The organism is Mesorhizobium sp. M8A.F.Ca.ET.202.01.1.1 (genome assembly GCF_004791595.1).
GTDB lineage: Bacteria > Pseudomonadota > Alphaproteobacteria > Rhizobiales > Rhizobiaceae > Mesorhizobium.
Genome location: NZ_SRUN01000014.1, coordinates 1 through 113,965 on the forward strand (window position 1 = coordinate 1; position 113,965 = coordinate 113,965).

The window sequence follows — 113,965 nt, forward strand, 5'->3', positions numbered from 1 at the left end:
AACGGTAAGCAACCAAAGGTCGCCATCGTCGCCGTGGCCCGAAAGATTATGACCATCCTCAGCGCCATGCTTCGACACAACCAACCCTGGTATCCAGACAAAGCCTGAAAACACAGTTGCTCATCCGTCGCCTTCGGCGACACCTTCTCCCACAAGGGGAGAAGGGAAAGGGCAGCCTACGCCGCCTTATCTCTCACCTGATAATCCTTGATCGTGGCGAAGCGGATCGCCTTCCAGCGCTCGGCTTCGTAGTTCAGCGAGAAGGCGTGCTGGGCGAGGAACACCGGGTCGTTGTCGAGGTCGCGGGCGATGTCGCCGCGATGCGCTTCGATGAAGCGAAGCACTTCGGCCTTGTCGTCGGCCGAGATCCAGCGGCAGACCGAAAAGCGCGACATTTCGAACTCGACGGGCAGCGTGTATTCGAAGTTCAGCCGCTCTTTCAGCACATCCAGCTGCAGGGCGCCGACGACACCGACGATGGCCGGCGAACCATCTTCCGGCGAAAACAGCTGCACGACGCCTTCCTCGGCCATCTGGTGCAGCGCTTCCTTCAACTTCTTGGCCTTCATCGCGTCGCCGAGGCGCACGCGGCGCAGGATTTCCGGGGCGAAATTCGGCACGCCGCGAAACAGGATTTCCTCGCCCTCGGTCAACGTGTCGCCGATGCGCAGCGTGCCGTGGTTGGGGATGCCGACGACATCACCGGCGAAAGCCTCGTCGGCGGTGACGCGGGTGCGGGCGAAGAAGAATTGCGGCGCCGAGAGTGACATCGGCTTCCCCGTGCGCACCAGCTTGGCCTTCATGCCGCGCTCGAGCTTGCCCGAGCAGACGCGCACGAAGGCGATGCGGTCGCGATGGTTGGGATCCATGTTGGCCTGGATCTTGAAGACGAAGGAGGTCATCTTCTCCTCCGTCGCCTCGATAGTGCGGGTGTCGGCCTCCTGCGCGCGCGGTGGCGGCCCGAAGGCGCCAAGCGCCTCGATCAGGTCGCGCACGCCGTAATTGCGCAGCGCCGAGCCGAAATAGACTGGTGTCAGATGGCCTTCGCGAAAAGCGTCGATGTCGAGCGGACGGCAGGCTTCGCGCGCCAGTTCGAGTTCCTCGATGAAGGCCTCGCGCTCATTTTCCGGCAGAAGGCCGGCAACGCGGTTGGAATCGGGACCGTTGACCGGCGTGCGTTCCTTCTCGTCGTCACCCTTGCGCACGGCGTTCAGCGCCAGGTGATAGGTGCCGGAGAAGGTCTTGCCACGGCCGATCGGCCAGGTGACGGGCGCGGTGTCCAGCGCCAGCTTCTGCTCGATCTCGTCCAAAATCTCGAACGGATCGCGGCTTTCGCGGTCCATCTTGTTGACGAAGGTGATGATCGGGATGTCGCGCAGCCGGCAGACCTCGAACAGTTTCAGCGTGCGCGGCTCGATGCCCTTGGCGGCGTCTATGACCATGACGGCCGAGTCGACCGCCGATAGCGTGCGATAGGTATCGTCGGCGAAGTCCTCGTGGCCGGGCGTGTCGAGCAGATTGAAGACGTTGTCCTCATATTCGAAGGTCATCACCGAGGTGACGACCGAAATGCCGCGCTCGCGCTCGATCTTCATCCAGTCGGACCGCGTCTGGATGCGGTCCTTCTTGGCCTTGACCTCGCCGGCAAGCTGGATGGCGCCGCCGAACAGCAGCAGCTTTTCGGTCAGCGTCGTCTTGCCGGCGTCGGGGTGGGCGATGATCGCGAAAGTGCGGCGGCGCGCCACTTCCTCTGGGATAGCTTCGGGCATTCTGTTGGGATTTCCGTGTGACAGGCCGGGCTTCTAGCAGCGCTACGCCGGGCTGTCGACCGTTCCGGCGGCACGGATGCCGCCGGATGCCGTCTCTCTGCTGAAGCCAGCAATGGCCGGGAGCCGTGTATTTCAACATTGGCAAGCGGCCATAGGAATGCCACTTGGATGAACATCCCTTGGAATCAGGAGACAGAGGAGTGACCATGGCTGCGTCGAAACAAGTGATCGTCATCGGCGCCGGCATTATTGGTGCCTCGGTTGCCTGGCATCTGACCAGAGCTGGCGCGCAGGTGACGGTCATTGCCGACAGCGCGCCGGGCGGCGTGGCGACGCCGAACTCGTTTGCCTGGATCAACGCCAGTTGGGGCAATCCGGAAACCTATTTCCGGCTGCGCATCCGTGCCATGGCCGAGTGGAAGCGACTTGCAAATGATTTGCCCGGCCTGCCGCTGGCCTGGTGCGGCGGCCTGAACTGGGACCTGCAGGCGGAGAGGCTCGAAGCCTATGCGGACGAGCATTCGGCCTGGGGCTACGGCATCGAACGGGTTGGCCGAGAGCAGGTGGCACGCATTGAGCCCAATCTCGCCGAGCCTCCAGATTTTGCCTTGCATATCGCTGAGGAAGGTGTCGCCGAGCCCGCGGCCACAGCGAAGGCGCTGCTGGCGGATGCAGCGCGGCAAGGCGCGCGCATCCTCTCCGGCACGGTGACCGCGCTGGCCCAGAGCAACGGCAGGATTACCGGCGTGGACACATCACATGGGCTCGTTGCCGCCGACGAGGTGGTGATCGCCGCTGGCGTCGGCTCTCCGGATATTGCGGCGACGGCCGGCATCACCTTGCCGATCGAGACGCCGCCCGGCCTTATCGTCCATTCGCGGCCTTACAGGAAATTGCTCAACGGACTGGTGCACGCCGAGAGGCTACACATGCGCCAGACCGCCGAGGGCCGCATCATCGCCGGCTCGGATTTCGCCGGCGGCGATCCCGGTATGGACGCCGAAGCGACCGCCCGCGCGCTGTTCGCGGTCACGAAAGCAGCATTGCGTGGCGCGGAGGGGCTGGAACTCGATTTCCAAACCATTGGCTACCGCCCCAATCCGATCGACGGCTTTCCGATCATCGGCCGCGCCGAGGGCCTGGATGGGCTCTACGTCGCGGTCATGCATTCCGGCATCACGCTGGCACCAGCCGTCGGCCTGTTTGCCGCGCGGGAGATTCTTGAAGGCGAGCGCGATGCATTGTTGGCGCCTTACGGGCTGGCGCGGTTTGCGCAGTAGCAATGGCTGCTTCCGAGGCGCGGCACTCTACGGCGCCCCCCTCTGTCCTGCCGGACATCTCCCCTACAAGTGGGAGACGTCAGCTTCGCCGGCGGCTTCGCTCTTCAACGTTCGAGATTGGGAAGGCCATCGCGACATCTGGCCTCCCGCTCTGGGGGAGATGTCCGGCAGGACAGAGAGGGGCGCGGAGGAACTCGACCGAAACGATTTGCTATCCAACCAGCGCCAGCTTCGCCGCGACCGGAACGAATGGACTTATGTCGATGCCATCCCTGGTCATGGTGACGAAGCTCGATGGCGGGATCGCCTGCCAGTCGCCGCCCTCGCGATCGAAGGGCTCGGAGACGATGCAGCGGCCAGCGCCCTTGCGGAAGATGGACGTGTAGAGCGTCGGCGCGTGAGCGTCAGTGGCGTAGCGGACCGCATATAGAATCTGCCCGTCGGAGAAAGCGGCGGTGAGTTTAAGCGCCGGCTCGAGACCGGCGCGGCGAGAGGCTTCCAGCACGCGGCTGGTGGCACGCGAGACGGCGCCTAGTGGGTCGGCCGAAAGGCCCTCGTCGATCATCAGGAGAAAAAACAGTTCGGAATCGGTGGTGCCTTCGCGCTGGTCGAAGACAGCGTCGGACAGCGAGTTCTCCAGCGCGCGGCGAATTTTCTCGAAACCGCCGATCTGGCCATTGTGCATGAACGACCAGCGGCCGGAGATGAACGGATGGCAGTTCATGCGGCTGGTGGCGCCGCCGGTCGAGGCCCTGACATGGGCGAGGAACAGGCCGGACTTGATCTGCCGGCACAGGCTTTTCAGATTGGGGTCGGACCAGGCCGGCAGGATGTCGCGATAGAGGCCGGGCTCGGGCCTCTCGCCATACCAGGCAAGGCCGAAACCGTCGCCATTGGTCGGCGACTTGGCTTCCTGGGCGCAGTGGCTCTGGGCGATCAGCGAGTGACAGGGCGCCGTGAGGATATCTTCGAGAACGACCGCTTCACCGAGATAGGCCGCCCATCGGCACATCGCTTTGTCGTCCTCTAGGCACGATCCGCAAGCGCCGCCGGCGCTTCGACCGTGTGATTGCCTCTGTTGTGCGTCCGCTCGTAGAGCTCGCGAATGATTCGGCTGGCGGTAGTCTCGAAGAGAAATGGCAAGAAAGCGTGAACGAGCGCTGCTCCCGCCGCCATCAGCAGGCGCGACGAGAACCAGGCGGCGAAGGCCATATGGCCGAAATAGGTTTCGCCGACCTTGGCCGGATGAGAGGTGAAAATGCTTGCGAGCGACATGCTGGTTCCCCTTCAGCGCTGGAGCTTCCTGATATGAGTATCCTGACACGCCTCACCGGTTCATTGGTCCCAAAATATCCTTGTATTTTGCCACTTCATGGGACAAACATCCCAAATGACACTGGAAATCGATGAAATCGACCGAAAATTGCTTGCCGAACTGCAACGAGACGGCACGTTGTCGGTCGACCAGCTGTCGGAGCGGGTGGCATTGTCGCGCAATGCCTGCTGGCGTCGCGTCAAGCGGCTGGAGGAAGATCGCGTCATCACCGGCCGCGTGGCGCTGGTCGATGCCGAAAAGCTCGGGCTTGGCCTTTCGGTGTTCATCCTGATCCGCACATCCAACCACGACCCGGACTGGCTGCAGAAATTCCGCGCCGCGGTAAGCGGCTTGCCAGAGATCATCGGCGTCTATCGCATGTCTGGCGATCTCGATTATGTACTGCGCGCCCGTGTCGCCGACGTGAAGGCCTATGACCGGCTCTACCAGCGGCTCATCGCCAAGGTGGCGCTGTCGGATGTTTCCGCCTCCTTCGTCATGGAGGAGATCAAGGAGACGACGGTGGTTCCGATGGAAGTGCGTTGAGCCGTCCTCAGGCCATAGTGATGCCCGAAAGAAAGCCGTTGATAGCGCCGCGGGCGAATTGACCGAATCGGCAATCGCGCCGATAGGATCGATTTTATGCGCGCAGCCCTTCAAACACCCTCCGTCATCGGTCCCACCGTCGGCTTCGTCAGGCTGCCGCATGGCGAGGGACTTCCGCTTCCCGCTTATGAAAGCACCGGCGCCGCTGGCATGGATTTGCGCGCGGCGGTGCCCGAAGACCGGCCGCTTCTGATCCTGCCCGGCAAGCGCGCTCTGGTGCCGACGGGGCTGATCCTGGAAATTCCCGAAGGCATGGAAGGCCAGGTGCGGCCACGCTCGGGCCTTGCCTTCAAACACGGCCTTACCGTCCTCAATTCACCCGGCACGGTCGACAGCGACTATCGCGGCGAGGTGAAGGTGCTGCTGGTCAATCTCGGCGACGAGGATTTTGCCGTTACGCGCGGCATGCGCATTGCCCAGATCGTTTTCGCCGCCGTGACGCAGGTGGCTGTGGAAGAGCGTTCGCTCGCCGGCGGCACGGCGCGCGGCTCGGGCGGATTCGGATCGACCGGCACCGCCTGATAGCGAATCCAATGCCCTTGCCTAAACTTGTCATCTTCGACTGCGACGGGATCCTGGTCGATACCGAGAACCTCGCCAACCGGCGCCTGGCCGAATGGCTCAGCGCGAGCGGCTATCCAACGACCTTCGAATATTGCCGCAAGAACTTCTCCGGCCGCAGCATGGTCTCGGTGCAGAAGGAGATCGAGGAGACGACCAGCGTCAGGCTCGGCGCCGATTTCGTCGAGCGCTGGAATGCCGGCCTGCCGGATCTGTTCGCTCATGGCGTCGAGGCGATCCCTTATGTCCGGGAGTTCATCGAGGCGGTCCGCGCCGCCGGCCTCGCCTATTGCGTCGCCACCTCGGCCAGGATCTCGAAGATGCACATAACGCTTGGCCAGACCGGGCTGTTGCCGCTGTTCGAGCATGCCATGTTCAGCGCCACCATGGTCTCGCGCGGCAAGCCGTTCCCCGACCTGTTCCTGCATGCGACCAAAGCCATGGGCTTCGAGCCGGCCGACTGCATCGTCATCGAGGATAGCGTCGCAGGCACGCAGGCAGGCATCGCTGCCGGCATGCGGGTGTTCTCCTATCATGGCGACCCCTATTCCGACCGCGACGGCCTGATCCAGGCCGGCGGCATCCTGTTCGACGACATGCGCGAACTCGCCGGGCTGGTGCCGATCCACTGATTTTGCCGGCCGGATGGGCTAGTGCATGTCGCCCGGAAGTGTCAGCTTCGCGGTGCTTGCGGTGAGGGGACGATATCAAGCATGTCGGGATTTTTGCATCGGCTCGTCTTTGCCTGCCTGTTGCTGCTGCCATTGCTGGGCGGCGCGGCCGGCGCCCAGGACGCGGCCAGCCCGGACCTCGGCAAACCCATCGATGGCCACGCCGGCACGACCTATGCCGATCTCATCAGGATGGTCATTCCGGATCTGACGGCGAAGGGCGACTACTATGTCGGCTCCTCGCCGATCGAGATGCGGCACATTGCCGGTCCCGACAATGACAGCTCGCCACCAGAAGCACCGAGCGTTTTCAGCGCCGGCGTGCTTGGCATCAAGGCCGGAGGCAAGGAGCGGCTGGCCATGCTTTTCGATCTCGGCGAATCGCCCGACAGCGCGGAGGGCTATGCGGTGCTGGCGCTTTACGATCTCACCGGCAAACCGAGGTTGCTCGATGCCGTCAATGTGGCGACCGACCGTTTCACCTTCTTTCGCCACCCCGGCAAACTTTCGCTCGGCGCCAGCGACGATGCGCTGATGATCTCCAGCACGCATTTCAACTCGAACCAGGGCTACATGTCGACGCCGCTTATCCTGGTGCGAGACGACCGTTTTGAGCTGATCGACCTCATCAACACGTTCGACGAAAATGTCTGTTCCTATCGGCGCTCCCAGGACCTGACCTTCCAGGCCGTGAGCGATGGCCAGCCCTACGCCGCGATCAAGGCGACGATAACCGACAAGACGGCACCTGGCGAAGAGACGTGCGACGAACCCGCCCCCAAAGCCGTCTCGAACGACATTTCCGTAACCTACCGCTGGGACAAGAAAACAGCGGGCTACGTCGCCGATTCCGATGCTTTCGAAAAATTGGCAGCAGACAACGAGAAACGCTTCTGAACCAACCGCATTTGTTTGCCCGGCCGGAAACGGCGCGCTAGCATCCGCCCCGACACTCGTCATGGGGAACATTCATGGACAAGGGCAAGATCTTTCGCGACCTGCATGCCTCGACCTTCGTCATGCCCAATCCCTGGGACCCGGGCACGACGAAGCTGCTTGGCTCCTTCGGCTTCAAGGCGCTGGCCACGACCAGCGCCGGCTTTGCCTTTTCGCGCGGCCTGCCGGACGGGGCCGTGAGCTTCGACCAGATGATCCATCATTGCCGCGAGGTGACGGCCGCGACCGAACTGCCGGTCTCGGCGGATCTCGAAAAAGGCAAGGGCGACAGCCCCGAGCAGGCCGCCGAGACCATTTTCGCAGCGGAGGCCGCCGGGCTTGCCGGCTGCTCGATCGAAGACCATACCGGCGATCCGGAAAAGCCCATCTACGAGTTTTCGCATGCGGTCGAGCGCGTCGCCGCCGCGGTGGAGGCGGCGCGGGCGCTGAAGCGCGATTTTGTCTTCACCGCGCGGGCCGAGAATTTCCTGTGGGGCAAGTCCGACCTCGACGATACGATCAAGCGGCTGCAGGCCTTCGAAAAGGCCGGCGCCGACGTGCTCTATGCGCCGGGCATCGGCGACGTCGAGATGGTGCGCACGCTCTGCTCGGCGGTGACCAAGCCGGTCAATGTCATGGCGAGGCCCGGCTTCACCATCGCCGACCTTGCCATGGCCGGCGTCAAGCGGATTTCGCTCGGGCCGTGGCTGACCAATTTCGCCTACGGCATGCTGGAGACGGCGGCGCGCGAGATCCAGCAGGACGGAACGTTCGGCTTCACCCGCGCTGCCATGCCGTTCGGCAAGTTGCAGGCGCTGTACGGCAAATCCCAGGGTTAGACGCCGCATGAACCTTACCGTCGTCGACATGCATACGGGCGGCGAGCCGCTGCGGATCGTCACCGGGGGTTATCCCGCTATCCCCAAGGGCACCATCCTTGAAAAGCGCGCCTATGTGCGGGACAACCTCGACCATTTGCGCAAACTGCTGATCTTCGAGCCGCGCGGCCATTACGACATGTATGGCGCCTTGCTGGTCGAGCCCGATTTGCCCGGCGCCGACCTTGCCGTGCTGTTCATGCACAATGAGGGCTATTCCACCATGTGCGGCCACGCCATCGTCGCGCTCGGCCGTTATGCCATCGATGAAGGCCTGGTGGCGAAACAGGAGCCGTTCACCACCGTCAACATCGAGGCGCCTTGTGGCCTGGTCGTCGCCTCGGTCGAGGTCAGCGACGGCAAGGCCGGTGCGGTGTCGTTCGAGAGCGTGCCTGCCTTCCTGTTCGCCCGCGACCAACAGATCGAGCTGACAGAGTATGGCAAGATCGGTTTCGATATCGCCTATGGCGGGGCTTTCTACGCGCTGGCCGACTGCCATCAGTTCGGGCTGGAATTCGGCCACGACCGCGTGCGCGATTTCGTCGATGCGGCAACGGCGCTGACGAACCGGCTCAAGGCCGAGTTTGCGCTGTCGCATCCCGATCATGACGACCTCGCCTTCCTCTACGGCACCATCCTGACCGACGGAAAGGACGCCTTTTCCGGGGAAGTCACCAGAAATGTCTGCGTCTTCGCCGAGGCGGAAGTCGACCGATCGCCGACCGGTTCCGGCGTGACCGCCCGGCTGGCGGCCATGCATGCCAAGGGTGAGATCGCCATCGGGCAGACGCGCAGTTTCGAGAGCATCGCCGGCTCGCGCTTTTCCGGGGCGGTCGTGCGAACGGCACAGGCCGGCCCGCACGAAGCGATCGTCGCCCGCGTCGGCGGCCGCGCCTATTATTCCGGAGGAGCCGAATTCATTGTCGAACCGGACGACGAGCTGGGGCGTGGTTTCCTCTTGCGCTGAAGGCTCAACCGTTTGCGGAACGGACCGCTTCCCGCGCCGAGACCGCCTTGTGCAGATGCACCATCATGGCGGCGGCGAAGAGCGGCGTCAGCAGGTTGAGCAGCGGCACGGCAAGGAATGCCGCGATCACCAGCCCGGACAGAAACACCGTACCGGCATAGCGCCGGCGCAGGGCCCTCGCATCTTCCTCGGGGCGAAAGCGCATGGCGGCGAATTCGAAGAATTCGCGCCCCAGCAGGTAGCCGTTGACAATGAAGAAGGCTGCGATGTTGATGCCCGGCACCAGCAGAAGCATGAGCGCCACGATGTTGCCCAGGATGACGACGCCGAAAAACTTTATCGCCAGCACCATCGAGCGCAATGCCGGCATGGCCCGTCCGGCCGGGTGGCTTGGGTAATCGGTGCGCTCGACCACTTCGGCGACATCGTCGAGGAACAGGCCGGCGATGACGGCCGTGACCGGCGCAACAAGCAGCGCCATGCCGAAGGCCAGCGCGATGGCCGCGACAATGCCGCCCAGCCAGCCGGCCCAGGACGGTATGCCGGGCAACACGGTCTGGAGCCACGGCAGGGCCAGCCATTCGACAAGGCTGGTCAGGCCGAACCACAGGGCGACCAGCGCCAGCAGGGTTAGGCCGAGCGTCTTGATGAACACGGCGCGGAACGGAGGCGAGAGCAGCTCCAGGGCCGCGGTGCGGGCAGCGTCGAAAATCACCGTGCTTCAACCCCAGGTCAGCGGACACAACCACAGAGCAATTCCAGGAAAAGTGCGTAGCGGTTTTCCGCCCGGGATTGCGTAAAAACGAGAAGTTACAGCGGGTCAGAGATTCCATCAAACACTGAACCGCTCAAGGCAGGACGTCTCCGAGATAGGCAGTGCGGCCCGCGAGCACAAGCGCGGGCCTTTGCTTGTCTTTGGACGCTGCCGAAATCTGACTACCGGGCGAAGGCCGGTTTGCGGACCGGTATGGTCATGGCCGCCACGCCGGCAACGACAAAGCCCATGCCGAGCCATGCCGTCGGACCCAGGCTTTCGCCGAGGAAGATGGCGCCGATGCCGACACCGATCGGCACCCGCAGATAGGCCTGCGACGTCGTGCCGACCGAACCCAGCGTGTGGATGAGGCGAAAATAGATGACGAACGCCAGTGCCGTCGAAAACACGGACAGGCCGAGCAAAGCGAGGATGGAAGCTGCCGAAGGCGTCAGCGTCCATGGCTGGTCGACCACCAGGCTGAGCGGCACCAGCATGACGGCGCCGCACAGCATGGAGCCAGCGGCGGGAAGCATCGGATCGAGGCCCTTGAAGCCACGGCCGAAGATGGCGGCGCCGGCATAGCACACGGTTGCCGCGACGATGGCGATCTGTGCCCAGAGCTGGTGGCCGATGCCGCCAAGCGCCTGTGTGCCGACGATGAGGCAGATGCCGGCAATGCCGGCGCCGACGCCGACCAGCTTGCGTGGGGTGACCGGCTCATGGCGGGTGATCAGCGCGGTGAGCAGGAAGGTGAAGATCGGCGAGGTGGCGTTGAGGATGGTGGCAAGGCCGGCGTCGACCGAGCGCTCGGCCGCGGCGATCAGCGTGAACGGGACGACGCTGTTGAGGCAGGCCTGGAAGGCGAAGCGGCGCCAGCTAGCCGCGTCTCCCGGCATGGCAAGCCCACGCCAGCGGATGATGGCGAACAGGATGGCGCCGGCGATCAGGGTGCGGGCGGCGATGAAGGTGATGGGCGGGATGGTCTCGACGCCGATCTTGATGAAGGTGTAGGAGGCGCCCCACAGGACAGCCAGTACGCCAAGCAGCGCCAGGTCGGTAGCCGTGTCGTTTTTGGCAGGCATGGGCTCGCGCCTTCGGACCGTGATCTCAGGAGCGCAGATGTAGGCGACATCGCGACGAAATGTTTCGGCCACGGTCGAATTGTCGTAGCGCCTGGGCTGGCGCGGCAAGGACAGAAAATCGGTTGCCTGTTTTCAGCGTCATGCTGTAGACCCGCGCGGGCATGGCAAGAAGCCGGCTCGGGTTTTTGGCGGAGACATTGATGCCGGATTATGACGTGCTTTGCATCGGCAATGCGATTGTCGACATCATCGCCCAGTGCGAAGAGGACTTCCTCCAGACCAACGGCATCATCAAGGGCGCGATGAATCTCATCGACACCCATCGCGCCGAATTGCTCTACAGCCGCATGGGTCCGGCAATCGAGGCCTCCGGCGGCAGCGCCGGCAACACGGCGGCCGGGGTCGCCTCCTTCGGCGGACGCGCCGCCTTCTTCGGCAAGGTTTCCAACGATGCGCTGGGCGAAATCTACGCGCACGATATCCACGCGCAAGGTGTCGCCTTTGACACCAAGCCGCTCGAGGGCGAGCCGCCGACGGCGCGCTCGATGATCTTCGTCACCCCCGATGGCGAGCGCTCGATGAACACCTATCTCGGCGCCTGCGTCGAACTCGGGCCGGAAGATGTCGAGGCCGACAAGGCGTCGGGCGCCAAGGTGACCTATTTCGAAGGCTATCTGTGGGACCCGCCGCGCGCCAAGGAAGCCATCCGGCAGACGGCCAGGCTGGCGCACGCGGCCGGCCGCGAAGTGTCCATGACCTTGTCGGATTCGTTCTGCGTCGACCGTTACCGTGACGAGTTCCTCGACCTGATGCGCTCGGGCACGGTCGATATCGTCTTTGCCAACAGCCACGAGATCAAGTCGCTTTACCAGACTTCGTCGTTCGACGAGGCGCTGGCGCAGATTCGCAAGGATTGCAAGATCGCCGCGGTGACCCGCTCCGAAAAGGGCTCGGTCATCGTGCGCGGCGACGAGACCGTGGTCATAAAGGCGACCGCCATCAAGGAACTGGTCGACACGACGGGCGCCGGCGACCTCTACGCCGCCGGTTTCCTGCATGGTTATACACAGGGACGCGACCTCCAGACCTGCGGCGACCTTGGCTCACTGGCAGCCGGATTGGTGATCCAGCAGATCGGCCCGAGGCCACGGCAGAATCTGCGCAAGGAAGCCGAGCAAGCGGGGTTGTTGTAGGGGGGCTTTTCCCTTCTCCCCCTGTGGGAGAAGGTGGATCGGCGCGCAGCGCCGAGACGGTTGAGGGGTGGGTGACGGATCGCCGTTTTTGCCAAGCTGGAACACCCTCATCCGACCTCGCTTCGCGAGGCCACCTTCTCCCACAAGGGGAGAAGGAAAAGACCGTCGCGCGGTTGTCACACACCGCTCCTACAGGAAATTGCGAGCGTCCCGTGACTGGCATTTCGGGATGCTCGCAGTCAGTTGGGGTGTCGTAAATGCAAGACAGCAACCTGTCGGGTTCGCTGCATCTGTTGCCGTTCGGAGTCCCGCTTTTCCCTTAGCCGTTGACAAACGGCCGCAGTCGGGGAGGAGCGCGGCCAGAAGACAGATGCATGACCAGATTTCCAATCCAGGCGACCGGCATAAACCAGGACGACTTCGCGGAGTTGGTCGCCGACAAGGTCGAGCGCGCGCTCGCCCATTATGACGAGGCGATCAACCAGTCCACCATGGTCTCGGTCGCCAAAATCGCCGGCAGCATCGCCTCCGCGGTCACCTTGCTGTCGCCCAAGCACCAGCGCGCCATCGACACCATCCACGCCGACCTTCCGGGGCTGGCCTCGAAATTCGTGCGCGCGCTGGCGGCAGAAGCGGCGCGCCGAGGCGAAGCCGGTACCACCGGCACGACGACGCTGCCCGCAGAGGCCGAAGCGCTTCCCGCGCTGACCCAGTCCGACGACCTCGAATCGATGCTGATCGAGGACTGGGCCGGCCGCGTCGCCGGCTCGACCTATCTGGAAGAGAACCTGCGCATCGCACGCTCCACTTTGCACCGCTGGCAACGGCGCGGCGACGTCATCGCGCTGCGCAAGGGCGGCCGCAAGCACGTCTTCCCGCTGGCGCAATTCGTCGACGGCAGGCCGGTGGCGGGCATAAGCGACGTGCTGGAGCTGATCGGCAACCCGAGGCTCGCATGGCTATGGTTGACCCGCCCAGCGGCACAGCTCGACGGCCGCATCCCGATCGACCTGCTACGGCAGGACCAGGCGGAAGAGGTGGTCGAGGCGGCGCGTGGGTTCGCGCCGGGCTGAAGTCGGCGCGAGAAGGTGCCCGCGCCGCGCTTCGGGCTTGTCTGATGCAGAAGCTTTCGTCTGCCAGGCGGGATGCTCCTCAAGTCCCCGCCGTATAAGCCGCGATCGCCGCCATGTTCACGATATCGCTGTCCTTGGCGTTCAGCGAGACGATCTGCACCGGCTTGTTCAGGCCGACCAGCAGCGGGCCGATGACGGTCGAGCCGCCGAGTTCCTGCAGCATCTTGGTCGAGATCGAGGCCGAGTGGAACGCCGGCATGATCAGCACGTTGGCCGGGCCGGTCAGGCGGATGAACGGGTATTGCGCCATGGCGCGGGCGTTGAGCGCCACGTCGGCGGCCATTTCGCCGTCATATTCGAAATCGACGCGGCGCTTGTCGAGGATGCGCACGGCTTCCTGGATGCGCTCGGAACGCTCGCCCTGCGGATGGCCAAAGGTGGAATAGGCGAGCATGGCGAGCCTCGGCTCATAGCCCATGCGGCGGGCAAAGCCTGCCGCCTCCTCGGCGATGTCGGCGATCTGCTCGGCGTTGGGCATGTCGTGGACGGCGGTGTCGGCGACGATCACCGTGCGGCCGCGCGCCAGCACGATCGAGGCGCCGATGACGCGGTGGCCGGGCTTGGCGTCGATGACGCGCCTGATATCGTCGAGCGCGGTGGAATAGTTGCGGGTGACGCCGGTGACGATGCCGTCGGCGTCACCCAGCGCCACCATGCAGGCGGCGAAATGGTTGCGGTCGTTGTTGATCAGCCGCTGGCAGTCGCGGAACAGGAAGCCTTTGCGCTGCATGCGTTCGTAGAGATAGTCGGTGTAGATCGAATTGCGGCGCGACAGGCGCGCGTTGATGATCTCGATGCCTTGCTTGTTCAAGTCGATGCCGGCGTGCCTGGCGTTCTCCTTGATGACGTCGTCGCGGCCAAGCAGGATGGCCGTGCCGAGCCGCTGGTTCACATAGGAGACGGCGGCGCGCATCACCTGCTCCTCCTCGCCCTCGGCGAAGACGATGCGCTTGGGCTGGCGGCGCACGCGGTCGTAGATGCGCTGCAGGGTCGAGGCGATCGGGTCGCGGCGGGCGGAAAGCTCCTGCGCGTAGCGGTCGAGATCGAGGATCGGCTTGCGGGCGACGCCCGAATCCATTGCCGCCTTGGCCACGGCAATCGGGATGGCCGAGATCAGGCGCGGGTCGAAAGGCACCGGAATGATGTAGTTGGGGCCGAATTTCGGCCGGTTGCCCTGATAGGCGGCGGCGACGTCGTCGGGCACGTCCTGGCGCGCCAGTTCGGCGAGAGCGCGGGCGGCGGCGATCTTCATGTCGTCGTTGATGGTGGTGGCCCTGACATCAAGCGCGCCGCGGAAGATGTAGGGGAAGCCGAGCACGTTGTTGACCTGATTGGCATAATCCGAACGCCCGGTGGCCATGATGGCGTCGGTGCGGATCTCGGCCACTTCCTCCGGGGTGATCTCCGGATCGGGATTGGCCATGGCGAAGATGATCGGGTTCTTGGCCATCGACTGCACCATGGCGGTGGTCAGCGCCCCCTTGGCGGAAAGGCCGAGGAAGACGTCGGCGCCGTCGAGCGCTTCGGCCAGAGAACGCGCCTCGGTCTTGACCGCGTGCGCCGATTTCCACTGGTTCATGCCCTCGGTTCGGCCCTGGAAGACCACGCCCTTGGTGTCGCACAAGGTGATGTTTTCGGGCGAAAAACCCATCGCCTTCATCAGCTCGATGCAGGCGATGCCGGCGGCACCCGCGCCATTGCAGACCAGCTTCGTGGTCTTCATGTCGCGGCCGGTTACCTCCAGCGCATTGATCAGGCCGGCGGCCGAGATGATGGCCGTGCCATGCTGGTCGTCATGGAAGACCGGGATGTCCATCAGTTCGCGCAGGCGCTGCTCGATGATGAAGCATTCCGGCGCCTTGATGTCTTCCAGGTTGATGCCGCCGAAGGAGGGACCGAGGAAGCGCACGCAGTTGATGAACTCGTCGGCATCCTCGGTGTCGACCTCGAGGTCGATGGAATCGACATCGGCGAAGCGCTTGAACAGCACCGCCTTGCCTTCCATGACCGGCTTCGAGGCCAGCGCGCCGAGATTGCCGAGGCCGAGGATGGCGGTGCCGTTGGAGATGACGGCGACCATGTTGCCGCGCGTCGTATAGTCGAAGGCTCTCGAAGGATCCTCGGCGATGGCGCGCACGGGCACGGCGACACCAGGCGAATAAGCGAGGCTGAGATCACGCTGCGTCGTCATCGGTTTGGTGGCGACGATCTCCAGCTTGCCCGGCCGGCCCATGGCATGGAATTCGAGCGCTTCCTGTGCGCTGACGGACGGACCGTTGTTCTCGGTTTTCCTGGCCATGATGCTTTTGATTTCCTCGCCGGTGCGGCACCTCCTTGAAGCGGGTGCCTGTGTCCTTGCGAATTAAGACCACGGGCCGCCGCGTGTAAACCACGAAGCTCTGCAAAGCTGCTTCAAAGCGGACGCGCTCGCTCAGGGACTGCGCGGCGCTGGTTTGAATGCGGTGATTTCATGCGCATGCTGGCGGGCCGTTGCCCATCGCCGCAGCGTCCTGGTTCCGGGGAACGGCCATTGCGACAGGGGCGGCCGCCTGCTTCCCATCCGTTCGAACAGCTCCGACAGGAATTCCATGAGTTGCCGCCGTTGCGGCTCTACCCTGGCCATCGTGCGGTTGCGGATCTCCTCGCGCGGTATGGCGCGGTCGCGCAGCGTCTCGACAGCCCGCCGGATCGCAGCCGGATCGGGCTCGGCGATGATGCAATAGTCCGGATCGAAGAAGACATCCCGGCCGCCAAGACTGGGCGTGCTGACCACCGGCAACCCGGCCATCAGATATTCCATGCTGGAACACATTGCCCCTTCCGCCGCCGACAGACAGAGCCCAACCGCGGCCTGGTTGTAGACGCGATTGACCTCCTGCGGCGCCAGCCAGCCGGCCAGGCCGTCGATGATCGGGTTGGCGATACGATGCAGCGGCGATTGCGCCTGCAAGCGACGGATGAAGGCACGGTCGCCGGCCCGGGGCAGCTCGCCGATCGAAAAGGTGATGTGGGCGAGCCTTTCGACGTCGAAGGCGAGGTAATGACGCTTGGTGTACGAGATGCGGCCGTTATAGACGGCGTCGAATTCGACGGGGACATCCGGCAATGGCCGAAAGATGTCCTCCGAGACCATCAGATTGTGGTTGGAGACGATCGCGGTTCCTCCGACAGCGGTGACCAGACGACGCTCCTCCGGCGTGTTGCAAAGAAAAATCAGTTCGTGAAGCGGAAAGTTCTCACGGTACCAGGCGAGATCCCGGCCCAGCTTTGCGACGACGTGCGGCCGCTCGAGCGTCCAACTCGGCATCAGCAGGAACACGGCGCGCCGCGAGGCCAGGCGACGGCCGATTGCGACGATCGAGTTGAGGGGACGGGCGCCGCCGATCGGCGTGTAGATCAACAGCGGATCGTGGCTGAGAACGTAAACCGCGAGCCGAATGCCGCCGTCCAGATGGGACAACGGACCGCTGAGCGGCAGCGCGAAAGGGAGGCGCTTGGCCGCCGAAAACTTAAGCCAGCCCAACCTTTGACTGGCATGCCGAACCGTCATGAGCCAGAGCCGTTCGAGGGCCGAGTCGATCGGCCCTACCATCTCCTCGAACGTTTCGTGCCCATCCCTGTCCATGACCATTATACCCCCAAGACGACAGATATTCGCGATCACGGCATCGGGCAATGCCGCTGAATAGCCGGCCATGGACGATGGCTTGCGATCTTCCCCTGCTTTTCGATGGCCCGGCATTAAACCCCGCCACCACATCTGCTAGCGTGCCGCGCCATGAACATGCACAGCCCGAACGAGCCCGACGCCGCTCCCGAGTTGACGGCGGCGCCACAGCCAGGCGCCGCCGTCACGCCGATGATGGAGCAATTCATCGAGATCAAGGCGGCCAACCCGGATTCGCTGCTGTTCTACCGCATGGGCGATTTCTACGAGCTGTTCTTCGACGATGCCGAGAAGGCGAGCCGGGCGCTGGGCATCGTGCTCACCAAACGCGGCAAGCACCAAGGCCACGACATTCCGATGTGCGGCGTGCCGGTGCATGCGGCCGACGACTATCTGCAGAAGCTGATTGGCCAGGGGTTCCGCGTCGCCGTCTGCGAGCAGATCGAGGATCCGGCCGAGGCCAAGAAACGCGGTTCCAAATCGGTGGTGCGCCGCGATGTGGTGCGGCTGGTGACCCCGGGCACCATCACCGAGGACAAATTGCTGGCGCCGTCGGAATCGAGTTTCCTGATGGCGCTGGGCAGGGTGAAGGGCGGAGCGGACCACAGCTTTGCAATTGCCTGGATCGACATCTCGACCGGGGCCTTCCGCGTCGCCGAGACCTCCGCCGACCGGCTGATGGCCGACATCTTCCGTGTCGACCCGCGCGAGCTTATCATGGCCGAGCCGGTCTTCCATGATCCCGAGCTGAAGCCGGTGTTCGACGTGCTCGGCCGCATTGCCAGCCCGCAGCCGCCTCCGCTGTTCGATTCGGCCTCGGCCACGGGGCGGATCGCGCGGTTCTTCGAGGTGGCGACACCAGACAGTTTCGGCACGTTTTCGCGCGCCGAACTGTCGGCGATCTCGGGCGCCATCGCCTATGTCGAGAAGACGCAGAAGGCCGAGCGGCCACCGCTGTCGCGCCCCGAGCGCGAGGAGCAGGGCTCGACCCTGTTCATCGATCCGGCGACGCGCGGCAATCTCGAACTGTTGCGCACGCTGTCCGGCAGCCGCGAGGGCTCGCTGTTCAAGGCGATCGACCGCACGGTGACCGGCGGCGGCGCAAGGCTGCTCGCCGACCGGCTGATGGCGCCGCTGACCGACCCGGCGGCCATTGTCGCACGGCTGGATTCGGTGTCGTTCTTCCGTTCCGAGGTGCGGCTTTGCCAGGCGGTGCGGATGAGCCTGAAGAGCGTGGCCGACATGCCGCGTGCGCTGTCCAGACTGGCGCTCAATCGCGGCGGCCCGCGCGACCTCGGCGCACTGCGCGCCGGCTTCGAGGCGGCTGGCGCCATCGCCGAGACCTTTGCCGCGACCGCCCTGCCCCAGGAATTGGCCGGCGCGATGGCCGCGATTCAAGCGCTGCCCAAGGCACTCGCCCAGCATCTCACCCAGGCGCTCGGCGAGGAACTGCCGCTGCTCAAACGCGACGGCGGTTTCGTTCGCGGCGGCTATCATGCCGAACTCGACGAGATGCGGGCGCTGCGCGACGAGTCGCGCAAAGTGATCGCCGGGCTGGAGCGCTCGCTGATCGAGGAAACCGGCATCCGTTCGCTGAAGATCCGGCACAACAACGTGCTTGGCTACTACATCGAGGTGACGGCCAACCATCATGCAATCATGACCGGCAGCGATGGCGCCAAGGCGCGCTTCATCCACCGCCAGACCATGGCCAACGCCATGCGCTTCACCACGACCGAGCTCGCCGAACTCGAGACCAAGATCGCCAATGCCGCCGACCGGGCACTGAGCATCGAACTGGCAGCCTTCGATGCGCTGACGGCGGAGGCGGTCGGCGAGGCAGAGGCGATCCGCGCCGGCGCCGATGCGCTCGCCGTGCTCGATGTATCGGCGGCCCTCGCACTGTTGTCGGAAAGCGAGGCCTGGTGCCGGCCGGTGGTGGATTCCAGCCTTGCCTTCGAGATTTCAGGCGGCCGGCATCCGGTGGTCGAACAGGCGCTGCGCCGTTCGGGCGAAGGCCCGTTCGTCGCCAATGATTGCCACCTCTCGCCCGAGGGGACTGCCAGGAACGGCGCGATCTGGCTGCTGACCGGCCCGAACATGGGTGGTAAGTCGACGTTCCTGCGGCAAAACGCGCTGATCGCGATCCTGGCCCAGACCGGCTCGTTCGTACCGGCGGCGTCTGCCCATATCGGCGTCGTCGACCGGCTGTTCTCGCGCGTCGGCGCTTCGGACGATCTGGCGCGAGGCCGTTCGACCTTCATGGTCGAAATGGTCGAGACGGCGGCGATCCTCAACCAGGCCGGGGAACGCGCGCTGGTGATCCTCGACGAGATCGGCCGCGGCACCGCGACGTTCGACGGCCTGTCGATCGCCTGGGCGGCGGTCGAATATCTGCACGAGAAGAACCGCTGCCGGGCGATTTTCGCCACCCATTTCCACGAAATGACGTCGCTCGCCGGCAAGCTGGCGCGGCTTTCCAACGTCACCATGCGCGTCAAGGAATGGGAAGGCGAAGTCGTTTTCCTGCACGAGGTCGGCAAGGGTGCCGCTGACCGGTCCTACGGCGTACAGGTGGCGCGGCTCGCCGGCCTGCCGGAGGCGGTGGTCGAGCGGGCCAAGGCGGTGCTGCACCAGCTGGAGGAAGGCGAGGTCTCCGGCAAGACCAACCGGCTGGTCGACGACCTGCCGCTGTTTTCGGTGGCGGTGAAACGGGAAGCGCCAAAGCCGGTGAAGAGCGACGCGCTGGGGACCGCGCTCGGCGAGATCAACCCCGACGAGATGACGCCGAAGGAAGCGCTGGAGGCGCTCTACCGGCTGAAAGGGCTGGCGGGGAAGTAATTTTGCAATCTGGGCGGCGGAGGGGGAAATTGGCAGCACCGCCGCCTCAGATCATCTCCAGCCCGCGCTTGCGCTTCGGTGGCGGGAATGCACGGTCGAGATCGGCGATGTCCTGCGGCGTAAGCTTTATGTCCAACGCAGCGACATTCTGGCGGACGTGCTCCTGGCTGCCGGCCTTGGGAATGGCGATGACGCCGTCCTGCCGCATCACCCAGGCCAGGGCGATTTGCGCCGGTGTCGCACCGTGGCGTGTGGCGACCGCATCAAGCCTGGCATTGCGCGCCAGCGCGCCTTGCTCGACCGGCGAATAGGCCATCTGCGGGATGCCGCGTTTCCTCATCCAGGGCGCCAGATCGAATTCCGGGCCGCGCCGGACCAGATTGTAGAGCACCTGGTTGGTCTGGACATTGCCGCCGTCGTGCAGGCCAGCCAGTTCCTCCATCTCCTCGGTGTCGAAATTGCTGACGCCCCAATGCCGTATCTTGCCGGCTTTTTTCAGCGCCTCGAAGGCTTCCACCGTTTCCGATAGGGGCACGCTGCCCGGCCAATGCAGCAGATAGAGATCGATGCGGTCGGTGGCGAGGCGCTTCAGGCTGTTCTCGCAGGCGCGCTGCACGCCGGCCCTTGAAGCGTTGGAAGGCAAGACCTTCGAGACCAGGAAGACCTCGGCGCGGCGCCCGGCGATGGCTTTGGCCACCACTTCTTCCGCGCCGCCGCCGGCATACATTTCGGCGGTGTCGATCAGCGTGACGCCGAGGTCGAGACCGAGCTTGAGGGCATTTACCTCGTCGGAGCGGCGCCGCGAATCCTCGCCCATTTTCCACGTGCCCTGGCCGAGAACGGGTATGGCCTCGCCGCAGGGCAGTGTAGTGGTTCTGACGCTCGATTCCATGGCATGGCTCCGTCGGTACTCGATCGCATCGAGGCCTCGACGAGACTCCGCAAGGAGTTCTCGCCGGACCCTGCTTAGCGATGCCGGGAAGCTTACTTCACCGGATGGGCGGCGAGCCAGTCCTGCATCTGCTTGATTTCGGCTTCCTGCGCGGCGATGACGCCTTCGGCGAGTTTGCGGATTTCCGGATCCTTGCCGTTGGCCAGCTCGACCTTGGCCATGTCGATCGCGCCTTGATGATGCGGAATCATGCCGCGGACAAAATCGACGTCGGCGTTGCCGGTATATTGCGAGGCCATCATGTCGGTATGCATCTTGTCCATCGCCGCCTTGTAGCCCGCCGTCGAAGGGCTTTCCGCCCCCATGGCCATGGCGCCCATGTCGTGCTTCATCTCCTCGCTCTGCGCCGGCACGCTTTCGAGGAAGACGGCAAGCAGCATTCCGGCCGCCATCAGCAGCAGCACGAGTTTTTTAGCCAAGGTCATTCATGGTCTCCTGTTGGTTGGATTTCGTATCTGGGGGTTAATCTCAGAGTTTCAACGTTCTGAGCCGCAATGCGTTCGCGATCACCGAGACGGAGGACAGGCTCATCGCCGCCGCCGCCAGCATCGGCGACAGAAGCGTGCCGGTGAGCGGATAGAGCACGCCGGCCGCGACCGGCACGCCAAGCACATTGTAGAGGAAGGCGAAGAACAGGTTCTGCCGGATGTTGCCGATGGTCGCCTGGGCCAGGGTGCGGGCGCGGACGATGCCGTTGAGGTCGCCCTTGACCAAGGTGATGCCAGCGCTTTCGACGGCGACATCGGCGCCTGTTCCCATGGCGATGCCGACATCGGCGGCGGCAAGCGCCGGCGCATCGTTGACGCCGTCGCCGGCCATGGCGACGCCGGCACCCCTGCCGCGCAGTTCGTCGACGAGCGCTGCCTTCTGTTCCGGCAATAGACCTGCCCGAACCTCGTCGATGCCGAGACGTCCGGCGATCGCCTTGGCCGTGCGCTCATTGTCGCCGGTCGCCATGATGATCCTCAGCCCACTGTCATGCAGCGCCCTGATCGCCTCCGCCGTGGTCGCCTTGACCGGATCGGCGACGGCGACGATGCCGGCCAGCTTGCCGTCGACAGCGACGAACATCGCCGTCTTGCCATCGCCCTGCAATGCTTCCACGCGGCCCAGGATTGCGGAAACGTCGATGGCGAGATCGGCCATCATCGCGGCATTGCCGAGCGCGACCTTCTTGCCCGACACCGTGCCGGAAACGCCCTTGCCGGTAACCGCCTCGAAGCTGCTGGCCTCGGCGATCTTCACGCCGCGCTGGCCCGCCCCATCGACGATGGCCTCGGCCAGCGGATGCTCCGACCCCTTTTCCAGGGTCGCGGCGTACACCAGCAATTCGTCCTCGGAAAAGCCCGCGGCCGCGACGACGTCGGTCAGTTTCGGCCGGCCCTCGGTCAGCGTGCCGGTCTTGTCGACGATCAACGTGTCGACGGCGGCGAAGCGTTCGAGCGCGGCGGCTTCCTTTATCAGCACACCGGCATGCGCGCCGCGCCCGGTGGCGGTCATGATCGACATCGGCGTGGCGAGGCCCAGCGCACAGGGACAAGCGATGATCAGCACCGAAACCGCCGAGACGATGGCAAAGATCAGACTGGGCTCGGGGCCGAAGATCGCCCAGGCGATGAACGCGGCGACGGCGACCAGGACGACGGCCGGGACAAAGTAGAAGGAAACGCGGTCGGCCAGGCCCTGGATCGGGGCGCGCGAGCGCTGTGCCTTGGCGACGAGTTCGACGATGCGCGACAGCGTCGTCTCGGCGCCGATCCGCTCGGCGCGCATGATCAGCGAGCCGTTCTTGTTGAGCGTGCCGCCGGTCAAGGCGTCGCCTTCGGCCTTCTCGACCGGCAAGGGTTCGCCCGTGATCATCGATTCATCGATGGAGGAGCGGCCTTCCAGCACCGTGCCGTCGACCGGGACAGCATCGCCGGGACGGATGCGAAGGCGATCGCCGGCCTTGACCTCGTCCAGCGCTACATCGGTCTCGCCGCCGTCGTCTGCGATCCGCCGCGCGGTCTTCGGCGCGAGATCAAGAAGGGCGCGGATCGCCGATCCGGTCTTTTCGCGGGCGCGCAGTTCCAGTACCTGGCCGAGGAAGACCAGCGCGACGATGACGGCGGCTGCCTCGAAATAGACCGGCACCGTACCGCCATGGCCGCGGAACTGGTGCGGAAAGATGTCCGGGAAGAGCGTGGCGACGACGCTGTAGAGATAGGCGGCGCCGACACCGAGCGAGATCAGCGTCCACATGTTGGGGCTGCGGTTGAGGATCGAGTCCCAGCCGCGATGGAAAAACGGGAAGGCAGCCCAGAGCACCACCGGGCTCGCCAGGACCAGTTCGATCCAGACTTTTGCGCGATCCTCGACCAAGCCCTCCAGCGACAGGCCGACCATCGGCGCCATGGCGACGACCAGCAGCGGGACCGACAGCACCGCGCTCACCCAGAGCCGCCTCGTGAAATCGACCAGTTCGGGATTTGGCCCTTCATCGCCTGTCGGCACGCCCATGGGCTCGAGGGCCATGCCGCAGATCGGGCAGGAGCCGGGCTTGTCACGGATGATCTCGGGATGCATGGGACAGGTGTATTGCGTGCCCTTGGGCATCGGCGCCGGTGCCGGCCTGTCGCCGAGATAGGTCTGTGGCGCCGCCTCGAATTTCGCCTTGCAGCCGGCGGAACAGAAGTAGAAACCTTGGCCTTCATGGCGGACGAAATGTTTCGCCGTCGAGCGGTCGACGCTCATGCCGCAGACAGGGTCGGTGGCCGTCAGGTAGCTTTCCGGCTCGGACTGGAACTTCGAACGGCAGCGCTCGCTGCAGAAATGATAGAGGCGGCCGCCATGCTCTGATGTCGGCTTGCCGGCGGCCGGATCCACGATCATGCCGCAGACCGGGTCGAGCGGAACCGCATTCGCGGCGGCGCCTTTGGGCGCGCAGCAGCCGCCATGCGTATGATGATGGTGATCTGAATGCGTCATTTCGAAAATGCCTTGATGTCACTGCTTCGAGGTCGAGGTAGTGCTTCCAGTAACTGGAAGGTCAAGGGCTGTTTTGATTTTCCGATTCGGGCGCCGTGAAATCGATCGAACACCCCCTGCATAAAGGTCCATCTCGTGCTAAAACTTTGCTTGCTAATATTACTCGCCGCATCACGTTCATCTCGCTAGATTTCGGTCGACAATGAAGTGCCTGGTCATAAACCTCGATCGGTCCTCGGACCGACTTGCCCATATGAGAGCAGAATTCGGCCGTATCGGCGTCGCGTTCGAGCGCGTCGTGGCGGTTGACGGATACAGCCATCCCGAACTCGAACAGCAACCTCAGCATCCAATGTATGGACCCCGGCAACTATCGAGCAGCGAAATCGCCTGCCTGCACAGCCATCGTGCCTGCTGGTCGATCCTGGCGCGGGACGAGGCGCGCTACGGCGCCATCTTCGAGGACGACGTGGTCTTTTCCGCGAATGCCAGCTGCCTGCTTGCCGACTGCGGCTGGATCCCGGCCGACGCCGACATCGTCAAGCTGGAGACGTACTTCAGCAAGACCATAATCCAGCGGATGAGGATTTCCGCCGGTCATGGTTTTTCCGTGTCAAGGCTCTGCAAGTTCCATCCGGGAACCGGGGGCTACATCATCTCCAGGCAGGCCGCGCGCGATCTTCTCGAAGCGACCGAAAGGATCAACCTGACCGCCGATGACCTGATCTTCAACCCGGCGTTCGCGACATGGTCGAGCAACGCGATCTACCAACTTGTCCCGGCACTGTGCGCACAGGATCAAGTCCTCGGCGACAGGGCGCTGGGGATGCCAAGCCTGCTCGACCACGGACGCGAATCCAAATGGCTTGCCAGCGGCTTGATGACAAAACGCCGGCGGCCGATGACCGAGAAGATCAGGATCGAGATCGGGCGGGTCGTGGAATGGATCGTCGATTTCTGCAAGTTGCGGCGACGGACCGTCATCCCTCTCGCTTCGCCGGGGCCAAGGGATTAAGCAGGCTTCTCCGGGACCCACTCACAGCGCCGCCGAAACCGGGCGTAAATGCCGCCACAGGGCAGCTCCACCCAGCTCGCCAAGATGCTGTCGAGCAACCGAATCGAATTCCGTTTCGCGTCCGATGTCGCGAAATAGAAACCCTGTCCTGCGTCCAGAAACGGGTCATCGATCTAGTAACCGGAAGCTCAAGAGCCGCTTCGTCGCTGCTCGTTGCATTGCACCTTCGGGATTCCTGACGAAATAATCATGCGACCGGGCACCATCTGTGCTAGAGGGCGGCGACAGTCTCCTGGAAGTATAGATTTTATCCGAAAATGAAGTACCTGGTCATCAATCTTGATCGATCCCCGGATCGACTTGCCCATATCACCGCCGAGTTTGCCCGCATCGGCATCGCGTTCGAGCGCGTCGCGGCGGTCGATGCAAGACAACATCCCGACCTGGTGCTGCAACCCCAGCATGCCCGGTACGCCGAGCGACGCCTATTCGGCAGCGAGATCGCTTGCCTGCACAGTCACCGCGCCTGCTGGACCATCATTGCGCGGGACGACGCGCCCTACGGCGCCGTGTTCGAGGACGACATTGTGTTTTCCGCGAAAGCCGGTGTGCTGCTTGCCGATACGGGCTGGGTTCCGGCCGACGCCGATATCGTCAAGCTGGAGACATTCTTCCACAGAACGGTCATCCATCGGGCCGGCATCTCCGTCGGCCCGGGATTTTCCGTGTCCAGGCTGCGCAAGAACCACATAGGATCCGGAGGCTACCTGCTTTCCAGGCAAGCGGCCCGCGCCCTTCTGCGGGCAAGCGCGGAGGTCAACGTGGCGGTGGACAGCCTCATCTTCGACCCCGCATTCGCAACGGCAGCAGGCAAGACGATCTACCAGCTTGTTCCCGCGCTCTGCGCGCAGGACCAGTTCCTGCGCAACAGATTGCCAAGCCTGCTCCATCAGGAACGGCAAGCCGAGTGGACCGCGAGCGGGCAGGCCGAAAAACGCCGAAGGCCATTGTCGAAAAAGGTAGCGGTGGAGACCAGGCGGGTCGCCGAGTGGATCCTCGACTACTGCCAGTTGCGGCGACACGCGGTTATCCCGCTCGATCCGCCCGAAGCCGGACGTTAGATCTCTTGCCGCTACCGCCGGCGTGCCCGTGCCCACGCCGCGAAAGCAGGCTTGAGGCAGGCCTTTCGGTGCCCGTGTCGAAATTCCTGCTGAAGCTCGCCAGGATTGATCTCTGACGCTGCTTCGAATGAAGGCTCACGCCCTGTTTTAGCCGCGCTCATTTCGTCGCACCGCAAATTAGCCCCAGAAATGATCAGCAATCCCTAGACCTTCACGTGCTAGACGGCTCTGGCGATCCGCTGAAGGTAAAGCCTGCGTCCGATATGAAGTGCCTTGTCATCAATCTCGATCGTTCTCCCGAGCGGCTTGCCCATATGACCGCCGAATTTGCCCGCATCGGCATCGGGTTTGAGCGAGTCGCCGGGATCGATGCCAGGCAACATCCCGACCTGGTGCTGCAGCCGCAGCACGCGATACACGCCATCCGGCCTCTTTCCGGCAGCGAGATCGCCTGCCTGCACAGCCATCGCGCCTGCTGGACGATCATTGCCAAGGGCGACGCCCCGTACGGTGTTGTGTTCGAGGACGACATGGTCTTCTCTGGCAAAGCCGGTGCATTGCTTGGCGATACGAGTTGGGTGCCAGCAGACGCGGACGTGGTGAAGCTCGAGACGTTCTTTTCCAGAACTGTCATTCAAAGGAGAAGGACTTCCGCCAGGAACGGTTTTTCCGTGGTCCGGCTCCGCAAGGGCCATCCCGGGGCCGGGGGTTATCTCCTCTCGCGGCAAACCGCATGCGACTTCCTGGAAGCAACGGCGCAGGTCAACATAGCTGTCGATGATCTCATCTTCGACCCCACCATTTCAGCCGGCAAAACCGTCTACCAACTCGTTCCAGCGCTCTGCGCGCAGGACCAGTTCATTGGCGACGGGCTGCCAAGCCTGCTTGCCCCGGAACGGGATGCCGCGCGGACCGCGAGTGGACTTATGACAAAGCACAGGAAGCCGACAACCGCGAGAATCAGCAGGGAAGCCGGGCGGGCAGCGCGGCGGATCACCGATTTCTTTAAGCTGCGGCGGCGGATTGTCGTCCCGCTCGCTCCAGTCGAGGCAAACGACTAGAGCGTTTGCCGGATTGACAGCAGGCCATACCCAGCGCCGAGAAAACACGCTATAGACGCCGCCCAAAAGGCAAGGCCAACCGGTATCCATGGCGAAAATCTCCCTGAAGCTCGATGAACTGATCGACGGCGACGCTTTGCGCCGCGAGATGACGGCGCTGACCGCGGCCAGCGCCGGCGACGGTTCCAGCCAGGCCATCCGTGCCGCCGTTCTTCAGCTTCTCAAGGGGCGCCTCGCCGAGGGCCGCAAGACAGCCGAGGCCATGCTGATGCAAGATGGCGGCGGCAACGCCTGCGCCGAACGGCTGTCGCACCTGATGGACGAGCTGATCCGGGCGCTCTACGATTTTGCCGCGACGCATGTCTACCGGGTGAAGAACCGGTCCTCGGCCGAACGCATGGCGGTCGTTGCCGTCGGCGGCTATGGCCGCGGCACGCTGGCGCCGGGATCCGACATCGACCTGTTGTTCCTGCTGCCCTACAAGCAGACGCCGTGGGGCGAACAAACGGTCGAGTACATGCTCTACATGCTGTGGGACATGGGGCTGAAGGTCGGCCATGCCACCCGCAACATCGATGAGTGCCTCAGGCTGTCGCGCACCGACATCACCATCCGCACCTCGATCCTGGAGGCGCGATTCCTGTGGGGCGAACGCAAGCTCTATGATGAGCTGATGCTGCGCTTCGACCACGAGGTGGTGCGCACGACCGGCCCGGAATATGTGCAGGCCAAGCTCGCCGAACGCGACGAGCGCCATGCCAAGGCCGGCGAAAGCCGCTATCTGGTCGAGCCCAACGTCAAGGACGGCAAGGGTGGGTTGCGCGATCTGCAGACGCTGTTCTGGATCGGCAAGTATTTTTACCGCGTGCGCACCGGCGAGGAACTGGTCGAGAAAGGCGTCTTCACCGAGGCCGAGTATCGCGAGTTCCAGAAGGCCGAGGATTTCCTGTGGGCGGTGCGCTGCCACATGCATTTCCTCACCGGGAAGGCCGAGGAGCGGCTGCATTTCGACATCCAGCGCGAGATCGCCGAACGGCTCGGCTATACGACCCATCCCGGCCTGTCGGCGGTCGAACGCTTCATGAAGCACTATTTCCTCGTTGCCAAGGATGTCGGCGACCTGACCCGCATCTTCTGCGCCGCGCTGGAAGAGGAGCAGGCCAAGCACGTTCCCGGCTTCAACCGCATCTTCCTGACCTTCCAGCGCCGCAAGCGCAAGCTGGCCGGGACGTCAGACTTCATCGTCGACAACCATCGCATCAACATCGCCGACGACCAGGTGTTCGAGCGCGATCCGGTCAATCTTCTCAGGCTGTTCTGGTTCGCCGACAAGCACGGGCTGGAATTCCATCCCGATGCGCTGAAACTGCTCACCCGTTCGCTCGGCCTGGTCAACAAGTCGCTCAGGCGCGACGAGGAAGCCAACCGGCTGTTTCTCGACATATTGACCTCGGACCGCAACGCCGAACTCAACCTGCGGCGCATGAACGAGGCGGGGCTGCTGGGCCGGCTGATCCCGGATTTCGGCAAGATCGTCGCCATGATGCAGTTCTCGATGTACCACCACTACACGGTCGACGAGCACCTGATCCGCTGCATCGGCGTGCTGGCCGAGATCGAGCGCGGCGATGGCGAGAAGGTGCATCCGCTGTCGCATTCGCTGATGCCGGGCCTGAAGAAGAGCCGCGAGGCGCTTTATGTCGCCGTGCTGCTGCACGACATCGCCAAGGGCAGGCCTGAAGACCATTCCGAGGCCGGCGCCAGGATCGCAAGGCGGATCTGCCCGCATATGGGGCTTTCGCCGGCCGATACGGAAACCGTCGCCTGGCTGGTCGAGAACCACCTCGTCATGTCGATGACGGCGCAGACCCGCGACCTCAACGATCGCAAGACGATCGAGGACTTCGCCTCGATCGTGCAGTCGGTCGAGCGGCTGAAGATGCTGTTGATCCTAACCGTCTGCGACATCCGGGGCGTCGGACCGGGCGTGTGGAACGGCTGGAAGGGCCAGTTGCTGCGTACGCTCTACTACGAGACCGAACTGCTGCTGACCGGCGGCTTTTCGGAAGTCTCGCGCGCCCAGCGCACGGCGGCCGCGCGCGAACGCCTGGCGGAGGCGCTCGCCGACTGGCCCGACAAGGCGCGCAAGCGCTATGTCGGACTGCATTATGAAAACTACCTGCTGACCGTGGACCTGCCGGACCAGCTTCGCCACGCCGAATTCATCCGCGAGGCGGACGCGGCGGGCAACAAGCTCGCCACCATGGTCAAGACCCACCAGTTCGAGGCGGTGACCGAAATCACCGTGCTGGCGCAGGACCATCCCCGTCTTCTCTCGGTCATTGCCGGGGCATGCGCCGGCGCCGGCGGCAACATCGTCGACGCGCAGATCTTCACCACGTCGGACGGCCGCGCGCTGGACACGATCCTGATATCGAGGGAGTTCGACCGCGACGAGGACGAGCGCCGGCGCGCCGAGCGCGTCGGCAAGCTGATCGAGGACGTGCTGTCGGGCAAGAGCTGGCTGCCGGAAATGATCGAGAAACGGACCAAGCCAAGGCGCGGATCCAAGGTGTTCAAGATCCCGCCGCGCGCCGAAATCCGCAACGCGTTGTCGAACCGGTTTTCGGTCATCGAGGTCGAGGGGCTCGACCGGCCCGGCCTGCTGTCGGAAATCACCGGGACGCTGTCCGACCTGTCGCTCGACATCGCCTCGGCGCACATCACCACTTTCGGCGAGAAGGTCATCGACACCTTCTATGTCACCGACCTCACCGGCCAGAAGATCGACAGCCCGGCCCGCATCGCCACCATTCGCAACAGATTGATAGCGACGCTCGAAGGCGCGGCACTCGAACGCGGCGGCAAGGCCAGGGCAGCCGCCGAGTGACGGCCATCATCTCCTTCTTCCATTCCCACAGGCAGTCTGCGAACGCATGAGTCTCGTCAAGAAATTCGCTACCGTCGCTTCCGGCACGTTGATGAGCCGTGCGCTCGGTTTCGGCCGCGAGATGCTGATGGCAGCCGCTCTGGGCACCGGACCGGTCGCGGACGCCTTCAACGCCGCCTTCCAGTTCCCCAACACGTTTCGCCGGCTGTTCGCCGAGGGCGCCTTCAACGCCGCCTTCGTGCCGCTGTTCGCCAAGGAAATCGAGACGCACGGCACCGACGGCGCCAAGCGTTTCTCGGAAGAAGTGTTCGGGGTCCTGTTCTCGGCGCTCTTGGTGCTGACCATCGCCATGGAACTGGCGATGCCGCTGATCGTGCGCTACCTGGTGGCGCCGGGCTTCGCCGACACGCCGGGCAAGTTCGAGACGACCGTCACGCTTGCGACGATCATGTTCCCCTATCTCATCTGCATGTCGCTCGCCGCCATGATGGCGGGGATGCTGAACTCGCTGCGCCGCTATTTCGCGGCGGCGATCGCGCCGGCTTTCCTCAACATCATCCTGATCAGCGTGCTTGGCTACGCGTGGTACCATGGGCTTGATGCACATGCTGTCGGCTTCGCCCTGTCCTGGGGCGTACTGGCGGCGGGCATGGTGCAACTCGCCATCGTCTGGGTGGCGGTGCGCAATGCCGGCATCTCGATCGGCTTCCGCCGGCCGAAGATGACGCCGAACGTGAAACGGCTCCTGATCCTGGCGCTGCCGGCGGCGATCACCGGCGGCATCACCCAGATCAACCAGCTGATCGGCACGGCCATCGCCTCGGCGCAGGACAGTGCCGTCTCCTCGCTGGCCTATGCCGACCGCGTCTACCAGCTGCCGCTCGGTGTCGTCGGCGTCGCGGTGGCGATCGTGCTGCTGCCCGAGCTGTCGCGGGCGCTGAAGTCGGGCAACCTGATCGAGGCTGCCAATCTGCAGAACCGCTCCGTCGAATTCACCCTTTTCATGACCTTGCCTGCGGCGGCGGCGCTGTGGGTGATGTCGGAGCCGATCGTGCGGCTGGTCTACGAGCGCGGCGCCTTCGCCGCCAACCATTCGACCCCTGTCGTGGCGGCGATCCTTGCGATCTTCGGTCTCGGCCTGCCGGCCTTCGTCCTGATCAAGGCCTTCACCCCAGGCTATTTCGCCCGCGAGGACACGCGCACGCCGATGATCTTCGCCGCAATCTCCGTGGCGGTGAACGTCGCCACCGCGCTGACGCTGTTCCCGAGGATGGGCGCGCCTGGCATCGCCGTGGCGTCGGCCGTCGCCGGCTGGGTCAACGCGCTGATGCTGCTTGCCGTGCTGATCCGGCGCGGCCATTGGGGTCGCGACGTTCCGCTCTTGAAACGCATTCCGCGCCTCGTGCTGTCAGCGGTGGTAATGGGGGTCGCCCTCTATTTCGCCGAGCATTATTTCGCCGTCAGGCTCGGACCGGGCTCGCCGCTGGTGATCAAGGCAACGACCGTGCTGGCGCTGGTGGCCGGCGGGGCGACGCTCTATTTCGTCACGGCGTTCGCCACGGGCGGCGCCGATTTCGGCATGATCCGCAGGAATGTGAAACGTGGCTCAGGCAAGGCGGCGGTCAAGGACCCGTCCCAGGATTTATAGTGTCTGCGCCGCCCCTCATTGCCCTGCCGGGCATTTCTCCCCGTAGAACGGGGAGAAAGAGGCTGAGCGGGCTACGGCGCTTTTTCTCCCCGTCACTATACGGGGAGAAATGTCCGGCAGGACAATGAGGGGCGGCGCGAACCTGTCAGGACGAAGTCATCCGCCCAGCGGCCCAACTTCCGCCTCTTGATCCCGTCCGCCCCTTCGTTCATAAGCGCGCCGTCGAAAGACTTTCGCCGCGTGCGAAACGGCCCTCCACAAGCCACGAGGAAATCCATGTCCGCCTTCAAGCCACTCGTCTTCTCCGGCGTCCAGCCGACCGGCAATCTGCATCTCGGCAACTATCTCGGGGCCATCAAGAAATTCGTCGCCCTGCAGGATACGTCGGACTGCATCTACTGCGTCGTCGACCTGCATTCGCTGACCGCACAACTCGTCCATGACGACCTTGCCGACCAGACGCGGTCAATCACCGCGGCGTTCCTGGCCTCCGGCATCGACCCGAAGAAGCACATCGTCTTCAACCAGTCGCGGGTGATGCAGCATGCAGAGCTTGCCTGGATCTTCAATTGCGTCGCGCGCATCGGCTGGATGAACAAGATGACGCAGTTCAAGGACAAGGCCGGCAAGGACCGCGAGAACGCCTCGCTGGGCCTGCTCGCCTATCCCTCGCTGATGGCGGCCGACATCCTGCTTTATCGCGCCACCCATGTGCCGGTGGGCGAGGACCAGAAGCAGCACCTGGAATTGACCCGCGACATCGCCCAGAAATTCAACAACGATTTCTCCAACCGCATCGCCGGTCTTGGTGTCGGCGTCGAGATGCAGGTCGGCGAGGAGACGGTGAACGGCTTCTTCCCGATCACCGAACCGGTCATCGGCGGCCCGGCGGCGCGCATCATGAGCCTGCGCGACGGGTCGAAGAAAATGTCGAAGTCGGACCCATCGGATCTGTCGCGCATCAACCTGACCGACGATGCCGACACCATCTCGAAGAAGATCCGCAAGGCCAAGACCGACCCGGAGGCCTTGCCGAGCGAGGTCGACGGACTGGAAAGCCGGCCCGAGGCGGAGAACCTGGTCGGCATCTATGCGGGCCTCGCGGAAATGTCGAAGGCCGATGTGCTGAAGCAATTCGGCGGCCAGCAATTCTCCGTGTTCAAGCCGGCGCTGGCCGATCTCGCGGTGGAGAAACTGGCGCCGATCGCCAGCGAGATGCGCCGCATCCAGGGCGACCGCGCCTATGTCGACGCGGTGCTCCGGGATGGCGGCGAACGCGCCGGCGTGCTCGCCGAGACGACTATGAAGACGGTGCGCGACATTATCGGGCTGCTGCAGGGCTGAGCCCGATCGTCAATGCGCCGCCTCGTACCGGCCCAAGACATACTGGCCTATGGCCGGCGGCTTGCCGCCGGCCTGCCGCGGTGGCAGATTGCGGCCGAAAAGATACCGAGTAGATAGACATGGTCTCCAAACGCCTCAGCCGCGAAGCCGGTCATCGCAGGAAATTCCTGACGATCATCGATGACACGCCGGAATGCGAACGCGCCGTCGCCTACGCTTCGAAGCGGGCGCAGAGCACCAGCGGCACGCTGGTGCTGCTCTATGTCATCGTGCCGGACGACTTCCAGCACTGGCTGGGCGTCGAGAAGATCATGCGCGAGGAGGCGAACGCCACGGCGCGCGCGGCGCTGGACGGCTACGCCAACAAGGTGCGCCAGAAGCTCGGCATCGAACCGGAGATGGTCGTGCGCGAAGGCAAGCCGACCGAAGAGATCCACAAGCTGATCGAGGAAGACCAGGACATCGCCATTCTCGTGCTGGCGGCCGGCGCCGGCAAGGAAGGGCCGGGCCCGCTGGTCGGTGCCGTGGCCGGCAAGGGTGCCGCTTTCCCCATTCCGGTCACCGTTGTACCGCAGAATCTGTCGGATGAGGAAATCGACAGCCTCGCCTGAGGCCCGCCCGGGATTCATCTCCCCAGCCAGCAAAAACATTCCGCCGGCCGGCCGTTCCGGCGATGCGTTTCGCTTGAATGTCCCGCCGATAGAGCCTATTTAGAACTATTCCAAACTAGTTGCCCAAAACGGGCATGGAGACGGCCATGTTCATTCAGACCGAGTCGACGCCCAATCCCGCAACGTTGAAGTTCCTGCCTGGCAAGGAAGTGCTGCTCGAAGGCACCGCCGATTTCCGCGATGCTGACAGTGCGGCGACGGCCTCGCCGCTGGCTGGGCGGCTGTTCGAAATCCCTGGCGTCACCGGCGTGTTCTTCGGCTATGATTTCATCACCGTGTCGAAGGACGGTCCGGACTGGCAGCACCTGAAGCCGGCGATCCTCGGCGCCATCATGGAGCATTTCATGTCCGGCGCGCCTGTCATGGCCAAGGCCGGCCCCGCCGCCGAGACCAGCCAGACGGGCGAATTCTACGACAAGGCCGACGAGGAGCTCGTCATCACCATCAAGGAGTTGCTCGACACGCGCGTGCGCCCGGCGGTCGCCCAGGACGGCGGCGACATCACCTTCCGTGGCTTCGAGAACGGCACCGTGTTCCTGCACATGAAAGGTGCCTGCGCCGGTTGCCCGTCGTCGACGGCGACCTTGAAGCACGGCATCCAGAACCTGCTTCGCCATTTCGTACCGGAAGTGCAGCAGGTCGAGCAGGTTTCCTGATTCTTCTTCCGCGCCGCCGTCGATCTGCGAGCGCGGCCTGAAACATCCTATCCGCGAACAACAGAAAACCGGGCCGAATTGCCCGGTTTTCTGTTTGGGACGTCCGTTGTTGCCTAGACGGTCCGCGTATGAAAGGTGACTTCCAATTTAACCACGATATGCCGAAAAAGCGGACAGGCTTCCCGGCATCATGGCCTAAAGAACGATGACCTTGGCGCCGACCTCGGCGCGATCATAGAGGTCGATGACATCCTGGTTCATCAGCCGGATGCAGCCCGACGACATCGCCTTGCCGATCGAGTTCCATTCCGGGCTGCCGTGCAGGCGGTAGCCCATGTCGCCGCCCTTGTTGAACAGGTACATGGCGCGCGCGCCGAGCGGGTTCTTCAGGCCAGGATCCATGCCGCCGGCGAACTTGGCGAGCTCGGGCTGGCGCTTGATCATCTGCGAGGGCGGCGTCCAGGTCGGCCATTCGCGCTTGATGGCGATATGGGCGGTGCCGTGCCATTCGAAGCCCTCGCGGCCGACGCCGATGCCGTAGCGGATGGCCCGGCCGTCACCCTCGACGAAGTACAGAAACTTGTTCTGCGTATCGACGATGATGGTGCCCGGCTTTTCCTTGGTGTCGTAGCTGACTTCCTGGCGATGGTACTTCGAGGGAACCTTCTCGATCGGGATGCGCGGCAGCTGGTAGCCGGCATCGGTCACCGCGCCATAGTCGTTGGAAAAGATCTGCCCGCCGATGGTGCTGCAACCGGCAATAGCGGTGGACAGCGCCAATGCGGCAATTATTGCAAGCGACTTCATGCGCATGTGGTGATCGGTGCCCCGCCTGAACCAGAGCGGCACGAGTCGGCCGCTTTCTTGCCATCATTCATGCTGGCATTTGCTTTGCTTGCCAAGCACACGATGCCTATATGCGGGGACTTACGTGCTGGTATGCGTATCACTATGGCATTTCGGCAACATACTTCACCGGATTGTGAAGGAAATTCAATGAGGCCTGAATCACAGGCCCCGCAAAATCGAGGACCCGCCATGAATGTCGGCGACGCCGCCCACCGCTCAGGCCTGCCGGCCAAGACCATCCGTTACTACGAGGAGATCGGCCTGATCGCGCCCGCGCGCGCCGCCAATGGCTACCGCGATTATTCGGGCGACGACATCCACCGGCTGGCCTTCCTGCGCCGCGCGCGCAATCTCGGCTTTTCCATAGACGATTGCCGCCAGTTGATGGCGCTCTACAAGGATCGCGGCCGCGCCAGCCACGACGTGCGCGCGATCGCCGCCGCCCATGTCACGGCCATCGAGGAGAAAGTGCGCGAATTGCAATCGATGCGCTCGACACTGCAGAAGCTCGTCCACGCCTGCCATGGCGACGAGCGGCCGGACTGCCCGATCCTGGATGATATGGCGGGGGCGTTAGTCAGCGACAAACCCCAGCGCAGGATCGATGGACAGCGTATTGAAGACGGTGGTCAACGCCAGGGTGCGACGGGCGACAAGCCGGATAGGCCGAGATCCTCAAAGCCTGGTCCCGCCTCATGACCGATTGGCTGGATTCCGCCGTGGTTGTTGGCGGTGCGAGCGACCTTGCTGTCAGCATTGGTTCGTGTGGTATATTGCACGTTCTAATATGAGCGTAGGATATAAGCACTGCAGCTGTCCCACTGACCGGTGACCCCGGTGATCGGAGAGACCGCATGACCCGCGACCAGATGCTCGCCCACCTTCGCGCCGCCGATGCGGTCGCTCGCGAGGCTGCCGCGCACGGCCACCATCCGTTCGGTGCTGTTCTGGTCGGCCCCGATGACGCGATCCTCATGCGCCAAGGCAATATCGACACCGTGCATCATGCCGAGACCGAACTTGCCCGGCGCGCGGCGGCAGCCTATTCGCCGGAGTTTCTCTGGACATGCACGCTGGTCTCGACCGGCGAGCCCTGTGCGATGTGCACCGGAACGCTCTACTGGGCAAATATCGGCCGGCTGGTCTACGGCTTCGAGGAAACCGAACTCCTCGCGCTGACTGGCGACCATCCCGAAAACCCGACGATGAGCCTGTCCTCGCGCATTGTGCTCGGCTCTGGACAGAAGAAGATCGAGGTCCACGGCCCCTTCCCCGAAATTGCGGACGAACTGGTCTCGGTGCACCGTGGCTTCTGGCAGCGGTAGGGGTTCATTGCGCCCGCAAAGGGCGGATAGAGCGAACGGAATACACGCGCAAGTTGACCACTCCCTATACTGGAGCGGAAACGCCCGCCCGCCCTGCGTTCGAATGACGCCACTCCGCCGACGCTGCGCTATTCTGGTCAAAGCTGACGGCGAACTCCCAAATCCCCAAATTTGCCGCCGCCAGTCAGGCTCGGCGGTCGTGCCCTTATTATTGTCCCTCAAACCGCCGAGCCGCGCCCGGTCAGCCGGTCAATTTCCTCCGCCTGAAGCGGGTTTGCCAGGTTGCCGGCCTGTCCTGAATGTATTCCAATCTCGCTTTGGGTTTGGCAACCGGATATCCTCCGTTTGTGAACCAGCTAATCGCCGGCGATTAGGCGATTATCTGAAGATGACCCAGGAACAGATAAAGGAATTGGTGCGCCGTAAGCGCGAAGCCGGAAAAGGCTAGTTTGCGCCAACTCCTGTAGCCATTCCCCTACGGCCAGGTAGCGCCGCCTTCATCCGCTGGTTTGGGGCTTGGTCGCGCTAGAAGCCCCTATCTTTCAGCCATTTCCTAGTTGCCTAGCGCGAGCTTTCGGATCGGTAGCTTTGCGGGTTAGCGGGGTGCACACGACCGCTATATTGCCCGTACGACGGTCAAGATACTGGAGACAGGATTTCTGGGATGTGTCTGGGATACACTCTTTAATGTTCATTGGCACAAGCTGCCCGCCGGGAAGTTCACCGTATCCGGTATGGTTTGTGCACGTTACCTTGCTCGAATAAGGAACATTCGCTTGGCTAGTGCACGCCGATGAGCTGCCAGCAATGGCTATTACGATTGCTATACGGATCATGTTCCCCCCGGCCCCACTCGCACAAGCCGAAAGATAAAGCCGCAAAGCGGCAGCGCTAATCCTGAGTGATCCAAAATCGACGCGTAGGACCACTGCCATTCCAGTGCGGCTTGCCGCCGTACATTTTCGCGATTCCTGTCGTGTCGTTGATGTAGCTCCAAGCCTTCCAACCTAGTGCACGGTTGAGTTCCTCAAGCGACGCGCCTTGCGGTCTAGTACGGTGAAGTAGGTCGTACATCTTCCTGCGCTTGGTGCCAGCGCGCGGCGTACCTGCCTTAACCAAAGCTCATTTCTCCCGACTTGAAGGGCGAACTCACTATGCACACCTTTGTGAACGTTCCCAATGAAACCGTTACGATCGTTCCCTTACGATCGCCTTCACCCTCTTGGTGGTCTCGGCAAACGTGTCGGCGAGCGCTTTCCTGGCTTCGTTCATTACGCGCTCCTCATATGCAGTCGCCGGATGGCCAGTGTCCGCCAACATGGCCCCTTTGATCTTCTGAAGTTCGCCGACCGGATCGGCATCCTTCAGGACTATGCTGGCTAGTTGCGACCGCACGAAAAGCTCCAGAGCGATAATTCGCCCTTGCAGGTTTTCTTCCAATGTCATTGCCCGTGCCCTCCCGGTTTCAATGGAGAAGAGGAAATGCTGAGAATAAAGATGCTGGCTTCGTGGTCAAATTGCTAGGCGTTGACTATCCCGCCTGTAATTTCAAAGTGGCTACACGAAATGAGATTTCACCACGAGACGCCACCTAACCGTACCCTGCTGAGCAGTGTGCTGGTGGTGGTTCTGCGGCGGCATGTTGTGACCTTTGACGAAAGTGGCACTCTTCCCGCAGCCTTCGCACCGGTATATGCCAGACAAAGGAGTCTGTGTATTTGGCAGGTGGATTGTATCGAACTCCGCTCCCGTTTCCTGAGCGAGGTACTGCGAGTACTTGTAATATGCCATTAGAAACCCCTCCCGTTTGGCTATTTACAGGGGCCAATCTATATCGGCATGGTCATGTTCGTAAAGTACACAATCGCCTAATCGCGGCGGGTTCAAACCGTGAACAAAATCTGGCATGGTGCCTGCCATGCCAATCATCTCCCCGATTCCCCTGAATCCTCTGATCGACGGCCGCCAGTCCGAGCGCGCCATGCTGGTGCGGCGCGGCGTGCAGCGGTTGCTGATGCAAATGGGCGCGCATGTACTGCCTGAGCTGTCGCTGGCCACCGGCCGCCGAGCCGACCTCGTGGCGCTGACCCGGCAGGGCGACATCTGGATCATCGAGATCAAATCCTCGATCGAGGATTTTCGCGTCGACCGCAAATGGCCTGATTACCGGCTACATTCCGACCGTTTTTTCTTCGCCACCCATCCCGGTGTGCCGGCGGAGATTTTTCCGGAAGAGTGCGGGTTCATCCTCTCCGACGGCTATGGCGCTGAAATCCTGCGCGACGCACCCGAACACCGCATGGCGGCGGCAACGCGCAAGGCGCTGATGCTGCGCATCGCGCGCGCCGGTGCTTCGCGGCTGCTGGCGGCGGAGCTTGCGGGTGTCGCGGTGCCGGTGCTCGAGGGGGAAAGCGAGTAGCGGCTGGCAATTGCGCCAAGAGTCACATGCGGCAGCCTCGCAGAACATGGGTTCCTCGCCCCACGAAAGTGGGGCGAGGAACCGAGGTCTGCAAAACCCGTTCTACTCTTCCACTTCCACTCCACGCGCAGCCGGAGCCATCAGCAGCACCGCGGCACCGAGCAGCGCGGCGATGAAGGAGCCCGCGAGGATGCCAACCTTGACCGCGTCCTGCAGCGCCACGTCGCTGGCGAAGGCGAGCAGGCCGATGAACAGGCTCATGGTGAAGCCGATGCCGCACAGCAGCGAGATGCCGAGCATGTGCACCCAGCCGGCATGGGCCGGCAGGTCGGCAAGGCCGAAGCGGATGGCGAGCGCGGAGGAGCCGAACACGCCGACCAGCTTGCCGAGGACGAGACCGGCCGCGACACCCAGCGTCAGCGGTTCGATCAGGGCGCCGAAACTCAGGCCGGCGAGCGGAACGCCGGCATTGGCAAAGCCGAAGATCGGGATGACGATGAACGCCACCAGCTTGTGCAGGCCATGCTCGAGCCGGTGCAGCGGCGAATGGTCGAGATCGTGACCGATCCCGGCGGAGCGTTCGAGCGGAATGGTGAGCGCAAGTGCCACGCCGGCCAGCGTGGCATGGACGCCCGACTTCAGCACCAGCACCCACAGGATGGCGCCAAGCACGAGATAGGGCACCAGGCTCATCACCCGCATGCGGTTGAGCACGACGAGCACGGCGATGACGGCGAAGGCCGCGCCGAGATAGGCCAGCGACAGGCCGCTGGTGTAGAATATGGCGATGATGATGACCGCGCCGAGGTCGTCGATGATGGCAAGCGCGGTCAGGAAGACCTTCAGCGAAGCCGGCACGCGGCTGCCGAGCAGCGACAGCACGCCGAGCGCGAAGGCGATATCGGTGGCGGTCGGGATCGCCCAGCCGGACAATGCGGCCGGATTGTTGCTGTTGACGGCGACATAGACCAGCGCCGGCACCACCATGCCGCCGGCCGCAGCGATGCCAGGCAGCACCCTGCGCGGCCAGGTCGAGAGCTGGCCATCCAGCATCTCGCGCTTGATCTCCAGCCCGACGAGCAGGAAGAACACCGCCATCAGCCCGTCATTGACCCAGTGCGAGACACTGAGCGGGCCGAGATAGGCGTGGAGAACGGCGAAATAGGTTTCGGCAAGCGGCGAATTGGCGACGATCAGGGCAAGGGCCGCGGCCGCCATCAGGATGATGCCGCCGGCGGCCTCGCTGTCCAGGAATTCGCGGAAGACGGAAACCGGCCTTTGCTTCTGATCCTGCATGTCGCCTCCGTCATGCCGCCTGCTCGGCGGATTTCATTGTCCAAGCGTCGCGCTGCCCCCTCACCTGCCTGCCGGCATCCTCTCCCCGTATAGTGACGGGGAGAGGGGCGCTGTTATCGCCGATTTCGCCAACCGCCGATGTCGCAACATGGCGCCGCGTTGCGGCAGGCCGCTTTCTCCCCGTCACTATACGGGGAGAAATGCCCGGCAGGGCAATGAGGGGCGGCACTGACCCATCTAATAGGCGGTCTCCGCTGCGCGTTGTAAACTGGTATTGGTCTGATGCCCCGCGCGGTTGACGCGCCTCAGCGCGGCGCGCGCTTGGCCAGGATCCGCTGCAGCGTGCGGCGATGCATGTTGAGCCGGCGCGCGGTCTCGGAGACGTTGCGCTCGCACATCTCGTAGACACGCTGGATATGTTCCCAGCGCACGCGGTCGGCCGACATCGGGTTTTCCGGCGGGGCGGCGCGCTCGCCGGTGGTGCGGGTCAGTGCCGCAAAGACATCGTCGGCATCGGCGGGCTTCGACAGATAGTCGACGGCGCCGAGCTTCACCGCGGTCACCGCGGTGGCGATGTTGCCGTAACCGGTCAGGATGATGGTGCGGGAATCCTCGCGCTTCTCGCGGATGGCGGCGACCACGTCGAGGCCGTTGCCGTCGCCGAGCCGCATATCGACCACGGCATAGGCGGGCGGATTGGCGCGGGCCTTGCCCACGGCCTCCTCGACGCTCTCCGCCGTCTCGACCACGAAACCCCTGGTTTCCATGGCACGGGCCAGACGGGTCAGGAACGGCTTGTCGTCATCGACGATCAGAAGCGAGGTGTCCTCGCCTTCAACCATGGGCCCACTGTTTTCATCGCCTGTCATCGTCTTAAAAAATTCCTGCTGCCTTATTTTTACGCAGATATAGTTTTGCGTGGCTATTGTCCAATTTACGCAGTGTCAAACATGGTCGCCGGGGCCGATTGCGGGTTCAGGAAGACAGTTCTCGGCCACGAAATCCGCACCACCGCCCCTTCACCGAGGCCGCTCGAATTGCGAAAATCGAGCGTGGCGCCAGACCGTTCGAGCAAAGTCTTGGCGATGAACAGGCCGAGCCCGAGGCCGCCGCCAGCTTCCGTACCCTGGCGTGTCGACATGTAAGGCTCGCCAATGCGGTCGATGATCTCGGGCGGAAAACCGGGACCGTCATCGGTGATCGAGAAGGAGACCATCGCCTCGTCCCAGCTCCAGCGCACGGTGACGCTGTTGCGGGCGAAATCGACGGCGTTCTCGACCAGGTTGCCGAGGCCGTAGATGACACCCGGATTGCGCCGCCCGACCGGCTCCGGCCCGGTCCGGTCGCCGGGGCGGAGCTTGATCGAAATGCCGAAGTCGCGATGCGGCGCGGTGACCTCCTCGACCAGCGAGGTCAGCGGCAGGCGCGACAGATGCGCCTCGCCCTCCGACGACAGGCTGGTCAGGCGTTTCAGGATTTCGCGGCAGCGCTCGCTCTGCGAGCGCAGCAGCTTCACGTCTTCCCCGTATTTCGGATCGGTGCCGAGCGCCTTCTCCATTTCCTTGGCGACCAGCGTGATGGTGGCGAGCGGCGTGCCGAGTTCGTGCGCGGCGGCGGCAGCCAACCCGTCGAGCGCCGAAAGATGCTGCTCGCGCTGCAGCACCAGTTCGGTGGCGGCCAGGGCGTTGGCCAGAAGCCGGGCCTCGGCGGCCACCCGAAAGGCGTACATGGCGGTGAAGGCGATGGACGACAGCACCGCCATCCACATGCCTGCAACATACACGAAGGGCATGGCCAGCGGCGCGTCCTCATGCCAGGGCAGCGGCAGATGGCGGAAGACCAGCAAGGTCGCCGCTATCATCACCAGCCCACCAAGGATGGCGGTGAGCCGAAGGGGAAGCGACGTCGCCGAAATGACGACCGGCACGGTCATCAGCAGCGAGAACGGGTTGGTCAGGCCACCGGTCATGTAGAGCAGGCCGGCAAGCTGCAGGCTGTCGAAGATCAGGATGCCGAAGGCGGCGAACGGGGTGAGCCTATGCGCGGCCGGAAACCGGAAGGCCAGAAACAGGTTCATCCAGGCCGAACAGGCGATCAGCGCAAAACACAGGCTGACCGGCAGCGGGAATTTCAGGCCGTAGGCGACGACAAGAACCGTCAGGCTCTGGCCGACAATGGCAAGCCAGCGCAGCCGGATCAGCGTGTTGAGGCGCAGCCGCTGGCTTTGCTGGAAATCGGGCGTGTTCAGGATGTTGATCATGGCCATGGATTACAGCCGCGGGATGGACAGCGCTAGTAGCGGCGCAAAGGGACATTCGGGATTGGCCGAGGCCTCAAAACTTCGTCATCCCAGGGCGGAGCAGGAGCGTAGCTCCGTCGCGGAGACCCTGGGATCCATTCCGTGACCTTCGACCTGGTGCGGCTGGGCAGGATTCCGCGCCGACGTAGCCACCTTGAAGTCGCGGCATGGATCCTCGGGTCTGCGCCGCGTCGCTAGGCTCCTTGCTTCGCCCGTGGATAACGAAGTGATTGATGCTTTCGCGAAATTTTCGAGGGAAGTCCCGCTGACCCAAGCGGCCCGCCAAAGCGCCCATGGCTAGGTCCCGCGCGGTTTGGCGCGGGCGGTCGCGGCGGCGAACAGCGGGTTTTCCGGCCAGACATGCTTGGGATAGCGGCCGCGCATGTCGGCGCGTACATCGGCCCAGGAGCCGCGCCAGAAGCCTGGGAGGTCGCGCGTCGTCTGGATCGGCCGATGCGCCGGTGACAACAGTTCGAGTGTCAACGGCACGGTGCCGTTGGCGATCGAAGGATGGCGGTCGAGGCCGAACAGTTCCTGGACGCGGACCGCCAGAACCGGCCATTCGCCGTCATAGCGGATCGGCACGTGACTGCCCGACGGGACGTCGAAATGGGTCGGCGCCAGCGCATCGACCTTGCGCTGCAGGTCATGCGGCACGAGCGACGACAGCCCGGCCGAGATCACACCAGCATCGATGGCAGCCAGGGACGCCGCACCGGACAGAAACGGCAGCAGCCAGTCATCGAGGCGCTCGATGAGCGTTTCATCCGACATGTCTGGCCAGGGCGCGCCTAAGCCCTTGTGAAGCCAGGACAGCCGCTGGCGCAGCGTCTGGGCCTCCTTGCTCCAGGTCAAAAGGGAAAGCCCATGCTCGCGCAACGCCTCAAGAACAGCGCGGTCGGCATCGGCGCCGACCGGCGCCGGCAGCATACGTTCGGCGAGTGTGATGGCGCCGAGGCGCACGGTTTCGCGCACCCGCACGGCGCGGCGCTCGCGATCGAAACTCGTCTGCCTGCGCGTTTCGATCTTGCCGCCAAGGGCTGACCGGATATCCTCCTCGCTGATTGCCGCCGCCGCCGTGATGCGGGCATTCTGCGCCTTGCCCTGGAGGTCGGCGACGACCAGAAAGGGTTCGCCCGCCAACGGATCGGCAGCGTCGAGCATGGCGCCGGAGCCATTGGCCAGCACGAAACGGCCGCGCTCGCCGCGCGCCTTGGCGACGCGGTCCGGCCAGGCATGGATGAGCAGGGTCCCGGCGTGAACAGCTCCGCTGGTCTTCGCATCGCCGACCTGCCTGGCCAGGCGCTCGGCAAGCTGGCGCGCCGACGTGGAACGTGGCGATTTCTCGCCGCGAAAGCGCATCAGCCTCCGTTCGAGATCGGCACCGTCGCCGCCAAGGCCGCGTTCGGTGAGCAACACCGCAAGCATGGCCGCCTCGCCGGCATGACCGCTGCCGGCCGCCTCGGCGACCATATGCGCCAGCCGCACCGGCAAGGCGAGCTTGCGGATCGAAGCGCCCGCTTCCGTCAAGCGCCCGGCCTCGTCGATGGCATCGAGCGCGCGCAGCAGCGCCCTTGCTTCATTGAGCGCCGGCGCCGGCGGCGGATCGAGGAAGGCAAGTCTGGTTGGATCGGCGACGCCGAAGGCGGCGCAGTCGAGCAGCAGGCCGGAAAGGTCCGCCTCGAGGATTTCCGGCGGCGTGAAGGCGGGCAGTGCCGCCGTCTGCTCGGCCCGCCACAGCCGGATGGCGACGCCGGCCTGTGTGCGCCCGGCGCGGCCGGCGCGCTGGTCGGCGGAAGCCTTGCTGACGCGAACTGTCTCCAGACGTGTCAGGCCGCTGGCCGGTTCATAGCGCGGCAGCCGCGACAGGCCGGAATCGATGACGACGCGCACGCCGTCGATGGTGATCGAGGTCTCGGCGATCGAGGTCGCCAGCACCACCTTGCGGCGGCCCACCGGTGCCGGCTTAATCGCCGCGTCCTGCGCCTTGCCGTCGAGTTGACCATAGAGCGGGACGATATCGGTGTCGGCGCCGACCTTGCCGGACAGCCGCTCGGCGGTGCGCTCGATCTCGCGCTGGCCGGGCAGGAAGGCAAGCACGCTGCCGCTCTCCTCGGCAAGCGCCGCTCGGATCGCCCTGGCCATGGCGTCCTCGATTGCCGCGCCAGCCGGCCGTTCGTCATAGCTGACATCGACGGGGAAGGCGCGGCCCTGGCTTTCGATCACCGGCGCGCCCGACAGGAGTTTCGCGACCCGTGCGCCGTCCAGCGTCGCCGACATCACCAGCAGACGCAAATCCGGCCGTAGTGCGCCCTGCACGTCGAGGGCGAGAGAGAGACCGAAATCGCCGTCGAGCGAGCGCTCGTGGAATTCGTCGAAAATGACCGCCGAAACGCCGGGCAGTTCAGGGTCGTCAAGAATCATCCGCGACAGAACGCCCTCGGTGACAACAAGGATTTTGGTCCGTGCCGAGGTGCGGTTTTCCATCCGCATGGCGTAGCCCACCGTGGCGCCCGGTTCCTCGCCCAGCAATTCGGCCATGCGCCGCGCGGCGGCGCGGGCGGCCAGCCGGCGCGGTTCGAGCAACACGATCTTGCCCGTGCCCAGCCAGGGCGCGTCGAGCAGCGCCAACGGCACCAGCGTGGTCTTGCCGGCACCGGGTGGCGCCACCAGCACGGCGCTGTTGCCGGAGCAGAGCGCCTCGCTCAGCGCGGGCAGCACGGCGGATACTGGAAGCTCCGGCAAGGATTTGGTCGTCATTGGGCCCGCATATCAGCCGTCACGGGGGCGGTGCAACTTATCGGACCGCGGCAACTCAAAGCCGGGCGCGCGAAAACGGGTTCCAGCGCACCGTACCCAGCCGCACTTCTTCGCGCACCATGGTCAGCAGGCCGGAGCCGCCGACGACCGCGAGGCCGACAAGCGACAGCCAGCCCGGGTATTCCTGGAAGAACAGCGCGCCGAGGATCACCGCCCAGACGATCTGCGAATAATGCGTCGGCGCGATCCGGTTGGCGGGGGCGTATTTGGCGGCCAGCAATTGCAGCAATTGTCCGCCTGCGGTGAAGGCGCCCGCCATCACCAGCCAGACCAGCTGCTTTCCATCCGGAACGGTGAAGGAGGTCGCGGCGGCACCGATGCCGTTGAACAGCAGTCCGTACCCGATCAGTACGCCGAGAATGGTTGTGCGTTTTTCCCGCTGCGCCAGCGAACGCATCAGGATGACGTTGGTGGCGGCGAGGAAAGCGATGATGAAAGCGGCAAGGTGGCCTAGGTGCAACTCGCGAAAGCCTGGCCTGACCACCAGCATGACGCCGGCGAAGCCGGCGACCACCGCCAGCCAGCGCCAGGGGCCAACCTTCTCCTTGAGGATCACGGTGGAAAGAATGGTGACGCAGAGCGGCGCCAGAAAGATAAGCGCATAGGCCTCGGCCAGCGGAATGGTGGTGAAGGCATAGACGCTGAGCACGCCTGATGCGATGCCGGCCCAGGCCCGCGCCTGCACCGCCCAGGGACGTTTGGTGCGCCAGAAATCACGCCAGCGCTCGCTGGCCGGCCGGCTGAAGAAAAGGAAGCAGCCGGCGAACAATGTCGAGAAGAAGCCGATCTCGAACACCGTGAATTGGCCGCCCAGGCTCTTGATAACGGCATCGCTGCACGAATAGCTTGCATAGGCGATGAGGGCGAGCAGGATTCCGTTCGGCACGTTTTTTCATTTCCGGGAGAGAATAGTTGAAAATACTGGCGCTCGGTGCGCATCCGGACGACATCGAGATCTTCATGTTCGGTACGATGGCCGCCTATGCCGCGCAAGGCGCAGCACTCACTTTTGCCGTGGCCACCGATGGTGCCAGGGGCGGCAAGAGCGATCCCGCCGTTCTGGCTCGTGTCCGCCGCGAGGAAGCGATGGCCGCGGCCGCGCTGCTCGGGGCCGCGCCGCGCTTTCTCGGCTTTCCCGACGGCGGCCTGGTGGCGGATGCCGCACTGATCGATGAGCTGAAAACGCTGATCCGCGAAATCGGGCCGGATCTCGTGATCACGCACGCGCCCAACGACTACCACACCGACCACCGTGCACTGTCGGACGGCGTGCGCATCGCGTCGTCGTTCGGCGTCCCCGTGCTGCATGCCGACACGATGGGCGGCACCGGATTCTCGCCGACGCACTATGTCGATGTTTCCGCCCATGCCGAGATCAAGGCCAGGGCAATCCGCATGCACCAGTCCCAAGACCCGGATCGCTTCGTCGATGTCGCGCTGACGCAGAACCTTTTTCGCTCGGGCCAATGCAATGGTGCACCGGGGTCGCAGGCTGAAGCCTTTCGCTTCGAACCGATGTTTCCCTTCGGGGATATCCGCGCGCTGCTGCCGCCGGCGCCCCCGATCCGGACGGTGATGATGAGCACCAGGCGGGTCGACTGACCCCTCGGAGCACGTCCACACTCCGCGATCATCCGACCGGCGCTCGGCGCTTTTCCCAACGTTTTCAGATACCGGCGCAAACATGCTGCGGCGCAGCAACGAATTCGCTTGCGTTGTTTAGTAAAAAGAGCATCACTAAACAAATTACTAAACATCTGCGGCGCGACGATGCCGCCATGTTTGGGCCTCTGAGGAGAGAGGTTGAGAGTTCTTGAAACCGTCATCCGGACGTGTTTCACAAATGGGAGGAAGGCATGAAATCGAGCTTTAAACTGGCTTTGGGACTGACCTCTGCGATTGCAGCGTCGACAGCCGTCTCGAACGCCGCGCACGCTGAAGACCTGACGCTGTGCTGGGCCGCCTGGGACCCGGCCAACGCGCTTGTCGAACTTTCGAAGGATTTCACCAAGGAAACCGGCATCGGCATGAAATTCGAGTTCGTGCCGTGGACAAACTATGCCGACCGTTTCCTCAATGAGCTGAACTCGCACGGCAAGCTCTGCGACCTGATCATCGGCGACAGCCAGTGGATCGGCGGCGCGGCCGAGAACGGCCACTACGTCAAGCTGAACGACTTCTTCGACAAGGAGAAGATCAGCATGGACGACTTCGTGCCGGCGACCGTGGTCGGCTATTCGGAATGGCCGAAGAACACACCGAACTACTGGGCGCTGCCGGCCATGGGCGACGTCGTCGGCTGGACCTACCGCAAGGACTGGTTCTCCAAGCCCGAACTGCAGAAGGAGTTCAAGGAGAAGTATGGCTGGGATCTCGGCCCGCCGGCCACCTTCGACCAGTTGAAGCAGATCGCCGAATTCTTCCAGAAGCGGCAGATCGACGGCAAGACGGTCTACGGCGCCTCGATCTACACCGAGCGCGGTTCCGAAGGCATCACCATGGGCGCGATGGACGTGCTCTACAGCTATGGCTTCCAGTACGAAAACCCGAAGAAGCCCTACGAGATGGAAGGCTTCGTCAACTCCGAGAAATCGGTCAAGGGACTGGAATTCTACAAGGCTCTCTATGACTGCTGCACCCCACCCGGCGCCTCGAACAGCTACATGGGTGAAGGCGTCGATGCCTTCAAATCCGGCCAGGTGGCGATGCACATGAACTTCGCCTTCACATGGCCGGGCCTGCAGAAGGACGAGAATGTCGGAGGCGACAAGATCGGCTATTTCGTCAACCCGAAGGGTCCTGACGGCGACCAGTTCGCCCAGCTCGGCGGCCAGGGCATTTCGGTGGTGTCCTATTCCGACAAGCAGGAAGCGGCGCTGAAATACATCAAGTGGTTCGCCAACAAGGACGTGCAGGCCAAGTGGTGGTCGCTCGGCGGCTATTCCTGCCTGAACGCGGTGGTGAAGGATCCGAAATTCCCCGCCAGCCAGCCCTATGCTCAGACCTTCCTCGACTCGATGGCCATCGTGAAGGACTTCTGGGCCGAGCCGAGCTACGCGCCGCTGCTGCAGGCCTCTCAGAAGCGCTTCCACGACTATGTCGTCGCCGGCCAGGGTTCGGCCAAGGATGCGCTCGACGGGCTGGTCAAGGACTGGACCCAAGTGTTCCAGGACGATGGCAAGATGTAACTGGGGCAAGATGTAACCGGCTCCTCCCGAGCCAGGCCCAAGCGTCCCGTGCCGCCCTTGGCACGGGACGCAGTTCAGATAAATTCCATGATAGAGACGACCCAAGTGACCGAAGCAGGACTTACCATGCTCAATCGGACCGTGGAGAACGTTGCCCGGGCGACCCCGGAACCGTTGGCGCGCAAGGTCCGGGGCATCAGCGACAAGGGCCTCGCCTGGCTGTTCATCTCGCCGACGATCCTGTTGCTGCTCGCCATCAATATCTTCCCGCTGTTCTGGGCGATCTATCTGTCGTTCACCAATTTTCGCGCCAACCGCCCGAACGAGGTGGTGAAGAACCTCGGTTTCGCCAACTACCAGCGCATCCTCGGCGACCAGGACATCTGGATCGCCATGCAAACGACAGCGCATTTCGTGTTCTGGACCATCCTGTTGCAGACGCTGATCGGCTTCACGCTGGCCTGGCTGATCGACAGGAAGTTCCGCGGCCACGCATTCTGGACGACGCTGATCCTGGTGCCGATGATGCTGTCGCCCGCAGTGGTCGGCAATTTCTGGCGCTTCCTCTACGAACCCCAGATCGGCCTGTTTTCCTATGTCATCTCGTTCGTGTCGGGCATCCCGCCGACAAGCATCCAGATGCTCTCCAATGTCTCGCTGGCACCGTGGTCGATCATCATCGTCGACACCTGGATGTGGACGCCCTACGTGATGCTGATCTGCCTGGCGGGCCTGCGCTCGATCCCCGAATACATCTATGAGGCGGCCGAGGTCGACCGCGCCTCCAACTGGCGGCAGTTCTGGTCGATCACACTGCCGATGGCGCTGCCCTTCATCATGCTGGCGGTGCTGTTTCGCGGCATCGAGAACTTCAAGATGTTCGACATGGTCAATCTGCTGACCGGCGGCGGGCCGGGCTCGACCACCGAGGTGGCCTCGATCACGCTGAAACGGCAAGCCTTCGAAAGCTGGCGCACCGGCTATTCCTCGGCCTTCGCCATCATCCTGTTCGTCGCGGTGTTCGGTCTCGCCAACATCTACGTCAAGGCGCTCAACAAGGTGAAGCAGAGATGAGCCTGACCACAGCCCATTCGGTCGTCGCCCCCTCGGCAAGTTCGAAGCGCATCGCCGGCGCGATCATCATCGCCTATGCGCTGATCTCGATCGTGCCGCTCTTGTGGATCTTCGCCACCAGCTTCAAGACACCGCCGGATTCGATCGCCTATCCGCCCAAGATCGTCTTCCAGCCGAGCATCGAGGGCTACTGCAACCTGTTCACCACGCGCACGAGGCAGACGCCGGAATACATCAATTCGCTGGGGCCGGCGACTGGCTTCTGCGACGAGACGGTGCGTAAGCGCAACATGGTGATCGCCGGACCATCCAACTTCCTGCCGCGCTTCATCAATTCGCTGGTCATCGCCTTCGGCTCGACCTTCTGCGCCGTCTTTCTCGGCACGCTGTCGGCCTATGGCTTCTCGCGCTTCAAGGTGCCGCTCGCCGACGACCTTCTGTTCTTCATCCTGTCGACACGCTTCATGCCGCCTATCGCGGTCGCTATTCCCATCTACCTGATGTACCGCGAACTCGGCCTGTCCGACACCGCGCTCGGCATGATCCTGCTCTACACGGCGGTCAATGTGTCGCTGGCGGTATGGTTGCTCAAAGGCTTCATCGACGAGATCCCGCGAGAATACGAGGAAGCGGCGATGATCGACGGCTATACGCGGCTGCAGGCATTCTGGCGCACCGTGCTGCCGCAGGCCACGACCGGCATCGCCGCGACCGCCATCTTCTGCCTGATCTTCGCCTGGAACGAGTATGCGTTCGCCGCGCTGCTGACCTCGGGCACGGCACAGACCGCGCCGCCCTTCATCCCGACCATCATCGGCGAAGGCGGCCAGGACTGGCCGGCGGTGGCAGCCGGCACGACGATCTTCCTGGTGCCGATCCTTGTCTTCACCATCCTGCTCCGCAAGCAATTGCTGCGCGGCATCACCTTCGGCGCGGTGCGCAAATGATGGACTTGGCACAAAGTCGACCCCCACTCCGTCGAGCTTCGCTCGACACCTTGCCGGGGCGAGCCACGGGTCTCGCCCGTCCTTCGGACCCCCCGATCGACGGGGGAGAGGAAGGGCGCGAACTTCATTCAGCCAGGCTCCCTTCCTCTCCCTCCGGAGGGGGCAGAGGTGGCGCTGCAAAGCAGCGACGGAGTGGGGGAACCACCTGGCAACCATCTCTCCCCCTGAACGGGGAGAAGGAGGGGAGGAACGCATGAGCCGCTCGGTTATCTCCAAGCGCCCATCTTGGCCACGCTGGGCAAGGCGCGGGCTGATGGAAAACATAGCGACGGCACTGATCGCCATCGGCTTCCTGATGCTGTTCCAGCCTTTCGCGCTGTCGCTCTACACCTATTCCTTCATCACCATGCTTGCCGGCACGGTGATGTTCATCATCGTCTCCAAGTTCCCGGAATAATCATGGCCGAAATCCGCGTCCAGCATCTGAGAAAGGCCTTCGGCGATTTCGTCGCCGTGCAAGACTCCAACTTCGTCGTCGAGGATGGCGAGTTCTTCGTCATGCTCGGACCGTCCGGTTGCGGCAAGACCACCACCTTGCGCATGATCGCCGGGCTGGAGCTGCCGACCGGCGGCCAGATCCTGCTCGGCGGCGACGACGTTACCATGCTCAGGGCGCGCGAGCGCGACATCGCCTTCGTCTTCCAGCTGTTCGCGCTCTACCCGCACATGAATGTACGCAAGAACATCGGCTTCCCGCTGCTGGCGCAAGGCATGTCCTCCGCCGAAATCCGCAGCCGCGTCGAGGAAACCGCGAAGCTTCTGCGTATCGACCACCTGCTCGACAAATCCGTCTCCGGCCTCGCCGGTGGCGACCGCCAGCGCGTCGCGCTCGGCCGCGCCATCGTGCGGCGGCCAAAATGCTTCCTGATGGACGAACCGCTGGGGACGCTCGACACCGAATTCCGCGATTTGATGGTCCATGAATTGCGCGAACTGCACAACCGCATCCACGCCACCACGGTCTATGTCACGCATGACCAGATGGAAGCGATGTCGATGGCCGACAAGATCGCCGTCATGAACCATGGCGTCATCGAGCAGTTCGGCACGCCACGCGAGATCTACGACCGCCCGGCGTCCATGTTCGTCGCCGACTTCATCGGCTCGCCGCCGATGAACTTTCTGGGCTTCGGCGGCGGGCTCGCCAAGGGCGCCAGGGAGATCGTCGTGCAGGGCGCCAAAGTCACGGTGCCGGAGGTACGCGAGGATGTCGCGCCGGCCGACATGGCGCTCGGCATCCGCCCCGAACACATCCGCTTCGACGACGCATCGAAACTGCGCGGCGCAATCTACGGCACCGAATATCTCGGCACCACGCAGATCGTCGCGGTGGAGACATCGGACGGCATCATCAAGGCGCGTGTGCCGGCCGAAATCCGGCTCAACGCCGGCGACCATGTCGGCCTGACGCTGAACAGCGCGCGGCTGTCGCTGTTCGAAAAAGGCTCAGGGCGCGCGGTGAAGACGGCGATCCACGATACCGCCTCGCAGGGGAGAGTGCAGCATGGCTGATGTGCGCATCAAAGGCGTGACCAAGAGTTTCGGCGAGCATGTCGCCGTCAACGGTCTCGACCTGCATATATCAGACGGCGAATTCGTCGTGCTGCTCGGGCCGACCGGCGCCGGCAAGACGACGACATTGCGCCTGATCGCCGGACTGGAGCGGCCGGATACCGGTACGATCGAGATCGGCGGCCACAATGCCACCAGCCTGTCACCGGCCGAGCGCGACACCGCTTTCGTTTTCCAGCAATATTCGCTCTATCCGCATCTGTCGGTGTTCGACAATCTCGCCTTTCCCCTGCGCTCGCCGGCACGAAAAATACCGGAAGACCAGATTCGCCGCCGGGTCGAGGAGGTGGCGAAGATGGTGCGCATCCATCACAAGCTCGCCAACCGTTCGACCAAATTGTCGGGCGGCGAAATGCAGCGCGTCGCCATCGGCCGCGCGCTGGTCCGCAAGCCGTCCATCTACCTGATGGACGAGCCGCTGTCGTCGCTGGACGCCAAGCTGCGCGCGGATCTGAGGCTCGAGCTGAAGCGCATCCAGTCCGAACTCGGCGCCACCATGCTCTACGTCACCCACGACCAGATCGAAGCCATGACCATGGCCGATCGCATCGGCATCCTGGCCGACGGCGTGCTGGTGCAGATCGGCACGCCGCGAACCATCTACTCCGAGCCGGCAAATCTGCACGTCGCGGCACGGCTCGGCCAGCCCGCCATCAATCTTCTACCGACGGGGCTGCTGCCGGATGGCAGCGCGCCGGCCGGCACCAAGACGATCGGCGCGCGGACCGAGCACCTGGCGATCGAGAAAGCCGTGAATGGCCATGCCGACGGCGTCGTCGACTGGGTCGAGCATCTCGGCGACCAGAACCATCTGCATGTGACGGTGGGGCCGAAGAAACTGGTGACGCTGACCGATCCCGACACGGATCTGGGGCAAGGCGACAAAGTGGTGATCCGCTATCGCTCGCCGCTCTATTTCGGCGCTGACGGACAACGACTGATGTGAATGGTTTTTCGGCGCCCCCGCCAAGGTGATGCCGGCTTCTGATTGACGAAATACGGGACCAATTCGATGAAGCACTTTTTCAACCGCAGGGCAACGATCGTCACCGAGGCGCTGGACGGATTGTTGCGCACCATTGGCTCAGGCAACCTCGCGCGCCTCGACGGCTATCCCGAGATCAAGGTCGTGCTGCGCGCCGATTGGGACAAGTCCAAGGTCAGCGTCGTCTCCGGCGGCGGCGCCGGGCACGAGCCGTCGCATGCCGGCTTCGTCGGCAAGGGCATGCTGACAGCTGCCGTCTCGGGCGAGATCTTTGCCTCGCCGAGCGTCGAAGCGGTGCTGGCGGCCATTCGCGCGGTCACTGGACCGGCCGGCTGCCTGCTGATCGTCAAGAACTACACCGGTGACCGGCTCAATTTCGGCCTCGCTGCGGAAAAGGCGCGCGCCGAAGGCTTTCGAGTCGAGATGGTGATCGTCGCCGACGACATCGCGCTGCCTGACATCGCCCAGCCGCGCGGTGTCGCGGGCACGCTGTTCGTGCACAAGATTGCAGGCCATCTGTCGGAAGCCGGCCGGGATCTGGCCGAGATCGCGGCCGCGGCGCGGGCGGCGGCGAAGGATATCATTTCGCTCGGCATGTCGCTGTCGTCCTGTTCGATCCCGGGCCAGCCGCATGAAGACAGGTTTGGAGCCGATGATGGCGAACTCGGCCTTGGCATCCATGGCGAGCCTGGCGTCGAGCGCATCGCGGTGCAGAGCGTCGACCGGCTGGTGGCGATCATGGCGGAGCGCTTGGCAGTGCGGCTCGACCCGAAGGCCACCTATGCCTTGCTGATCAACAATCTCGGTTCGGTGCCACCGCTCGAAATGTCCTTGGTCGCCAATGCGGTACTTGCCTCGCCGCTCGCCAGGGCCGTCAAGTTGACGATCGGTCCCGGCCCGCTGATGACGGCGCTCAACATGAACGGGTTCTCGCTGTCGCTGATCCGGCTCGATGCGGCGCGCCAAGCGGCCCTGCTGGCGCCGGTCGGCCCGCACGCCTGGATGCCGGCAAAGCCGGTCGTGGCGCCTTATGTCGTGCCGATGGTCAAACCAGCGCACGAAGGCGCGGCACGTAAGGCCAGCCACGACGCAGGCACAAGGCGCTTGATCGTGACGGTCTGTGAAAAGCTGATTTCGCTTGAAGCGACATTGAACGGCTTGGACGCCAAGGCAGGCGACGGTGACACCGGCTCGACGGCAGCGACCGGTGCACGCAGCATCCTCGAACGGCTCGATACGCTGCCGCTTGCCGACCCCGCAGCGACGCTTGGCGCCGTCGGCGACCTTCTGAGCGCCTCGATGGGCGGCTCCAGTGGGGTGTTGTTGTCGATCTTCTTCACAGCGGCGTCGCGGGCCCTCGATGGCGGCACTGATGTGCCCAAGGCCCTGCTTGCCGGGCTTGAACGAATGACCTTCTACGGCGGCGCAAAACCCGGCGATCGCACCATGGTCGACGCGCTGGAGCCGGCCTTGAGGGCGCTCGACGCCAAGGGCCTGGAAGAAGCCGCGATAGCGGCCGGGCGCGGCGCCGAAGCCACGGTCGCGATGGAGAGGGCGAAGGCAGGCCGGTCCGCTTATGTCGGCACCAAATTGCAAGGTGTGGTCGACCCCGGTGCTCATGCCGTGGCCGAAGTGTTCGCGGCCGCCGCCGCGCAGCATGCCACGGCCTGACGCATGCTCCAGTTGCCGAACGACCGTTCTTTCGCTACTGCCGGCAAGGTGCAAACCGGGAATTCGGGCGACATGACGGCGCTGAATCTTTCGAAGCTGATCACGGCCGCCGCGGATACGATTGCCGAGCACGCCGAGGAATTGACGGCGCTCGACCAGGCGATCGGCGACGGCGACCATGGACTGAACATGAAGCGCGGCTTCGAGGCCGTGCGCGCCGAGGCGGATGTGTTCGCGGCAAAGCCGCTGCCAGACACACTGAAGGCGATCGGCACCAAGCTGGTGATGACGGTGGGCGGTGCGTCCGGCCCACTCTTCGGCACGTTGTTCATGGCGCTCGGCAAGGAGATTTCGGCGGAACCTGATCGCGCCAACCTGACGACTGCCTTCGGCAAGGCGATCGAAGCGGTGGCCGCGCGCGGCAAGTCACAGGTTGGCCAGAAAACCATGCTCGATGTGCTGCAACCGGTGCATGACGCGTTAGCCGGGGGAAAGACGGTAGCTGAAATAGTCGACATCGCCGACGCCGCCGCCGAATCGACCGTGCCGATGAAGGCGCTGCGTGGGCGTGCCTCGTTCCTCGGCGACCGCTCGATCGGCCATATGGATGCCGGCGCGCGCTCGACCGCGCTGCTGGTGCGCACGGTGGGACAGGCGATCGGGGAAAGCGCATGAGCAATGTCGGGATCGTGATCGTCTCGCATTCGCCGCTGGTCGCGGAGGGCACAGCCGACATGGTACGCCAGATGGTGGGCGACGAAGTGCCGCTTGCATGGTGCGGCGGAAACGGCCATGGCGGGCTCGGCACCAGTGTCGAGGCGATCATGGGCGCCATCGACAAGGCCTGGTCGGAAGCCGGTGTCGCCATCCTTGTCGATCTCGGCGGCGCCGAGACCAATTCGGAGATGGCGGTGGAGATGATCGGCGAACCGCGCGCGCAAAAGATCATCGTCTGCAACGCGCCGATCGTCGAGGGCGCGGTAATGGCGGCGACCGAGGCCTCCGGCGGCGCCTCGCTCCGGGAAGTGGTGGCGACGGCGCACGAATTGTCGCCGTCGTGAGTGAACGGGGTTTTTGAAGACATGTCCGCAACCGCAGAAGCGACCGTCCTGATCACCCACGATGTGGGCCTGCATGCGCGTCCTTCGGTGAAGTTCACCAAGCTGGCCAAGAGCTTTGCCGCCGATGTGGAAATTGCACTCGCCGCCAACGGCCCGTGGTTCGACGCAAAAAGCATCGTCAAGGTGATGGCAGCCAAGGCGCCGAAGGGCACGGTGCTGCATATCAGGGCCAAAGGCGATGGCGCCGATGATGCGATCCGCGCGCTGATCGAACTGGTGCAGCGCGATTTCGATGAGGACGCCGGCCATGTCCGCTCGGCTTGAGGCCGTTGCATGCCTTGGCCGGCCCGCAGGGAATGCGGGCCATGCGCATTGAAGGTGTTCCGGCCTCGGCCGGCTATGCCGAGGGGCCCCTGTTCGAACTGGACCGGCCTGCCGGCGTCTATGCAAGCAAGGCAAGCTCCGCCGAGGAGACGTTGTCGCTGGAAGCCGCGATCGGCAAGGCGGTGAGCCGGCTCGTGGCCATGGTCGGGACCGCCGACAGCGATGCCGCCGGCATACTCGAATTCCACATCGCCATGCTGGAAGACGATGCGCTGAGCGGGCCGGCCTTCGCATCGATCGCTTCCGGAAAAACCGCCGACGCGGCCTGGCGGCAGGCACTCGATGCCGAGATCGCCGGCTACGACGCCTCGGACCAGGATTATTTCCGCGCCCGCGCCGCGGACCTGCGCGATATCAGGGACCAGGTGCTGCGCGCGCTCACCGAGGACGGTGACAGCACGGCACCGGCCGGCGCCATTCTCTGCGGCGAGGATATCGCGCCGACGCGGTTTCTCGAAACCGACTGGAGCCATGGCGGCGGCATCGCGCTGAAGGCAGGCAGCACTGCCAGCCACGTCGCCATGCTGGCGCGCTCGCGTGGCGTGCCGATGGTCGTGGGTCTGCGCGAGCCGCTCACCGCTGGTGCCGGCATGGCGCTGCTCGACGCCGAGCACGGGACTATCGTTCTGGCGCCCTCGCCCACGGAGATCGGCTCGTTCCGACAGGCGTCGTCTTCCTTCGCGGCTCGACAGGGTAAGGCACAGACATTTCTGGCGCGGCCGGCGGCGACGAAGCGCGGCACCGCGGTGCGCGTGCAGGTCAACATCGCCGACCCCCGCGATGTCGATGCCATCGACATCGCGACCTGCGATGGTGTCGGCCTGATGCGTACGGAATTCCTGTTCGGCAAGACGCTACCGGATGAAGAGACGCAGTATCGCGCCTATCGCAAGGTGCTGGAATGGGCCGGCGAAAAACCGGTGACGATCCGCACCGTCGATGCCGGAGGCGACAAGCCGGTGCCGGGCTTCACCGTCGAGGAAGGAAATCCGTTCCTCGGCCTGCGCGGCATCAGGCTGTCGCTGGCCAGGCTGGATATATTCCGTGTTCAAATCAGGGCATTGCTGCGCGCCGCACCACACGGCAATCTCAAAGTCATGTTTCCGATGATCGCCACATCAGAAGAGTATGAACGCGCCGCCGCCCTGTTCGCCGAGGAGCGGGCGGCGCTCGCCGCGCGCGGCGTCGCGCACAAAATGCCGCCGCTCGGCATCATGGTCGAGGTGCCCTCGGTGGCCATCGCGCCGGAGGCGTTCGCCGGCGTCGCCTTCTTCTCGATCGGCTCCAACGACCTCACGCAATATGTGATGGCGGCTGCCCGCGACAATGCCGCGGTCGCGCATCTCAACTCCGTCCGCCATCCGGCCGTCCTGCGGTTGGTCGGTTCGGTCGCGGCCTTCGGACAGGAGAACGGTATCCCCGTCAGCCTGTGCGGCGACGCCGGCGGTGATCCTGCTTCGATCCCATCGTTGCTCGAGGCCGGCCTGCGCGATCTCTCGGTCGCGCCGGCGCAACTCGCCATGGCCAAGGCGGCCATCGCGGACGTCCGGGTCTAGGCGGCTGGCATGATCGACAACGCATACCAACCCGGCTCCGAGGAGGCGATCCGCGCCTACAAGACGATCCTGTCGCAGGTCATCGACCAGCGCCCGTCGGGCATGCGCCAGCGCCTCGCCGACGCGCTCGGCAAGCACCGCAGCTTCGTCACGCAGATTTCGAGCCCCGCCTATTCGATCCCGATCCCGTCAAAACATCTGCCCGCCATCTTTTCCGTCTGCCATTTCAGCCCAGCCGAGCGCGACCAGTTTCTCGCCGCCTATCACCAGGCACATCCCGGGAAGATCTCGGTCGCCGCGGGCGCACGCAAGACAAGGCACGTTTCGCTCATCGTGCCGGATTTCGGCGATGACAAGCAGAATGCAGCGCTCGACCGCGCGATCAACGAATTCATCCAGAAGGTCACCAGCATCACCGGCAAGAGTGGCTGATCGACCCTTGATGTCAGGCTATTTCGGGAGGAGACGGCCGTGAAGAAATTCATGAACTCGGTGGACACGGTGCTGACCGAGAGCCTCGACGGTTTCGTGGCCGCCCATGCCGACATCCTCGTGCTTGGCGAGGAGCACAAATTCATCCGCCGCAAGGCCCTCGAGCCGGGCAAGGTGGCGCTGATCTCCGGCGGCGGCTCCGGCCACGAGCCGCTGCATGGCGGCTTTGTCGGCCATGGCATGCTGGACGCCGCCTGTCCCGGCCAGGTGTTCACCTCGCCGACGCCGGACCAGATGCTGGCAGCCGCGCAAGCTGTCGACACCGGCGCCGGCTGCCTGTTCATCGTCAAGAACTATGAGGGCGACGTGATGAATTTCGACATGGCGGCGGAGATGTCGGAAGGCGTCCTGCAGGTGGTGACCAATGACGACGTCGCCGTCGAGAATTCGTCCTATACGACCGGACGGCGCGGCGTCGCCGGCACATTGGTGGTGGAAAAGATCGTCGGCGCTGCCGCCGAGCAGGGCCTGGCGTTGCCGGCGTTGAAGGCGCTGGGCGACCGCGTCAACGAGGCGACCCGCTCGATGGGCGTGGCGCTGACCAGCGGCACCGTGCCGGCGGCCGGCAAACCGACCTTCGACATCGGCGATGGCGAGATGGAATTCGGCGTCGGCATCCATGGCGAGCCCGGCCGCCGCCGCGACACCTTGAGGAGCGCCGATGCGATCGCGCACGAGATCTGCGCCGCGATCCTGGGCGATCTCGGCGACAGGGCGAACGGCCCGGCGCTGCTGTTCGTCAACGGCTTCGGCGGCACGCCGCTGATGGAGCTCTATTTGATGTACAACAGCGCCCGCCGGATTTTCGAGCAGCATGGCGTGACGATTGCCCGCTCGCTGGTTGGCACCTATGTCACCTCGCTCGACATGGCCGGCTGCTCGGTCACGCTGACCCTGCTTGACGACGAATTGACGGGCTGGTGGGACGCACCTGTCCACACGGCGGCGCTGCGCTGGGGCATGTAACGCTGGCTTCCCCTTGGCTTTTCTGCGACCATCCGGGCGATCCCGCTATCGGTAACACCTGTCCGGATTGATGCTGCCATCCCTTACGCCCGCCGAGGAAAAGTTGCTGCTGCGCTTCGCCGACCCGGAGGCCGCGGCGGTCGAGGACAATTTGTCGGCAAAGGCGCTGTCGGCTCTGCTCGACAATGCCGAATTCCACGGCGTCCTGCCGATCATGCTGCGCAAGCTCAGGGAGCGCGGCGACGCGCACCTTCCGTCGAACGCTGGCTTGCAGGACAAACTCGACGATCTGCGCCAGAAGGCGACGATCGCTACCGGCCAGTCGATGCTGCTGCAGTATCATGGCGACCGCATCATGAAGGGGATGGCGGCGGAAGGCATTCCAGCGCGGATCGTCAAGGGGCCGGTGTTCGCGCGAAAACTCTACCGTAACGCATCCGACCGGCCGTTCACCGACATCGACATCCTCGTCGAGCCCGCCAACCTTGCACGGGCAAACCAGGTGATCGCGGCGTCAGGCTTCGAGCTTGGCAGCAACGAGGCGGAATCCTACCAGCTGCAGGAATTCAAATGGCTGGAAAAGGAGAATTCCAGCCTGCTGGTCGAGCTGCATGGCGACCTTGTGCACGACACCGGCATGCGTCGCCGCCTGTCGCTGGGGTTTCGCGAGCTGGGCATCATCGACGGCGAGGCTATGGACACGCCGGCAGCCCTTTTGACGATCGCCATCGTGCATGCCGCCGGCGGGCATAAATTCCACCGGCTGCAGCTTTGTGTCGACGTGCTGCAAGGCGTACGCGCGCTGCGATCACCCGAATCGGAAGCCCGCCTGCTCGACGCCGCCCGCATGACCGGCATCGAACTCGAACTGGCGATCGTGCTCAACGTGACCGGCCGCCTGTTCGGCGAACCGCATGCGCTCGAACTTGCCGGGCGGATCAAACCCGACCTGTCGATACGGTTGGCCAAGAAGCTGATCACGACGAACACGCTGCTCAGAGTCAATTCCAGGGAGAAGATCGGCTCGCGCCTGCGCCGCGATGCCTTTCGCTGGATCCAGCGCCTGGCCAAGGCCAGGCCATACGCCGCTTGAAGTGGCCGTCAGTCCCGTGATGTCAACGTGGCGCTTATCAGCGCCGCCGCATCGGCCGGGCGCGCGCCTACTTCCAGCGTGAAGGTCGGCACCGACGAGACCAGTCTGCCGATCGTCGCCAGCCGGCGCTTCTGCAGCGGCAGCAGGCCGGTCGCGCCGGTTCGGACGTTGTCCATCGCCAGCGCCACCATGGCGTCGGTCCTGGCCATCGGCACGAGCCGGGTCTCTTCGTCGGCGGATCGCGCGAGGTGCAGGAGCGCGGCCACCGGACGGGCGGTCGGGGTTTCGATTTTCACGATCCCGCCCAGCTTTTCCAGCGAAACAGCCTGTTCGCCATTGCGGTCCCAGGATGGCCCGAGGCATGGCGCCACCTGCGGGATCATTCGCGCGGTCTTCTCATGGATCTTGACGTGGCGTGGCAAACCCCAGGCAACCGGCGTGGCGCCAGCGACATTCAGGATCATGGCGTCGTCGGAGCACAGGCCGAAACCATGCGTTGCCAGGGCCAGCGAGGTCGTGGTCTTGCCGGTACCGCTCGGGGCATGGATCAGCACGACGGCATCCCGGCCCGGCAGCGTCAGGCCCGCGGTATGCAGCATATGCTGGCCGCCGGCATCGAGCGCGGCGTCCAGCATCAGCATCGACGGCGTCCAGGCGGCCTTGCTGTCGGGCACGATGCAAAGCCGAGCCCAGCCCTTCTCGCTGACCTCGACGGTCTGGCGTCCTGGCAAGACCAGATGGACGCTGGCGCCGTGGGTGATCATCCGGCAGTAGCCGTCGTCCGGTATCTCGCCCTCGAAAACCAGGGATCCGGCGGGTGTCTCGTCCAATGCTTCCGCGTCGGCGATGTCGAAACGAAAATCCGCTTCGGTCGAACCTTCGACGCGCAGGCCGGCGAGCATCCTGTCGAAGTCTAGCCATAGTTCGGCCCGTTCGGCTGAAATGCCGAGCACCTGGCCGTTGAGATCATAGTAGACGCAAGGTCTGGTCAAGCGGGGCGCACCTTCGTGGCGCGGTCATGGTGGCGATAGATTTCGACCATGCCGGGAAGGCTGTGGCTGACCACCGGCCTGCCGTCGAGGCAGACCCAGCAATGCGCCGACAGCCGGGACGCTTGCAGCGACTTCGGATCGACGCCGAAACGCAACTCCGGATCGAAGCCGGCAAGGCGCAGGAAACGGTGGCCGAGCAGCCCTTCCCGCAGGCATCTGCGGTCACGCATCAGCCAGGGATGGCGGACAATGCGGTTGACGCGAGCGACAATGTAGGCGGCTGGCAAGCCACGATAGGGCGTCGGCGAGGCAAGCGGCGCCCATTCCAGCACCTCCTCGAAGCTGCGGTTGGCAATAAGGACCGGCATCAGCCGCGCGCTTGCCCAGAGATGGCAGCGGAACAAGGCGCGCAGGAGAGGACTGTCCGCCATCAAACAGTACCTTCAGCTATCAAGTCCCGGAGCGGCCAGAATGCCTTCCGAGACCAGATCGGCGGCCAGTGCCGCCATGTCCTCGTCAAGCGTGCCCTTGTCGACTTCGAACTCCTCGCAAAGCAGGCCGACGATCTGGCCGAGGCTGCGCGCGCCATCCACCTTGTCGAGAAAGGCTTCGGTCGTGCCGTTGCAGGTATAGAGCTGGCCGCTCCGGGCCAAAAGCACGACCGCGCCGTCGCCGACATGCTGGACCGAGGCATCTTCCGCCAATCTCAGAACCGTTCCAGAGGCAATTTCCATCACGAACCCCAAAAGCCATGCGAAACCCCGGAATGAGATAGCGCGGTGGTGGGGCTCTGTCTATCGACCGGCTGGGGGATGGCCCGCGCAGCTCTGTGTGAGCGACAGATCCTTGTCAGTCGCAACATCCATCCACAGCTGAAATCCTCCCAGAAATAGCCGCCGGAATGACACGCTAGGCAAGCGCGTGGACCGGCAGGACCGTTGCTTTTCTTCCCTTAGGTAAGGTAAGAACTCCCCGTATGTTGGGGAGATAGGGTATGCGTTACAATTGGGAGCGGGCTCCGACGACTTTCGAACGTCATCGAAAAGCGCTTGCGACAGCCATTTTGATCTTCGGCGGCGTCGGCCTCATGCTGGTGGCCTTGCCGATCTAGCGTGATCGACTTTTGTCCAGCAAATCCGGTTCTTTAGACGGCTATCGACGGGTTGCTCAGCGGGGTTGTCCGGTCACCGCGATGAAGCGGCGATCGCGCCCCTCAAAGCCCTGGCTGAAGCGCTGCACCAGCACAACGATCACCGCCGGCTTGCCGGCCGGTGTGTTTTTCATAGGATTCCGACAGGCTGTTTGTCCTCATGCAGGGTCTTGAACCAGCACAATCGCGGGCCCTGGCGCGATACGCCACCGATGGTGCATTCGTTCACCCCTCGATGGCGCGCTTCACGACACCGCGCCTATCAGGTCAAGACGCGGCCAACTGAGACGAAAATGCAGGGAGACAACGCCCGAAGAAACAACATAGGCTACTGGCGAGGACGGCAGATGGTTCCTGGGGAGGATATGGATGGCTTCACGCTATCACGAGGTCTATGACGGCTGGAAACGCGACCCGGAAAAATTCTGGGCCGACGCGGCCGAGGCCATCGACTGGTATTCGCCCTGGGACAAGGTGTTCGATGCAGCAGCCGGCGTCTATGGCCGCTGGTTCACCGGCGCGACCTGCAACACCTGCTACAACGCCCTAGACAGGCATGTCGCCGGCGGGCGGGCCGACCAGATCGCACTGATCCATGACAGCGCCATCACCGGAACGGTGAAGAAGTTCACCTATGCCGAACTCAAACGCGAAGTGGTGGCGCTGACCTCGGTGCTGAAGAACCGCGGTATCGGCAAGGGCGACCGCGTCATCATCTACATGCCGATGGTGGCGGAGGCGGCCATCGCCATGCTCGCCTGCGCCCGCATCGGCGCCGTGCATTCGGTCGTGTTCGGTGGCTTTGCCTCGCATGAGCTTGCCACCCGCATCGACGACGCGAAGCCGAAACTGATCATCTCGGCCTCCTGCGGCCTGGAGCCGGGCCGGGTCGTCGCCTACAAGCCGCTGCTCGACAGAGCGATCGAGATGTCCCGCCATAAGCCGGACGCCTGCCTGATCCTGCAGCGCGACCAGTTGCGCTGCGATTTGAAGGACCATTTCGACATCGACTATGCCGACGCGGTCGCCCGCGAACGGGCGGCCGGCGCCAATGTCGACTGCGTGCCGGTGCTGGCCACCGACCCGCTCTACATTATCTACACCTCGGGCACGACCGGCCAGCCCAAGGGCATCGTGCGCGACAATGGCGGCCACATGGTCGCGCTGAAATGGACGATGGACAACGAGTTCGGCGTCAAGCCGGGAGAAGTATTCTGGGCAGCGTCCGATGTCGGCTGGGTGGTCGGGCATTCCTACATCGTCTACGGACCGCTGCTGCATGGCTGCACCAGCGTGCTCTTCGAAGGCAAGCCGATCGGCACGCCCGATGCCGGCACCTACTGGCGGGTGATCTCGGAGCACGGCGTGGTCGCGCTGTTCACCGCGCCGACCGCCTTCCGCGCCATCAAGGGACAGGACCCCAAGGGCGAGTTCGTGCCGAAATACGATCTGTCGAAATTCCGCACGCTGTTCCTCGCCGGCGAACGCGCCGACCCCGAAACCATCAAATGGGCGGAGCAAAAGCTCAACGTGCCGGTGGTCGACCATTGGTGGCAGACCGAGACCGGCTCGCCGATGACGATCAACCCCGCCGGGCTCGGCCTCTTGCCGGTAAAATACGGCTCGCCCGGGGTGCCGATGCCGGGCTACGACATCCGCGTGCTCGACGATGCCGGCCATGAAGTGCCCCGCGGGACGCTGGGCAATGTCGTGGTCAAGCTGCCGCTGCCGGCCGGCTGCCTGCCAACGCTGTGGAATGCCGACGACCGCTTCCGCCAGGCCTATCTCGATGAGTTCCCCGGCTTCTACAAGACGGCCGATGCCGGCATGGTCGACGAGGACGGCTATCTCTACGTGATGGCCCGTACCGACGACATCATCAACGTCGCCGGCCACCGGCTGTCGACCGGCGCGATGGAAGAGGTGCTGGCCGCCCATCCCGATGTCGCCGAATGCGCCGTCGTCGGCATCGCCGATGCGATGAAGGGGCAAATTCCGCTCGGTTTCGTGGTGCTGAACGCCGGTGTCGCGCGCGACGGCGGCGCCATCGAAAAGGAGGTCGTCGCGCTGGTGCGCGAGCGCATCGGCCCGGTCGCCGCCTTCAAGACGGTGATAACGATCAAGCGGCTGCCCAAGACACGGTCGGGCAAGATCCTGCGCGGCACCATGCAGAAGATCGCCGACAAGGAAGCGTGGACGATGCCGGCGACCATCGACGACCCCGCCATCCTCGAGGAAATCACGGCGGCTCTGAAGGCGCGCGGTATCGGCGTCTGAGGAGCACTGCCGGCAGATGAGTGGAGCTTCAGTTCCGCGATGTTGCGGCGCGGCGAACTTTGTGATGGACGCATCGCACAATCGTTGATTGTGCGATGCAACATTCCGCCTTACAGTTCGCGTGGGGGGCCATTCGATGGGATCGCATGGCTCAGCAGAAAACAACGTTCGGCGGCATCGACATCCTGCGGTTTCTCGCCGCCGTGCTGGTCATGGTCTACCACTACGGCTTCTGGGTGTGGGCCTATCCCGACGGCATCTCGGCGCAAGCGACCGGCGGCGTTCCCGCACAGCCCGGTATCGGCGCCTGGGTCGAATCCGGCTGGGTCGGCGTCGAGATCTTCTTCGTCATCAGCGGTTTCGTCATTGCCTTCAGCGCCGAGAATTCGACGCCGCTGCGGTTCTTCGAGGCAAGGGTCAAAAGGCTGGCGCCGGCGGTGTGGATCTGTGCGCCGATCACCGCGGCGCTGTTGCTGCTGATTGGCTCGAGCTGGCCGACCGATGCGGTGGTAAGGCTCGCCCGAACGGCCCTGTTCGCGCCCTATGGTCCGTGGGTTGACAGCGTCTACTGGACGCTCGGCATCGAGATCGCCTTCTACGCCGTCGTCTGGGTCCTGCTGCGGCTCTGCCGCTTCCATCTGATGGAAGTGGTTGCCATCGTCATCGGCCTGGTCAGCACGCTGTTCTGGTGCCTGTACTATCCGCTCGGCTGGTCGGACTTCGCCGAGACGCGCTGGCTGCAGCTCATCCTGGTGCATCATGGCTGTTTCTTCGCGGTCGGCGTGCTCATCTGGCTGATGCGGTTCAAGGCGGTGACGCCTTCCCGCCTTGGCTTCTGCCTGCTGTTCCTCGGCGGCGGCGTGCTGCAGATCGCGAGTTCCGTCGATGTCCACAGCATCAAGGTCGGAGCCGTGATGCCCTACGCACCGCCAATCCTGATCTTCCTCGTAGCCATCGCACTGATGGCGTGGTCGCTCAGGCTCAACCTCAGCTGGAGCGGCTGGCGCCGGATCGGCCTGATGACCTATCCGCTTTATTTGATCCACGACGTCATCGGCGCGGCGATGCTCGGCGCCATGGTGCGCGCCGGGCTGCCATATCTCTTCTCGATGGCAATGGTCGCCGCGACCATGATCGCGGCAAGCTGGCTGGTGGCGACCGAAGCCGAGCCGCGCATCCGGCTACTGCTCGACCACACGGTTTTCCGCTACCGGCTTAAGGCAGCGTAGCCGTCCAGCTTCGCCGCAGCGCTTCTTGTCCAGCCGCATAAAGGCGGCGGCAGATGGAACTTTGCGTAGTCTCGAAACAAGAAGCGCAGCGCGCTCTCAGGAGATGGTAGGCAACGGCCTATCTCAGACCGCTGTCTTCGACCGCACTTCCGACTTGTCGAGATAGTAGCTCGAGTACTTGTCGAAGAATTTCTCCGATGCGCCGAACGATCCGTATTTGGCCAGCTTCTTCAGGTCGACCTTGTTCAGCACCGCGCCGACGATCTTGTTGGCGACATAGGGTTCGGATTCCAGCATCGAGCGCACCATGGCGCGCGGCGTGCGGCCCCATTCGGTGACCAGCACGAAACCGTCGACGAGCGGCGCGAAGGCCTTGGCGTCGACCACCGGCCCGAGCGGCGGCAGATCGACGACGATGTATTCGAACGTCTCCTTGGCGTTCTCGATGAAGCGCCGCATGCCGGCCGAGGAGAGAAGCTCGCTGGTGTGCGAGAAATGCCCACGCGACACGGCCGGGATGATGGCCAGCTTGGTCTGCCTGTCGATCTTGCCAACGGACTGCCATGTCTGGCCGCTCACCACCGCTTCCATCAACCCTTGCTCGGCTTCCATGCCGAGGCTGCGGCTGAGGCCCGGATTGCGCAGGTCGCCGTCGATGAGCAGCGTCCTGGCGCCATTGGCGGCGAGCAACCCGGCGAGATTGGCCGCGACCGTCGACTTGCCTTCGCCGGGCAGGACCGAGATCACGCCGATGACGCGGCTGCCTTGCCCTTCCATGACGACATCGAAGGCGATCTTGGCACTGCGCAGCGTTTCGGAGAACATCGATGCCGGAGCGTCGATACTCACCCGCATTCGCGCCCGCCTTTCGATGGCGGCCGGCGATCTGGCGACCTTGAGATCGGGCTCGGCCGGCTTGTCTTCCTTCGTCGGTTTGCTACCGATGGTGGGCAGGTAACCGAGGAATTTGAGGCCGACGCGGTCGCGCACCTCCTCGCCGGTCCTGAAGAACCGTTCGTTGAACTCGTTGAGGCCGCCGAAGCCCGCGCCCATCAGAACGCCGAGCACCAGCGAAAGACCGAGCACGATGATGGTGCGCGGGCTCGAGGCGGCAAGCGGGGTCGACGCATCCGAGATGATGCGGATCTTGCCGACCGGGAAGGACTGCTGCTGGGCGGCTTCCTCGTAGCGGCCGAGGAACGTCTGGTAGAGCGTGGTCAGCGCCGTCGCCTTCTGGTCGAGATCACGCAACTGGACCTGCGACTGGTTGTCGATGGAGCTCTTGCCCTGCGCGGCGGCGACATTGGCCCTGAGCGCGGTTTCGCGCGCCAGCGCCACCTCATACTCGTTGCGGTAGCTTTCGGTCAGCTGCTTCAGTTCGCCGAAGATCTGCGCCGATATGTCGGCCTTCTCCTTGGCGAGCGCCACCGCTTGCGGATGCTGCGGGCCGAAATTCGCCTCGACATCCTGCTGCCGTTTGGCGACGGTGAGGTAGCGTGTCTTCAGCGCCGCGATGACGGAGCTGCTTGGCTGGTCGCTGGATATTGCGGCGTCCTTGAAAGCGTTCTCCGAACCGCTGTCGACGATCGACTTGTATTGCTGGTAACGGGCGCTGGCACGCGCGGTGTCGGCCTGCGCCACGATGAGCTGGGCATTCAGGTCGGCGAGTTGCTTGGCGCTCATCAGCTGGCCGTCGCTGCTGGCGGACAGGCCATGTTCGGCCCTGAATTTCTCGACCGCCAGCGATGCCTGCTGCGAGCTTTCGCGCAGTTCGGTCAGCCGGCCCTGCAGCCAGACCGCCGCGCGCTCGGTGGCGTCGAAGCTGGCATCGAGCTGGTCGGCGAGATAGGCGTCGGCATAGGCCTTCGTGATGGCCTTCGCCAGCGCCGGATCCGTCGCCTGGTAGCCAAGCGCGATGACGTAGCTTCGTCCGACGCGATCCGCCTGGATCTCGTTCTGCAGCTTGAGGATGGCGTAGTCACGGCCGGATGCGGCAATCAACGCGTCGCGCGCGGCGGGGTCGAGCTTGCTGATATCGCCGACGCCCGGCATGACCGGGCTTGGCCGGACATATTGGATCAGTCCGCGGATCAAGCCGATGCCCTGGGCAAGCGCCGATTGCGGCGGGTTCATGAACGCTTCGTTCTGATCGAGCTTGAGCTTGTCGACGACCACGGCGGCGAGCCGCGTCGAGGTCAGGATCTCGATCTGGCTGAGAATGGCCGAATCGGTCTGCATGGTCGTCGACGCCGCCGAAATGTCGTCGACGATCTTGTTCAGCCCCTCATCGATCAGCACGCTGGAGACCGACACGAATTTTGGCGGCGTGGTCTGCAGATAGAGCATGCCCAGGAAAAGGCCGATGACGGCGCACACGCCAACCACCTTGGCCTGCCGTGCGGCCATGCCAAGCAGCCGCTCGATATCGATGAAGTCGTCGCCGTCTCCTGCGTCCGAATTCGGCAATGGCATCCTCTTGTCGAGAGGAAAGTTGGCATAATTCATCTTCGGTCCAATTCTGGCTTGTCTCGCTCGCAGGCCCCAGAAAGATCGGGAGCATTGGCGGACGCGACACACGCTTGGTGCCGGACAGCGCGGAGCCGGCCGGCCCTTCCGCCGTCAGCCACCCGACAATACTCCCGAAAGATGGGCATTATGCGGCTTCTTCCTGGCGTTCATGCGTCCGGACGAACTCCCGGAGCATCTCGAAAACCGGGCCCTTCATGTCGTCGCGCGCCAGCGCGAAGGCGATATTGGCCTGGATGAACCCTTCCTTGGAACCGCAGTCGAACATGCGGCCCTTGAAAGGCTGAGCAAAGAATGGCTGCTCCTGCGACAGGCGGACCATGGCGTCGGTCAGCTGGATCTCATTGCCGGCGCCGCGTTGCTGGTTGCCCAGAAGCTGGAAAATCTCGGGCTGCAGGATGTAGCGGCCGTTGATGTAGAAGTTCGACGGCGCGTTGGCCGGCGCGGGCTTTTCGACCATGGCCGTCACCTCGAAGCCGCCGCCAATGTCGGCGCCACGGCCGACGATGCCATATTTGTTGGTCTCGGTGGGATCGCAGCGCTCGACGGCGATGACGTTGCCGCCGGTCTCGGCATAGAGGTCGGTGATCTCGGCCAGGCATCCGCGACCGCCGAAGGAGACCATGTCAGGCAAAAGCAGGGCGAAGGGCTCGTTGCCGATGACCTCGCGCGCGCACCAGACGGCATGGCCGAGGCCTTGCGGCGATTGCTGCCGGATGAAAGAGGTGGCGCCGGCCACCGGCAGCATGCTTTCGAGCGCTTCCAGCTGTGTCTTCTTGCCGGTCTGCTCCAGGGTTCCGATCAGTTCCGGATGAAGGTCGAAATAATCCTCGATGACCGCCTTGTTGCGGCCGGTGACGAAGACGATGTGCTCGATCCCGGCCTCGAAGGCCTCGTCCACCGCATATTGCACGACGGGCCTGTCGACCACCGGAAGCATTTCCTTCGGCATCGACTTGGTCGCCGGCAGAAACCTTGTTCCAAGCCCCGCCACCGGTATCACGGCCTTCCTGATTTTCTTCATCGCAAATTCCTTCTGAGGAGATCGACTTCAGTCCATTCACAGGCCACGAAAAATCCCTCCATGTGCCTGCATCTTCACCTCCCCACCCCCACGGCAAACTGTGCCGCTACTCGTCGCAACCGCACGGCGATCGGCATGCCCATGTGCCTGACCGCCGCCGGGTCGCTGAGCGCCGTCCGGATCGCCTTGAGCGGGGACCGCGCCTTGATGTGCTGGACCATCGCCAGGAATGAGGCCGCCTTGCGCAAGCTGCGGCCGCGCCGGGCGAAGGCTGCCTGGGCCTCCTCGTCCATCCGATGGGTTTGCGCGAATTCGGCATCCGCCTTGCGCATCGCCTCGACATGATGAGGCTCGAGCACGCGCGAGATCGAACCGCTGCGGATATGATAGGCATAGCCGATATCAGGCTCGACCACGCATCTGCCGCCCATGGCCAGGGCTTCGGCAAAAAGGATGTAGTCTTCGCCGATCCTCAGTTCCTCGTCATAACGCAGCCGGTTTTCGTCGAGGAAACTGCGCAGGAAGATCGGCTTGAGGTAGCCGAGATTGAATTTCGATTCGAAGACGACATTGCCGGCGATGTAGGTGGCCAACGAAATCTCGCCCAGGCCTTCCAGATACTGGCGCGGGAACATCGCGTCCTCGACCACGCCGTCCTCACGGACGACCTGGAGATTGTCGACGGCGATCTCGGCGTTCGCCCTTTCGGCGCGGCCGATCATGGCGGCGATACGGCCGGGAAAGACGGCGTCGTCGGAATCGAGAACCGCGATCCACCTGCCCCGGGCGGCGTCGAGCCCGGCATTCCTGGCCCCGCCGGGGCCCCTGTTCTTGTCCAGCGCCAGGACGCGCACGATGTGCTCGGGATAGGCCCGCGCCACATCGAGGGTGCCGTCACGGGACTTGTCGTCGACGACGATGATCTCGAAGCTGACACCCTTCTGGGCGATGGCGCTGGCGATCGCCCGATCGAGGGTTGCCTCGGCGTTGTAGGCGGCAATCACAAAAGAAACATCGGGAACGGAGGAAATGTCAGGCCGCACGCTTGCCTCCTTCCCCTGGTGAAGGCTGGCCGTAGAGGCGCAGTTCGCGAACGCCGACAAGGCCGCTGACGACGCCGACATGCATGATGCCGCGCAGCACTCTGCGGTTCCTGCGTATCGGGCTGGCGACAACCGGAAGGGCGGCGGCAAAGCAATAAGCGGCCTTTGCCGCGGCAAGGGCGGCCTGCTTCACCCGTGCAATGCCGCCGGCGTCGCGGCCCAGGAGATGGCCGTGCGTCTGGCCGACCCGGAAACGGCGGCGGCTGAGCCAGTCGAATGCCGCCCTGGCCCGTGGCACGGCCTCATCCACCCATGCCTCCGGCGCAAACGCGATCCGGCCGCCTGCCTTGTGCATCTGGTCGAAGAATTCGGTGTCCTCGCCGCCGGTCTGGCCGCGCGCCAGGCTGAAGCGGCGGCCGCGCAGGCTGTCCGACCCCATGCGCAGCAGGACGTTGCAGGTGTAGCCGGTGCGGATTTCGCCGCGCACTCGTACCGGCAAGGTGGAATGGAAATCGCCGCGGCGCATCCAGTCCGGCGCATCCGGACGGTAAAGCGCGCGCACCGGGCCGAGCACGGCTGTTGCACCGCTTTCCTCAGCTGTCGCGACCAGCTCGGCCAGCCAGCGGGCGGTGGCGGTTTCGTCGTCGTCGATGAAGGCCAGGAAATCCGCTTCGCTGGCATCGAGGCAAGCGTTGCGGGCAATCGAGATGTTGCGCGCCGGGCAATGCCGGTAGCGGACCGTCAGCTTCAAGTCCCGTGACAGCGTCGCCACCAACTCCCTGGCGCTTGGCGTGTCGTCATTGTCGGCGACGATGACGCCGACCTCGAAGCCGTCAGGCATGGCAAGCGCGGCAAGCGAGCGCAGCGTCTCGGCCAGTTCCGGCCGCCGGAACGTGCACACGCCGATGTCGATGCGGCGGTTCCTGGTCTCAACCGCCATCACACCGCCCTCCGCCGTGCGCCGAGGCCGAGAAGCTGCAGCCAGAAGCCGACGGACCAGCCGAAATGCATGACCATCGCCGAGACGCCGGCAAGCGCGATATCGGCATTGCGCTGGCCGATGGCCGTCACCAGGCCGTAGCCCAGGCACACCGCCACCCACAGCAGCAGCGGCAGCGCCGCAATCCAGTGCACGAACGAGAAGGCCGCGAGAAGGACCACCGGGAAGACCGCCAGCGGCACCATCTGCCTGACCTTCGGGATCACCCGATGTTTCAGCACGTTCTTGGCCCGACCGCGGCCATAGCCGAGATACTGGAAATAGAGGCCGCGCAGCGAGGTGCGCGGATAATAGACCATCTGCGTCCTGCCGCTCATCCAGATCCTGTAGCCGGCCTGCCTCAGCCGATAGTCGAGTTCCGCATCCTCGTTGTGGCTGAACGTCTCGTCATAGCCACCGACGGCCTGGAAGGCCGATATCCGCATCAGCGCGTGATGGCCGTGGTCGACCCATTCTCCGGCGGAGAGGTGGCGGTGCTTCGAGCCACCGGTGCCGAGCTTGGAATTCTGCGCCGCCGCCGCCGCTTTCTGCACGGTGCCGCTGCCGCTGGTCAGCATCGAAACCACGACCGAATCGGCACCGGTGGCCTGCGCCTCCTCGACCAGCCGGTCGCAATAGTCTTCCGGATAGCCGCCATGGGCATCGATGCGGATCAGATAGTGCGCGCCCTCGCCAAATCTGGCCACCGCCAGGTTGATCGCGGCGCTCTGGATGCGCTTTTCATTGTGAAGCAGCACGATGCGCGGATCGTTCTTCTGGCGCTCGCCGACAATGGCGAGCGTGCCGTCGGTGCTGCCGCCATCGGCAACGACGATCCGCGCGCCAAGCCGTTCCGCCGCCGGGCAGAGCTGGTCGAGCAGCGCACCGATATGGGTTGCCTCGTTGAGACATGGGATCACGATCAGGCTGGGGGCAAGCGCTTGCGTCATCGGGCGATGTCCATCCTATGCCAAGGCTTCGGCTGCGAGGGGCTCGCGCATGGTGGTCAGGCGGCGCAGTTTTTCGACCAGGGCGCTGCAGTCGCCGCGATCGTAGCTCCACATTCTCGGATTGTGGGCCAGCACGCGCGTCTTCAGCCTGCCGAAACGGTGCTGCTCCATCCCGCCAAGCGCGGTTTCCAACGCCTCGGGCGTGGCCTGCGGCAACAAAACGCCGATATCGCGCTGCCGCAGGAACCGTCCGGTCTCGGTGTTGTCCATCGAGATCGGCACCGCGCCGAAGCGGCAGCCTTCATAAAGGCGGTTGGGCAGCAGCCATTCGGAGTTCTGTCCCTCCTCGAAGAAATCGATCGCCCAGGAGAAATGGACGTCCTGATAGATCGCCGCCATGTCCTCCGGATTGCGATACGGCCCGCCAAACGACAGATAAGGTTCGGCCTCAACGAAGGCATGGAAATCCGGGAATTCGGAAAGTGCCGGACGGCCGCGCAGCACGATCTCGAACCGGCCCTCCATGCGGCGCGTGAACCCGGCAAGCAGTTCGAGCGAGCGGCGGCAGCGCAGCGCCCCGAACCAGCCGATCCGCCATGGCGGGGCTACGGGTCCTTCGACCGCCTCAGGCTCGCCAGGCAGAACAGCCGCTGCCTCGAAATATTTGTTCTCGACCAGTTCCACCGGTGCCGCGACCTGGCGGAAGGGCCTGAAATAATTGGCGATGAAGGCGGGCGAACTGGTCACCAGCAGCTTCACGTCGCGCGCCAGATGGCGCTCGGTGGCGCGCAGCGCCTTGCCCAGAGCATCATCGCGGAGCACCAGGCGGTGAATGTCGAGGCATTCATAGACGATCGGGACCGCGGCGCCGAAAGCCGACCTTGCCCGGCGCGCCAGCGCCAGCATTTCCAGATTGCGCGCGATGATGAGATCCGGCTTCGGCATGCGCTTGAGCTTCGAACCTATCGATACCGCTGCTTTCGCCACCGCCGTCAGGCGCTGCGCGAATCGGCCATCACGCGTCGCGCCAAGGTCGATGGGCCGCAATCCTTCGATATCGGCGACAGGGGCGGCGGTACGGCGGAAGCCCGCCAGGGTGACCCGGGCGCCACCTGTCCGGAGCATCGTGATCCGTCGGCGAACCGCCGGGTCGGAAATATCGTGCACCAGGTACAAGACATGCAGCATGAAAACTCGACCGCTGTTTGACCCACCCAGGGAAAGCCTAGTACAGCTCTTGCTGCATCGCAACATTTTTGGCACGGCGATCCACGTTTTCTGTTGCACTGCAAAATTATTGCCGTAGTTTGTGGTCGGCGGCGGTTGTGGATTTCGGGCCCCGGAATCCGCGCAAAGATCAGGAATCCTGAATTTGGAAGCCAATCCATTCGATCCGCCGGAAGGCTCTCTGCGCAAATCGGTCGGCCGCGGCGCCGTCGTGACCGCCATGGCGCAGTCGGTGCGGGTCGCCACGCAGATCATATCCGTCATCGTGCTGTCGCGGCTCTTGTCGCCGCAGGATTTCGGTGTCGTGGCCATGTGTGCGCCGGTGCTCGCCTTCATCGCCCTGTTCCAGGATTTCGGCCTGACCCAGGCGACGATCCAGAAGACAGGCATCCGGCACGAGGAGGTGAACTACCTCTTCTGGATCAACGTCGCCGTCAGCGCCATCCTGGCCTGCGTGCTCGCGGGCGCGGCACCCCTGGTCGCTGCCTTCTACGGCGAGCCGCGTGTCGCTGGCCTGGTGGCGGCATTGGGGCTGCAGATCCTGGCTTACGGCCTGGGCGCACAGCATCTGGCGCTGCTGACGCGCCGCATGCAGTTCGGCCGCCTGGCGATCATCGACGTCGCCGGGGCCGTGGCGGGTCTGGCGGTATCGATTGCCTGGACCTTCATCGACCGCTCCTACTGGGCGCTGTTTGCCGGCACGCTGACCGGGGCGGTGCTTCCGACGCTCTGTTACTGGGCAAGCTCGCGCTGGCGCCCGGGCATGCCGCGCAAGGTCGCGGGCATCAGCGAGCTGATCAATTTCGGCGCCGGCATCACCGGTTTCAATTTCGCCAATTTCTTTGCCCGCAATCTCGACAACGTGCTGATCGGCAAATACTGGGGCGAGGCCCAGCTCGGCCTTTACGACCGTGCCTACAAGCTGCTCCTGTTCCCGCTCAGCCAGATCACCAATCCGCTGTCGAAGGTGATGGTGCCGGCGCTGTCGCGGCTGAAGGACGAGCCGGACCGCTATCGCAGCGCCTATCTGCGCGTCATGCCGCTGATCCTTTTGGTAGCGCTGCCCGGCGTCGCTTTCGCCACCGCCATGTCCGATGTGCTGATTCCCTTCGTGCTCGGCGAGCAGTGGCGCGCCAGCGCCTCGATCTTCCTGGCGCTCGGCTTTGCCGGCCTGCTGCAGCCGCTCAACAATCCGGCGGGCTGGCTTTTCGTCAGCCAGGGCCGCTCCGGAGACTTCATGCGCTGGGGCATCATCACGGCGGTGACCTCGGTGCTTGCCTTCGCGCTCGGCCTACCCTACGACGCGCTCGGCGTGGCGGTCGCCTATGCGGTCAGCGAGTATCTGCGCACGCCCTTCCTGTGGCTCTATGTCGGCAGGAGCGGACCGCTGCAAGCCGGCCATGTGCTGCGCGCGGCAACGCCGTTCGTGCTTGGCGCGCATCTGGCGCTGGGCGCGGTCTGGCTGGTCAAGCCGATGCTGCCGCAGCAGCATGTCGTTGCCCTGGCCAGCGGCGCCATCCTGGCCTACGCGATCACCATCGTCGTCGCGCTGGCATTCGCGGCCGGACGCGAAGCCTTGCGGGAGGCCTTGAAAATGCTGCCTGCAAGAACGCCGGCGGCGACGCCGCGTGAGGCGCAATAATTTCGGCGCCTTTGTCGTCTAACCCTATCCCACCCGAGCATCAGGCCTGATCCATGCACTACCGATCGATCTCCGACATGAACGACGCGATTGTGAGCAACCTTCACCGGCTGCCGCGCGACATCGACCTGGTGGTCGGCGTTCCCAGAAGCGGCGTGCTGGCCGCGACGCTGGTCAGCCTTGCGGCGAACATTCCGATGACCGACCTGGATAGCTTCCTGGAAGGCCGGGTCTACACGTCAGGCATCACCAAGCGCAGGGCCGCACTCGACCGCAAAGTCTCGGACATGCGCAAGGTGCTGGTGATCGACGACAGCGTTTCCGGCGGCAATGCCATGCGCGACGCCCGTGCCCGCATCAAGGGCGCCGGCATCGAGGCCGACTACACCTTTGCCGCCGTCTTCGGTCTGGAGCCCGAGCATCAGGAGACCGATCTGGTGTTCGAGGTCGTTCCGCATCCGCGCATGTTCCAGTGGAACTTCATGCATCACAAATTCCTGGCGCAATGCTGCGTCGACATAGACGGGGTGCTGTGTCTCGATCCGACCGAGGCCGAGAACGACGACGGGCCGGCCTATGAAAAATTCCTGAGCGAGGCGCGGCCGCTTCATGCCGTGACCCAAAAGATCGGCTGGTTGGTCACCAGCCGGCTCGAGAAATACCGTGCGTTGACCGAGGCGTGGTTGGCCAAGCACGAGATCCAGTACGACAAGCTCATCATGCTCGATCTGCCGAGCAAGGCGGAGCGCCAGCGGCTTGGCGCGCATGGCAGTTTCAAGGCCGATTTCTATCGCAAATCCGATGCCATCCTGTTCATCGAAAGCGAGCATGCCCAGGCGCTGAGGATCACGGAACTGTCGGGCAAACCGGTCCTGTGTGTCGAAACGCACATGGTCAGTTTTCCCGATGCGCTGTCGCTTCCGGCCCTGGGCCAAGCCGCGCGGAACCTGCCGGCAAGGCTGCGCCAGGTCAACTCGCAAGAAGGCCGCAAGAGCGCCGCCAAGACCATCGCCCGCGCCCTGCTTGGCGCGCGCGGCTATGAAACGCTGAAGAACCGGGTCAAGCGCCCAGCCTGACGCGGCGCGATCGGGTCGCTGTTTGACTAAGCGGCCTGGCGCGCGCTCTGCTGTGCCGCCCTGTCCAATATCGAGAAGAAGGTGACGAACTGACGGTCGGGGTCGAGCTCCGGCCGCCCGGCGAAGCTGCGCGCGAGGGCCGAGACCCGCTCATATTCCTTGTTGTCATTCCACAAAAGCCTGACGGCGGCGACCCAGTCGGCGAGCGGAGCATCATAGTCGAGCACCGCGCCGCCAGGGCCGATCGCTTCGGGCAGGCCGCCGCGGCGGGAGCCGACGACGGGAATGCCGCTGCAATGGGCCTCCGAGGCCACCCGCCCCCAGGCCTCTTCCCATTTGCTGGGCGCCAGCAGGATCCGGGTGCGGCCATAGACCGTCTTCATGTCGCTGGTGCGGCTTTCCAGCGTGACATTGCCGAGCGGCGCGATCGTCTGCTCGATGCGTGCCCGGTGATCGTCCGCCAGTTTCCAGCTTTCGACGAACAGGAAAGGGATTTCGGGGCACGCGCCGGCGATGCGCACCGCAAGCTCGAAGCCCTTTTCCTCATATGGGTTGATCAGGGTGACGAACTGGCCCGACGTCGGCGTGCTGTAGTGCGTCGGATTGATGGTCGGCGGGATTACGGTTGTCTCGATGCCGAACTCCCTGGCGTAGGTGCGCGCGGTGAACTCGGAATTGGCGATATAGAGCGCCGAGCCCAATTCGCGCAGGTCGCCTCCCAGTTCGTGAAACTCGACATTGCGGAGATAGACGACCAGCGGCACGCCCTTGGCCTGCAACGCCTTGCCGAGCGGAACCGATTTGTGACACTGGACCACCGCGACATCCGGCTTCACCCTGTTGACGGCGAAGGCCGCCGCCTCCCAGGGGAACCATGCCCGGATCACCGGGTAGCCGGGAAAACTGTCGACGACCGCGGGCTGGCGCAACAGCTTCATCTTTGCACGCGCCTTGAAGCCGAAGACACCATCGCCAAACAGAGCGGCGAGCACCGCGGCCTCATGCCCATGCTCGATCAACTGCTGTGCCAGATGGTGAGTGCTCGACTGGACGCCGCCGCTGAACTCCGGTGGGTAGCCATTGCCGCCTGCAAAGAGAACTTTCATGATCCCGGCTCCTCGTCTATCCATTTCAATGCCTCGGCCCATGAAGGCCCGCGTCCAAGGCCGCTTCAGGCAGTCTTTGGCGGATCAAGCGTCGCGAACGGATTTGTGCATGACTGCCATCCGGTGAACCGGATGGGATCATTGGGCGAACCGCGCCAGGCGTAGTCCGTCAGCATGTGGAATTCGGCAACAACCCAGCGGTCGAAATGCCCGAGGTCGCGCTGCTTCTGTTTTGGCAGCAACTGGCGTGCCTGACCGAGCTTCGCCTTCTCGAGCAAGGTGACGGCATCGCTCAGTTTTTCGCTGGGAAACATTCCCGGATTGCGGTTGCGGAACTCGAGCACGAACTGCTGCAGGTGCTCGATGCGCATGTTCAGCCTGCCGAGGTATTTTTCGAGCGTGACGCGAACCAGGTCCTCGTCCGAGAACGAGGACACGGCCGCGTAGGCCACGCCCGTCGATGCAACTCCGCCTGCCATGATGGCCAGTGCCGAACGCCGCGTGATTTCGATCATCGCATACCTCCCCTCACGCCATCCGGCTCGCTGCCCGCAAGGACAGAGCTGCCGCGGTCAGGCTCGGATTGGCGCAGGAACAGCTGGGATAGGTACTGGTGCCGACGACAACCAGGTTTCTCAACCGGTGATGGATCATGTTGCTGTCGATCACCGAATCGGCCGGGCCGGTGCCCATCCGCAACGTGCCCTGGACATGCGATTCCGTTGGCCGGATCCCGCGGTCGAACAACCGCTCCACCGGTAGCGGGGCAAGCAGTCCAGGCAATTTCTCAAGCGCCCGGGCCATGCCTTTGACCGCGTAGCCCGACGGTGCCTTGAAGCTGACGAAAGCATTGTCGTCCTCGTCGAGAGTGACGAAATTCTCGTGGTCGAGCAGGTTTTCGGTGACCACGACCAGCGGCAGCGCCTGGCGCAGCCGCCCCTTCTCGGCGCGCATCCCGTGCTGCCAGCGGTTCTCGAAATAGACCAGGGCCGCCGCATGCTCGGACCGGTGCGGACCGTCATAGAGGCCGAAATTCAGGCCGGTGGTGATGGTGCTGCCGTCGAAATTGTCGACGCCGTCGAGATAGACCTCGAAATTCCAGCCATAGGATTCATGCAGGCCGCGCCCGACGAATTCATCTCCGAGGCCGGAGCGCAGCATGATCGCCGCGCTCTGGATGGCATTGGCGCCGAGAACGAAGAGGTCGCCGCTGGCCTGATATTCCTTGCCCTCATGGACGAAGGCGACCGAACGCACCGTGCCGCCGACATGGTCGAGCCGCCGCACCTCGGAGCCGAGGCAGACCGATACGTCGGGATGCTCGAAGACATGCATCAGGCCATTATTGGCGGTGAACTTGGCATCGGCCGGGCACAGCCAGCAACGCAGATTGGCGCAGCAGGAGCTGCGTTGCGCGGTCGGCACGCGGGCCCGCGCGGTCGGCATGACGAAATGCTGGTCGGGCTGGGCCGCCTTCATCATCCTGTCCGGCGTCGACATGCGATGCGGCGGCTGCGGAAACGGCCTTGAGCGCGGCAGCATCGCCGCCATGTCCGGATCGCCCGAGATCGACATGATGTCTTCGGCGTCGCAATAGAACGGCTCGACATCGTCGTAGCTGATCGGCCAGTCATTGCCGATGCCGTAGGTGCTTTTCAGCCTGAAGTCGTTGGGATGGAAGCGTGGCGTCTGCGCGAACCAGCAATTGGTCCCGCCGCCCAGCCCGATCGTGTAATTCCACGGCTTGTCGGAATTGGTCTTGTAGGTCGTCTCGTCGTCGATGTCGGTGTTGACGTTCTGGTCGAGCTGCCATTGATGCGTGTTGTGACGGCCCCATTCGAGGACGAGTATGCGCGCCTTACGCCGCCTGGCGAATTCATGCAGGAAGAAAGCCGAACCGAAGCCGGAACCGATCGCGACAACATCGAAATGATCCTTGGTGACTTGCTCGGGCTTGACGTCCAGCACCATCAGTTGCAACTCCTTTCCGCGCCGGGCGCAGCCGTAGGGTCGAGCGGTCTCATGCCGCCATTCTGCCGATCGAGTGATATTCGATGCCGTGGCGCGCCACGACCTTGGGATCGTAGAGGTTGCGGCCGTCGAAGATGACCGGCGTGGTCAGTGCATCCTTCAGCGCATCGAAGGACGGTGCGCGAAAACTCTTCCATTCGGTGGCGATCAGCAGCGCATCGGCGCCGCGCAGGGCCGCTTCCTTGGTACCGCACAGCATCAGGTCGTCGCGCAGCCCGTAGATGGCCTGGCATTCCTGCATGGCCTCGGGGTCATAGGCCTGCACGTTCGCGCCGGCCTTCCAGAGCGCTTCCATCAGCACACGCGCTGGCGCCTCGCGCATGTCATCGGTGTTGGGCTTGAAGGCCAGGCCCCACAGCGCGAAGGTCTTGCCCTTGAGGCTACCCTTGAAATAGCGATGCACCTTGTCGAACAGGATGGATTTCTGGTCGTTGTTGCGCTCCTCGACGGCGCGCAGCAGCTTGGCGTCGAACTTGACGCCCTCGGCGGTCTTGATCAGGGCGCGTACGTCCTTGGGGAAACACGAGCCGCCATAGCCGAGACCCGGATAGATGAAGTGATAGCCGATGCGCGGATCGCTGCCGATGCCCTTGCGCACCTCCTCGATGTCGGCGCCGAGCTGTTCGGCGAGGTTCGCCATCTCGTTCATGAAGCTGATCTTGGTCGCCAGCATGCAGTTGGCGGCGTACTTCGTGAATTCGGCGCTGCGCACGTCCATCACGATCATCTTCTCGTGGTTGCGGTTGAAGGGCGCGTAGAGTTCGCGCATCACCGCCTCGGTTTCCTCGCTGTCGGTGCCGACGATAATGCGATCCGGCCTCATGCAGTCGGCGACGGCAGAGCCCTCCTTGAGGAATTCAGGATTCGAGGCGACGTCGAAGCTCAAATCGTCGCGGCCTCTTTTCTTCAGCGTCTCGGCGATCCTGGCCTTCACCTTTTCACAGGTCCCGACCGGTACGGTCGACTTGCCGACGACGATCTTGGCGGCATCCATCTCGCGGCCGATGGTCTCGGCGACCGCCAGCACATATTTGAGGTCGGCCGAACCGTCCTCGCCGGGCGGCGTACCGACCGCGATCATCTGGATTTCGCCGTGCCTGACGGCAGCCGCCGCATCGGTGGTGAACTTGATGCGGCCAGCGGCATGGTTCTCCCTGACGATGCTTTCAAGGCCTGGCTCGAAGATCGGGACGAAGCCCTGGTTGAGCCGCTCCACCTTGCTAGCGTCAATGTCGACGCAGACAACCTGGTGACCAACCTCGGCAAGCACCGCCGCCTGTACGAGGCCGACATAGCCAATTCCAAACACCGTCAAGTTCATTCGGTTTCATTCCCATCCAGGGCCTGGAGCCGTTTTCGGTCCGGCCGGTTCAATTCGTCTTTCCCAACTCTTTTAGGCTGCAGACCAGCGATTCCGGAAACTGGCAGGGCTGGCCGAGCGCGGTGAAGGCAACGCGCTCTACCTGCAGCGAAAGCTTGCGGCCCGGATCGGCGAACGCTCCCATCCAGCCCTTCATCGTCTCGCTGCCCCAAAGGCTGAAGAAAATCTTCTGCGCATGGCTGGGCAGCTTGGCGGGAGAGGTGATGGTGTTCACCAACTGACCGTTGAGGTACCAGCGCAGACTATCCTTCTCCCATACGAAGGCATAGTCGTTGAAGGCACTGTCGGTGCCGCCGGCCACGTCGACCAGTTTCTCGTTCTTGCCCTTGCCGTTGATGTAGGCGTTGACCTGCACCTTGGACGTGTCCTTGGTCAGGATCTCGAAATCGATCTCATCCCAAGGCTGCTTGTCGGACGGGCCGATATAGGAGAAGAAAGCCGCGTTGAGGCCGGGGCCCGTATCGGTTTTCATCCGTGCCTCATAGGTACCATAGCCGAAGCGCTGCTTGGTCTGGATCTCGCCGCAAGCGAACTCGCGATCCTTGGTCTTCTGCTTCGCGAAACCGAGCGAAAGAACGCCGTCGGAAAGCTCGACCAAGCCTTTCGACCAGGTGCAATTTTGATGGCTGCCGTTTGTCCAGCCGTCTGAAACGTACCAGCGCTCACGGTCGAAACTTTTGAAATCGTCGACGAAAGAGGGCGCGGACTGGATATCCTGCGCATGAGACGGGGTTGCCGGCAGGCTGCCAAGAGCGGCGAGCAGCAAAGCGGCCGCCAGACCGGACCGGCAGCCGAAATGCCGGATTGAAGGGGCGTCGATTGCTGTCGTGGACATGGTTTTTGGTTCCGAACTCATGACAAACTCACCTTTGCGCTGTGTCCCCAACCCAAAGTCGACGTTTGAACCGCTTCCAAACGGGCCAACCTTGACCTCTTCAATCACCCTCCCGACTGCCAAACTTGCATTACCTCCGTCGTAACGGTCCCGTGCCGCCACCTTCACCCTCGGCCGGCTCCCGTCTGCCTGGCCGATTCGACCGCAGCCGGCGAATCGGCGTCCGCATTCTCGTCGAAGACCGCATCCAGCGAATGACGGAGCTCGCGCATCATGCCGCCCTGGCGCGCCAATGCCGCGATGCGGCGCTCGCTGTTCAAGATCGACTGCGTCAACGCGCTGACCTCGGACGAGCGGCGGTCGGAGGCGGAACCATTTTCCATGGCTTCAACGAGGAAAGCCGCGTTGGTCGCCTCCTTCTGATAGCGGCTCTCCAGGCCGGTTTTCTCGGCATCGATTTCGGCCGCGATCTGCTCGAACAGCTTCGCCAGCCGGTCGAGACGCGCAACATCGGTCTGCCTGTCGCGGACCGGATCCCTTGATCTGAAGCCGAATATCGAGGCCATGAACTTAAATTCCCGTCATCGCTGGCTTTTTGGGCCGGCTTTCTGGCCGGGCCACTGGCCAATCCCCGCAACCGGGGCTGAAAACTCGTACCGCGTCGTCCACTCCTCCGCCGAAGAGAGACTTCGGACCAGTCCGATCGGGGGCCAGTTCGGCTGGTCGTTCAGTTTGCTGCACCGCAACATAGACTGCCATCCCCGGAGCCGCGAGGCAACCACCCAATTCGTAAACTCATAAATCCGATCGAAATGGTTGCGTGGTGGGCGGGCGGCGGGCCGGCAAGAGCCAACGCTCCCGCACCTTACCGTGCCTTGCCCGTGCTGGTTCCGGCCATCAGGAAACGCAGCGGCGGCACGTGTTTGTTCCTGGACACGAGGCCAACGCTGCGAAACAGCGCCTCGAGTTTGTCGGATGCCACGCCCTGGACGATGGGAAAGAAGTTGGATTGGCTTGCGAAGGCATAGGCCGCGGCCGAAGCCAGGCCCCGCTCGGCCTTCACGTCGAGGAAATTGCGCAGCCGATATTTGTCGCGCACATGCCTCTCGTGCCGCCGCAATACCGCCTTGGACCCTTCCGGCAGGCTGTCGATGGCCAGCAGCGCCAGATCGGCATCGGCCAGTCGCTTCAGATCCTGCGTCTCGTGGCGGCCGCTGAGCGAATCGGCTCGCACGATAGCGCCGTAGCCACAGGAACGGATGACCTTGAACCGGGCCCCGTGGGCGACCGCCCGCGCGTAAAGCTCATAGTCCTCACCCAGTCGCAGGCTTTCGTCGTAGCGCAATCCATGGCCGTCGAGGAAGGCACGGCTGATCACGGGCTTCAAGAAACCGAGTTCGCCTCTTTGCACGCGGCGCCTGGAGATGTTGCCTTCCACGAACCGTTCGAGATTGAGGAATTCGGGATCGGCGGCAAAATCCGGGGCGACGATCTTGGTCGCGTCGCCGGTCGCGTCATCCCTGATGAGCATGATGTTGTCGGCGGCGAAATCCCAATCGGCGCCGGCAAACAGGTTGCGAAACCGGCCATTGAGGAAGAAATCGTCGGCGTCCAGAATGCTGACGAACGGCGCTCGTGAGCGGGCGATCGCGGCGTTGCGGGCAAAGGATGGACCGCGATTGACGTCGAGGCGCATCACCGAGAGCCGGCCGCTGCCGTCGTCGGCCGAGCGGGCGACCTCGGCGGTATTGTCGGTAGAGCCATCGTCGACGACGACGACCTCCGCCACTTCCGGTTCGCGCAGCGCGGATGCGATGGCAACCGCGATCGTGCGCGCCGCGTTTTTGGCCGCGATGATCACGCAAACCTCGGATTTCGTCATCGACATGGAATTTGCCTCTTGCACAGGTTTCGTTCTGCCCTCGCCCTGTACACGTTCGATATCCATTGCCCTCATGGACTGGCCGGCCGTTCGAAGATGCGGCGGCTGATGTCCGCCGACGCGGCCCAGCCAGCCTCGGCCAGGTAGCGGACGGGAGCCCGGCCGCACAATTCCCACAACACAGTCCGCCGCTGCGGCCAGCGCAGCGACGACAGCCATGGCGCGATGACCATGTTGAGCAGGTCCTCATTGCCGATGCGCGACAGGATCGGCTTGGCCCGCTCCGATAGAAGCGTGCCGGTGCCGCCCAGCAGCACGTCGGCGGCGCGCAGGCCGAGCAGCAAGGTGTCGTCCAGTCCCTGGCCTATCGCGGCATCGAGCACACGCTGCTGATCGGCCTCGCCGAGGCGAGCGGCGCTGGCCCTGATATCGCAGACATAGCCGGCGCAGGGCTCGCGGTTGAACAGGGCCTTGGCGACGCTGATGCACGACAGCATCAGTGTGTCGGCGGCCGAAGTGAAAGGGACCTCGACGCCGGTGATCTCGACCAACCGTTTCCGCCGCAGGAACCCGTCGGCATCGCGCGGGCTGGGCGAGCCGGGCTGCTGGAGCCGGTAATGAAGATCGACCGTGGATGATCTCGGCCCGCTGCCGCGAACCATGTGCTGTTCGCCGAGGAAGCGGATCCACCAGACCGAACGCGACTTGCCCGACACCTCGTAGCCAATCAAGCGCAACGCTTCGCGCGTCTTCAGGAACCCGGCCGGCGCGACCAGGGTGTCGACATCGCCCGCAGGCTTCATGAAGTGATCGTCGTAAAGCAGATGCTGCTGGAACGGCCCCTTCAGGAAGACGAAATTGATCCGCCGGTCGGACAGCGCCTCGTTGATGGCCATCGAATCCATCAGGCAGGCGGCGTTCATCGAAACCGTCCTTCTGCGATAGGTTTCGAGCCACTGGAAGAGCTCGCCCGGCCTCTCATGCGCCGGCGCACGCGCCAGCGCCTTCAGAACGAAGACACCGACCTTGTTCAGCCTGGCGATATCGGTGACGGCCTCGACCGAAAGGCCCGAGGGCAACGCCTCGGCGGCCGGGGCGGCGGGCGCCGCGAAATACAAACGTAAGCAGGCCCGCACATAGGCGATCTCGTCGGCGCAGTCGGTTGCGCGCAGTCGTTCATAAGAGCTTTCCGGCAAGGCCATTGAGCGCACAGTCTCCAAAAAACGGTTTGCGCGTCGCGTATGCTGCAAGTGCGAAACAAAGCATCCTTAAAAACCGCGGCGCCGTAAAGCCTTTCCTTTCGCGGTGCAAGATTTTGCAACCATAGCGTTTGCCGGCTTCCTCCGAAGGTGACGAGGTGATGGACGGAACACCCCGTCGCGGTGCTATCGGCGGTGGCCAGATGAAAGAGGGATATAGTTTAGCGCTATCTAAAATCAATCGCTTGCGTGAATTTCCCTTCAGGAATTCCCCTTAAAAATGACCAAATCAATGATTTAAAGTGTTGTCACTAGCAAACGCCGAAGTGAAGCAGCTTCCCTTCATAAAGGGCGGATTTCTCACACGGGGAGTGACGTTCGCAACCCATAATTGATTAACGGCGGGTAAATGAGACTTGACTCATAAATGCTGCTATGCAGCTATTGCGCCGCAGCATGAAAGTGCTGACGGTAATCGACAGGCCGTTTCCAGTCCTTGATAGGAGAGTACAATGGAACAGAATGTTGAAAAGCAAGAGTACGAAACGCCAAACCTGACCGTGCATGGTTCGATCGAGACCATCACCCAGGGCGGCGGCGGCAGCACGGCGATCGATGCGTCGTTCCCCGCACATACGCCAATTGGCGACCTCACGTTCTCTTGAGACTATCCTGATCCCGGAGGATGACGTTGGAACCTCCAGTATCCAAAAATCATAAGAAGGAGCCGGGGGTGAAAATCCCCGACTCCTCCAGCCTGTCGATGCGGGGCAACGTGTTGCGAAAGAGGTTTTAGGATGAACTGGAACCCATCCGACCGCGATTGCGTAAGCGCGACCAAGGATGCCGTGGCCTGCGAATTCGGCGAAGGCCTCGCGCTTCTCAACCTGAAATCCAATATCTACTACAGCCTCAACGGTGTCGGCGCTTTCATCTGGGACCTGATCCAGGAGCCCAAGCCGGTCGCCGATATCCGCAGCGCCGTCCTCGCTCGCTACAATGTCGACGCCGAGCGCTGCAAGGGCGACGTCGACGCATTGCTGAAAGGCCTGGCGGAAAACGGGCTTGCGAGGCTTGAGCATGAGGCCGTCGTCTAGGCAGGTGTCGCAGAAGGCCATGGTTGCGCGGCAAAGACCTGTGACGCAGAGACCCCCCGCGCCGATGAAGCGGCCTGGCAGGCGGAGCCTGGCCAGGATTTTGGCCTTGAGCGGTTCGGAAGCGTTTTTCCTGGCCCATTGCCTGCTGGTGGTCGCGACCGTGCGGCTCGGGCTGACAGTGTTCTCCTACAACCGCGTCCGCAGGATGGTGACACGGCTCAACGCGCGCCAATGTGCCAGCATGGGCGAGTTGCGGCTTGTCGCCTGGGGGGTCGCAGCGGCCGCGCGGTTCGTGCCGGGCGCCACATGCCTGACCCAGGCGCTTTCGGGCCAATATCTTCTCGCGCGCAAGGGCAATGCGTCGAATATCCGCATCGGCATCGAGCGCGGCACGGGCGAGCAATTGAAGGCGCATGCCTGGCTGGTCAGCGACAACCACATCGTGCTCGGCGGATCCATTGATGGCTTCGCCCATCTGGTCGACCACGGCAGCCGATGAGCGGCGTGGCCGGAATCCTGTTGCGGCAGGGCCACGCCGTAGCGGTCCGAGGCCCAGCGCCGGCTGAGGCGGCGAGCGGCATCCAGCAGATGCTGGCGCGCATGCGCCATCGTGGTCCCGACGGAAGTTCATGGTGGCTGGACAGCGGCATCGCGCTTGGCCACGCCTGGCTGAACACGACCGACGAAGCCGGCCCCGGCCCGCTGACCATGGCCGGCGGCAAGCTCGCCATCACCGCCGACTGCCGGCTCGACAACCGCGACGAGCTGCTCGCCAGGCTCGGCATCAGGGACAGCTCAGTCGCCGATGCTGCATTGCTGATGCGGGCCTATCTGCGTTGGGGTGAAGCCTGCCCCGTGCATCTGCAAGGCGATTTTGCCTTTGCCGTCTGGGATGCCGAGCGGCAGCTTCTGTTCTGCGCGCGAGACCATTTCGGGGTCAAGCCATTCTATTACCACGCGGCGGAACGACGCTTTGCCTTTGCCTCCGAGATCGGACCAATGCTCGGCCTCGACGGGGTTGGTGCGCACCTCAGCGAGCACCGGATTTCGGGCTTCCTGGCCGGGTTGCCCGACGACCCGCAGTCCACGCCCTACCGCGACATCTTCGCCCTGCCGGCGCGTCACAGCCTTACCGTCACCGCGCAACGCCTGGTGCTGCGCCGGTATTGGCAGATCGAGCCATCGCAGCGAGTGCCGCGGTCGGATGCCGCGGAGGAATTCGCCCATCTGTTCTCGCAATCGGTCCGCAATCGCATGCGGGGAAGTCCGTCGGTCGGCGCGATGCTGAGCGGCGGCCTCGATTCCTCCTCGATCGCCTGCGTTGCCGGGCTGCAAAATGCGGCCGGGCGCAAACCGAAGCTGCCGACCTTCTCCCTAGTTTTCGAGAAGGGGTCGTCGATGGACGAGCGCTCCTTCATCGATGCCGTGCTGGATCAGCAGAAGACCGACCCGACCTTGATCCCTGTCGGCAATTATGCGCCTTTCGCCGAATTCGAACGGGTGCTGGAGGAACAGGAAGGCACCTTCCTGGCGCCGGGCCTGACGCTGACACGCGGTATCTACCGGACGGCGGGCGCCAAGGGCATCAAGGTGCTGCTCGATGGCCATGGCGGCGACGAGGTCGTTTCGCAGGGACATGGCCATCTGCACGAGCTTGCCAATGGCGGCAGATGGCTGGACCTCTGGCGCGAGGTTCGCAGCGCCTCCAACACCTATGGCGACAGCACGCTCGGCCTCTATTTCCAGTTCCTCACTATTTACGGGCCGGCCTGGCGCATCGCCAGGCTGCGGCAGTTGGGGAACCGAGCCCTGAACAAAATACGCAAACCTGCCCAATCGCGGCGTGGCCGGAGCTGGCGCGACCTGATCAATCCGGACCTTGCCAGGCGAACCGAGCTCATCGACCGGTTCCACCGAGCCGGCTATATGCCACCCGGCGTCCAGGCCAGCGATGCTCTCAGTCACCGCTGGATCCTGTCCAACGGTTATGTCCCGCACTCTTTCGAGGTTCTGGACAAGGCCGCCGCCAATTTCGGCGTCGAGCCGCGTTATCCGTTCTGGGACAAGCCGCTGGTCGAATTCTGCCTGGGGCTGCCGGGCGAGCAGAAGCTCAGTCACGGCTTTGGCCGCTACGTGTTGCGCCGGGCCATGGAGGGCATCCTGCCGGCGGCGGTCCAGTGGCGGCGCGACAAGATCGATTTCACCGCCAATCTCGTCAACGGCATGGTGCGCAACCATCGCGACCTGCTGGACCAGTTGCTGGTTGGCGACGCGGGTCGCATCGCGCCCTATGTCAACCTGCCGGAAGTAACCGCTGCCTATGCGCGGCTGTTGCGCCAGCCGGACCAGGTGGCGCCGCTCGATGTCCAGTATGTCTGGCGCTCGGCGTCATTGTCGCTGTGGCTGCGGCAGGTCCAGCATGGCGGGAGCCCGGCATGATGTCCCGCCAAGAGCCGTTCGCCGGCGATCTCGACCATCTTCCCCGGCGCGGCGGGATCGCGGGAGAACGACGTTACTACCGCGCCTACGGCCTGATCATCGCATCCGGCGTGTCCCTGCCCGAACTGGAGCCGGCGGACCCGGCGTCGGCCGACATCGAGATCGCCATCGGCCCGATCGATATGCCCAAGCCTTCGGCGGAGGCCGCGACCGTCTTCCGCTTCGAGCCCGGCCGGCAGTATTTGGCCTGGGAGGCCGTCGGCGCATTCCTGATCAGCGACGCCCGCCGCATCGATGTCCAGCCGGCGCCCGGCGTCGACGACGCCTTGCTTGCCTTTCCGTTGCTGGGGCCGGTGCTGGCGCTGCTTCTGCACCAGCGCGGCCTGCTGGTTCTTCATGCCAGCGCCATTGCGGTAACCGGCAGGGGCGCCATCTTCATGGGCGACAAGGGCGCCGGCAAATCGACGACGGCAAGCGCGCTGATCCGGGCCGGACACGATCTGCTTACCGACGATGTCGTCGCGCTCGACCTGGCAAACCCGAACCAGCCGATGATCGTTCCGGGGTTTCCGCAGATCAAGCTTGCCGCCGATGCCGCAGCGGCAATCTCGCTTGGGCAGGCGCAAGTGCGGCCGCAAGTGCATCCCGCGATCGAGAAGATGCAGCATCGCCTGCACGGCGCCTTCTCCGGCAACAGGGTGCCGGCGGCCAGGATCTACATACTCGAGCGTGGCGAAAGGGCTGGGATCACCCCCTTGCCTTCCATTGCCGCCTTGCCGGCCATCATCAAATTCTCCTACGTGACGCGTTTCGGCCGCGCGGCGCTCTCCGGCGATTTCGCCGCGATGCACCTTCGTCACTGTTCAGCAATCGCTAACCATGTCGGCGTGTGCCGGCTGGACGTTCCAACGGGCATCGACAGGATCGGCGAGGCTGTGGCGCTGATCGAAAAGGAATTGGCCGGAGATGCCTAGGTCATCGGTCTTCAGCCTGTCGCTGTTTCGCGATGTCGCGGCATTTGGCGCCGTCATTGCCCAGATCGGCGGGCGGCGGACCTGGACGGCGCTGTTGTTCCTGATCCTCGGCAGCCTGACCGAAGGCATCTCGATCCTGCTGCTGATTCCGCTGCTGCACCTGGTTGGGCGCGCCGACCAGGATTTCGCGGTCAGGCTGCCGAATATCGATTTCGTCCGCTGGCTGGTGCCCGGCGGAACGCTGCAACTGACGACGGTGCTTTGCGCGCTGGTCGGGCTTGTTGCCGTGCAGGCAGCCTTCAACCGCTTCAAGTCGGTCTACATGGCAAGGCTGCTCTTCGATTTCATCAACCGCCTGCGCATGAACCTGTTCGAGAGCATCGGCAAGGCGCGGTGGGGCGTGTTCACGCGCATGCGCGGCTCCGATCTCGACCATGCCCTGACCGGTGACATCGACCGCGTCCAGGGGGCCGCCTTTTCCCTGCTGATGTTGGTGCAGATCGCCGTGCTGCTGGCGGGCTATCTCGTGATTTCCATGTTCATCTCCCCGGTTATGACGGCGTTTGCCGTCGTCATCGGCATCGTGATGTTCATAGCGCTGCAGCCGTTTCGCTCGCGGGCCACGGCCTTCGGCCGCATCCTGACGAGCAATCGCCAGGACCAGTACCGTACGGTTTCGGAATTTCTCGGCGGCATCAAGGTGGCCAAGAGCCTGAATGTCGAGGGCAGCTATTTCGCGCAGCTGCAGGCCACGCTCGAAAAGATGAAGGCCGATAACATCGCTTATGTGCGGAACAGCTCGATCGGCACCGCCGTGTTCCAGGTGGCGAGCGTCGTGGGCCTGAGCGTCTTCATCTATGTGGCGCTGGTCCGCTTCAACCTGTCGCTGGCCGAGATCGTCGTGCTGCTCCTGGTCTTCATGCGCATCGCGCCGCGCTTCATGGACATGCAGACGCAGGCCCAGCAGGTGCTGATCAACCTGCCCGCCTATACGGCAATGCGCAGCCTGCAGGCACGTTTCGACGCCGAGCGCGAGCCGGGCCATATCGAATCCGGGGATGCCCGCAAGCTGGCCCTCGATACGGGGCTGAACATTCGCGACGTCTCCTTTGCCTATGACGGCGGCGCCGGCAAGGCGGTGGTGAGCGACGTCACCTTCGGCCTTCCGGCCGGCAAGGTCACCGCCCTGATTGGCCCGTCCGGATCAGGCAAGAGTACGATCGCCGACATGCTGCTCGGGCTGCTCGAGCCGACCGCGGGCAAGATCCTCGTCGATGGCGTCGAGGTCGATGCCGGCAACCGCCGCCGTTGGCGCGATCAGGTGGCCTACGTGCCGCAGGACGTATTCCTGCTGCATGACACGATCGCGGCGAACCTGCGGCTTGCCGCACCGCAGGCCAGCAACGACGAATTGTGGACGGCACTCCGCGCCGCGCATGCCGGCGAATTCGTGGAACGGCTCGACCTCAGACTGGAGACGGTGGTCGGCGACCGCGGCGTGCGCATGTCGGGCGGCGAGCGTCAGCGCATCGCGCTGGCGCGCGCGCTGCTGCGCAAGCCTTCACTGCTCATCCTGGATGAGGCAACAAGCGCGCTCGACTGGCAGAACCAGTCACTTATCGCCAAGTCGATCGACGGCCTGCGCGGCTCAATGACGATCCTGACAATCGCTCACCGGCCGTCGATGATCGCCTTCGCCGACTGGGTGGTGGCAATGGAGGACGGCCGTGTCGTGGAAGTCGGGCAATATCGGCGCCTGAAGGCGAAGCCGGGGAGCCGGCTGTCCAGGATGCTGTCGGGAGAACAGTCGGAGACCGAACCAGCGGACGTGGCCTGACCCGGCGTGCGCCTTGCGCCTAATGCAGGCTCCGCCGGGCGCTGCCAAGTTTCTCGCCCTCGGGCACTTCGGTGGATTTCTTCTTTCTCTCGGCTTCGCGCAGCCTGTCGGCCGGCGTCGGCTCGCTCCTGGCGATCATGGCGTAGACGACCGCGAAATAACCGACCTGGATGACCACCGCGCAGATGACGACACGCAGCAGTGTCGTGCCGAGCGAAGCCCCACCCAGCCACGACCAGGCAACGACGATCGCGAGCGCGAAAAGCATCCCAAGGATGAATTTTGGAAGCGACATACCCAACAGCCCATAAACCGGCTCGGGTTATATCCAATCGATAGCCCCACCCGAGCGCCGTCCCTTGTCATGCGGGCTTGTTAAGTCACCCGCTGCCGACCGGTTGCTTCCGGCCTTTCAACCTGTCGCCACCATGACAGGTATAATTTGCAATTCTATTAAGGCGAGCAGAAGGCGGCAAGGGCAACCGCACATATTTTTGAATCAGCTTACGCGCTCGACTCTGCCATGCTGCAACGCACACGGCCGCATTTCACTCAACCTGCAGCCGTTATAAAGTGCGAGTACAATCCATAATATTAAGCAGTATTTTATGTGAATAGTTTCAAATATGGCACCTTCCTAAAGCACTTATATGTTCCGCCCCTCGACGCCGAGAACGCGTCGCCTAGGAATCGCCTCAAAAATGTCCGGATTTTTTTATCCTTGCCCATTTATTGTCACAAATGTGCTAAAAATTTCGAAATTTGTGCAGAGCGAGCTTACTATTTAGTCAATTCATGACGCGACTATTTCAATGGGATGGGAAATTGTGTGTTGCGCTGCAGCATTTTTTTGATATCGTGCGGTCAACCATTCGTTCACCGCATGGAGTTTCCGTATGAGGGATATTGCCAAGTCGGCCACGGCGGGCTTTTCGCAGGCTGACACCGACTTTCCGCCGCCGATCGGCGGTCTCATCAAGCGGAGTTTTGATGTCGCCGGTTCGCTGGCTGGGCTGATCGCGCTCAGCCCGCTGTTCATCATGATAGCATTGCTGGTCAAGTTCTCCGATGGCGGATCGATTTTTTACGGTCACCGCCGAATCGGGCGCGGCGGACGGCTGTTCTCCTGCCTCAAATTCCGCACCATGGTTCCCGACGGGGACAAGGTGCTGGCCGCCTATCTTGCGACCAATCCAGACGCCAATGCGGAATGGATAGCGACCCGCAAGCTGAAGAACGATCCACGCGTCACCCGCGTCGGAGCGGTCCTGCGCAAGCTCAGCCTCGATGAGTTGCCGCAGATCATCAACATCCTCCAGGGCGACATGAGCCTTGTCGGGCCTCGCCCGGTGGTCCGCGACGAACTGGAAATCTACGGCAGCGCGGCTGTCTATTATCTGAAGTCCCGGCCCGGCCTGACCGGCCTGTGGCAGGTCAGCGGCCGCAACGATGTCTCTTATGACAGCCGCGTCGCGTTCGATCGCCACTATGTCGAGAACTGGTCGCTGTTCGAGGACGTTCGCATCATCATCAGGACCGTGCCGGCCGTCTGGATGTCACGCGGTTCTTATTGATCGGCCGGGCTGACCCAGCCATCCGGCGGCAAGCTCATCGGGCGATGGGGCTAAAACGGATCGGAACGTTCAGTTGAAAACAGACATGTTCGAAGCCTTTGGCGGCGGCCCGTTTTTCGGCCGCTCGCGGCTCGTGGCGACGTGCCTTGCGATGTCGCTCGCTTTTCCCCAGCTGGCCGCCGCCGACGACTATCGTCTGGGCTCCCAGGACAAACTCACCATCCGCATCGCCGAATGGCAGACCGTCGAAAGCACGTTCCGCGACTGGTCGTCGGTCAATGGCCAATACACGGTCGGTCCGGCCGGCACGCTGTCGGTGCCTTTCGTCGGCGAACTGCCGGCGGCCGGCAAGACCACGGCAGAGGTCGCCGCGGCGATCGGCGAGGCGCTGCAGCACAAGCTCGCTTTGTCGGACAAGCCCGAAGCCTCGGTCGAAATGGCGCAATTCCGGCCGTTCTATATTTCGGGCGAAGTGCAGAATCCCGGCCAGTTTCCCTATGTGCCCGACCTTACGGTGCTGAAGGCGATCAGCGTCGCCGGCGGCATCAGGCGCAGCGCCGACTACGGTCCCCAGCTCGGCAAGGACCTGGTCACCGCCAAGGGTAATTTCGATATCTCCGACGACCTGCGTGTGCGGCTGATCGTCAAGCGCGCCCGCATCGACGCCGATATGGCCGGCAAGACGAGCTTCGAAGCGCCGAAGGAGGTCGAGGGCGATCCTCGGCTGCCGACCATCGTCAACGACGAGATGACGATCCTGACCGCCGACCAGAAGGCGCTGAAGCTGAAGCTCGAGTCACTCGACGATCTCAAGGGTGTGCTGCAGGCCGAAATCGAATCGCTGGAGAAGAAGATCGTCAACCAGCAGAAGCAGGTCGATCTTGCGCAGCAACAGCTGGCCAGCATCGGTCCGCTGGCGCAGAAGGGTCTGGTCGCCAATGCGAGACTTCTGGATTCGCAGCAGTCCGTCACCGACCTGCAAGGCAAGATCCTGGACTATGAGACGGCCATCCTCACCGCCAAGCAGGCGATCAGCAAGGCGACGCAGGACGCCATCGACGCCCAGAACACCTTGAGCTCGAGCCTCGCCGCCGCCCGGCAACAGACCGAAGCCGACCTGAACGAGGCCGCGCTGAAGGTGAACATGCAGAAAGGCCTGATCGCTCAGGCCACTGATCCGGCGACGACGGCCGCCATCACCAACGACCAGCAGCCTACCTTGCTCTATTCGCTGGTGCGCAATGTCGACGGCAAGACCAGCGAAATCGCCGCCAAGGAAGACACGCCGGTGCTGCCCGGCGATGTGATCAAGATCAAGCTGGCGCCGCTGGCGAGCCAGTAGGGACGCGGAAGTTCGCACGACCCGCCGCTTCGATCCTCTAACACAAAGACTTTGAACCTCCGCCTGGCCTGCCTGGCGGAGGTTTTTGCTGACAGGGTTTCCAGAACCGGAAAACCAGAACGGTTGTTGACGCAATTGCGGACGGGAAAACCGCTACGCATTTTTCCCGGCATTGCTCCAAGAACGGTTTAGTGTTTGATAGAATCTCTGACCCGCTCTAACTTCTTGTTTTTACGCAATTCCCAAGGGGAAGCGCTACGCGCTTCTCCCGGGAAAACCGCTACGCACTTTTCCTGGAATTGCTCTGGCGGACCCTCATCATTACTCGGCCGCCGCCGGACGGTGCGGCCAGGCTGGCTCCCCACCCTTCGCATCCGCTGGCTCGAAGGCCGGCGACCACCGCGTGCGCGTGACCGGCAACCGGGCCAGCTTGAAGAAGCTGAAATACATCAGGAAGGAGCCCATGATGTAGGGGTTGAGGATCTCGACCTCGACGAAGGAGCGGATGAGCAGCAGCACCATCACGCCGATGAGAACCACCGATTCGGCCTGCCATGTCTTGAAGACCACCGCCGCGATATGACCGAAAAGCGTGCGCAGCATGATCAGCGATATCAGCACCGCCCCGGTGAAGCCGAGTTCGACAAGGGCCTCGACATAGGTGTTGTGGAAATGGAAGCCGGTGCGGGTGGTGATGTAGAATTCGTTCCACAGCCGCTCGGCCTCGGCAAAGCCCTGCACCCAATAGGCGGCATAGCCGACGCCGAGGATCGGCGACCGCATCGCGGCGTTCCAGCCCTGCTCCCACAGATAGGTCCGCCCGGTGAGAGTCGAATCCTTGCCGAAGATGCCAAGCACGAAGTCCATGAGCCCGAGATTGAGGGCGACGATGGCCACCACGACGATCATGCCGGCGCCGATCAGGAAGATTACCCGGCGATAGCGCCGCGACAAAAGCTTGCTCATCGCAAGCAGCGCCACCAGCGCCAGAACCGCCGGTATCGAGGCCATCGAGGTGGCGGAATGCGAGACGACCAGCACATAGGCCGACAACAGCACGACCGGCACGGTCAGCATGAAGCTCAGGCGACCTCGCCGAAGGAAAGCAAGGAAAACGACGGAGAAATAGATGCCGAGCGAGCCGACGAAGCCGATCTGGTTCTTGGAGGCGAAGGCGCCGACGAAATTATAGGTGCCGTCGAGGACGTCCTCGGAATAGGCGCCGACCTTCAGCGAATAGATCAGGACGAAGAATATGCCGACCAGAGCGCCTATCGTCAGGGTGCGCACGCTGACGGTGCGTGCCGCGACATAGGCACAGGCGATATGGGAAAGGTACTGGACCGCCGTTCTGGCGGTCGTGCCGGGCGCCTGCGACCAGAACACGGAGAAGCAGACATAGGCGGCGAACAGCAGCGGCAGCCAGGCACTGGACAATTGCCGCAGGAAGCGCCGGTAGTCGACCATGATGAGCGGAAGCCAGACGGCATAGTAGGCCAGGATCAGCACCTGGCCGAAAATGACGGAATAGGAGAACGCCCAGATCGAGACGGCAACGGCAAAACTGCCATAGACCGAGTTCTTTTCGGGATCGACGAGCAGGGATTTGGGAATTTTCATCTAAAGGGTCCCGTCGACACGACCCCGAACCGCCGGGCCGCAAACCAGCCGGCATATCCGCAAACAGGGGCGTACAAGAAACGGCGTCTCCATTGTGCAGTGCAATATAACTTATCGCACCCCATGCTCAATGGCAAATCCGGTCACCTTGTCTTACAGCGAAGCGATCGCCGAGAGATCGCAACCCCATATCCGGCCGGTGTTGGCCCAGACGATCCGGCCACATGCCGGCTTGAACTCGATCGGCGGTCACCTCACAGTTCCCGACGAGCCATCACATGGACCGGGATGGACAGGGGAGTGACATGCCGATGAATTTCGCGGGACGATTCGCCGGCCGGTCGGCGGTGATTACCGGCGGCGCCTCGGGCATCGGCCTGGCGGTCGCACACAGGATCGTCAACGAAGGCGGGCGCGTCAGCGTCTGGGATCGCGATCCCGCACAGATCGAACAGGCGAAAGCCGTCATTCCCAGCCTGCAGGGGGTGACGATGGACGTTGCGGATGCGGCAAGTGTGGAGGCCGCCGCACAATCGACGATCGAAGTCCTCGGCGGCGTCGACATACTGGTCACCAGCGCGGCCATAACCGGCCCCAACATGACGACCTGGGCCTATTCGGCCGAGGATTGGCAAAGGGTCATCAATATCAACATCAACGGCGTCTTCTACTGCAACAAGGCGCTGGTGCCGCACATGCTCGAGCGCGACTACGGCCGCATCGTCAACATCGCCTCGATCGCCGGCAAGGAAGGCAATCCCAACGCTTCCGCCTACAGCACCTCGAAGGCGGCGGTGATCGGCCTGACCAAGTCGCTCGGCAAGGAACTCGCCAAGACCAAGGTGACGGTCAATTGCGTGACGCCGGCAGCTGTACGCACGGCGATCTTCAAGCAGATGAGCCAGGAGCACATCGACTTCATGCTGTCGAAGATACCGATGGCGCGCTTCGGCGAGGTCGAAGAAGTGGCTGCGCTGATCTCATGGATCGCTTCCGAGGAATGCTCGTTCACCACGGCCGCCGTGTTCGACGTTTCGGGCGGCCGCGCTACGTATTGAGCCGGGTCGAGGCAGTTCCGAGTTCGCCCGAGCCAACTACAATTCCGCGTGACGAAGCAACGATTGGAGCTGGACAGGCTTATGGTAGCTGGCGTCTGAATGAGCGTGCCACAACAGGGGAAAGCCATGACACGACGAGAGAGCCCGGCAGGTGCGATGTCCCCCGGCCACTGTGCCGGTGGCCTGCGATCGACGGAAGCGGCGATCACCAGGCCGGAGTTTGCTTCGTTTGCTTAGAGCAGATCCCACCGCGCTGGCCGATGACGAGCTTCTGGACCGCTATCAGCGCGCCGCCTTCGGCTATTTCCTGGAGAATGTGAACCCCGACAACGGGCTGGTCGCCGACACCTCGCGGCCGAATTCACCGTGCAGCATCGCCGTGGTCGGTTTCGCCCTGTCCTGCTATCCGATCGGCGTCGAACGTGGCTGGATGGCGCGCGACGCGGCTGCCAGGCTGACCCTTGCGGCGCTGCGCTTTTTCCAGGCCAGCACGCAAGGCAGCGGCCCCGACGTTACCGGCCACAAGGGTTTTTACTACCACTTCCTCGACATGCGCACTGGTTTGCGCGTCTGGCGCTGCGAGTTGTCGATGGTCGATACCGCCCTGCTGATTGCCGGCATGCTGGTGGCGGGCGCCTATTTTTCCGGCGACAATGACGACGAGGCCGAAATCCGCCAACTGGCCGAGGCGCTCTACAGGCGCGTCGACTGGCGATGGGCGCAAGGCAGCAGCCCGACGCTCCGCCAGGGCTGGAAGGCCAGGACCGGCTTTCTGCACTATGGCTGGGAAGGCTACAACGAGGCGACGATCCTCTATGTGCTGTCCATGGCCTCACCGGACCGCCCGACCTCCGACGACAGCTACGAGGCCTGGACGGCGACCTACCAGTGGGAAAACATCTACGGCCATGACGTGCTCTATGGTGGGCCGCTGTTCATGCACCAATTCTCGCATGCCTGGATCGATTTCGCCGGCATCCGCGATGCTTTCATGCGCGAGAAGAATTCGGACTATTTCGAAAACAGCCGCCGCTCGACATACCTTCACCGCGACTATGCCCGGCACAATCCCTACGGCTTTGACGGCTATGGCGAGAACCTGTGGGGTCTTTCGGCAGGGGACGGACCAGGCGGCTTCCGCGTCAGCGTGGAGCGACGGCGCCACCGGTTTTCCGGTTACGCGGCGCGCGGCGCGCCTTTCGGTCCGGATGACGGCACGATCGCGCCATGGTCCTATCCGGCGTCGCTGCCTTTCGCGCCTGACATTTGCCTGGCGGCGATGCGCCACCTCGCCGATCGTTACCCTGAGGTGATCGACAATTTCCGGCTGCCGAGCGGTTTCAACCCGACATTGGCCAACCGGCGAAATTTCGGCCGCAACGGCTGGGTGTCGGAAGGCCATTACGGACTGGACCAGGGCATTGCGGTGATGATGATCGAAAACCACCGTTCCGGCATGATCTGGGAGCTCATGCGTTCCAATCCCCATATCCGTCGTGGGCTGGACAAGGCTGGCTTTACCGGCGGATGGCTGGCGCGGCCGGCAAGCCCGGCATCCGGGGGGCGCGATGTCACGTGAACCGGCGAGAGCCGCCGCCTTCCCCGTCGACCACAACGACGCCGAGCTGATCAGGGGCGCGCATCCCCCGCACTGGAAGAACCCGACCCCGAACGGTCCCTACAATCTCGTCGTCATCGGCGCCGGGCCGGCTGGATTGACCGCCGCGCGCGACGCGGCGAGCCTTGGCGCGAAGGTCGCGCTGATCGAGCGTGGGCTGATTGGCGGTGCGTGCATCAATGTCGGCGGCATTCCGTCGAAGTCGATCATTCGCACAGCCAGGCTCTATGCCGACATGCGCGATGCCGAGAGCTTCGGCGGCGACCCGCCAGATCATCTTCGTGTCGATTTTCAACGGGCGATGACACGGATGCGGCAGATCCGGCAGCGGATCAGCCGTGCCGATTCCGCCGCGAGCCTGGTTTCGGAAGGCATCGACCTCTATTTCGGTGCGGCGCGATTTGCCGGCCCCGATACGGTCACGGTCGAGGAAAGCACGCTGCATTTCAAGAAGGCGCTGATTGCAACGGGCGCACACCCGGCCTTCCCTGCTATTCCGGGGCTGGTCGAAGCCGGTTATCTCAGCAATGAGACGATGTTCGACCTGACGCAATGCCCGCCGCGGCTCCTCGTCATCGGCGGCGGGCCGCTTGGCTGCGAGACGGCGCAGGCTTTCTGCATGCTCGGCGCCAAGGTCATCCTGGCGCAGAGCGATCCGATGTTCCTGCCCGGCGAGGAGCGCGACGCCGCGCAGATTCTTTCAGACGCCTTGGCGCGCGAGGGGGTGGAGGTGCGCCTGAACACCGAAGTTGTGGCGGTGCGCAGGGAAGGTGCCGCCAAGTTCGCCGACCTGATGCGGGATGGTGACACGACGACGATCTCCGTCGACGAGATCATCACCGGCGTCGGCCGTTCACCCAATGTCGATGGTCTCGGCCTCGAAGAGGCGGACGTGGCCCATGACGCCGACGGCATCAAGGTGGATGATTATCTGCGAACCAGCAACCCGCACATCTATGCGGCGGGCGACGTCTGCCTCGAATACAAGTTCACCCATACCGCCGAGGCAACGGCGCGCATTGTCGTGCGCAATGCCTTGTTTCGCGGCCGCGAAAGGCTCAGCGACCTCGTCGTTCCCTGGTGCACCTATACCGATCCGGAGATCGCCCATGTCGGCCTCTATCCCCTGGAAGCGCGCCGCAATGGCATTCCGGTCAAAACCTATACGATACTGATGCACGATGTCGCCCGCGCCGTGATGGACGGCGAGGAGGAAGGATTCGTCAAGATCCATGTCAGGGAGGGGTCCGACCGCATCCTGGGCGCGACGGTCGTCGCCAGCCATGCGGGCGAGATGATCAACGCGGTGACCCTCGCCATCCGGTCCGGCATGGGACTGCATGCGTTGGCCGACGTCATCCATCCCTTCCCGACACAGGCGCAAGGCATCAAGATGGCGGGCGACGCCTATAGGCGGACACGCCTCACCTCGTTGCGCAGGCGCCTTGCGGCGCACTGGCTGGCGTGGTCCAGACGATAAGCCCAAAGCCATCACATATGCCGAAATGCTCACAAATACGCAACCAAGTGCGCGGCGGCGCTTGACGGATCCCTGCGAGGCTAATGAAATCGAGACGACGCCTTCGGCCGCGGAACATTCGTGGATGCAGCCTTTAGTCGAAACGGAATACGCAATCGAGCTCTTGTCCAAGGGTTACATCTGTGTGCCTCTGCGCGAAGGTGGCAAGCATCTCGATCTTGAGGCGATGGAATATCATCCGCTGCATTTGAAGGCCCGTCGAAAGGATCTGAAGGAATTGGCGTTCCGGTCGATTGCCTTTCAGTTGTCGCAGAAGCCACCAACACCGGAGGAACTCCGGCGCTGGTTTCGGGACTTTGCTGGAAATGTCGGGATCATCGGAGGATACTGCAACCTTCTCATCCTGGATTTCGACGATTCAGCAGACTATCGCGCCTGGTCTGGCAAGCACGCTCACCTTTCAAGTTGCACGCCGGTCGCGAAAACGCCGAATGGATTCCACATCTATCTCAGGACGCGCGAACCGGCGGTTTCATCCAGCCTATATTTCGGCATGCGGCGGATCGGCCACCTGAAGGCGCTTGGCGGTTACGTCGTTGGAAGTCCTTCCGTACTCAAGGATGGCTGCTGCTACAGCTGGTTGAAGGACCAGTCGCCATTCGACGTCGAGCCGCAGCCAGTCGAAAGCCTGGCCAGTCTTTCACTTCGCGCGGTCTCGCCATTCAAACATTGCTATGACCGCGTTCTGAAGCGCGGTTTTTTCGTGCCGCAATGAGCATTTCGGGGCGTGAGCAACCCGACATCAGCATCGTCATCCCGGCAAGAAATGCCGCCGCGACGATCGACGCCACGCTGCGAAGCCTTCTGCCGGAGAGGGGTCTGATCAGCGAGATTCTTCTCGTCGACGATGGCTCCATCGACCAGACTACGGCGATTTCGATGCAAAGCGCCCGGAGGCACGGATTGCCGCTGGAGATCCTCGCCGTGCGGCTGGGCAGCGCGGGCGCTGCCCGCAACGCCGGAATTGCGCGAGCCAAAGGCAAGTTCATACTTTTCCTCGATGCCGACGATGAGGTGATGGCGGGAGGGTTGGGACTGCTGCATGACGCGCTCCTGCGCAATCCCGAGGCCGGCCTGTCGATAGGAGCCAGCATTCGCCGCACCAGGGGGAGGCCGGACAAGCTAAAGGTTCCGCATGGGTACACGAGCGACCGGGCATCGAACGCCCGCCGCTACCTTCTTAACGAGGTATGGCCGATCGCGATGGGCAGCGCGTTGGTCGCAGCCTCTGCAACGGCCACCGTCCGCTTTCCGGAAACCACCAGCCTGGATGAGGACACGTGCTATTGGGCGGCCATGGTCGCCCAGGCCGACGTGACAACGATCTCTTCTCCGGTGCTTCTCTACCACCATGACGAAGAGAGAATGGCGCGGCGATTTGTCGAGACCCCGCGGGCCACGTTTCTCGCGATAGCACTGGAGCTGGACAAGCTTGCCGGTTCAGCCATTGCAAGGGACGTTCTGCAGTGGAGGAAGGCCTGGATAGCCTTGCGGATTTCAAGACAGCTTATCAAACACAACCGATACAGCTATGCGATGAGCATGATGCGTGCCGTTCGCGCCCACAAAAGCCTGGGGCGGAGCTGGAAGGCGTCGCAATATCGCATACGGATTCGCATCGGAGCCATGATGGAACGGCCTGACCACTCGTCGAGCGCTGGCGCGGTCACGGAAAGACGTACGCTGTTCGTGTCCTTCGACCCGGCATTTCCGCCGGTTTCCGGTGCGGACCTGAGAAATTTCAACAATGCCAGCCTTGCGGCCGAGTTCGGCCCGGTCCAGCTTGCCTCGATCAGGCCGCTGGGCGACGCGCGACAACCCTCCGACTCGCGCATCAACGCGGTTGGCCTGGTGACCGATGGAGAACCGCGTTCGGCCTCACTCGGCTGGTGGAGGATCGCGGGGGAGAACCGTATCCCGCGCACGGCATTGGCGCGGCTGCGGAAACTGATGCAAACCTTCAAACCCGATACGGTCATCGTCGAAGGGACCGGCCTGTTCAAGCTGCTGCGACATTTGCGGCCGCTGACGAAGCAGCTCGTCCTCGACATGCACAATGTCGAATCCGACCTGGCGGCACAGCTGCGGCATATCAGTCCAGCGCGATCCCCGGCGGTGCTTGGCATCCGGCGGCTGGAGAGAAAAGCGCAATCCCTCGTCGACAGGGTGTGGGTCTGCTCGAACCAGGATCGCGAAAGGTTGATGGCCGCATCCCGGCACAAGGTGCCGATCGATGTCGTTCCCAATGGAATCCCCAACGTCGAGGACATTCCGCGGGTGCTGCCCGCCGAAGCCGCTACCGACAGCGGTTATCCGACGATCGTGTTTATCGGGCATCTCGGCTATCCGCCGAACGTCGATGCGGCCGAGCGCCTGACGGGCACCATATTGCCTCGCATTCGGCAAGTCTTGCCGGGTGCAAGACTTACTCTTGCCGGACGAAGCCCGAAGGCGGCGGTACGGGCGCTGACCAGATTGCCTGGTGTGGCGCTTGTCGAAGATCCCGAAAGCGTGGCGCCACTCCTGTCTGGCGCGCATCTCAGCATCATCCCACTCAGGGCCGGCGGGGGCACGCGCATCAAGATCCTGGAGGCGATGGCCTGGGGGGTGCCGGTGATCGCGACACCGCTCGCTGCCGAGGGGCTGGACATGGTCGAGAATGACCAGGTGATGCTGTCGACCAGCGACGAAGGACTAGCCGACATGGCCATCGAACTCTCTCTCGACGCCGAACGCCGGGCGCGGCAGCGCACGCGCGCGCATCAGGCCGTATGGGCAAGGTTTGGCCCGCAAGCGATCCGCGATGCCGTCCGCGCCGGGCTTGCACTGGACAATGACGGCAAGTGACACCAGGCCACCTCCATCACCTCATGAGCCGTCGATGATTCCGCCGATCCTGCACCAGACCTGGAAGACCGACAGCGTTCCCGCCCGCTTCCAGGCCTATGCCGACAGCTGGAAGCGGCACAATCCAGACTGGACGGTCATGCTCTGGAGCGACCGGATGCTGCTCGAATTCGTGGCCGAGCACTACCCGGATTATCTGCCGATGTTCTGTGGCTACACCAACGGCGTTCAGCGGTCGGACGCGGCCCGCTACATGCTTCTGCATCACTTCGGTGGGGTCTATGCCGACATCGACTGCGAATGCGTCGCGCCCTTCGATGCGATCATGAACGAGACACGGGTCGTGCTGTGCAAGGAGCCGGCTTCGCATGCGGCCGTCCAGGCGGATTTCCGGGGCCTGCCCTACCTTCTGTTCAACGGGACGATAGCGAGCCCGCCCGGTCATCCATTCTGGGTGCATCTCCTGTCGATGATGCCCGGGCTCGCCGGCGCCAAGGACGTGCTCGACGCGACCGGCCCTTGCCTGCTCACCTCGGCGCAACGCTGTTATGGCGATCAGACGGCCTTCGCCATTCATCCTTCCGGCCTGTTCGTGCCGGTGACGTCGGCCGGGAGTACGGAGCGCGACGCTGGCGACGGCACGGCGTCGCTCTCGATCCATCACTGGGCCGGCACATGGTGGACCCCGGAACCGCCGCCGAACTGGTGGACCAAGTTTCGCAATCGGGCCTATGGGCTCCGGTATCACCTGACGCGCGGCGCGTATCTGGATGAGGCGCAGGCGAAAGCAGGCGTCGACAGAACGGTCCTGTCGGCGCCGCCGCCATCGGGCCGAAACGTCGCTGTCTTGGTGCCGCTTCGAGACGCCGCCGACCTCATCCAGCCCTTTCTTGATGCGCTGGATGGGCTCGACTATCCCAAGGACCGGATCAAGCTGGTCTTCTGCGAAGGCGACAGCCAGGACGGAAGCTGGGAGCGACTACAGGCCGCAACCGCTGGATTGGCCGGCAAATATCGTGACATCATCCTGTTGCAAAGACAGGTCGGCACCCGCCTCGACAGGGCAAAACGGGCGAAGCCCAGGATGCAACGCATCAGGCGCGGCGCGATCGCCAAGGTGCGAAATTATCTGATCGATCACGGGCTCAGCGAGGACGATGACTGGGCGCTGTGGATCGACATCGACGTCTGGCGCCTTCCCGGCGATGTGCTGAACCGCCTGATCGCCACGGCACATCGCATCGCGGTGCCCAACTGCGTGAAGATCGCCGGTGGCGCCAGTTTCGACCTCAACAGCTTTGTCATCAGACGGCAGACCAAAAACTATCGCTATTACCGCGAGATACGCGGCGGCCTTCACCAGCCTCCGATGCAAACGCCAAGCCGGTATCATCTCAGCGATGTCAGGCATCTCGACATCATCGGCCTCGATGCGGTCGGCGGAACCATGCTCCTGGTCGATGCCGCCCTGCATCGCGGTGGCCTTCGCTTTCCCGAAATTCCATACCGCGATCTGATCGAAACCGAAGCTTTTGGCCTCCTTGCCAACGACCTCGGCATCCGGCCGGTCGGCCTGCCCAAGCTGGAAATCCTACACGTCCCGTGGTGAGACGACGGCCCGCCGAAGCTCTTCGCGCAGAGGCTGCAGATAGGCTTGCGGGCGCAGACGCCCCCACACATAGTCCCGGTCCGTCAAATGCGCGGCCTGCCTGATCCAGCGCCCCGGGGCATCGGGGTCCCGCACCTCGCGCCAATCGTCGACGGTGATGACGGGCAGGCCCTCGTAAAGCGGATCGAGCGGTGAAGTCTTGGTCACCACGATGCAGCCGAGATAAAGCAGTTCCCATGTCCGGTGACAGTCCAGGCCGTTTCCGGCGGTCGACAGCACGAGCGGATATTGCGAATAGAGCTGCCATATCGAGCGCTGCGATACGCGTTGCTTTAGAAAATCGACATGCGGGCATCCGCCCAAAGCATCAAGCAATTCCCGACGCTCGCCGGACTCTCTGCTGACGCTGAAATCGCAGAATATCCTGGCTGGACGACGATCCGCGCTCCCCTGCCCGCGCAGGGTTTTCAGTTGCCTCACCAGTCCGGCAGGCGTCGCCAGGGAACGTGGGGTGTGGAGATCCAGCCCGATCGGGAACGGCTTGATCCTGGGATGACCGCCATCGCAGTTCTGGCTGTACCAGGAGACCAGATAGGGGTTGGCGAGAAGCCGCTCGACAGTGTCCTTGGCCATATCCGAAGGCACCGAGGAATCACCGTCGGTCGTCAGCAGGATGAAGGGAGCCTTGATGGTGGGCAGGGCTATCCTGGCGAAAGTGTCGAGATCACAATTTCGCGCAAGCCTGGCCAGGGTGCTCAGCCGCACCCAGACGATGCCATGCGCGCCGCTATAATGGTCGCGGAAAAAAGCCTCGCTTTGCGTCGATTCGGTCGGCGCCCAGCGATACCAATCGGGTCCGGCGAAGTCGCAGAAACGCCCGATCCCTTGCGACCAAAGCACGGAAGGAACGCTGAAAAACCTCAGCGCCCCGGAACGAACGGGTTTCTTGAGTTTTGCCCGCCAACGCGACATGCCCATGGGCAACCCTTAGCCCAGACGCCGTTATGGCCGCAACGTCCGGCCTGCTTGCTCACACAGGCCAAGGCGGGCTCGTGGCGTCAGTCGTGCAGGTCCCGCGCAATCGGCGGGCCGACCGAAAATCCGGAGAACGTGACCTCGAAACCCTCACGCTGCGGCGAACAGCACATCATACCGACATCGACCAGCTTCGAGATCGGGAAATAGGCGAGCCGCACCGGCTTCCAATGACCGTCGGAAGCGTCGAGATACTGGACGCGGATCGCCTCGCCATGACGGGTCAGGCGGATCCTGACGCCGTCCGGGCCGGCGGCAATGGCCACCAGCGACCAGTCCGACATGTCGTTGGTGACGACGACGGATAAATAGGCGAGGCCGTCGGTGTATTCGATGCCGGCCTTGATCCAGTGCGTTTCGCTCAGCCGGACCATCAGCCCGGCCTGGTCGTAAAGCACCTCGTAGTCGCCCTTGACGGTGACCTCGGCGGTGAAGTCGCCCTCGACCTGCCGATAGAGGAAGTGGCCGTTGTCGCGCCAGAAACCATAGAAGGTCTCGCGCCAGAAATCGGTCTCCTTGCCGGTGCGCACGCGCACGGCATCACCGTCGACGGCATGGTGCGGCGGCGGGTTGAGCCAGGTCAGGTCCTGCAGTGTCATCGCGCCGGTCCGTTTCTCGAGGAGGTGGCGGCACGCCGACCGGCAAGCCGGCGCCGGATCATCCCGCGAACGTATAAGCGGTCTTTACCGTGGTGTAGAATTCCATGGCATAGCGGCCCTGTTCGCGCGGGCCGAAGCTCGAACCCTTGCGCCCGCCAAAGGGGACGTGGAAGTCGACGCCCGCCGTCGGCAGGTTGACCATGACCATGCCGGCTTCGGAGTTGCGCTTGAAATGCGTGGCGTGCTTGAGGCTCGTGGTGCAGATGCCCGAGGTCAGGCCGAACGGCGTGTCGTTGGCGACGGCAAGCGCTTCGTCATAGTCCTGGACGCGGATGACGCTGGCGACGGGGCCGAAGATCTCCTCGCGTGAACTGCGCATGGCGTTGGTGGCCTCGGTCAGCAGCGCCGGCTTGAGATAGAAACCCGGCGTCTTGCGGTCGAGCCGTTCACCACCGAAGGCGAGCGTGGCGCCTTCCCGGACACCGATGGCGATATAGTCTTCGTCCTGCTTGAGCTGGGTCGCGTCGACCACCGGGCCGATCTGCGTCTGCGCGTCGAGCGCGTCGCCGATCACCAGCTTTTCCATGCGCTCCTTGAGCGCGTCGACGAAACGGTCGTGTATGCCGTTGGTGACGATCAAACGCGACGAGGCCGTGCAGCGCTGGCCGGTCGAGAAGAAGGCGCCGTTCAGCGCGCAATCGACAGCGACCGCGAGATCGGCGTCGTCAAGCACGACCAGCGGGTTCTTGCCGCCCATTTCGAGCTGGAACTTGCGCATGTGCTCGACACTTGCCGCGGCGACGCGTTTGCCGGTTCCGACCGAGCCGGTGAAGGAGATGGCGTTGACGTCGGGGCTGTCGAGCATTGCTTGGCCGACCACCGAGCCCTTGCCCATGACGAGGTTCAGCACGCCCTTGGGCAGGCCGGCGCGGTGCAGGATGTCGACGATGGACCAGGCGCTTTCGGGAACGAGTTCGGCCGGCTTGAAGACGACGGTGTTGCCGTGAGCCAGCGCCGGAGCGATCTTCCAGGCGGGAATGGCGATGGGGAAATTCCATGGCGTGATGATGCCGACAACGCCGACCGCTTCGCGCGTGATCTCGACGCCGACGCCCGGCCGCACGCTTGGCACCACCTCTCCCGAAAGGCGCAATGTTTCGCCGGCAAAGAAATCGAATATCTGGGCGGCGCGAATGGTCTCGCCAATGCCCTCGGCCAGCGTCTTGCCTTCCTCGCGCGCCAGGTTGCGGCCGAGTTCGTCCTTGCGCGCCATGATCTCGTCGGCCGCCTTTTTCAGCACCGCATGGCGCGCCAGCGGACCGGAGCGGGACCATGCCGGAAACGCCGCCTTGGCCGCCGCGATCGCCTGGCCCGCCTGTTCGACCCCCGCCGAGGCATATTCGCCGACGACGTCGCCGGTATCCGAGGGGTTGATGTTGCGGGATCCGGCATCGCCGACCCATTCGCCATCGATGAGGTTCTTTCGAAACGCTGTCATGTCCTTGCCTTCCCTGGCTGTTGGCCGCGCGGCGGCATCTGTCTGAAGTGGTATTTGCCAGACAATTGCCTTGCGGGAAAGCACGCACTGGGCTCGAAGGCCGCGACAAAAGTCCCCGGGCCTGCGCTCATGCCTTCGGCGCAGCGGCGACAGTGCCGTGCCGACAACCAATCCAGCCAACATCGCTGGATGGCTCTCCGGGTCAAGGTCGAATTGCCCTGTACACATATGTCCACGACCTTGATTTGGCCGATCCGGCGTGTCATGCGTCGTGGCGATGGCAGCACTCGAGACGACGATCCAGCGTGCCGGCGCCACCGGCAACATCAAGGCCACTCGCGAAGACTGGCTGAAGCTCGCGCTTGAAACTCTGATCTCGGACGGCGTCGAACGCGTCCGCGTGCTGACGCTTGGCCAACAGCTCGACGTCTCGCGCTCGAGCTTCTACTGGTATTTCAAGAGCCGCCAAGACCTGCTCGACCAGTTGCTGGACCACTGGCGGCAGACCAATACCCGATTCATCGTCGAGCGCGCCGGGCGCCCTTCCGCGACTGTCATTCGCGGGGTGATGAGCATTTTCGAATGCTGGGTGGATGAAAAGCTGTTCGACCCCCGGCTGGATTTCGCGATCCGGGCATGGGCTCGCCGCTCCCCCGCGACAAGGCGCGCGCTGGACGAGGCCGACGAAGAACGGGTCAATGCCATCCGCGGCATGTTCATGCGTCATGGCTACGAGGAGGAAGACGCGTTCGTGCGGGCCCGGGTGCTCTATTTCATGCAGATCGGCTACTATTCGCTCGAACTCGACGAGCCGATGAGCAGCCGCCTGCCGCATGTTGCCGCGTATCTGCGCAGCTTCACAGGCCGAGAGCCTACGGCGGGCGATGTCGAGGATTTTTCACGTTACGTGGAGGAGACCATCTCGCGTAACCGTTAGCGTTGGCTGCCGCAAGCCGGGAGGACCGGCAACTAGACATACATGTCCATTACCACTAGCTTTGCCCTGATCAACCAGGCTTGTCGCCCACGCAATGACCCGCATCTATTCCGCTCTCTCGCTGTTCAAGGAGGGTCTGGCCGGCCAGACCGGCTGGACACAGGCCTGGCGCTCTCCCGAGCCGAAGCCGTCCTACGACGCGATCGTCATCGGCGGCGGCGGCCATGGGCTGGCGACGGCCTATTACCTGGCCAAGAATCACGGCATCGCCCGGGTGGCCGTGCTGGAAAAGGGCTGGATCGGCGGCGGTAATACAGGCCGCAACACCACCGTGGTGCGCTCCAATTATTATTATCCTCAGAGTGTCGAGCTCTACGGGCTGGCGCACCGGCTCTACGAAGGCCTGTCCAAGGATCTGAATTACAACGTCATGCTGTCGCAGCGCGGCATGGTCAATCTGTGTCACTCGACCGCCGAAATGGAAGTCGGCGCGCGCACCGTCAACGCCATGCAGATCAGCGGCATCGATGCGGAGCTGTTTTCGCCCGAGGACGTGCGCCGGGTGGCGCCGATCTATAATTTCTCGGCCGGCGCGCGGTTTCCGGTGTTCGGCGGCATCTGGCAAGGCAGGGCCGGCACGGCGCGCCATGACGCGGTCGCCTGGGGTTACGCGCGCGCGGCGAGCCGGCTCGGCGTCGACATCATCCAGAATTGCGAGATCACTGATTTCATCGTCGAGGGCGGCCGCTGCCGCGGTGTCCAGACGACGCGCGGCACGATCCGTGCCGAGCGCATCGGCATGGCGGTGGCCGGGCACTCCTCGGCTCTGGCTGAAAAAGCCGGCTTCCGGCTTCCAATCAACTCCTACGCGCTGCAGGCCTGCGTTTCCGAACCGGTCAAGCCGATCCTCGACACGGTGGTCCTGTCGCCCGGCACCGGCGTCTATGTCAGCCAGTCGGACAAGGGCGAGATCGTCATTGGCGGCGGGCTCGACCGCATCCCTTCCTATGCACAGCGCGGCAATTTGCCGACGCTGGAGACGGTGATCGCGGGGGTGCTGGAGATGTTCCCGATCTTCGGCCAGTTGAAGCTGATGCGGCAATGGGCGGGCATTGTCGACGTCGTGCCGGATTCCTCGCCGATCATCGGGGAATCGCCGCTGCCCAACCTGTTCCTCAATTGCGGCTGGGGCACGGGCGGCTTCAAGGCGATCCCCGCCGGCGGCACGTTGCTGGCGAACCTGCTGGCGAGCGGCAAGCACAACGACATCAGCCGGCCCTTCGATCTCGACCGCTTCGCCAGTGGGCGGCTGATCGACGAAGCGGCCGGCTCCGGCATCGCGCACTGATATACACAGAGACCAGGACTAGGCGTCATGCAGCTCTTTCCTTGCCCGTTCTGCGGCCCGCGCGACGAGACCGAATTCCACTATGGCGGCGATGCCGGCAATACCAGGCCGGACGGCGGCGATGTGCCGATCGATCGCTGGGCCAACTATCTCTACCTACGCTCCAATCCGAAAGGCGCTGCGCGCGAAATCTGGGTGCATATGAACTGCGGCGAGTTCTTCGTCATGGAGCGCGACACGCTCACGCACGAGGTGCTGTCCTCGTCCGCGCTGGGCGAGGAGCACGCGGCATGACCGCCTCGCGTCTTGCTACCGGCGGCAGCGCCATCGACCGCTCGCGCCCGCTCCGCTTCAGCTTCGACGGCACAAGCGTGGACGGCTTTGCCGGCGACACCATCGCCTCCGCGCTGCTCGCCAACGACGTCGCGGTCGTCGGCCGCAGTTTCAAATACCACAGGCCGCGCGGCATCTGGGGCGCCGGCGTCGAGGAGCCCAACGCGCTGGTCGATATAGGCGGCTCACGCGCGACGCCGAACACGCGCGCCACGACCGAGCCGGCACGCGATGGGCTGGTGGCGAAAAGCGTCAATGCGACGCCCAATGCATTGAGCGACCGCAACGCCTTCCTCGACCGCTTCTCGCGCTTCATTCCGGCGGCGTTCTACTACAAGACCTTCATGTGGCCGGACTGGCACATGTTCGAGCCGCGCATCCGCGCCATGGCCGGACTGGGCAAGGTCGACACGGACTGGACCTCATCAGGCCCGGCCGACCAGATCAATCATCATTGCGACGTGCTGGTGGTGGGCGCCGGTCCGGCCGGACTGGCGGCGGCCAAGCTCGCGGCCGGCGTGGGCCTCTCCGTGACGCTGGTCGACGACCAGCGGAAGCCGGGCGGGTCGCTCGGCCACCGCGCCAGCGAGATCGACGGCGGGCCGGCTGCCGGATGGCTCGAGGAGACGCTCGCGACACTTGCCGCCGGGGGGCAACTGATCCTGCCCTCGACCACGGCCTTTGGCATCTACGACCACAATCTGGTCGGCCTGAACCAGCGCCATTTCGATGGCCGGCCCGACACGCTATGGCGGGTCCGGCCGCGCCGGATCGTGCTGGCTACCGGCGCCATCGAGCGGCCGCTGCCTTTCGCCAACAATGATCTGCCGGGAATCCTGTCGGCCGATGCCGCGCTCGCCTATCTCAGACGCCATGCGGTGCTGGTTGGCCGGCGCGTCGTCGTCGCCACCAACAATGACAGTGCCTATGAGGTCGCGGAGGCGATCGCCGAGGCCGGCGCCGAAGTGACGCTTATCGACATCAGGCGTGACGGGATGCCCGCCGCGCCCGCCACGATACGGTTGTCCAAGGGGCGGGCGCTCGCCTCCGCCACCGGCAGGCTACGCGTTGAAGGTGTGACGCTGGACGACGGCACCAGGCTCGACGCCGATTGCGTGCTGGTCTCGGGGGGCTGGACGCCGACCATTCATCTCTTTGGCCAGGCCAAGGGCAAGCTTGCTTGGAGCGAGGCCCGCGCCGCCTTCCTGCCTGGCAATCCGGTTGACGGCATTTCCGTGGCGGGCGCCGCCGCCGGCGCGGTTTCCTTGTCGGACGTGTTCGCCTCCGCGGAGAAAGCCGGCGCATCGCTCGGCCAGACAAAGGCGGCGATCCCGCGCAGCACCGGTCCGGAAGCGACAGCCGGGATTGTAGCCGCTTGGCCGGTACCCGGGTCGAAAGGACGAATCTGGATCGACTACCAGAACGACGTCACGGTGAAGGACGTCGAACTGGCGGCCCGCGAAAACTTCGTCTCGGTCGAGCACTTGAAGCGCTACACGACGCTCGGCATGGCGACCGACCAGGGCAAGACCTCCAACCTGCCTGGACTGGCGCTGATGGCCGGGATCACCGGCCGAACGGTGCCGGAAGTCGGCACCACCACCTACCGCCCACCCTTCACGCCGGTGCCGTTGGCGAGTTTCGCCGGCGCGCGCGCTGGCGAGTTAATGGCGCCGGTGCGCCGGCTGCCGCTGGAAAACGTCCACCGCGCCAGCGGCGCCGTCTTCCAGGAATATGGCGGCTGGCTGCGCCCGGCGCACTATGGCGGTCCCAATGCGGACGCGGGACGCGCCATCCAGGACGAGGCGTTTCGCGCGCGCCGGTCGGTCGCGCTGTTCGACGGTTCGACGCTCGGCAAGATCGAGGTGATCGGACCCCGGGCGGCCGAATTCGTCGATTTCCTCTACTACAACACCATGTCGACGCTGAAGCCGGGCCGCTGCCGCTACGGCTTCATGCTGTCGGAGAACGGCGTGGTCTTCGATGACGGCGTGCTGGTGCGGCTGGACGAGCACCGTTTCGTCGTGTCGTGCTCGTCCTCGCATGTCGCCGCCGTGCATGCCAGGCTGGAGGAATGGCGCCAGGACCGGTTCGGGCGCGGCGCCGTCTACATCCACAACGCCACTTCGGAGATGGCGACGCTGACCGTCTCCGGGCCGAACGCCCGCAAGCTGCTCGAAACGGTGGGGCTCGGCCTTTCACTCGCCGACGCCGACCTTCCTCACATGGCGATCGGCCACGGCAGCTATGCGGGAGACGCGGTTCGGATCGCCCGCGTCAGTTTCACCGGCGACAGGAGCTATGAAGTCTCTATCCGCGCCGACCGCGCCGAACCTTTGTGGGCGCATCTGCGCCAGGCCGGCCAGGCGTTCGATGCCGTTCTCATCGGGCTCGAAGCACTGATGATCCTGCGTGCCGAGAAGGGCTTCATCGTCATCGGCAAGGACACTGACGGCACCACGCTGCCGCACGATCTTGGTGTGGCGGGTCCCCGGACGAAGCGCCAGAGCGAGTTCGTCGGCCGCCGCTCGCTGTTCACCGAGGAGGCTTCGCGCGGCGACCGCCTGCAGCTTGTAGGCCTGACGGTGCCGCAAGGCGAAGCGCCTCTGCCAACCGGCGCGCATGGCGTCAAGCGGAGCGATGGCAGACTGCACAGTCAGGGCTTTGTCACCTCCAGTTATCAGAGCCCCACCCTCGGTCAGGCGGTTGCGCTTGGCCTGATCGAACGGGGTGCGGCGCGGCACGGCGAAACGATCGAAATCCAACATCTCGGCAAGCTCAGGACGGCGACGATCGCCGCCCCTTGCGCCTACGACCCGTCGGGAGACCGGCTCAATGCGTGATCTCGCGGAAAAATGGTCTGTCGCGCCGGACTGGCCGTCGGCGACCATCAATTCACCCGGCCTGGCGGTGCGCGCTGTCCCTGGCCTCGACCAGATATTGGTCAGCGGCGACCTCGACGCCTGGGCTCGCCTGTCCGACATGGACGGGACTGGCGTGGGCGCCCTTGGCGCGGCTCAGGGTGACCGCTATGGCGCGCGGCTGGCGCGCGACCGGCTGCTCGCCGTGTCGAACACGCCGCTTGCGATTTCCGCCGGTTGGCACGCGGACGGCTTCGCGGTGACGGCGATCGGCGCCGGGCTGCAGGTGTTCGAGGCCGAAGGCCCGGCACTCGATGCTTTCATCGCGCGTGGAACGACGCTCGACCCAAGGCAGCCAAGTGCCAGCGCGGCGCTGTCCTTCGCCGGCATCAGCGCCATCGTCTATCGCCATGACGGCAAGCTGCGCATCCACGTCGATCGCGGTCTCGCCGCCTATCTCTGGACGTGGATGGAAACGGCTGCCGCCAACATCGCCGCCGAATCACCGAGTTAGGCAGGCGACGACATTCCCGCTCAGAGCGTGAAAGACCAGAACAGGCAGGCCAGTGTCGCGGCGGCAAAGATCACGAAGAACAGGCTGCGCAGCAGCACATTGCGACGCAGCTCGTTCATGACGAAGTGGCAGCCGATGATCGCGGCCGCAAACAGGAACCGCCAGTTCAGCACCGCCCACAAGACATCCCGCTGACCGAAAGCCCATCTGGCGACGAGGCAGCCAAGGATAGCCGCAAACAGTACGATGACGGTCCAGAAGATCGCGTCCGCGGCGTTGGTCAGCACAATGCTGGCTGCCCTGATCGGCAGGAGCATCATCAGCAGGGCGCTGAAGAAATAGACCGCGGCAAGTGGAATGAACGTGCCTGCATCGGCGATGCCGTCAAGCCGTCTCACACCGATGGCGCCATAGGGATAGCCGTGCCTGGCCACCGCCAGGCTCAGCGCCATGAGCAAGGCGGTCAGCACCGCGACCAGTGCGAAGGATGTGAGGGCTTTGCTCATGATGTTCCTGTCCCGGGCGAATCAGACAGGAACCGGTGTAGCCGATGGTCGTAAATTGCGCGTAAGCTTTCCCCGCCACCGGCACCCCGAAGGGGGTAACCGGCAGGGCGAAATCACTTGGCGATGACCGTATCGACGATGGCGCGCGTCCGGCCGCCGGTGGGAAATCAGCTCCAGGCGTGCAGCGGCGGA

The 113,965-nt window shown here is 63.8% G+C and carries 101 protein-coding genes and 1 pseudogene (1 of these 102 cut by a window edge); 60 read left to right on the forward strand and 42 right to left on the reverse strand.

Going from position 1 to position 113,965, the window contains the following annotated elements:
* Window positions 1-108, forward strand: a pseudogene (locus tag EN845_RS36175) (IS110 family transposase); the annotation flags it as partial.
* A gap of 68 nt (window positions 109-176) precedes the next feature.
* Here EN845_RS36175 and EN845_RS26400 read toward each other — a convergent pair.
* Entirely contained in the window at window positions 177-1,769 is a 1,593-nt protein-coding gene (locus EN845_RS26400) for a peptide chain release factor 3 (protein WP_127873035.1), read from the reverse strand.
* A gap of 206 nt (window positions 1,770-1,975) precedes the next feature.
* On the opposite strand from EN845_RS26400, the gene EN845_RS26405 reads away from it, so the two are divergent.
* Window positions 1,976-3,049 carry an FAD-binding oxidoreductase gene (locus EN845_RS26405; RefSeq protein ID WP_127873034.1) on the forward strand — a complete coding sequence of 358 codons (1,074 nt, stop codon included), beginning with the start codon at window positions 1,976-1,978 and terminating at the stop codon, window positions 3,047-3,049.
* 211 nt (window positions 3,050-3,260) lie between these two features.
* Here EN845_RS26405 and EN845_RS26410 read toward each other — a convergent pair whose 3' ends face one another.
* Both EN845_RS26410 and EN845_RS26415 read right to left on the reverse strand, forming a co-directional pair.
* A complete protein-coding gene (locus EN845_RS26410) occupies window positions 3,261-4,061 on the reverse strand; it encodes a class II glutamine amidotransferase (protein WP_127873033.1) in 801 nt (266 codons plus the stop codon).
* A gap of 14 nt (window positions 4,062-4,075) precedes the next feature.
* Window positions 4,076-4,324: a DUF6356 family protein gene (locus tag EN845_RS26415; protein ID WP_127873032.1), complete on the reverse strand. Its 249-nt coding sequence runs from the start codon at window positions 4,322-4,324 to the stop codon at window positions 4,076-4,078.
* Between the two features lie 115 nt (window positions 4,325-4,439).
* Here EN845_RS26415 and EN845_RS26420 point away from each other — a divergent pair, with 115 nt between their 5' ends.
* The 6 genes from EN845_RS26420 (at window position 4,440) to EN845_RS26445 (ending at window position 8,983) form a co-directional block, all read left to right on the forward strand.
* Complete coding sequence (locus EN845_RS26420; RefSeq protein WP_127278799.1) at window positions 4,440-4,910, forward strand: Lrp/AsnC family transcriptional regulator; 471 nt, start codon at window positions 4,440-4,442, stop codon at window positions 4,908-4,910.
* A gap of 96 nt (window positions 4,911-5,006) precedes the next feature.
* Window positions 5,007-5,492 carry a dUTP diphosphatase gene (dut, locus tag EN845_RS26425; protein WP_127278800.1) on the forward strand — a complete coding sequence of 162 codons (486 nt, stop codon included), beginning with the start codon at window positions 5,007-5,009 and terminating at the stop codon, window positions 5,490-5,492.
* A gap of 11 nt (window positions 5,493-5,503) precedes the next feature.
* Window positions 5,504-6,163, forward strand: a complete 660-nt coding sequence (locus tag EN845_RS26430; protein WP_127873031.1) for an HAD family phosphatase — start codon at window positions 5,504-5,506, stop codon at window positions 6,161-6,163.
* 81 nt (window positions 6,164-6,244) lie between these two features.
* Complete coding sequence (locus EN845_RS26435) at window positions 6,245-7,099, forward strand: hypothetical protein (protein ID WP_127873030.1); 855 nt, start codon at window positions 6,245-6,247, stop codon at window positions 7,097-7,099.
* 74 nt (window positions 7,100-7,173) lie between these two features.
* Window positions 7,174-7,977, forward strand: coding sequence for an oxaloacetate decarboxylase (locus EN845_RS26440; RefSeq protein WP_127278803.1), 804 nt, complete (start codon window positions 7,174-7,176; stop codon window positions 7,975-7,977).
* A 7-nt stretch (window positions 7,978-7,984) separates the two neighbouring features.
* The gene (locus EN845_RS26445; RefSeq protein ID WP_127873029.1) at window positions 7,985-8,983 is read left to right on the forward strand and encodes a proline racemase family protein; all 999 of its coding nucleotides are present in this window, start codon (window positions 7,985-7,987) and stop codon (window positions 8,981-8,983) included.
* A 4-nt stretch (window positions 8,984-8,987) separates the two neighbouring features.
* Here the strand turns inward: EN845_RS26445 and EN845_RS26450 are convergent, their stop codons facing one another.
* Both EN845_RS26450 and EN845_RS26455 read right to left on the reverse strand, forming a co-directional pair.
* Window positions 8,988-9,698: a sulfate transporter family protein gene (locus EN845_RS26450; RefSeq protein WP_127873028.1), complete on the reverse strand. Its 711-nt coding sequence runs from the start codon at window positions 9,696-9,698 to the stop codon at window positions 8,988-8,990.
* A 221-nt stretch (window positions 9,699-9,919) separates the two neighbouring features.
* The gene (locus EN845_RS26455; RefSeq protein ID WP_127873027.1) at window positions 9,920-10,822 is read right to left on the reverse strand and encodes an EamA family transporter; all 903 of its coding nucleotides are present in this window, start codon (window positions 10,820-10,822) and stop codon (window positions 9,920-9,922) included.
* A gap of 200 nt (window positions 10,823-11,022) precedes the next feature.
* Between EN845_RS26455 and EN845_RS26460 the strand changes: the two genes are divergently transcribed.
* Window positions 11,023-12,015: an adenosine kinase gene (locus EN845_RS26460; RefSeq protein ID WP_127873026.1), complete on the forward strand. Its 993-nt coding sequence runs from the start codon at window positions 11,023-11,025 to the stop codon at window positions 12,013-12,015.
* A 374-nt stretch (window positions 12,016-12,389) separates the two neighbouring features.
* The gene (locus tag EN845_RS26465; protein WP_127873025.1) at window positions 12,390-13,088 is read left to right on the forward strand and encodes an antitoxin Xre/MbcA/ParS toxin-binding domain-containing protein; all 699 of its coding nucleotides are present in this window, start codon (window positions 12,390-12,392) and stop codon (window positions 13,086-13,088) included.
* Window positions 13,089-13,167: 79 nt separating this feature from the next.
* Here the strand turns inward: EN845_RS26465 and EN845_RS26470 are convergent, their stop codons facing one another.
* Both EN845_RS26470 and EN845_RS26475 read right to left on the reverse strand, forming a co-directional pair.
* Window positions 13,168-15,447 (reverse strand): NADP-dependent malic enzyme, encoded by a 2,280-nt coding sequence (locus EN845_RS26470; protein ID WP_127873024.1) that lies wholly within the window; start codon window positions 15,445-15,447, stop codon window positions 13,168-13,170.
* Between the two features lie 132 nt (window positions 15,448-15,579).
* A complete protein-coding gene (locus EN845_RS26475) occupies window positions 15,580-16,608 on the reverse strand; it encodes a glycosyltransferase (protein WP_245511805.1) in 1,029 nt (342 codons plus the stop codon).
* Window positions 16,609-16,926: 318 nt separating this feature from the next.
* Here EN845_RS26475 and mutS point away from each other — a divergent pair, with 318 nt between their 5' ends.
* Entirely contained in the window at window positions 16,927-19,656 is a 2,730-nt protein-coding gene (mutS, locus tag EN845_RS26480; RefSeq protein ID WP_127873023.1) for a DNA mismatch repair protein MutS, read from the forward strand.
* A gap of 46 nt (window positions 19,657-19,702) precedes the next feature.
* On the opposite strand, the gene EN845_RS26485 is transcribed toward mutS, so the two are convergent.
* From EN845_RS26485 to EN845_RS26495, 3 genes are all read right to left on the reverse strand, one after another.
* On the reverse strand, window positions 19,703-20,548 hold the full coding sequence (locus tag EN845_RS26485; protein WP_127873022.1) for an aldo/keto reductase: 846 nt from the start codon (window positions 20,546-20,548) through the stop codon (window positions 19,703-19,705).
* 92 nt (window positions 20,549-20,640) lie between these two features.
* Window positions 20,641-21,033, reverse strand: a complete 393-nt coding sequence (locus EN845_RS26490; protein WP_127277847.1) for a DUF305 domain-containing protein — start codon at window positions 21,031-21,033, stop codon at window positions 20,641-20,643.
* Between the two features lie 43 nt (window positions 21,034-21,076).
* A complete protein-coding gene (locus EN845_RS26495) occupies window positions 21,077-23,575 on the reverse strand; it encodes a heavy metal translocating P-type ATPase (protein ID WP_127873021.1) in 2,499 nt (832 codons plus the stop codon).
* A 202-nt stretch (window positions 23,576-23,777) separates the two neighbouring features.
* Here EN845_RS26495 and EN845_RS26500 point away from each other — a divergent pair, with 202 nt between their 5' ends.
* From EN845_RS26500 to EN845_RS26540, 8 genes are all read left to right on the forward strand, one after another.
* Window positions 23,778-24,590 carry a glycosyltransferase family 25 protein gene (locus EN845_RS26500; RefSeq protein WP_127873020.1) on the forward strand — a complete coding sequence of 271 codons (813 nt, stop codon included), beginning with the start codon at window positions 23,778-23,780 and terminating at the stop codon, window positions 24,588-24,590.
* A gap of 317 nt (window positions 24,591-24,907) precedes the next feature.
* Complete coding sequence (locus EN845_RS26505; protein ID WP_127277845.1) at window positions 24,908-25,711, forward strand: glycosyltransferase family 25 protein; 804 nt, start codon at window positions 24,908-24,910, stop codon at window positions 25,709-25,711.
* Window positions 25,712-25,974: 263 nt separating this feature from the next.
* Window positions 25,975-26,772, forward strand: coding sequence for a glycosyltransferase family 25 protein (locus tag EN845_RS26510; protein WP_127873019.1), 798 nt, complete (start codon window positions 25,975-25,977; stop codon window positions 26,770-26,772).
* Between the two features lie 88 nt (window positions 26,773-26,860).
* The gene (locus EN845_RS26515) at window positions 26,861-29,662 is read left to right on the forward strand and encodes a [protein-PII] uridylyltransferase (protein ID WP_127277843.1); all 2,802 of its coding nucleotides are present in this window, start codon (window positions 26,861-26,863) and stop codon (window positions 29,660-29,662) included.
* A gap of 46 nt (window positions 29,663-29,708) precedes the next feature.
* Window positions 29,709-31,310, forward strand: coding sequence for a murein biosynthesis integral membrane protein MurJ (murJ, locus tag EN845_RS26520; RefSeq protein ID WP_127873018.1), 1,602 nt, complete (start codon window positions 29,709-29,711; stop codon window positions 31,308-31,310).
* Between the two features lie 276 nt (window positions 31,311-31,586).
* Entirely contained in the window at window positions 31,587-32,654 is a 1,068-nt protein-coding gene (gene trpS, locus EN845_RS26530) for a tryptophan--tRNA ligase (RefSeq protein ID WP_127277841.1), read from the forward strand.
* Between the two features lie 119 nt (window positions 32,655-32,773).
* Entirely contained in the window at window positions 32,774-33,265 is a 492-nt protein-coding gene (locus EN845_RS26535; protein ID WP_010913128.1) for a universal stress protein, read from the forward strand.
* A 146-nt stretch (window positions 33,266-33,411) separates the two neighbouring features.
* A complete protein-coding gene (locus EN845_RS26540) occupies window positions 33,412-33,981 on the forward strand; it encodes a NifU family protein (protein ID WP_027142904.1) in 570 nt (189 codons plus the stop codon).
* Window positions 33,982-34,176: 195 nt separating this feature from the next.
* Here the strand turns inward: EN845_RS26540 and EN845_RS26545 are convergent, their stop codons facing one another.
* Entirely contained in the window at window positions 34,177-34,794 is a 618-nt protein-coding gene (locus EN845_RS26545; RefSeq protein ID WP_127873017.1) for a L,D-transpeptidase, read from the reverse strand.
* A gap of 225 nt (window positions 34,795-35,019) precedes the next feature.
* Here EN845_RS26545 and cueR point away from each other — a divergent pair, with 225 nt between their 5' ends.
* Together cueR and EN845_RS26555 are read left to right on the forward strand one after the other, a co-directional pair.
* Window positions 35,020-35,529: a Cu(I)-responsive transcriptional regulator gene (gene cueR, locus EN845_RS26550; RefSeq protein ID WP_127873016.1), complete on the forward strand. Its 510-nt coding sequence runs from the start codon at window positions 35,020-35,022 to the stop codon at window positions 35,527-35,529.
* Window positions 35,530-35,684: 155 nt separating this feature from the next.
* Window positions 35,685-36,155: a nucleoside deaminase gene (locus EN845_RS26555; protein ID WP_127873015.1), complete on the forward strand. Its 471-nt coding sequence runs from the start codon at window positions 35,685-35,687 to the stop codon at window positions 36,153-36,155.
* 1,188 nt (window positions 36,156-37,343) lie between these two features.
* Here the strand turns inward: EN845_RS26555 and EN845_RS26565 are convergent.
* Window positions 37,344-37,601: a hypothetical protein gene (locus EN845_RS26565; RefSeq protein WP_127873013.1), complete on the reverse strand. Its 258-nt coding sequence runs from the start codon at window positions 37,599-37,601 to the stop codon at window positions 37,344-37,346.
* Between the two features lie 472 nt (window positions 37,602-38,073).
* Between EN845_RS26565 and EN845_RS26570 the strand changes: the two genes are divergently transcribed.
* Window positions 38,074-38,574 carry an MmcB family DNA repair protein gene (locus tag EN845_RS26570; protein WP_167531471.1) on the forward strand — a complete coding sequence of 167 codons (501 nt, stop codon included), beginning with the start codon at window positions 38,074-38,076 and terminating at the stop codon, window positions 38,572-38,574.
* Window positions 38,575-38,676: 102 nt separating this feature from the next.
* Here the strand turns inward: EN845_RS26570 and nhaA are convergent, their stop codons facing one another.
* The 5 genes from nhaA to EN845_RS26600 all read right to left on the reverse strand — a co-directional run bounded on the left by nhaA (window position 38,677) and on the right by EN845_RS26600 (window position 45,875).
* Window positions 38,677-39,870, reverse strand: a complete 1,194-nt coding sequence (gene nhaA, locus EN845_RS26575) for a Na+/H+ antiporter NhaA (RefSeq protein WP_127873011.1) — start codon at window positions 39,868-39,870, stop codon at window positions 38,677-38,679.
* A gap of 305 nt (window positions 39,871-40,175) precedes the next feature.
* A complete protein-coding gene (locus tag EN845_RS26585; protein ID WP_015314185.1) occupies window positions 40,176-40,739 on the reverse strand; it encodes an ActR/PrrA/RegA family redox response regulator transcription factor in 564 nt (187 codons plus the stop codon).
* Window positions 40,740-40,804: 65 nt separating this feature from the next.
* Window positions 40,805-42,136, reverse strand: coding sequence for an ActS/PrrB/RegB family redox-sensitive histidine kinase (locus tag EN845_RS26590; RefSeq protein WP_127873010.1), 1,332 nt, complete (start codon window positions 42,134-42,136; stop codon window positions 40,805-40,807).
* A 330-nt stretch (window positions 42,137-42,466) separates the two neighbouring features.
* Entirely contained in the window at window positions 42,467-44,929 is a 2,463-nt protein-coding gene (gene hrpB / locus EN845_RS26595; RefSeq protein ID WP_127873009.1) for an ATP-dependent helicase HrpB, read from the reverse strand.
* A 55-nt stretch (window positions 44,930-44,984) separates the two neighbouring features.
* A complete protein-coding gene (locus EN845_RS26600) occupies window positions 44,985-45,875 on the reverse strand; it encodes a DMT family transporter (RefSeq protein WP_127873008.1) in 891 nt (296 codons plus the stop codon).
* A 26-nt stretch (window positions 45,876-45,901) separates the two neighbouring features.
* Between EN845_RS26600 and EN845_RS26605 the strand changes: the two genes are divergently transcribed.
* From EN845_RS26605 to EN845_RS26675, 15 genes are all read left to right on the forward strand, one after another.
* Entirely contained in the window at window positions 45,902-46,591 is a 690-nt protein-coding gene (locus tag EN845_RS26605) for a PIG-L deacetylase family protein (protein WP_127873007.1), read from the forward strand.
* Window positions 46,592-46,845: 254 nt separating this feature from the next.
* Window positions 46,846-48,177: an ABC transporter substrate-binding protein gene (locus EN845_RS26610; protein ID WP_127873006.1), complete on the forward strand. Its 1,332-nt coding sequence runs from the start codon at window positions 46,846-46,848 to the stop codon at window positions 48,175-48,177.
* A 126-nt stretch (window positions 48,178-48,303) separates the two neighbouring features.
* The gene (locus EN845_RS26615; protein ID WP_127873005.1) at window positions 48,304-49,251 is read left to right on the forward strand and encodes a sugar ABC transporter permease; all 948 of its coding nucleotides are present in this window, start codon (window positions 48,304-48,306) and stop codon (window positions 49,249-49,251) included.
* Window positions 49,248-50,198: a carbohydrate ABC transporter permease gene (locus EN845_RS26620; protein ID WP_127278073.1), complete on the forward strand. Its 951-nt coding sequence runs from the start codon at window positions 49,248-49,250 to the stop codon at window positions 50,196-50,198. Before EN845_RS26615 ends, EN845_RS26620 begins: the two co-directional genes overlap by 4 nt.
* A gap of 253 nt (window positions 50,199-50,451) precedes the next feature.
* Window positions 50,452-50,655 (forward strand): hypothetical protein, encoded by a 204-nt coding sequence (locus EN845_RS26625; RefSeq protein WP_127278072.1) that lies wholly within the window; start codon window positions 50,452-50,454, stop codon window positions 50,653-50,655.
* Window positions 50,656-50,657: 2 nt separating this feature from the next.
* Window positions 50,658-51,770 carry an ABC transporter ATP-binding protein gene (locus tag EN845_RS26630; RefSeq protein WP_127873004.1) on the forward strand — a complete coding sequence of 371 codons (1,113 nt, stop codon included), beginning with the start codon at window positions 50,658-50,660 and terminating at the stop codon, window positions 51,768-51,770.
* Window positions 51,763-52,776 (forward strand): ABC transporter ATP-binding protein, encoded by a 1,014-nt coding sequence (locus EN845_RS26635; RefSeq protein ID WP_127873003.1) that lies wholly within the window; start codon window positions 51,763-51,765, stop codon window positions 52,774-52,776. The genes EN845_RS26630 and EN845_RS26635 overlap by 8 nt, the downstream gene beginning before the upstream one ends.
* 66 nt (window positions 52,777-52,842) lie before the next feature.
* Window positions 52,843-54,486 (forward strand): dihydroxyacetone kinase subunit DhaK, encoded by a 1,644-nt coding sequence (locus EN845_RS26640; RefSeq protein ID WP_127873002.1) that lies wholly within the window; start codon window positions 52,843-52,845, stop codon window positions 54,484-54,486.
* A 72-nt stretch (window positions 54,487-54,558) separates the two neighbouring features.
* A complete protein-coding gene (dhaL, locus tag EN845_RS26645; protein WP_127873001.1) occupies window positions 54,559-55,161 on the forward strand; it encodes a dihydroxyacetone kinase subunit DhaL in 603 nt (200 codons plus the stop codon).
* Entirely contained in the window at window positions 55,158-55,547 is a 390-nt protein-coding gene (dhaM, locus tag EN845_RS26650; RefSeq protein ID WP_127278068.1) for a dihydroxyacetone kinase phosphoryl donor subunit DhaM, read from the forward strand. The genes dhaL and dhaM overlap by 4 nt, the downstream gene beginning before the upstream one ends.
* Before the next feature lie 21 nt (window positions 55,548-55,568).
* Window positions 55,569-55,871, forward strand: a complete 303-nt coding sequence (locus tag EN845_RS26655) for an HPr family phosphocarrier protein (RefSeq protein WP_127278067.1) — start codon at window positions 55,569-55,571, stop codon at window positions 55,869-55,871.
* A gap of 41 nt (window positions 55,872-55,912) precedes the next feature.
* On the forward strand, window positions 55,913-57,487 hold the full coding sequence (ptsP, locus tag EN845_RS26660) for a phosphoenolpyruvate--protein phosphotransferase (protein WP_167531472.1): 1,575 nt from the start codon (window positions 55,913-55,915) through the stop codon (window positions 57,485-57,487).
* Window positions 57,488-57,496: 9 nt separating this feature from the next.
* Window positions 57,497-57,919: a hypothetical protein gene (locus EN845_RS26665; RefSeq protein WP_127278065.1), complete on the forward strand. Its 423-nt coding sequence runs from the start codon at window positions 57,497-57,499 to the stop codon at window positions 57,917-57,919.
* A 39-nt stretch (window positions 57,920-57,958) separates the two neighbouring features.
* Complete coding sequence (gene dhaK / locus EN845_RS26670) at window positions 57,959-58,945, forward strand: dihydroxyacetone kinase subunit DhaK (RefSeq protein WP_127872999.1); 987 nt, start codon at window positions 57,959-57,961, stop codon at window positions 58,943-58,945.
* Window positions 58,946-59,015: 70 nt separating this feature from the next.
* On the forward strand, window positions 59,016-60,038 hold the full coding sequence (locus EN845_RS26675; RefSeq protein WP_127872998.1) for a nucleotidyltransferase family protein: 1,023 nt from the start codon (window positions 59,016-59,018) through the stop codon (window positions 60,036-60,038).
* An 8-nt stretch (window positions 60,039-60,046) separates the two neighbouring features.
* On the opposite strand, the gene EN845_RS26680 is transcribed toward EN845_RS26675, so the two are convergent.
* From EN845_RS26680 to EN845_RS36180, 4 genes are all read right to left on the reverse strand, one after another.
* Window positions 60,047-61,030 (reverse strand): serine kinase, encoded by a 984-nt coding sequence (locus EN845_RS26680; RefSeq protein WP_127872997.1) that lies wholly within the window; start codon window positions 61,028-61,030, stop codon window positions 60,047-60,049.
* Window positions 61,027-61,461, reverse strand: coding sequence for a lasso peptide biosynthesis B2 protein (locus EN845_RS26685; RefSeq protein WP_127280435.1), 435 nt, complete (start codon window positions 61,459-61,461; stop codon window positions 61,027-61,029). The genes EN845_RS26680 and EN845_RS26685 overlap by 4 nt, the downstream gene beginning before the upstream one ends.
* A gap of 12 nt (window positions 61,462-61,473) precedes the next feature.
* Complete coding sequence (locus EN845_RS26690; protein WP_127280436.1) at window positions 61,474-61,764, reverse strand: PqqD family protein; 291 nt, start codon at window positions 61,762-61,764, stop codon at window positions 61,474-61,476.
* 433 nt (window positions 61,765-62,197) lie between these two features.
* Window positions 62,198-62,314, reverse strand: a complete 117-nt coding sequence (locus tag EN845_RS36180; protein WP_245511806.1) for a DUF2259 domain-containing protein — start codon at window positions 62,312-62,314, stop codon at window positions 62,198-62,200.
* A 235-nt stretch (window positions 62,315-62,549) separates the two neighbouring features.
* Between EN845_RS36180 and EN845_RS26695 the strand changes: the two genes are divergently transcribed.
* Window positions 62,550-64,457 (forward strand): propionyl-CoA synthetase, encoded by a 1,908-nt coding sequence (locus tag EN845_RS26695; RefSeq protein ID WP_127872996.1) that lies wholly within the window; start codon window positions 62,550-62,552, stop codon window positions 64,455-64,457.
* A 146-nt stretch (window positions 64,458-64,603) separates the two neighbouring features.
* A complete protein-coding gene (locus EN845_RS26700) occupies window positions 64,604-65,686 on the forward strand; it encodes an acyltransferase (protein WP_127872995.1) in 1,083 nt (360 codons plus the stop codon).
* A gap of 123 nt (window positions 65,687-65,809) precedes the next feature.
* Here EN845_RS26700 and EN845_RS26705 read toward each other — a convergent pair whose 3' ends face one another.
* The 6 genes from EN845_RS26705 to EN845_RS26730 form a co-directional block, all read right to left on the reverse strand.
* A complete protein-coding gene (locus EN845_RS26705) occupies window positions 65,810-68,191 on the reverse strand; it encodes a polysaccharide biosynthesis tyrosine autokinase (RefSeq protein ID WP_127279769.1) in 2,382 nt (793 codons plus the stop codon).
* Window positions 68,192-68,339: 148 nt separating this feature from the next.
* Window positions 68,340-69,236: a UTP--glucose-1-phosphate uridylyltransferase gene (locus EN845_RS26710; protein ID WP_127279770.1), complete on the reverse strand. Its 897-nt coding sequence runs from the start codon at window positions 69,234-69,236 to the stop codon at window positions 68,340-68,342.
* Window positions 69,237-69,310: 74 nt separating this feature from the next.
* Window positions 69,311-70,279, reverse strand: a complete 969-nt coding sequence (locus EN845_RS26715; protein WP_127872994.1) for a glycosyltransferase family 2 protein — start codon at window positions 70,277-70,279, stop codon at window positions 69,311-69,313.
* Window positions 70,269-71,219, reverse strand: a complete 951-nt coding sequence (locus EN845_RS26720) for a glycosyltransferase family 2 protein (protein WP_127872993.1) — start codon at window positions 71,217-71,219, stop codon at window positions 70,269-70,271. The genes EN845_RS26715 and EN845_RS26720 overlap by 11 nt, the downstream gene beginning before the upstream one ends.
* A complete protein-coding gene (locus tag EN845_RS26725; protein WP_127872992.1) occupies window positions 71,219-72,208 on the reverse strand; it encodes a glycosyltransferase family 2 protein in 990 nt (329 codons plus the stop codon). The genes EN845_RS26720 and EN845_RS26725 overlap by 1 nt, the downstream gene beginning before the upstream one ends.
* Window positions 72,209-72,223: 15 nt before the next feature.
* The gene (locus EN845_RS26730) at window positions 72,224-73,396 is read right to left on the reverse strand and encodes a glycosyl transferase family 1 (RefSeq protein WP_127872991.1); all 1,173 of its coding nucleotides are present in this window, start codon (window positions 73,394-73,396) and stop codon (window positions 72,224-72,226) included.
* A 184-nt stretch (window positions 73,397-73,580) separates the two neighbouring features.
* Between EN845_RS26730 and EN845_RS26735 the strand changes: the two genes are divergently transcribed.
* On the forward strand, window positions 73,581-75,077 hold the full coding sequence (locus tag EN845_RS26735) for a lipopolysaccharide biosynthesis protein (protein ID WP_127872990.1): 1,497 nt from the start codon (window positions 73,581-73,583) through the stop codon (window positions 75,075-75,077).
* Between the two features lie 53 nt (window positions 75,078-75,130).
* Entirely contained in the window at window positions 75,131-76,153 is a 1,023-nt protein-coding gene (locus EN845_RS26740) for a phosphoribosyltransferase family protein (RefSeq protein WP_127872989.1), read from the forward strand.
* A 26-nt stretch (window positions 76,154-76,179) separates the two neighbouring features.
* Here the strand turns inward: EN845_RS26740 and EN845_RS26745 are convergent, their stop codons facing one another.
* The 8 genes from EN845_RS26745 to EN845_RS26780 form a co-directional block, all read right to left on the reverse strand.
* Window positions 76,180-77,259 carry a glycosyltransferase gene (locus tag EN845_RS26745; protein ID WP_127872988.1) on the reverse strand — a complete coding sequence of 360 codons (1,080 nt, stop codon included), beginning with the start codon at window positions 77,257-77,259 and terminating at the stop codon, window positions 76,180-76,182.
* Between the two features lie 65 nt (window positions 77,260-77,324).
* A complete protein-coding gene (locus tag EN845_RS26750) occupies window positions 77,325-77,774 on the reverse strand; it encodes a hypothetical protein (protein ID WP_127872987.1) in 450 nt (149 codons plus the stop codon).
* A gap of 13 nt (window positions 77,775-77,787) precedes the next feature.
* The gene (locus tag EN845_RS26755) at window positions 77,788-79,230 is read right to left on the reverse strand and encodes a GMC family oxidoreductase (protein WP_127872986.1); all 1,443 of its coding nucleotides are present in this window, start codon (window positions 79,228-79,230) and stop codon (window positions 77,788-77,790) included.
* A gap of 49 nt (window positions 79,231-79,279) precedes the next feature.
* The gene (locus EN845_RS26760) at window positions 79,280-80,611 is read right to left on the reverse strand and encodes a UDP-glucose/GDP-mannose dehydrogenase family protein (protein ID WP_127872985.1); all 1,332 of its coding nucleotides are present in this window, start codon (window positions 80,609-80,611) and stop codon (window positions 79,280-79,282) included.
* A 49-nt stretch (window positions 80,612-80,660) separates the two neighbouring features.
* On the reverse strand, window positions 80,661-81,527 hold the full coding sequence (locus EN845_RS26765; RefSeq protein WP_127873040.1) for a family 16 glycosylhydrolase: 867 nt from the start codon (window positions 81,525-81,527) through the stop codon (window positions 80,661-80,663).
* A 143-nt stretch (window positions 81,528-81,670) separates the two neighbouring features.
* Window positions 81,671-82,072, reverse strand: coding sequence for a hypothetical protein (locus EN845_RS26770; protein WP_127872984.1), 402 nt, complete (start codon window positions 82,070-82,072; stop codon window positions 81,671-81,673).
* A 299-nt stretch (window positions 82,073-82,371) separates the two neighbouring features.
* Window positions 82,372-83,394, reverse strand: a complete 1,023-nt coding sequence (locus EN845_RS26775) for a glycosyltransferase family 2 protein (RefSeq protein ID WP_127872983.1) — start codon at window positions 83,392-83,394, stop codon at window positions 82,372-82,374.
* Between the two features lie 65 nt (window positions 83,395-83,459).
* Entirely contained in the window at window positions 83,460-84,590 is a 1,131-nt protein-coding gene (locus tag EN845_RS26780) for a nucleotidyltransferase family protein (RefSeq protein ID WP_127872982.1), read from the reverse strand.
* 509 nt (window positions 84,591-85,099) lie between these two features.
* Here EN845_RS26780 and EN845_RS26785 point away from each other — a divergent pair.
* The 6 genes from EN845_RS26785 to EN845_RS26810 all read left to right on the forward strand — a co-directional run bounded on the left by EN845_RS26785 (window position 85,100) and on the right by EN845_RS26810 (window position 90,934).
* Window positions 85,100-85,252 (forward strand): lasso peptide, encoded by a 153-nt coding sequence (locus EN845_RS26785; protein ID WP_127279240.1) that lies wholly within the window; start codon window positions 85,100-85,102, stop codon window positions 85,250-85,252.
* A 132-nt stretch (window positions 85,253-85,384) separates the two neighbouring features.
* Window positions 85,385-85,684 carry a PqqD family protein gene (locus tag EN845_RS26790; RefSeq protein WP_127279241.1) on the forward strand — a complete coding sequence of 100 codons (300 nt, stop codon included), beginning with the start codon at window positions 85,385-85,387 and terminating at the stop codon, window positions 85,682-85,684.
* A gap of 106 nt (window positions 85,685-85,790) precedes the next feature.
* Window positions 85,791-86,183, forward strand: a complete 393-nt coding sequence (locus EN845_RS26795) for a lasso peptide biosynthesis B2 protein (RefSeq protein ID WP_245511808.1) — start codon at window positions 85,791-85,793, stop codon at window positions 86,181-86,183.
* Complete coding sequence (locus tag EN845_RS26800) at window positions 86,180-88,123, forward strand: lasso peptide isopeptide bond-forming cyclase (RefSeq protein WP_127279243.1); 1,944 nt, start codon at window positions 86,180-86,182, stop codon at window positions 88,121-88,123. The genes EN845_RS26795 and EN845_RS26800 overlap by 4 nt, the downstream gene beginning before the upstream one ends.
* On the forward strand, window positions 88,120-89,097 hold the full coding sequence (locus EN845_RS26805; protein ID WP_127279244.1) for a serine kinase: 978 nt from the start codon (window positions 88,120-88,122) through the stop codon (window positions 89,095-89,097). The genes EN845_RS26800 and EN845_RS26805 overlap by 4 nt, the downstream gene beginning before the upstream one ends.
* Entirely contained in the window at window positions 89,090-90,934 is a 1,845-nt protein-coding gene (locus EN845_RS26810; RefSeq protein ID WP_127872980.1) for an ABC transporter ATP-binding protein, read from the forward strand. The genes EN845_RS26805 and EN845_RS26810 overlap by 8 nt, the downstream gene beginning before the upstream one ends.
* Before the next feature lie 19 nt (window positions 90,935-90,953).
* On the opposite strand, the gene EN845_RS26815 is transcribed toward EN845_RS26810, so the two are convergent.
* Window positions 90,954-91,229, reverse strand: coding sequence for an exopolysaccharide production repressor protein (locus tag EN845_RS26815; RefSeq protein WP_127872979.1), 276 nt, complete (start codon window positions 91,227-91,229; stop codon window positions 90,954-90,956).
* Window positions 91,230-91,830: 601 nt separating this feature from the next.
* On the opposite strand from EN845_RS26815, the gene EN845_RS26820 reads away from it, so the two are divergent.
* Window positions 91,831-92,508, forward strand: coding sequence for a sugar transferase (locus EN845_RS26820; protein WP_127275990.1), 678 nt, complete (start codon window positions 91,831-91,833; stop codon window positions 92,506-92,508).
* An 85-nt stretch (window positions 92,509-92,593) separates the two neighbouring features.
* Entirely contained in the window at window positions 92,594-93,850 is a 1,257-nt protein-coding gene (locus EN845_RS26825; RefSeq protein WP_167531474.1) for a polysaccharide biosynthesis/export family protein, read from the forward strand.
* 321 nt (window positions 93,851-94,171) lie between these two features.
* Here the strand turns inward: EN845_RS26825 and EN845_RS26830 are convergent, their stop codons facing one another.
* Window positions 94,172-95,470, reverse strand: coding sequence for an O-antigen ligase (locus EN845_RS26830; RefSeq protein WP_127872978.1), 1,299 nt, complete (start codon window positions 95,468-95,470; stop codon window positions 94,172-94,174).
* A gap of 305 nt (window positions 95,471-95,775) precedes the next feature.
* Here EN845_RS26830 and EN845_RS26835 point away from each other — a divergent pair, with 305 nt between their 5' ends.
* From EN845_RS26835 to EN845_RS26860, 6 genes are all read left to right on the forward strand, one after another.
* Window positions 95,776-96,528 carry an SDR family NAD(P)-dependent oxidoreductase gene (locus tag EN845_RS26835; protein ID WP_127275993.1) on the forward strand — a complete coding sequence of 251 codons (753 nt, stop codon included), beginning with the start codon at window positions 95,776-95,778 and terminating at the stop codon, window positions 96,526-96,528.
* Between the two features lie 229 nt (window positions 96,529-96,757).
* Complete coding sequence (locus tag EN845_RS26840) at window positions 96,758-98,107, forward strand: glucoamylase family protein (RefSeq protein ID WP_127872977.1); 1,350 nt, start codon at window positions 96,758-96,760, stop codon at window positions 98,105-98,107.
* Complete coding sequence (locus EN845_RS26845; protein WP_127275995.1) at window positions 98,097-99,626, forward strand: mercuric reductase; 1,530 nt, start codon at window positions 98,097-98,099, stop codon at window positions 99,624-99,626. The genes EN845_RS26840 and EN845_RS26845 overlap by 11 nt, the downstream gene beginning before the upstream one ends.
* A 61-nt stretch (window positions 99,627-99,687) precedes the next feature.
* A complete protein-coding gene (locus tag EN845_RS26850) occupies window positions 99,688-100,401 on the forward strand; it encodes a bifunctional DNA primase/polymerase (protein WP_245511809.1) in 714 nt (237 codons plus the stop codon).
* The gene (locus EN845_RS26855; protein WP_127872976.1) at window positions 100,398-102,533 is read left to right on the forward strand and encodes a glycosyltransferase; all 2,136 of its coding nucleotides are present in this window, start codon (window positions 100,398-100,400) and stop codon (window positions 102,531-102,533) included. Before EN845_RS26850 ends, EN845_RS26855 begins: the two co-directional genes overlap by 4 nt.
* A gap of 34 nt (window positions 102,534-102,567) precedes the next feature.
* Complete coding sequence (locus EN845_RS26860; RefSeq protein ID WP_127872975.1) at window positions 102,568-104,142, forward strand: glycosyltransferase; 1,575 nt, start codon at window positions 102,568-102,570, stop codon at window positions 104,140-104,142.
* Here EN845_RS26860 and EN845_RS26865 read toward each other — a convergent pair.
* The 3 genes from EN845_RS26865 to EN845_RS26875 form a co-directional block, all read right to left on the reverse strand.
* Window positions 104,125-105,120: a hypothetical protein gene (locus tag EN845_RS26865; protein WP_167531475.1), complete on the reverse strand. Its 996-nt coding sequence runs from the start codon at window positions 105,118-105,120 to the stop codon at window positions 104,125-104,127. The genes EN845_RS26860 and EN845_RS26865 overlap by 18 nt on opposite strands.
* Window positions 105,121-105,200: 80 nt before the next feature.
* Window positions 105,201-105,776, reverse strand: coding sequence for a DUF1349 domain-containing protein (locus tag EN845_RS26870; protein ID WP_127872974.1), 576 nt, complete (start codon window positions 105,774-105,776; stop codon window positions 105,201-105,203).
* A gap of 58 nt (window positions 105,777-105,834) precedes the next feature.
* Entirely contained in the window at window positions 105,835-107,274 is a 1,440-nt protein-coding gene (locus EN845_RS26875) for an aldehyde dehydrogenase family protein (RefSeq protein WP_127276000.1), read from the reverse strand.
* A 277-nt stretch (window positions 107,275-107,551) separates the two neighbouring features.
* Between EN845_RS26875 and EN845_RS26880 the strand changes: the two genes are divergently transcribed.
* The 5 genes from EN845_RS26880 to EN845_RS26900 all read left to right on the forward strand — a co-directional run bounded on the left by EN845_RS26880 (window position 107,552) and on the right by EN845_RS26900 (window position 113,267).
* On the forward strand, window positions 107,552-108,211 hold the full coding sequence (locus EN845_RS26880; RefSeq protein WP_167531476.1) for a TetR/AcrR family transcriptional regulator: 660 nt from the start codon (window positions 107,552-107,554) through the stop codon (window positions 108,209-108,211).
* Window positions 108,212-108,305: 94 nt separating this feature from the next.
* Window positions 108,306-109,559, forward strand: coding sequence for a sarcosine oxidase subunit beta family protein (locus EN845_RS26885; protein WP_127872972.1), 1,254 nt, complete (start codon window positions 108,306-108,308; stop codon window positions 109,557-109,559).
* Window positions 109,560-109,586: 27 nt separating this feature from the next.
* Window positions 109,587-109,853 (forward strand): sarcosine oxidase subunit delta, encoded by a 267-nt coding sequence (locus tag EN845_RS26890; RefSeq protein WP_127872971.1) that lies wholly within the window; start codon window positions 109,587-109,589, stop codon window positions 109,851-109,853.
* Window positions 109,850-112,735, forward strand: coding sequence for a sarcosine oxidase subunit alpha family protein (locus EN845_RS26895; RefSeq protein WP_127872970.1), 2,886 nt, complete (start codon window positions 109,850-109,852; stop codon window positions 112,733-112,735). The genes EN845_RS26890 and EN845_RS26895 overlap by 4 nt, the downstream gene beginning before the upstream one ends.
* A complete protein-coding gene (locus EN845_RS26900; RefSeq protein ID WP_127872969.1) occupies window positions 112,728-113,267 on the forward strand; it encodes a hypothetical protein in 540 nt (179 codons plus the stop codon). Before EN845_RS26895 ends, EN845_RS26900 begins: the two co-directional genes overlap by 8 nt.
* A 20-nt stretch (window positions 113,268-113,287) precedes the next feature.
* Here EN845_RS26900 and EN845_RS26905 read toward each other — a convergent pair whose 3' ends face one another.
* Together EN845_RS26905 and EN845_RS26910 are read right to left on the reverse strand one after the other, a co-directional pair.
* Window positions 113,288-113,773 (reverse strand): hypothetical protein, encoded by a 486-nt coding sequence (locus tag EN845_RS26905; protein WP_127872968.1) that lies wholly within the window; start codon window positions 113,771-113,773, stop codon window positions 113,288-113,290.
* A gap of 167 nt (window positions 113,774-113,940) precedes the next feature.
* On the reverse strand, window positions 113,941-113,965 hold the end of the coding sequence (locus EN845_RS26910; protein WP_127872967.1) for an SfnB family sulfur acquisition oxidoreductase. Its footprint extends 1,223 nt past the window's final position; 25 of the gene's 1,248 nt are visible here — the last part of the coding sequence; its start codon lies beyond the right edge, outside the window — the gene reads right to left on this strand; the stop codon is at window positions 113,941-113,943.

What these genes read in the sequence shown, in the direction of transcription:
- EN845_RS26770 (WP_127872984.1), bottom strand. Translation starts at nt 82,072, where the DNA reads ATGGCCTCGATATTCGGCTTCAGATCAAGGGATCCGGTCCGCGACAGG.
- EN845_RS26765 (WP_127873040.1), bottom strand. Translation starts at nt 81,527, where the DNA reads ATGAGTTCGGAACCAAAAACCATGTCCACGACAGCAATCGACGCCCCT.
- EN845_RS26815 (WP_127872979.1), bottom strand. Translation starts at nt 91,229, where the DNA reads ATGTCGCTTCCAAAATTCATCCTTGGGATGCTTTTCGCGCTCGCGATC.
- EN845_RS26750 (WP_127872987.1), bottom strand. Translation starts at nt 77,774, where the DNA reads ATGATCGAAATCACGCGGCGTTCGGCACTGGCCATCATGGCAGGCGGA.
- EN845_RS26855 (WP_127872976.1), top strand. Translation starts at nt 100,398, where the DNA reads ATGAGCATTTCGGGGCGTGAGCAACCCGACATCAGCATCGTCATCCCG.
- EN845_RS26590 (WP_127873010.1), bottom strand. Translation starts at nt 42,136, where the DNA reads ATGGCCATGATCAACATCCTGAACACGCCCGATTTCCAGCAAAGCCAG.
- EN845_RS26755 (WP_127872986.1), bottom strand. Translation starts at nt 79,230, where the DNA reads ATGGTGCTGGACGTCAAGCCCGAGCAAGTCACCAAGGATCATTTCGAT.
- EN845_RS26455 (WP_127873027.1), bottom strand. Translation starts at nt 10,822, where the DNA reads ATGCCTGCCAAAAACGACACGGCTACCGACCTGGCGCTGCTTGGCGTA.
- murJ (WP_127873018.1), top strand. Translation starts at nt 29,709, where the DNA reads ATGAGTCTCGTCAAGAAATTCGCTACCGTCGCTTCCGGCACGTTGATG.
- EN845_RS26690 (WP_127280436.1), bottom strand. Translation starts at nt 61,764, where the DNA reads ATGGAAATTGCCTCTGGAACGGTTCTGAGATTGGCGGAAGATGCCTCG.
- EN845_RS26535 (WP_010913128.1), top strand. Translation starts at nt 32,774, where the DNA reads ATGGTCTCCAAACGCCTCAGCCGCGAAGCCGGTCATCGCAGGAAATTC.
- EN845_RS26610 (WP_127873006.1), top strand. Translation starts at nt 46,846, where the DNA reads ATGAAATCGAGCTTTAAACTGGCTTTGGGACTGACCTCTGCGATTGCA.
- EN845_RS26405 (WP_127873034.1), top strand. Translation starts at nt 1,976, where the DNA reads ATGGCTGCGTCGAAACAAGTGATCGTCATCGGCGCCGGCATTATTGGT.
- EN845_RS26890 (WP_127872971.1), top strand. Translation starts at nt 109,587, where the DNA reads ATGCAGCTCTTTCCTTGCCCGTTCTGCGGCCCGCGCGACGAGACCGAA.
- EN845_RS26900 (WP_127872969.1), top strand. Translation starts at nt 112,728, where the DNA reads ATGCGTGATCTCGCGGAAAAATGGTCTGTCGCGCCGGACTGGCCGTCG.
- EN845_RS26485 (WP_127873022.1), bottom strand. Translation starts at nt 20,548, where the DNA reads ATGGAATCGAGCGTCAGAACCACTACACTGCCCTGCGGCGAGGCCATA.
- EN845_RS26780 (WP_127872982.1), bottom strand. Translation starts at nt 84,590, where the DNA reads ATGGCCTTGCCGGAAAGCTCTTATGAACGACTGCGCGCAACCGACTGC.
- EN845_RS26730 (WP_127872991.1), bottom strand. Translation starts at nt 73,396, where the DNA reads ATGCTGCATGTCTTGTACCTGGTGCACGATATTTCCGACCCGGCGGTT.
- EN845_RS26675 (WP_127872998.1), top strand. Translation starts at nt 59,016, where the DNA reads ATGCTGCCATCCCTTACGCCCGCCGAGGAAAAGTTGCTGCTGCGCTTC.
- nhaA (WP_127873011.1), bottom strand. Translation starts at nt 39,870, where the DNA reads ATGCAGGATCAGAAGCAAAGGCCGGTTTCCGTCTTCCGCGAATTCCTG.
- EN845_RS26720 (WP_127872993.1), bottom strand. Translation starts at nt 71,219, where the DNA reads ATGGCGGTTGAGACCAGGAACCGCCGCATCGACATCGGCGTGTGCACG.
- EN845_RS36180 (WP_245511806.1), bottom strand. Translation starts at nt 62,314, where the DNA reads ATGAAAAACACACCGGCCGGCAAGCCGGCGGTGATCGTTGTGCTGGTG.
- EN845_RS26845 (WP_127275995.1), top strand. Translation starts at nt 98,097, where the DNA reads ATGTCACGTGAACCGGCGAGAGCCGCCGCCTTCCCCGTCGACCACAAC.
- cueR (WP_127873016.1), top strand. Translation starts at nt 35,020, where the DNA reads ATGAATGTCGGCGACGCCGCCCACCGCTCAGGCCTGCCGGCCAAGACC.
- EN845_RS26400 (WP_127873035.1), bottom strand. Translation starts at nt 1,769, where the DNA reads ATGCCCGAAGCTATCCCAGAGGAAGTGGCGCGCCGCCGCACTTTCGCG.
- EN845_RS26635 (WP_127873003.1), top strand. Translation starts at nt 51,763, where the DNA reads ATGGCTGATGTGCGCATCAAAGGCGTGACCAAGAGTTTCGGCGAGCAT.
- dut (WP_127278800.1), top strand. Translation starts at nt 5,007, where the DNA reads ATGCGCGCAGCCCTTCAAACACCCTCCGTCATCGGTCCCACCGTCGGC.
- EN845_RS26885 (WP_127872972.1), top strand. Translation starts at nt 108,306, where the DNA reads ATGACCCGCATCTATTCCGCTCTCTCGCTGTTCAAGGAGGGTCTGGCC.
- EN845_RS26740 (WP_127872989.1), top strand. Translation starts at nt 75,131, where the DNA reads ATGCACTACCGATCGATCTCCGACATGAACGACGCGATTGTGAGCAAC.
- trpS (WP_127277841.1), top strand. Translation starts at nt 31,587, where the DNA reads ATGTCCGCCTTCAAGCCACTCGTCTTCTCCGGCGTCCAGCCGACCGGC.
- EN845_RS26620 (WP_127278073.1), top strand. Translation starts at nt 49,248, where the DNA reads ATGAGCCTGACCACAGCCCATTCGGTCGTCGCCCCCTCGGCAAGTTCG.
- EN845_RS26775 (WP_127872983.1), bottom strand. Translation starts at nt 83,394, where the DNA reads ATGTCGATGACGAAATCCGAGGTTTGCGTGATCATCGCGGCCAAAAAC.
- EN845_RS26805 (WP_127279244.1), top strand. Translation starts at nt 88,120, where the DNA reads ATGATGTCCCGCCAAGAGCCGTTCGCCGGCGATCTCGACCATCTTCCC.
- EN845_RS26570 (WP_167531471.1), top strand. Translation starts at nt 38,074, where the DNA reads ATGCCAATCATCTCCCCGATTCCCCTGAATCCTCTGATCGACGGCCGC.
- EN845_RS26515 (WP_127277843.1), top strand. Translation starts at nt 26,861, where the DNA reads ATGGCGAAAATCTCCCTGAAGCTCGATGAACTGATCGACGGCGACGCT.
- EN845_RS26880 (WP_167531476.1), top strand. Translation starts at nt 107,552, where the DNA reads ATGGCAGCACTCGAGACGACGATCCAGCGTGCCGGCGCCACCGGCAAC.
- EN845_RS26895 (WP_127872970.1), top strand. Translation starts at nt 109,850, where the DNA reads ATGACCGCCTCGCGTCTTGCTACCGGCGGCAGCGCCATCGACCGCTCG.
- EN845_RS26625 (WP_127278072.1), top strand. Translation starts at nt 50,452, where the DNA reads ATGAGCCGCTCGGTTATCTCCAAGCGCCCATCTTGGCCACGCTGGGCA.
- EN845_RS26710 (WP_127279770.1), bottom strand. Translation starts at nt 69,236, where the DNA reads ATGAAGAAAATCAGGAAGGCCGTGATACCGGTGGCGGGGCTTGGAACA.
- EN845_RS26460 (WP_127873026.1), top strand. Translation starts at nt 11,023, where the DNA reads ATGCCGGATTATGACGTGCTTTGCATCGGCAATGCGATTGTCGACATC.
- EN845_RS26430 (WP_127873031.1), top strand. Translation starts at nt 5,504, where the DNA reads ATGCCCTTGCCTAAACTTGTCATCTTCGACTGCGACGGGATCCTGGTC.
- EN845_RS26760 (WP_127872985.1), bottom strand. Translation starts at nt 80,611, where the DNA reads ATGAACTTGACGGTGTTTGGAATTGGCTATGTCGGCCTCGTACAGGCG.
- EN845_RS26725 (WP_127872992.1), bottom strand. Translation starts at nt 72,208, where the DNA reads ATGACGCAAGCGCTTGCCCCCAGCCTGATCGTGATCCCATGTCTCAAC.
- EN845_RS26745 (WP_127872988.1), bottom strand. Translation starts at nt 77,259, where the DNA reads ATGAAAGTTCTCTTTGCAGGCGGCAATGGCTACCCACCGGAGTTCAGC.
- EN845_RS26830 (WP_127872978.1), bottom strand. Translation starts at nt 95,470, where the DNA reads ATGAAAATTCCCAAATCCCTGCTCGTCGATCCCGAAAAGAACTCGGTC.
- EN845_RS26825 (WP_167531474.1), top strand. Translation starts at nt 92,594, where the DNA reads ATGTTCGAAGCCTTTGGCGGCGGCCCGTTTTTCGGCCGCTCGCGGCTC.
- EN845_RS26875 (WP_127276000.1), bottom strand. Translation starts at nt 107,274, where the DNA reads ATGACAGCGTTTCGAAAGAACCTCATCGATGGCGAATGGGTCGGCGAT.
- EN845_RS26440 (WP_127278803.1), top strand. Translation starts at nt 7,174, where the DNA reads ATGGACAAGGGCAAGATCTTTCGCGACCTGCATGCCTCGACCTTCGTC.
- EN845_RS26870 (WP_127872974.1), bottom strand. Translation starts at nt 105,776, where the DNA reads ATGACACTGCAGGACCTGACCTGGCTCAACCCGCCGCCGCACCATGCC.
- EN845_RS26435 (WP_127873030.1), top strand. Translation starts at nt 6,245, where the DNA reads ATGTCGGGATTTTTGCATCGGCTCGTCTTTGCCTGCCTGTTGCTGCTG.
- EN845_RS26500 (WP_127873020.1), top strand. Translation starts at nt 23,778, where the DNA reads ATGAAGTGCCTGGTCATAAACCTCGATCGGTCCTCGGACCGACTTGCC.
- EN845_RS26410 (WP_127873033.1), bottom strand. Translation starts at nt 4,061, where the DNA reads ATGTGCCGATGGGCGGCCTATCTCGGTGAAGCGGTCGTTCTCGAAGAT.
- EN845_RS26505 (WP_127277845.1), top strand. Translation starts at nt 24,908, where the DNA reads ATGAAGTACCTGGTCATCAATCTTGATCGATCCCCGGATCGACTTGCC.
- EN845_RS26445 (WP_127873029.1), top strand. Translation starts at nt 7,985, where the DNA reads ATGAACCTTACCGTCGTCGACATGCATACGGGCGGCGAGCCGCTGCGG.
- EN845_RS26540 (WP_027142904.1), top strand. Translation starts at nt 33,412, where the DNA reads ATGTTCATTCAGACCGAGTCGACGCCCAATCCCGCAACGTTGAAGTTC.
- EN845_RS26790 (WP_127279241.1), top strand. Translation starts at nt 85,385, where the DNA reads ATGAACTGGAACCCATCCGACCGCGATTGCGTAAGCGCGACCAAGGAT.
- EN845_RS26565 (WP_127873013.1), bottom strand. Translation starts at nt 37,601, where the DNA reads ATGACATTGGAAGAAAACCTGCAAGGGCGAATTATCGCTCTGGAGCTT.
- EN845_RS26820 (WP_127275990.1), top strand. Translation starts at nt 91,831, where the DNA reads ATGAGGGATATTGCCAAGTCGGCCACGGCGGGCTTTTCGCAGGCTGAC.
- EN845_RS26800 (WP_127279243.1), top strand. Translation starts at nt 86,180, where the DNA reads ATGAGCGGCGTGGCCGGAATCCTGTTGCGGCAGGGCCACGCCGTAGCG.
- EN845_RS26700 (WP_127872995.1), top strand. Translation starts at nt 64,604, where the DNA reads ATGGCTCAGCAGAAAACAACGTTCGGCGGCATCGACATCCTGCGGTTT.
- EN845_RS26545 (WP_127873017.1), bottom strand. Translation starts at nt 34,794, where the DNA reads ATGCGCATGAAGTCGCTTGCAATAATTGCCGCATTGGCGCTGTCCACC.
- ptsP (WP_167531472.1), top strand. Translation starts at nt 55,913, where the DNA reads ATGCGCATTGAAGGTGTTCCGGCCTCGGCCGGCTATGCCGAGGGGCCC.
- EN845_RS26695 (WP_127872996.1), top strand. Translation starts at nt 62,550, where the DNA reads ATGGCTTCACGCTATCACGAGGTCTATGACGGCTGGAAACGCGACCCG.
- EN845_RS26705 (WP_127279769.1), bottom strand. Translation starts at nt 68,191, where the DNA reads ATGAATTATGCCAACTTTCCTCTCGACAAGAGGATGCCATTGCCGAAT.
- EN845_RS26615 (WP_127873005.1), top strand. Translation starts at nt 48,304, where the DNA reads ATGCTCAATCGGACCGTGGAGAACGTTGCCCGGGCGACCCCGGAACCG.
- EN845_RS26495 (WP_127873021.1), bottom strand. Translation starts at nt 23,575, where the DNA reads ATGACGCATTCAGATCACCATCATCATACGCATGGCGGCTGCTGCGCG.
- EN845_RS26555 (WP_127873015.1), top strand. Translation starts at nt 35,685, where the DNA reads ATGACCCGCGACCAGATGCTCGCCCACCTTCGCGCCGCCGATGCGGTC.
- EN845_RS26685 (WP_127280435.1), bottom strand. Translation starts at nt 61,461, where the DNA reads ATGGCGGACAGTCCTCTCCTGCGCGCCTTGTTCCGCTGCCATCTCTGG.
- EN845_RS26640 (WP_127873002.1), top strand. Translation starts at nt 52,843, where the DNA reads ATGAAGCACTTTTTCAACCGCAGGGCAACGATCGTCACCGAGGCGCTG.
- EN845_RS26465 (WP_127873025.1), top strand. Translation starts at nt 12,390, where the DNA reads ATGACCAGATTTCCAATCCAGGCGACCGGCATAAACCAGGACGACTTC.
- EN845_RS26860 (WP_127872975.1), top strand. Translation starts at nt 102,568, where the DNA reads ATGATTCCGCCGATCCTGCACCAGACCTGGAAGACCGACAGCGTTCCC.
- EN845_RS26905 (WP_127872968.1), bottom strand. Translation starts at nt 113,773, where the DNA reads ATGAGCAAAGCCCTCACATCCTTCGCACTGGTCGCGGTGCTGACCGCC.
- EN845_RS26630 (WP_127873004.1), top strand. Translation starts at nt 50,658, where the DNA reads ATGGCCGAAATCCGCGTCCAGCATCTGAGAAAGGCCTTCGGCGATTTC.
- hrpB (WP_127873009.1), bottom strand. Translation starts at nt 44,929, where the DNA reads ATGACGACCAAATCCTTGCCGGAGCTTCCAGTATCCGCCGTGCTGCCC.
- EN845_RS26865 (WP_167531475.1), bottom strand. Translation starts at nt 105,120, where the DNA reads ATGGGCATGTCGCGTTGGCGGGCAAAACTCAAGAAACCCGTTCGTTCC.
- EN845_RS26835 (WP_127275993.1), top strand. Translation starts at nt 95,776, where the DNA reads ATGCCGATGAATTTCGCGGGACGATTCGCCGGCCGGTCGGCGGTGATT.
- EN845_RS26585 (WP_015314185.1), bottom strand. Translation starts at nt 40,739, where the DNA reads ATGACAGGCGATGAAAACAGTGGGCCCATGGTTGAAGGCGAGGACACC.
- EN845_RS26490 (WP_127277847.1), bottom strand. Translation starts at nt 21,033, where the DNA reads ATGACCTTGGCTAAAAAACTCGTGCTGCTGCTGATGGCGGCCGGAATG.
- EN845_RS26785 (WP_127279240.1), top strand. Translation starts at nt 85,100, where the DNA reads ATGGAACAGAATGTTGAAAAGCAAGAGTACGAAACGCCAAACCTGACC.
- dhaL (WP_127873001.1), top strand. Translation starts at nt 54,559, where the DNA reads ATGACGGCGCTGAATCTTTCGAAGCTGATCACGGCCGCCGCGGATACG.
- mutS (WP_127873023.1), top strand. Translation starts at nt 16,927, where the DNA reads ATGAACATGCACAGCCCGAACGAGCCCGACGCCGCTCCCGAGTTGACG.
- EN845_RS26655 (WP_127278067.1), top strand. Translation starts at nt 55,569, where the DNA reads ATGTCCGCAACCGCAGAAGCGACCGTCCTGATCACCCACGATGTGGGC.
- EN845_RS26415 (WP_127873032.1), bottom strand. Translation starts at nt 4,324, where the DNA reads ATGTCGCTCGCAAGCATTTTCACCTCTCATCCGGCCAAGGTCGGCGAA.
- dhaM (WP_127278068.1), top strand. Translation starts at nt 55,158, where the DNA reads ATGAGCAATGTCGGGATCGTGATCGTCTCGCATTCGCCGCTGGTCGCG.
- EN845_RS26420 (WP_127278799.1), top strand. Translation starts at nt 4,440, where the DNA reads ATGACACTGGAAATCGATGAAATCGACCGAAAATTGCTTGCCGAACTG.
- EN845_RS26470 (WP_127873024.1), bottom strand. Translation starts at nt 15,447, where the DNA reads ATGGCCAGGAAAACCGAGAACAACGGTCCGTCCGTCAGCGCACAGGAA.
- EN845_RS26510 (WP_127873019.1), top strand. Translation starts at nt 25,975, where the DNA reads ATGAAGTGCCTTGTCATCAATCTCGATCGTTCTCCCGAGCGGCTTGCC.
- EN845_RS26810 (WP_127872980.1), top strand. Translation starts at nt 89,090, where the DNA reads ATGCCTAGGTCATCGGTCTTCAGCCTGTCGCTGTTTCGCGATGTCGCG.
- EN845_RS26665 (WP_127278065.1), top strand. Translation starts at nt 57,497, where the DNA reads ATGATCGACAACGCATACCAACCCGGCTCCGAGGAGGCGATCCGCGCC.